Origin of the sequence: Sphingomonas faeni (assembly GCF_040407565.1) — a bacterium.
In the GTDB taxonomy this organism is placed as follows: domain Bacteria; phylum Pseudomonadota; class Alphaproteobacteria; order Sphingomonadales; family Sphingomonadaceae; genus Sphingomonas; species Sphingomonas faeni_F.
The window spans coordinates 166,840-282,182 of the sequence record NZ_JAPZPR010000004.1 but is presented as its reverse complement, the minus strand read 5'-3'; the positions used below and the strand labels follow the sequence as shown (position 1 = coordinate 282,182).

Here is a 115,343-nt window from a genome sequence, read left to right as displayed (position 1 = left end):
CTGGTCGAATCCGACGCGATCGGCACGGTCGGCGTCGGGGAATCGACGATCCCGCCGATGATCACCTTCAACCGCCTGCTCGGGATCAACGAAGCCGAGTTCATGCGCGAGACGCAGGCGACGTTCAAACTCGGCATCCTGTTCGACGACTGGAAAGTCCGCGGCGAAAGCTATTTCCACTCGTTCGGGATCACCGGCAAGGATCACTGGTCCGCCGGCTTCCAGCATTTCTGGCTGCACGGCCTGACCAAGGGTCATGACCAGCCTTACGACGATTACTGCCTGGAGTTGCGCGCGGCGTTGCAGGGCAAGTTCGCGCATCTGCCCGACGAGCGGATGAGTTATGCGTATCAGCTCGATTCGACGCGCTACGCGAAATATCTGCGTGGGATGGCCGAAGCCGACGGCACGCGCCGCCTCGAAGGCAAGATCGCGCAGGTCGAACTGAACGGCGAAAGCGGCGACATTGCCGCGCTGGTGCTCGAATCCGGCGCGCGGATCGAAGGCGACCTGTTCCTCGACTGCACCGGCTTTCGCGCGCTGCTGATCGAGGGCGCGCTGCACGCCGGGTTCGACGACTGGACGCATTACCTGCCCTGCGATTCCGCAATCGCGATCCAGACCGAGAGCGTCCGCCCGGCGCTCCCCTATACCCGCGCTATGGCGCATGATGCGGGCTGGCAGTGGCGCATTCCGCTCCAGCATCGCACCGGCAACGGCCTGGTCTTTTGCAGCCGCTATCTCGACCGCGACGCCGCGCTCGACCGGCTGCTCGGCAATATCGAGGGCAAGACGCTCACCGAGCCGAACGTCATCCGCTTCGTCACGGGCGCGCGACGCCAGCAATGGCATCGCAACTGCATCGCGATCGGGCTGTCGGGCGGGTTCATGGAGCCACTGGAATCGACCAGCATCCACCTGATCCAGCGCGCAGTACTGCGGCTGTTGCGGCTGTTCCCGTCTGGCGCGGTCAGCCCCCGCGACGTCGCCGAGTTCAACGACCAGCAGCATACCGACATGCTGCAGATCCGCGATTTCTTGATCCTGCACTACAAGGCGACCGCCCGCCGCGACAGCGCGTTCTGGCGGCACTGCGCGGCGATGCCGATCCCGGAGTCGCTCGAACAGAAGATCGAGCTGTTCCGCGAGACCGGCCGCGTGTTCCGCAAGAACGAGGAACTGTTCGCGGAAAACAGCTGGGTGCAGGTGATGCTCGGTCAGGGGATCGTGCCGCAAAGCTATCACCCGATCGCGACCAAGCTGCGCGACGAGGAGCTGGCACGGCTACTCGGGGGCCTGCGCGAGAATACCAACGCGACCGTCGCCGGGCTGCCCGAGCATGCCGCCTATGTCGCGCGCTATTGCGCCACCGCCCGTCCCGCTACTCCCCACTCCGCCGCGGGCTGAGTCCACGAGGATGGCAAGGCGGCGTCAGGCGGTAACGATCAAGCATGTCGCGGCGGATGCGGGCGTTTCGCTCCAGACCGTCAGCCGCGTGGTGAACAAGGAGTCGGGCGTCCGGCCCGGGATGATGGCCCGCGTCCAGGCGTCGATCGACAAGCTTGGCTACGTCCCGTCGATCGCGGCGCAGCGCATGGGGGGCTCGCGCTCGTACCTGATCCTGGCGCTCAACGACCGCGAGCGGACCATCGCCGACTGGCGCGCGCGACAGGGTACCGACTGGTTCGACCAGATGATGCTGGGCGGCATGCTGACCTGCGCCGAGCACGGCTATCGGCTGATCGTCGAGCTGGTCGACACGCATAGCGACCATATCGAGCGCGAACTGCTGGCGGCGATCGCGGCGCTGCAACCCGATGGCGTGATCCTGACGCCGCCGCATTCGGGCAATCCGCTGATCATCAACCTGCTCGAGGCGCAGGGCATCAGCTTCGCGCGGATCGGCTCGCTGACCGAGGGGCCCGGCATCCGGCTGATCATGGACGACACGCGCGCCGCGGCGATCGCCACCGAACATCTCGTCGAGCTCGGTCACACACGGATCGGCTTCATCGCCGGCCCTGCCGAGTATGAACTGAGCACGTGGCGGGTCGAGGGCTGGCGTGCGGCGATGGCCGCGGCGGCGCTGGCGGCGGACGATCTGCTCGCGGTCGGCGATTTCAGCCACGCCTCGGGCCGCGCCGCCGCAGCGCATCTGTTGGCACTGCGCGACCCGCCGACCGCGATCATCGCGAGCAACGATCAGATGACGCTGGCGACGCTCGAACTGGCGCGCGAACGCGGCCTCGTGGTGCCGGACGACCTGTCGCTGGTCAGCTTCGACGACACCCCGATCATTCGCCTGGCGCATCCGCCACTGACTGCCATCAGCCAGCCGATCGCCGAAGTCACCGCGCAAGCGGTCAATCTCATCATCGCCGATCGCTCAAGCGGACCCGCGATCACCATGCCGGTGACGGTACTCGCGTCGTTGATGATCCGCCATTCTACAGGCCGCGCACGCCGCCTGTAAGTCGACAAGCCGTAATCGGCCGGGACGTGCTTGTGCGACCACCAGCCCTGCGTGGAATGACGGTCGCTAGCGGCCCGTGTCACTGGAAACCGGGCGCGCTGCTTTCTTCAGTACGACCTGCTCAGATCGGTGCGGGCGTGCAGCTTCGGGTTCGTGCAGCCCGTTCGACACGCTCGGGACGGGCTTTGCCACGATAGACAAGAGGCCCGAGGCCATCTTTGCTACCCGCCCGCTCGATGTCGCGTGAGGTGTCTCAAGACAAGCCGCTTCCGACCGTCTTCCAAGGCCCGCGTTTCCCAGGTGCGTCGCATCAGCGCAGCTCGATACAGTTCGAGAAGACGATAGCACTCGACGTCTGCCTACCATCACTTGTGCAATACGGCTCAACCCTCGCCATCTGCTCGTTGGTCAACCACTCAAGGTCGCTCGTCACCGGCTTCCTTGCGGAGCTCGAATCAGATCACGATGCTCAGATCAATGGGTCCTCACCACAGGATCGACGTAGGTGCCTTCAGTACCGGACCTTCGCCCCTGCGTAGAAGTATCGACCGACCGGCGAGATCGGTATGTTGGTCTCGAACCCGATGTCGGGCTTCTGGTCGGCGAGGTTGTTGACGCCGCCGTAGAACGAGAAGCGCTCGTCGACCGCGACCTCGGCCTGCACGTCGTGCTGCCACAGTTCCTTGTACCGGAAATAGCGCGGGTCGACGAGGGTCGGGTTCGCATCGGTATCGGCCTTCGCGAAACGGCGGACACCGTCCTGCCAGCGCAGATTGTAGCTCAGGGTCAGCGCCCCCGCGGTCCAGCTCGGCGAGAAGGTGAAGGTATATTTCGGACGGAAGGGCTGGTCGACATTGTCCTCGGTAGTGGCGCCGGGCGTGGCGACCTGTTCGAGCTTGTCGAGATAGCCGCCTACCAACCGGATATCGAACGCCCCCATTCGCGCCGTCCGGAAACGATAGGCGATGTTGAGTTCGGCGCCGGCGGTCCGGAACGCCGCGACGTTCTGCGGCTGGACGACATAGCCGTTGATGAACCCGGTGCCGCGCTCGCGACTGATCGCGTTGCAATAGGCGTTGTCGAGCGTCGGCTGGTCGACGCACAACAACGCGATCGTGTTCGCATCGGGCGTGTTGATCGCGTCGCGCAACCGGATGTCGTACCAGTCGAGCCCGATCGAAAGCCCCGAGATCGGCCGCACCACGACGCCCGCCGTCCAGGTGCGGGCGACTTCGGCGCGCAGGTCCGGATTGCCCTGCTGCGTGCCGGGGATGAAGATCGTCGCGTTCGGGTTGTTCTGCGCGGTGAAATTGGCGGGATTGCCCCCTGCCCCGGTGATCAGCGTCTGGCAGTTCGCGGTGCGGAACTGCGTGCCGAGCGTGCGGTTGCCGAGGTAGCAGGGATCGGAGAAGAAATTGCTGCTGCCGGTCTGTGGGCGGAAGATCTCGCCGATGTTGGGCGCGCGGACCGAGCGACCGTAGGAGCCCCGGAAGCTGATCTCGCGGATCGGCGCGTAGATGCCGTTGAACTGGTAGGCGCGGGTCGAGCCGACCGTCGAATAATCCGAATAGCGTCCGGCGGCACCGACCGAGAGCAGGCTGGCGAACGGCACGTCCTTCAGGATCGGCGCGTTGAGCTCGCCGAACGCTTCCCAGACATCGAAATGGCCGCTCGACGGGGTCGGCAGGATGTATTCGTCATACTGGTAGAATGCGTTGTCGGTGATTGCCTGCGCGGGGCGAAAGCTGCTCGACTCGCGGCGATATTCGCCACCGACCGCGAACGCGATCGGGCCGCCGGGCAGCGTGAAAAACTGCCCGAAGTCGCCGTTCAGCGAGGCGTTGGCGACGTGCTGCGTCAGGCGCGCGTCACTCGCCGGGTTGCTCAGGAAGTAGCCGAACGACGCCGGGTCCACGGTGTTGCCGCCGAACGTGTTGACCGGGACGCAACCGGCGGCGCGGGCATCGGCCGAGCGACAGACGACCGTTCCCCCCGGCCCGCGCACCGCATCGAGCGCGTTCAGGAAGCGATCGTTGAGGCGGTCGTTGAGCTTGGTCGCGCGGACGTCGGTCTGGCCGTAGGTATAGGACACATCGTAGCTGGCATGCTCGAAGATGCGACCGGTGACGTCGACGACGCCGCGATAGGTGCGGCGGCGGTCTTCCTCGCCCCGGCGCGGGATGTCGAAATTGTTGCGATTGACGTCGACCGAGCCGAGCCCGGCCGCGGTCGCCGCGGCGAGGATGCTTGCCGGAATGTAGGGATTGTCGAGCGCAATGGTCGCGGGATAATTGCCGCCATAGCCGCCGAAGCTTGTCACGGTCGACTGGACGAACTTGCCTTCCAGACTGATCTTGAACGCGTCCGACGCGTCGTAATGCGTCAACGCGTTGACCGCGTGGCGGCGGGTGCGCGGAAAGATGTCGCCGATATATCCCGCGACCGGCGTGTCGTCGCCGCCCACGGAATAGCTGTCGTTCTGCAGGAAACGGCCGGGCGTATAGACCGCGCCGTCACCGCGGAATGTCTGGTCGCCGATATACACGATGCCCTGGTTCGAGCTGTACGGATAACGAAGGTCGCGCACTGGTCCGATTTTGTAGCTGCCCGCGCGCGTCGGGTCGTAGCCGTCGAGATTTACAAAATACTGGCGCTCGCCCTGGGCGAGATACCGGCGGTCGTCGTTCGCGAGCGGCTGGTCGGCATTATACTCGTAGGCGAGCGTCAGGTTGCCGCGGCCATCGGCGAAGTTGCGGCCTGCAATCAGCGAGGCGAAGCGGTTGGCGGCATCGCCGCGCTCGGAGATGCCGAACTGGCTGCGCGCTGCCACGCCGTCGAAATCGCGCTTCAGGACGAAGTTGACGACCCCCGATACGCCATCCGCGCCGTACACTGCGGAGGCGGCGCCGGTGAGCACGTCCACCCGCTCGATCAGGTCGGTCGGGATCGCGTTGATGTCGACCGCCGCGGTGTCGGGCTGGCCCGCGACATGGCGGCGGCCATTGACGAGCACCAGCGTCCGGTTCGGCCCGAGACCGCGCAGGTCGAGCAAATTGAGGCCGACCTGCCCGAAGCTGCCGTCGGCCTGGGAATTGCCGGCTGTCCGCGTGCTGTCGCGCGAGTTCGTCAGCGCCGGCACCCGCTGGAGGAAGGTCGTGACGTTGGTGTTGCCCGACTTCTGGAGGTCGGCCGCGCTGAACGAGACGATCGGGTTGGGCGCTTCGTAATCCGGGCGTGCGATGCGTGAGCCGGTGACGACGATCTCGCTTGCGGGGTCCGGGGCTGGATCAGCGGCGGCGGGCGCGGGCGTATCGGTGGTCGGCGTATTGGTCGTCGGGGGGGCAACCTGCGCTTGTACAGACGTCGCGGCAAGCAGCGCGACGCCGGACAGCAGATGACGGCGGCGAAGGATACGCATGACTTCTCTCCCTGTTCGCCGGCATTGGCCCCCGCCGGCGTTCGTTATGCTCGGCTTAGGCGCATCGCGGGCCGCGGAGCAAGCATATCGCCTGCGCAAACCCCGCCAAGGCATTAACTTAGCGCAATATTTCGGCGGTTATCGCCTTACGCAGGGGGTGGCGCGGAACGCTGCGATGCGCCACGATCCGACGATGGGGGAGCAGGCGCAGGACTGGACGCGGAGGGCCGCATTGGGGCTCCTGCCGACGCTGGGTCTGGCGGCGTGTGCCGGCACGCGCGGTGCCGAACCGCTGAAATTCTGGGCGATGAGCTACGAGGGCGATTATTCGCCGATGCTGATGCCCGCCTTCACCGCCGCGACGGGGATCGCGGTGGATGTGCAATCCCTCCCGGCGACCGCGAGTCACGAGAAGCTGCTGACCGCACAAGCCGGCGGCGCAATGCCCGACGTGCTGATGCTGTATAACGGCTGGGTGCAGGAGTTCGCGACGATCGGCGCGATCGCACCAATCCCCTCGCCCGCTCTGGTCGCCGACATGTTTCCCGGCGTGCTCGATGCGACGCGCGTGCAGGGGCGCGACTTTGCCGTGCCGTGGTCGGTTGCGCCGCAGGTCCAGTTCTACCGCCGGGATATTCTTGCCAAGGCAGGCTATGCCGCGCCTGCCGAAGACTGGGATGGCTGGCTCCGCATGGGGCATGCGATCAAGCGACAGCGCCCCGACGACTTCGTATTCATGCTCTTGCTCAACTGGCCGGACACGCTCATCACGATGCTTGGCCAGACCGGCGCGACGATGCTCCGCGACCACGATACGCGCGGCAATTTTCAGACGACGGAGGCAAAGGCCGCGTTCGCCTACTACGCGCGGATCTTCGCCGAAGGGCTCGCGCCAAAAGCACTTTCAACCGAGATACAGGATCCGGTCGCGGCCTTCGCACAGGGCTATTTCGCGATCTGGCCGACCGGGCCGACGACCCTGCTCGACCTTCACCGTCGCGCTGCGGAGATACCCGCCGAGCGCTGGGGGACGGCGCGGCTCGCCGGTCCGCATGGGCTCGGCGCGGTATCGGGACTGAGTACCAGCCTATGCGTTTCCGCCTCGACGCCGCGCCCGGCCGAGGCGTGGGCGCTCGTCCGCCATCTCAGTTCGCCGGCAAGCGAACTCCGCTACCAGCGCCTGATCGGCAATCTCCCGGCCCGCCTGAGTGCCTGGTCCTCACCGCAACTCCGCGCACCGATACTCGCGCCGTTCAAGGAGCAGATGCGCTTGCCTGCCGCGGCGCCGAAGGTCATCGAGTGGGAGCGGATCAAGCTCGAGATCCAGTTCGCTGCCGAGCGCGTCGTGCGGGGCGTGCAGACGATCCCCGAAGCGTTGGCCGGGCTCGACACGCGCGTCGACCAGTTGCTTGCCAAGCGCCGCGCGCTGGTCGGGGCGGGGACGCTCGCATGACCCGCCAGGAACGCGCCGCCTGGCTATTCTCGGCACCGGTGCTCGCGATCATCGCGCTGGTCTTCGTCCTGCCGACCGCACTGGCGATGGCGTTGTCGGTCACCGACTACTCGATCTACGCGCTCGCCGACTGGGCGAACCTGCGCTTCGTCGGGCTCGGCAATTTCATCGACCTGTTCTCGACGCCGCTGTTCTGGCGCGCATTGGCCAATACCGCAGTGTTCGCGGTGCTCGGCGTGCCGATGGCGATCGGTACGTCGTTGGCAGTCGCACTGCTGCTGAACGATGCCACCGTGCGGTGGAAGCCGCTGTGGCGCGTGCTGCTGTTCGCGCCCTACGTCACCAGCATCGTCGCGACCGCCGTCGTGTGGCGCTTCCTGTTCAACGAACGCTCAGGGCTGATCAATCGCGCGCTCGCGACGGTCGGGGCAGCGCCGGTCGACTGGCTGGGCAACCCGCACACCTCGATTCCGGCGATCCTGATATTCGTCACCTGGAAGATCTTCGGCTACAACATGATCGTCTTCACCGCCGCGCTGTCGGCGGTGCCGCAGGACCTGATGGAGGCCGCACGGCTCGACGGCGCCGGCCGCTGGGGCCGCTTCCGCCACGTCACCCTCCCCGCGATCGGTCCGACGTTGCTGCTCGCCGCGGTGATGAGCGTCGCGGGCTTCCTCCAGATCTTCGCCGAGCCCTATGTCATGACGCTCGGCGGCCCTGCGCAGAGCACGACGACGATCCTGTATTTCATGTTCGACGAAGGCTTCAAATGGTGGAACCTCGGCCAGGCCAGCGCAGTCGCGTTCGTCCTGTTCCTGATGATCCTCGCGCTGACGATGGTGCAGACGCGGATCGGGAAGCGCTACGAATGGCTCTAAAACCTCGCGCGATCCTCGCCAACGCCGCGGTCGCACTGCTGACCGCGCTGACGATTGCGCCACTGCTCTACATGGTGATCGTATCGTTCATGCCGCGCGGCGAGTCGAGCAATCTGCCGACACCGCTCTGGCCGTCGCACTGGTCGCTGGAAAATTACCACGAACTGCTCGTCCGGCGGCTGATCGACGGCGCGTGGTTCGACTACCGAATCGTCCCCGCGCTGTTCAACAGCGTCGCCATCGCCGCGATCTCGACGCTGCTCGGCCTGCTGCTGACGGTGCCGGCCGGCTACGCCTTCGCCAAGCTCCGCTTCCGCGGGCGCGAGCGGCTGCTGAAGATCCTGATCGCGTCGCTGGTCGTACCGGGACAGGTCGCGATGTTGCCGCTTTTCCTGATCTTCAAGCAACTCGGGCTCGTCAACAGCTATGCCGGCGTGATCCTGCCGAGCCTCGCGGGCATCTTCGCGATCCTGTTCGTGCGGCAGGCGACGCTGGCGATCCCCGACGAGATGATCGACGCGGCCCGGATCGACGGCGCTAGCGAGACGCGGATTTTCGTGACGATCGTCCTGCCGCTCCTCACCCCGATCGTCGTCACACTGGCGCTGTTCATGTTCCTCGGCTCGTGGAACGACTTCCTCTGGCCGCTGATCGTGCTGGCCGACCAGCATCTCTACACGCTGCCGGTCGCGGTCGCCGCGATCGCGCGCGAACATTCGGCGGACGGCGAACTGATGATGGCAGCCGCGGTGGTCACGACGATGCCGGTGCTACTGCTCTTCCTCGCGATGCAGCGTTATTACCTGACCGGACTGCTCGGCGGCAGCGTGAAGGGATAGGCGCGACCATCGGCGCCGAACACATGCGCGTCCTCGGGGGCAACGCCGACGCGGAGGACTTCGCCGAGCGTCACCGACCGATCCCCCGGCAACTGCGCGACGATCGTATCCGCCGCGCCGCGTGCGCCGAGATGCGCGAACGACAACGGCCCGAGCCGCTCGAACAACTCGACCGCGCCGACGAACGGCCCCGCGTCGTCGACATGCAGATGTTCGGGGCGAACGCCGAGCATAACCGCCGAACCGACCGCTTCCGCCGGGACGATCGCGCCGGTCTTCACCGTCTCGCCGCCTGCCAGCCTTACCGTCGTACCGTCAGCCTCGACCGACGCGATCGTCGCCGCGAGCAAATTCATGCCCGGCGACCCGATCGCCGCGGCCACCGCCAGGCTCGCCGGTCGCCGGTACACCTCGATCGGCGGCCCGACCTGCTCCACGCGCCCCTCGCTCATCACGACGATCCGGTTGGCGAGCGTCATCGCCTCGAGCTGATCGTGCGTCACGTAGATCATCGTCGCGCCAAGCTGCTGATGCAGCCGCGCGAACTCGTGCCGCATCCGCGCGCGCAGATTGGCGTCGAGGTTCGACAACGGCTCGTCGAGCAGCAACACCTTGGGCCGCCGCACGACCGCGCGGGCGATCGACACGCGCTGGCGTTGCCCGCCCGACAAGGCACGCGGCCGCCGGTCGAGCAATTCCGACAGGTCGAGCATCGCCGCGACCTCCGCGACCCGCTCGGCAATCTCGCGCTTGGCGACTTTCGCGACCTTCAACGGAAACGCAATATTCTCCGCGACCGTCAAATGCGGGTAAAGCGCGTAGGACTGGAACACCATCGCCAGTCCGCGATCTGACGGCGCCGCGTCGGTCACGTCGCGTCCGCCGATCACCACCCGCCCCGCGCTCGGCACCTCGAGGCCCGCGATCATGCGCAACAGCGTCGACTTGCCGCACCCCGACGGTCCGACAAGCACGACGAACTCACCGTCCGCAATCGTCAGGTCGGTCGGCTCGAGGACGGTCGTTTCGCCGAATTGCTTGGAAAGTCCGCTGATTTCGACGCTCGCCACCACTTATCCTCTCGACTGTCGCGCTTTGCGCTAGCGGCACAATCGGCATCAGGCAAAGCCAGACGCTTAAAACCCAGCTGGCCGAAGCGACGGGCGACAAGCGGGCTGTCCTTCCCGCCTGTTCGCCTCGATCATCGTCCCTTGACGAACCTCAGCGTCAAACGGTCGCTCTCGCCGATGGCGGCGTACTTGGCCCGATCGACATCCTTCAATCGATACGTCGGCGGCAGTGTCCAAACGCCTTCTGGATGATCATGGGTATCCCGCGGGTTGGCGTTGACGCGAGACTCGGCGGCCAGTGTGAAGCCAGCCTCCTGCGCCAGCCGGACTATCGTCGATCGCTTGATATATCCGCTCGTCTTCTCGCGCGCTGTGTCCATGTCTTCCGGCAAGCGATGATCGACCACGCCGAGCACGCCACCCGGTTTGAGCGCGGCATAGAATGCCTTGAACACGCGGCTCGGGACCGCGGGATCATCCTGCATCAGCAAATTGTGGACGTTTCGAAACGTGAGCAGCACATCCGCGCTCCCGGCCGGGATCGTCGATAAGCCAGTCTTGAAGTCGATCGTCGCGACCTCCGTCATGCCGTACGCTGCAGCCTTCTGCGCGAACCCGATGCGAGTGCGTTCGGCCTGCGCAGTCGGTACAAGCGCAATATAGTGCCCGCGGCCCTTCACCAGTGGCGCGAGGATCTCAGTATACCAGCCCCCGGCCGGCAGGAATTCTACGACGGTCTGCGTCGGCTTCACGCCAAAGAAGGCCAACGTCTCCGCGGGGTGACGATAGCGATCGCGCGCGCGGTTCGCAGGTGCGCGGGTCGGCGATGCTAGAGCGGCCGCCACGTCCCGCGGGGCAACGGTCTGTGCCGTCACGCCTGCAGGAAGCAGCACGGTGAAGCAGGCAAATGCAGTGAGCAGACGGTTCATGTCGTTACATCCCAGAAGAATCCTGGAACGAGCATGCCGCGCGCGATCAGGTTGTACAATCTCGGGCAGCGTCGCATCGCGGCGGGGCCCTCATCGCAGACCCTCTCGCAAACGTTCAGGCCCCCTTACAGCGTCTTACTCCGGACGGTCCTTCCGTCTCGACGAGAGGACCGGCTTAAACCCCTCTGCCGCTCGCAATGGAGCCAGTTGCGGGAAGTCAGGACCGCTGGCTGTTTAGCGGCGGATCGCGGTAGCTGACCTTGTGCGGGGCAATCGCCTTGCCGAAACGGCTGGTGAAGAAGGACGGCTGACACAAAACTGCGAAGACGGACGCGATCGCGAGCGGCCGATCGCCAGGTGTTCGCTCCCTTGCAATCGATTGGCCTGCAGGCACCGCGATGGGCCGTTCAAAATAGCGCGTCCGCATGCTACGCGGCCAGTTCCTTCAGTCTTGAGGCTAACCACATGAAGATCAGCGCCCGCAATCAAATCTCAGGCCACGTCGCGAGCATCCAACCCGGGGCCGTGAACGGCTCGGTCAAGGTCGATATCGGCAATGGTATCGTCATCACCGCCAATATTACCGAAGAAGCGATTGCCGATCTCGCCCTCAGCGAGGGGGACCAAGTCACGGTGCTGATCAAGGCAAGCGACGTCCTGATCGGAAAATGACGTGGCGGCCAGCACGTTGAAACCGCAATTCTCTGGTTGGGCCGGTGACGCGATCGGACCGGACGCCGCGGGGGCATCGGCCGGAACCAGCCGCAAGAGGCCAGGAGGGGTAAACCCGTGGCTCTGCATGGAGCGGTCGGATGTCTATTAGCGGACCACTGAAGGTCAACGTGCAGATACTGCGAGGCGCGGAGCCGGCGATCGGGCCGGGTAAGGCACTCGTCCTCGATGCCATCGATCGTACCGGCTCGATCTCGGCCGCCGGCCGCGATCTCGAGATGAGCTACCGGCGGATTTGGCTGCTCGTCGACAGCCTCAACCATGCCTGGATCAAGCCGGTCGTCGAGACCCGCGTCGGCGGTGGAAAGACAGGCGGTGCGCATCTGACCGCGTTCGGCAAGCAGGTGCTTGCCGGCTACCGCGGCATTGAGGCCCGCATGGTCGCAGCCGCTGCGGGCGCGGACTTCGACTGGCTGATCGACGCGCTCAAGCCGGAGGACTGAGTCCGAGAACAATCACCGCGTGTTGCCCACCCTTGCGCTGCCCGGGCCGATCGCGACGGCACCGGCGCCCATCGGCAATTAGCTGGATCAAAGCGGTCGGAAACGTCGATCCGGCTCAGCATCATGCCGTTGGGCCGCTCGCCCATATCGGCGAGGAACCGCGCATAGTCTGCTGACCATGCCGGCGAAATCGCGCCGGGTTCGTGCTCCATCTTCATGCGCTGCCATGCACGATAGGTCCCGTCATGGCGACGGTGCGAACGGTGCCCGTGTTGGATGAGGCGTGCGGCGCTGTTCTCGCGGTGCAGGCAACCACAACTGGCGGTGCTACCGGACCGGACGTTACCTCCTGCCGCCACCACTTCATTGCCACAGTCACATCGAAAGAGCCAATGCGCGTGCCCACTCCGGCTGGTGTGCGCGAAGCCGACGCCAATGAGGCGACCGAAGCGCAAACCGGTCATGTCGATCCTGATCTTCATAGCCTCCTCCGCTGCATATTGGGATACCTATATCTTCGCGGATATAGATGTCGGCGCGTGCGCGACCATCAGCGCAAGCGTGGTGGCGCTGTTGCCTGAAACCTGCAGCAGGTAGCGGCCCGGCTTCAGATCGAAGTCGACCATCTTGCGAATGCCCGAGCAATCAGGACCGTGGTCATGCGCCACTGACACCGCCGGTGTCGTACCGTTCAGGACGTCGATCCATGCCGGAGCGCCCAGCACGACTCGGTAGCGACCGGGTGTGCGAACGTTGAACGCGAAGATGCCGCCGTTGCTGAGCGACGCACCGGGCTTGGCGGGGTGAGCGGCATAGATGATGTCAGGTGTCGGGAGCAGGCTCGCCATGCCACCGGCGCCAAGCGCAAGTGCTGGTGCGGACTTAGCCGTAGCGCCGGCACGAACCGGGTGCTTGCGCGCCCACCCTTCAAGCCCAATCGGAAGCCGGGCCGCTGTCGCCGGGCAAGCGACAGGTGAGTGGCTCATCACCGGCACCGCCTGAGGGCTGGCGGCAAGAATGAGCAGCGGGAGCAGGTTTATCGCCGGCAAGGTCTTCTCCAATCAGTTTGGACCTGTATATGGCCGGATATAGATCCAGCAAAGCCCGCAATAGCGGCGTGTTGGACGAGAAGGGGAATTTCGATGCGTCACCTGCTTTGCGCCGCCAGTCTCATCGCGCTTACCAGTTCCGCCTATGCGCAGGAGGGGGCCGTCCGACCGGGGCATGCGGCGGTTTCGACTGCGGGCGATGTTGATGCCGGTCAGATCGGATTGCCCGAGATCACCGTGACTGCACGCCGCCGGGTCGAGGACGCCCAGCGCATTCCCGGCTCGCTTTCGGTGGTCGGCGGCGAACTGCTCGACCGATCCTACACCGTCAACACGCAGCAACTGTCGCAGCTCGTGCCGTCGCTCAACTACAGCTCGGCGAACCCCCGCAACACCGCCTTCACGATCCGGGGCCTGGGCAGCAGCGTCGTCGCAGTAAGCCAGGCCAATGACGGGCTGGAGCCAGGCGTCGGTTTCTATGTCGACCAGGTGTATCACGCGCGGCCGGCGACCGCCGCGTTCGACTTCAGCGACATCGGCCAGGTGGAAGTGCTGCGCGGGCCGCAGGGGACGCTGTTCGGCAAGAACAGCACGGCGGGCGCAATCAACATGACGACGCGCGCACCGACTTTCACGCCCGAGGCGACCGAGGAAATCACGGTGGGCAGCTTCAACTTCGTCCAGGCGAAGGCAGCGGCTTCCGGCCCGATTACGGACACGCTCGCCTTCCGCATATCGGGCGTCGCCACGCGCCGCGACGGGGTGATCGACAACGTCCGCACCGGCCGCGACCAGAACCAGATCGGCAACCAGGCCGTGCGCGGACAATTGCTGTTCAAGCCGTCCGAGATGTTCCAGGTCAAACTTAGCGCGGACTTTACCAACTTCCAGAGCAACTGCTGCACCCAAGTCTATTACCGCGTCGCCACGCGTGACGTGCCACGCACGGCGACGCGCCAGTTTGCCGGCCCGACCGGTCTTGCCGCACAGTTCAATTACACTCCGCCCAGCACCAATCCCTATGACCGCGTGACCGACATCGACGCGTCGCTAGGCGTCGATACGAACGAGGGCGGCGTCGCGGCGATCGCCGACTGGACTCTCGGCGGTGCGACGCTGACGTCGGTCAGCGCGTGGCGCTTCTGGAACTGGGACGCCGCCAACGACCGCGACTATACCGGCATCCCGATCCAGATCGAGCAGCACATTCCCTCGCGCCAGGACCAGTACAGCCAGGAGCTGCGCCTCGCCTCGAACGGCGACCACGCGCTCAGCTACGTCGGCGGACTGTATTTTTTCCGCCAGCGCGTGGAGGGTCGGCCGATCTCGATCTATGGTCCGGCCGCCGCGCGCTATCTGATCGGAACGACCACCGGCGCAAACGCCACCCCGGTGCCCGCCAACCTGCTCGACGGCTATGGCACCGACGGTCGTACCGATTTCCAGTCGAACAGCTATGCTGCGTTCGGCGAGGTCAACTGGCGGCCGGTCGACCGGCTCACCCTGACCGGGGGCCTGCGCTATACCTATGAGCACAAGACCGGCACCTACGACACGTTCGTGTTCGGCGGGCCCGCCACCACCAGTCCCGCGCTCGTCACCGCGAGGCTGGGGATCCTGCGCGGCCAGACCTATGCAGCCAAGGTGAACGACGGTGCGCTGACGGGTCGCGCCAACATCGCATGGCAGGCCACCGACACCGTGCTCGGCTATGCAAGCTATGCCCGCGGCGAGAAGTCCGGCGGCATCAACATGTCCGGTCTGCCGCTCAACGACCAGAACCTGCCGGCGCTTGGTACTGCGGTCGTTCGCCCGGAAAAGAATACGGCGTATGAAGTTGGCCTGAAGACCCGCCTGTTCGACAACCGGCTGACGTTCAATGTCGACGCCTTCTATACCCGCGTTACCGACTTCCAGACCAACGTCAGCGATACTCGCGCCGCGGCCGCGCTGCGCACGTATCTTGCCAATATTCCAAGGGTGACGTCGAAGGGCGTGGAAGCCGACGCCGTCGCGGCCGTCACGCGGGATTTCTCGCTGCGCGCTTCGGTCGCTTACGCAGACGGCAAGTATGACCGCTACCCGACCGGCCCCTGTCCGATCGAGTTGATCGGCAACACGGCAGCATCGTGCAACCTGAGCGGTACGGGTCTGCCCGGCCTTCCGAAATGGTCCGCGACCGTGGGGGGCGACTACGTTCTGCCGGTCGAGACCCTGGGCGGAAGCCTGATCGCGCACGCCGATGCCAATTACCGCAGCAAGCAGTTCGGCGATCCGACGGGGTCGCGCTTCACGACGATCGGCAGCTACACGGTCGTCAACGGGAGCGTTGGCTATCGTAACAGCAAGGGCTGGGAACTCGCCGTATTCGCGCGCAACCTGTTCGACCGCGACTATATCCAGAACGTCACGATCCAGGCCGGCAATTCGGGCCTGATCCTGGCAACACCAAGCGACCCTCGCACCATCGGGCTGACGTTCCGCGCGCATCAATGATGATCGGGGATTGGACATGCGATCGCCCGTCCCCGCTTCCCACCTTCGGACATCCAGTGGCACGGCACGTTATGCGTCGCGAACCGTTTGCAGCTGACCCCCTCAGCAGGAACCGCTATGACCAACGATCCGCGCACGAGCCAGCCAACGAGTTTTCCTGATGAGCCGCGCCAGCCGCGCCCCGGTTTGACGGCCGCGATGCGAACCAAGCCTGATCACGGCGAGGAAAGCTACGTCGGCAAGGGACTGCTCAAGGGCAAGGTGGCGCTCATAACCGGCGGTGACTCCGGTATCGGTCGGGCAGTGGCGATTGCCTATGCCCGTGAAGGTGCAAGCGTTGCCATCTCCTACCTTGCGGACGAACAGGCCGACGCCGAAGATACGCGGACCTGGGTCGAAAAGGCCGGACAGCGGTGCGTCTTGCTGCCGGGCGATATTCGGGACCGGGATCACTGTGCCAACCTTGTCGAGCGTACGATCGCGGAACTCGGCGGCATCGATGTCCTCGTCAACAACGCCGCGGCCCAGACGATGAACGCGGGACTCGACAGCATCGACGATGACGAGATGCAGGGCGCTTTGGCCGCTAACGTCTTTGCCATGATCCGTTTGGCCAAGGCAGCCGTGCCGCACATGAAGCCTGCCTCGGCGATCATCAACACGACCAGCGAACAGGCCAAGGTGGCCGGCAAAAACATGATCGTCTATGCAGCGACCAAAGGCGCTATCTCGAGCCTGACAGTGGGCCTGTCCAACCTGCTATCCGGCGAGGGAATTCGCGTGAACGCGGTGGCGCCCGGCCCGATCTGGACGCCGATCCAGCCGATCGCGAAGTCGCCGGAGGAGCTGGAGACGCTCGGGCAGGACACGCCGATCGGCCGCGCCGGGCAACCGGGCGAACTTGCGCCTGCCTATGTCATGCTGGCGTCGGCGGAAGGCAGCTACATGTCCGGCAACGTCGTGGCCGTTACCGGCGGCGTGCCGATTTCCTGAGCGCGAAGCCTAATCCTCAGCCGATTGCACGTTCGCAGTCGGCTGAGGTTGTTGTCGTCCGCAACGAAATCGACACTGCGCGACCAACCACGGACTCGATGCCATCGCAGGGTCCTCGTCATAGCCGGTGAGACGTATCTAAATATCATGTCCGGCCCGAACGTCGGGAACACGTCGCCGCAATGCATGCTCGAGCGGCCTCCGATTGCGGCGCTCATGATCTGCATCGTCAGCGATGTCGGTCAGGATAGGAGGACGTAAAGCTCTCTCGCGGGGCGGTCCCGATCGGCAAGTCCTCGCAGAGCGACGCCCCCTAAGTGGCCGACCAGGCCAATCGAGTGACGCCTCGACCATTCACAGCTCTACGTACGCCTCGCGTAGGGACGCAACCATGCGGAGATGGCTCGTCACCTGCGATTTGTCTCCGGTCGATTTACTGCCACCGAACCGTTGGCGGCACGGTGGTCGCCCTATTTGGCATGCCAGCGCGTTTTCGCCTTGAAACGCGCCTGCTTCAATACCCTAGAACTGGCGCAGCGCGCGCGCGGGTTCTGCCCTTGCGACGCGCCATACCTGGCTTGAAACCGTCGCCGCGGCGATGACCAGCGCGAGCGCACTGGCGGCAACGAAATAGACGAGCGAGAGGCCGATCCGGTCGTCGAACCCGCTGAGCCAACGCGACATGGCGACCCACGCGATCGGCCAGGCGATCGCGTTCGCAAGTAGGACCGGCTTGAGGAACTGAACCAGCAGCAACCGCATCACGTCGCCGGTCGAGGCCCCAAGCACCTTGCGGATACCGATCTCCTTGACCCGCCGCATGACATCGAACGCCGCCAGGCCATAGAGTCCGAGACACCCGATCGCGACCGCCAGCACCGCGCCGGCTGTGAACAACCGCGACCGCTGGACGTCCTGGCGATAATAGGATTCGTACAGTTTCTGGTCGACCGTCGTCGCTGCGGGCGGAACCGCGGGGGCGATACGATGCCATGCGATTTCCAGCTGTTGCAGGACGGTTGCGGGGTCGGCCGACGTGCGGACCACCAGGAGGGCGCTGGAGCCACCACCCGGCTGATAGCCGTAGGCGAACGCCTCGACCGGCTCGCGTGGCGTACCGAAGCGCATGTCGGCGACGACACCAACGATCCTTACCGCCGCGTCTTCGAGCGAAACGATCTGGCCAATCGCCTCGTCGGCGCGGTCGAACCCCAGGCGCCGAGCTGCAGTACGGTTCAGCATGATGTTCGCCACCCTGCCCGCGGAGGCCTTGGTGCCGGTGTCGGCATGACCGATGTCTAGCGCGAAACGATCGGGGTCGAACACCCGACCTGCCAGCAGCCGGGCTCGGTAGGTTTCGAAAAAATGCTCGCCCACCGTGGCTTGGACGATCATCGGCGGCTCGCCTATCGCGCCCGCGCGTTTCATCTTGGCGATCGCGAACGTGCCGCCGCCGGGCGCGACGCCGCTCGTCGTGATGGCGGCAACCCCGCGGGTCTTGCGCACCGCGTCGATCAGCCGGGCACGTTGGCCCGGATCTAGCGCTGGGTCGCTGAAACCGCTCATCATGATGAGCCCGTCGCGCGCGAAGCCGATATCCGCCTGCTGGACATGCCGGGTCTGCGCGAACAGCACCACCGTCCCAATCATCAGCGCGACGGCGATGCCGAACTGGGTCAGGACGAGCGCCTTGCGCAGCCGTGCGCCCGCCCGGTCGCCACCCGGGGTCCGCGCAGCCGCGAGCACGCCCGCGGGTAGGAACCGCGATATCACGAAGGCCGGGTAGAACCCTGCGAGCAGCGTCACCAGAAAGATCATCGCCACGAGCGGCGGCAGAATCGACCCAGCCCCCCAATAGACGATGGATAAATCGGTGCCGCCGACCGCGTTGACGAACGGAAGCGCGATCTCGGCAAGCGCCAGCCCGATCACCGCCGCCAGCGTCACGGCGGATAGCGCCTCGACGAGCAATTGGCCGATCAACATCCGCCGGGTCGCGCCTACCACCTTGCGCATCGCGATTTCCCGCGCCCTGAGCCCTGCGCGCGCGGTCGCGAGATTGACGTAATTGACCACCGCCAGCAACAGCGCGACGATCCCCACGCCGCCCAGCACGGCGACGACCGTGCCGACCCCGTTGCCGGCGAGGTGCAGACCGGCGAGCGGCACGATGCGTTCCTTCAGGAACTGGCGTGCGTCGACATTGAAATCGGGGTCCGGGTGGCGTCGCATGAACGTGCGAACCCGATCGGCCGTCGCGGGATCGGAGAGAGCCAGGAACGTCACGACGCCATAGCTGGTGGACCGAGCATCGTCGGCCGGTTCCGCCGGGATCGCCGCGAACAGGACACTGGCATATGTCTGGTTCTTCGGCAGGTCCGCGATCACCGCCCCGACCCGGTAGGTGCGAGCCTTGCCGTCGATCGCGACCGTCAGCGTCCGTCCGAGTGCGCTCGCCTTCCCGAAATACGTCGCCGCGACGCTTTGAGCGACGACGATCCCATCGGGGCGGGCGAGCGTGCTCGCGGTATCCCCCTCGACGACGGGAAATGGGAAGATCCGAAAATAATCCCGGTCGACCAACGCCAGTTTGCGCGTCGTGCTCGTACTCCCGACCAGCACCGTCGCTGTGTCGTAGAGCGTCATCCGCGCCGCGACGAGATTGGGGAACGCCGTCGCCAATTGACCGGCGAGCGTGCGCGAAGACGGGATCCGCACCTCGGGGTTGCCGGGAAACTGGATACTGCGCTCGATCGTCCAGACCCGCTCCCATCCCGGCAAAACGCGGTCGTAGTTGGTCTCGAACCGGACGAACAGCATCAGTACCACGAACACCCCGATGCCGAGCGCGAGCCCGCCGATGTTGAGGATCGCGTAGAGGCGATGCCGGGTGAGCGAGCGATACAGCGTCAGAAACATCGATCGGCCCCTATTCGTGACGCAGCGCGCGCGCGGGTTCGGCGCGCGCGACGCGCCACGCCTGGCCGAAGACGGTGGCGCTCGCGATGCCGATCGCGGCGAGCGAGGCGGCGACGAAGAACAACGGCGACAGCGCGATCCGGTCGTCGAACCCGCCGAGCCAGCGCTGCATCGCCACATAGGCAAGCGGCCATGCGACGAGGTTGGCGAGCATCACGGGGCGCAGGAACTGCCCGATCAGCAGCCGCAGTACCTCGGTCGTCGAGGCGCCGAGCGTCTTGCGGATGCCGATCTCCTTGACGCGCCGGGCGGTGTCGAACGCTGCCAGACCATAGAGCCCGATACAGCCGATCAGAACCGCCAGCACCGTGCCGACCGTGAACAGGCGCGAGCGTTGCGCGTCGGCCTTGTAGTAACGCTCGTACAGATTGTCCTCGACCGAGCGCGCCTCGAACGGGACGCCGGGCACGACGCGCTTCCACGCCGCCTCCAGCGCGGCCATCATCGTCTTGGCGTCGCGCCCTGCATAGCGGACCGCGGCGAACGGCGAGAGGATATCGACGGTGTTGTAGCTGTACGCGACCGGCGTGACCGGGTCGCGCGGGCTCCGGAAGCGCAGATCGTCGACCACGCCGACGATCGTGGAGTCCCGCTCGCCATCATTGATCACCTGCCCCAGTGCAGCCGTCGGCGACGCGAAGCCCAGCGCGGTCACCGCCGTCCGGTTGATCACCACGTTCGGCCCCACCCGCTTGCGTTCGGCGAGCGTCAACAGGCCGCGGTCGTCGGCGTGCGCGGCGTCGAACAAGCGCCCCGCGACGAGGCGCGCGCCGTACACGCGGAAATAGTCGCGGCCCGTGCCGACATCCATCAGCGATATCTTGCCGCCGGACACCCCGGCGCGGTTGTACCCCGAGAAATTGGTCGTGCTCTGGTCGCCCGGCGCGTTGTTCGCGACCGTGACCCCGGTGACGCCCGGTGCCGATGCGAGGCTGCGCAGGATAGCCGCTCGCCGCGGGGAATCGATCCCGCCGATCATCAGCGACCGCACGATCATCAATCCGTCGCGACGAAACCCGAGATCGGCGTCACGGATATGCTCGGTCTGGCTGAGCATGATGCCGGTCGCGATGGCGAACGCGATCGCGATCGCGAACTGGACCACCACCAGCGCACTGCGCAGGCGGGTTCCGCTGCGCCCACCACCGGGCGCGCGCGTCGAGGCAAGCACGGCGGCCGGGCGAAATCCCGACAGCACGAACGCCGGATACATCCCCGCGACCAGCGCGATCGCGAGGATCAGCGCGACCAGCGGCAGCAGGACGCCGTCCCAGCCGACATAGTGGATCGCCAGCGTCGTCCCGCCGAGCGCGTTGACGAAGGGCAGCGCGATCTCGGCGAGCGCAAGCCCGATCAGCGCCGCCACCGCCACGGTCGCCAGCGCCTCGCCGAGGAACTGGCGCACGAGCGATGCCCGCGTCCCCCCCAGCACCTTGCGCATCGCCACTTCGCGCGCACGCAATCCAGCGCGGGCAGTGGCCAGATTGACGTAGTTCACGATCGCGATCAGCAGCGTCAGCAAGCCGACCGCGCCCAACGTCGTGACGATCGCACGGTCGCCCGGACTGTAGAGATGCATCGCGGTCAGCGGCCGCAGCGACTGAAAATACTCGCCCTTCTTGACGTTGCCGCCAGCATAGGCACGACGATCGAGGAAAGCAGGCAACTGAGCCTCGAACGCGCGCGCCGCGGCGGTATCGGGGAAGCGCAGCAGCGTGGTCAGCGATGCACTGCCCCAGTGATCCCACCATTCGTTACCGAACCGCGCCGGCACGAGTTGCGCGAACATCTCACTCTTGAAAGTGACGTCGTCGGGCATGTCGCGCAGCACCGCGCCGACGCGGTAGGGATAGGTCGTCCCGTCGATCGACAGCTGCAACGTTCGGCCGATCGCCGGCTGGCTGCCGAAATATTTCCGCGCGGTCTGCTGCGTGACGATCAGGCCGTTCGGGTCGGCAAGCGTCGCTGCCGGATCCCCCTCGACCGCAGGAAACCGCATCAGGTCGAAGAAGTTCGGGTCGACCGTCCCGAGATTCTCGGCGGTCGCCTGCCCGCCCTGCTGCACAGTTGCCGCCGTGTCCATGTACCGCGTGCCGATCAGCTGCGGATAGTCGGCGCGCAACTGTTTGAGCTCGTTGCCCATCGTGCTCGGGCTGGTGTCCGCCGGATAGCCCGGCATCACATAGCGCTCCTCGATCACCCACAGCCGATCCTGTTGCGGCAGCACCCGGTCATACCCGGTCTCGAACCGGACGAAGAGGAACAGCACGAGGAATGTCGCGATCCCCAGCGCGAGTCCGCCGATGTTGAGCAGCGCGAACAAGCGGTGGTGCGCGAGCGAACGATAGAGGCTGGTGAGCGCGGACATGGCAGTTCCTTCAGGCGTCGCTTGCGGTATCGGGGCCGGGCTTGGGGCCGGGCTTGGTCGCCGCGAGATGGCGGACGAGCACCACCACGAGCAGCATCAGCACGATCATCTGGAGCGAGCGACGCATCATGCCGCGCGCCGGGCGGATGACAGGATCCGGCCGTCGAGCATGTGCACCGTCCGCTTGGCGATATCGGCATGCGACGGACTGTGCGTGACCATCACGATCGTCGCGCCTTCCGCATTGAGCTGGCCGAGGATGTCCATCACCTGCGCACCGTTCTCGGTATCCAGGTTGCCCGTCGGCTCGTCGGCGAGGATCAGCCGCGGCTCGCCGACGATCGCGCGGGCGATCGCGGCGCGCTGTTGCTGCCCACCCGACAATTGATGCGGATGATGACGCTGGCGGTGCGCGATACCGACCCGGTCCATCGCCGCCGCGACGCGGTCCTTCTTCTCGCGCGCGGGCATCGTCCGATAGGCGAGACCCAGCGCGACGTTTTCGGCGATCGTCAGCTCGTCGATCAGATTGAAGCTCTGGAACACGAAGCCCAGCCGGTCGCGCCGCAGCCTGGCGAGCTCGGCCTCGGGCGCGCGCGCGATATCGGCACCTTCGAACAGATATCGCCCATCGGTCGGCCGGTCGATCGTCCCGATGATGTTGAGCAAGGTCGATTTGCCACACCCCGACGGCCCCATGATCGCGACGAACTCGCCCGCCTCGACGGCGAGATCGATGCCGCCGAGCGCGGTCGTCTCGATCTCGTCCGAGGCATAGGTGCGGCTGAGGTCCTGTAACTGGATCATGATCGAATCCTATCGGATGAGGAGGGTCTGGAAGGGGGTGTAGGTGCCGAGCGCGGTGGTCACGATCCGCTCGCCCGGCGCGAGGCCGGAGACGATCTCGACCTGATCGGGATTGCGCCGGCCGGTGACGATCGGGCGCCTGACGGCTTTCTTGTCGCCGTCGAGTACGAACGCGGTGGTGCCGCCCGCGTCGAGCCAGCCGCCCGAGGGCGCGACCACCGCAGGCCGGTCCGCGCCGAGCACGAGCCGCACGTCGAGCGTCTGGCCGCGGTTCAGGCCGGCCGGCACCGCGCCGCGAAAGCCGAGTTCGACGCGGAACCGACCGTCGGTCACCTGCGGCAGGATCTTGATGACCGCCATCGGATAGCTGCGTCCGTCGATATCGGCGACGGCGGCAAGCCCGGACCGGACCCGCCCGAGATAGAATTGGTCGACATCGGCGGTCAGCTTCCACTGACCCTCGGAGTCGATCTGCCCGACTGGATCACCGCTTTTGAGCGTCTGGCCGGGTTGCAGCGTGAACGCGGTCAATCGCCCCGCGACCGGCGCGCGGAGCACCAGCGCGGACAGGCTCGCGCGGACCATCGCGAGGCTCTCGCGCAACTGCCGTGCGGTCGCGGCGATCCCCGAGGACTGGTCGGCGAGCGTCGCGCCGGCCTCCGCGGTACCACGGTCGAGCGCGGCGACGCGCGCCTGCTGGTAGCCGAGGTCCTCGCGCACTGGATCGATTGCGGCACGCGTGATGATCCCCTTGTCGAACAGGACCTGCTTCTGTGCGAGCAAGGTGCGGGCCTTGGACAGCGCGTTGCGAGCTTCGGCGAGATCGCGCGCGCCGTCCTGCCGGGTGTTCTGGACCGACAACCGCTGGCCGCTGATCGCGCTCAGTTGCCCGACGATATCGGCGGACCGGCTCGCGACGTCGAGTTCGAGCGACGGGTTCGACAAGCGTGCGAGCGGCGTGCCGGCGGCGACCATCGCGCCATCGCTCGCGGCGAGTTCGGCGACCTGCCCGCCGGAGATCGCGGTCACGAACACGGTGCGCAAGGGCGCGACCTCGGCACGGAGCGGTACGAAATCGCGGAACGGCGCGCGCGTCACGGCGCCGGTCCGGATCGCGGCTGCATCGACGGTCAGCGCGTTTGCCCCCGGCATCATCAGCCACAGCAACACTGCCGCCGCCACCACCGCGAGCCCGATCGCACCGCGCACGATCCGCTGGCGCCGCCTGGCATGCGGACGCTCGATGCGCCGGTCCATCGCGGCGCCGGTTCCAGGCAGTTCAGTTGCAGCTGAGGTCGTCTCCGTCATGCGGACAGTGTACCGGATCAGTCATCACGATCCTAAGCAGCTGAGACTACACGCATTTCTGAAGAATGAAGCGGCCCCGAACAGTGCGACTGTACCAACTGTCCGTTTCCGGACACTATGCCGGTCATGTCAACCGAATCGCATATCCTGGTCATCGACGACGATCCCGACATCGCAAAAGCCGCACGCCTGTTGTTGGAGCGGCACGGAATGCGCGTGTCGACCGCGGCGGATCCGGAAGCGGCGTGGGTGCTGCTCGCGAGCGAACCGATCGACGTCATCCTGCTCGACCTCAATTTCGCGCGCGGGCGGACCACCGGCGACGAGAGCTTCGCGATGCTCGACCGGCTGATCGCGGCGGACGCGCGGGCCGTCGTCGTGGTCGTGACGGGACATAGCGGGATCGCCGTCGCAGTCCGTGCGATGCGCAGTGGCGCGACCGATTTCGTGATCAAGCCCTGGAACAACGAACGCCTGCTGACGACAGTCGAACGCGGGCTGGCGTTGCGCCGCGCAAGGCTGGAGGCAGCAGCGACACCCCCGGTCGCCGGCGGCGTTCTGCTTGGGGAAAGCGCCGGGATATCGCGCGCGCGCGATCTGGTCGCGCGCGTCGCGCCTAGCTCGGCATCGATGCTGGTCCACGGTGCGGCCGGCACCGGCAAGACGCTGATCGCGCAGCTGATCCATCAGGCATCGCCACACGCGCACCGGCCGCTCGTTGTCCTCGATGCGGAAGCTGCGGATGCCGACGGGATCGCCGCGCAGACCGCCGCGGCAGCGGGTAGCCTGCTGGTGATCGATCATATCGACCGCCTGCCACGCGCACTCCACGCGACGCTCCTGCACGCAGTAGCCGGCACACGCACCGTCGCGACGACGCGGCTCGACCGTGCCGGCATCCGGACCGCGATCGGCGAAGACCTGCTCGATAGGGTCGGCACGATCGAGGTCGCATTGCCCCCGCTGGTCGATCGTGCGGGCGACGCGGTACTGCTCGCGCGGCATTTCCTGGCGCTGTTCGCCTATCGCCACGCGAGGCCGACGATGGCGCTCGCCCCGGAAACCCTCACCGCGATCGCCGCGGACCGCTGGCCCGACAACGTCCGCGGCCTGCGCCAGGCGATCGAGCGCGCGGTGTTGCTCGGCAGCGGCGACCTGATGCTGTCGCCTGATACCATGGAGCCGACCCCGCTCGCGCCCGACCTGTCGCTGGCGCGCAACGAACAAGCGCTGATAACCGCCGCGCTCGAACGTCACGCGTTCAACGTCAGTCGTGCCGCCGCACAGCTCGGGCTGACACGCGCCGCCTTATACCGGCGGATGGCACGCTATGGCCTCTGAGCGGGTTCACGCCATGCTGCGCGCGCTCATCGTCGCCGCGACCGGTGCCGTCGGCGCAGTCGCGGCGATGCGCGGGCTGTATGCGACCGCTTTGCTCGCCGCGCTGATCGCGGTCTGGATCGCCGCGCTCGATCTGATCGACACCCGTCCGCGCCCGCCACTGCCGCCGCCGCTCGCGACCGTTTCCGATCGAGACGAGGAACGCCGGCGCCTGAACGCCTATCTCGACCTGTCCCCCGCCCCCCTCGTCGCGCTCGACGACGGCCGCCTGCACGTCGTCAACCGGGCCGCGCGGCGCTTGCTCGGCGCAAGCGACTTCGTCGTCGAGCCCCCCGAGGGACTCGTGGCTGCGCTCGCCGACACCCGCCCCGGCCGCACCGCGACGATCGAGATCGGTCACGACGGCGACGTCCGGAGCTTCGCGCTGGCCACGGGCGATCTTGCGCTCGCGGGCCGGATGACGCGGATCGGTGCGCTGATCGACATCGATGCCGAACTCAAGGCCGCCGAGGCCGCCGCGTTGCGCGAACTCGTCCAGGTCTTGAGCCACGAGATCGTCAACGCGCTCACCCCGATCGCCTCGCTGGCGGAAACCGCGGTGGCGATGCTCGACGATCCCGAGCCCGCGCTGCCTCGGGTCCGCGACGCGATCGAGACGGTCGCGCGCCGTGCCGCCAGCCTGCACCGTTTCGGCGAAAGCTACCGTGCATTGGCGAAACTGCCCGCCCCCTCGGTGGAGCGGATCTCACTGGCTGGGTTCGTCAGCGATCTGGCAGCATTGTTTACGACGAGATGGCCGACGATCACGTTTACGACCGACCTTCTGGACGCACCCGCCTATCTGCTGGCCGACCCGGACCAGCTGACTGCAGCGCTTTGGGCGGTGCTGCAGAATGCAGCCGAAGCGCTGCATGACCTGCCCAATGCGCGCGTCACGCTGACCATCTCCGCCTTTGTCGGCCAAACCCAGTTCACGATGACGGACACCGGCCCGGGTATTCCAGCCGTCGACCAGGCCGACATATTCCGCCCGTTCTTTACTACCAAAACCGAGGGTACGGGCGTGGGGCTGGCGCTCGCCCGGCAGATCTTCCGCGGACACAACGGCGATCTCGGCCTCGCACATTCACTACCCGGGAGAACGCGGTTCGAGGGAACGATTCCTTCCGTGCTGTCCAACTGAGCGCTTGCTAGCGCATAAAACGCGATAGTCGGCTTAGCTAAGGCGAAAACCGTTTCCACATGAGCGTGCTGACCGAGAACATTGCCTCCGCGCGGTGAACGACCCCCTGCAGCGATCGCTCCGTGAACATACGATTTGCGAGCAAATGATCGGCGTGTTCAACTGTCGCAACTCGGACGAAGCGTTGACGCTGGAGATCGCCCGCGCAGCCCTAGCCAGCGGCCCGCTCAGCCTCGTCAATTGCGACATCAAACATTTCGAGCGGTTCAAAGCCGACTTCGGCCACGATGCCGGCGACGCCGTGCTGCAGACGGTTGCCGCAGAGCTGCGCAGCCGGTGCCGTCGTCTGTCGCTTCGGCGGCGCGGGGTTGGCGATCATCGCGCCAGGTACACGGCCGGAAGCGCTCGCTCAGCGCGTTGAGATCGTCCGTCAGGCGATCGCCGAGTTGAACGTCCGCCATGGCAAACGCGCGCTTAGCTCGACGGCATCGACAAGGTTGCCCCTCCCTCAGGCAGCGGACAGGGCTTCGTATCAATCCAAGCGCGATCGCCGCGACCGCGCGGCCATTCGGCATGCTTGCGCCTTGATCCCAGCCGTTCAATTCCCCTGGCACGGCAGCCCGACAGGTCCGTTTATCCGGCGACAATAGGCCTCGTGCGCCGACGGCGCTGCTTGCGGCGGGGCGCCCCATCAAGCGACATTGCAGGGCTCCGCGCCGCTTCCCGAAACGCGCGATGCGTTCGTGCAGCGGTGGCGCCTACTTCGACCCGAGCAAGCTCGACGGAGTGAGTTCGGGCGCGATCACCAGCATGTCGTATTGGTAGATCATCTTGCGCCAGGCTGATGGCATGTCCGCTGGCGGCCGCGAACGCAGCGATCTCAAATCAACGAGCATCCATTGCCCGCCAACGCCTGCCTTGTCACGCAAGCCGAGCGCATCTTTCAGCCAAGCATAGTCGGCATCGTCCGTCACCGTGAACGGCTCTGTGCGTATTTGCCGGCCTACGCCTGCATAAAGAGCATGCACGCCCTTTGCGCCATAGACTGCGATATGCAGCGACAGGGCCCCTTCGCCTTCGGCACGCTCGGCGACGAAATTGCCCAGGTCGCGCTGGTCGAGTCCGTTCATTCCCTTGGCAGCGTGAACGTCGCCGAACTTGAACAATATTCGCTCGGGCTGCTGGCTGTTAGCAACGTACTTCAGCAGGGTGCGCTTCATCAGACGGGCTCGTCGAGTATTGGAAGCGTACCCGTCGGTGTTCTGGCCAAGGTAGATGGCGCGCGTTTCGGCGAGGCTCTCGAACAATTCAGTGACCCGCCTGCCGCCATCGCGCTTTACCGCGCTAGCCGCGTCCGCCATCTGCTCGTCCGTCACGTTGAAAATCAGCATGTCGCCTGCCGATCCCGAAGCGAGCGCTGCGGCCGCGGCCTTGCGGTCGAGCGCCATCAACCTTTCGATCGCTGCTCGTGCTGCCGGTCCCGGACGCGCTGCAAGCATCTGCTCGAGCAGAAAGCCCGATGCACCGAAGAACTCCTGGTCCAGCCCCCAGACCTCGAAGCGCGGGCCGGCGAGCTTTGCACATTGGGCGGCCATGTCGCTTTCGTCGCGGCCGTTTTGGAACGCCATCGCATCGGGATGAGATTGCATGAACGTGCCGATGCGCTCGCCACGATCCGGACGCCGCAGGTTCTGGTTGACGATCCGCGCCGCCTCTGGCCCTATCTCGACGGCGAATGCGCGGAGGCCACGTTGTGCCATTAGGCTGCAGATCGAGGTCGCAAAGAGCGGTATCTCGCGTGACAGGTGATCTTCGCCGATCACGACGTAGCGTGCATCCGACACCGCTTTTGCAATTACGGTACCGCCAGCCCCATGAAGGCCCGCGGCATCGACCTGCAGCACCGTTCGCGCCTCCTCCAGCCGCGTACTGAACGGTAGCCGCTTGGCAGGCGTCTCGGCCAAAGCCGGCGATGCCATGCTTGAACACGCCACCAAACCTGCCGCAATCAACTTGTTGTTCAAAGCTCTGCCCCCCACCCCGATCCGACATATTCTTTGGACTGAATCACTGCTGCCGCCCAGCCCGACGAAGATGACAATCCAACGCCGATGACCTGACATTCGAGTGCCCTTCGACGCCTCCCAACTTCAGTCGTTCGTTCATCGGACGAACGGCAGCGCCTGGCGGCCGTCCCCTTGGATGCACGGCTGGCGAGCGAGGAGAGCGAAACGGCTGCTTATGATTGACAGCCAGCCGACATCCGACGTCCGGCGATGCGCCGACACCGACAATAGACCAAGCGCGCAGCGTCGCTGCCGATCGACCCATGGCGTCCATCTCGGCAACCGAGTCGTGAGCATCCGCGACCTGCATGCCCGTAGCGCGGGCCGGCGCGTAGCCGGCCCGTTCATCATCACAGTCCGACGGTGACCTTCAGATACCCGAACTGGCCTGGTACGTCGTAGGTCGTCGGATCGAAATTGTTGAGGCTGCAGGTTATGCATGGCGGCGGACCGGAGTTGAACACGTTGTTGACGCCGGCGGAGATGCCGAAGCGCTTGCCCATGACCAACGGCGTCAGCCGCAGCTGGACATCGCCATAGAAGCGGCTGTCGAGCCGGTTGTCGGCACCGGTTTCGACAACGCCGTCGATGTAGCGGCCGGTGAACGACGCGCCGAACCAGTCGGATTGCCAGTCGATGGTCGCATTGCCCTTGTACTTGGGGAATGCCTGGTCGGGACTGCCACGCTCGGTGCCCTTGCGGTCGAGCACGATGAAGCCGTTCGACGCCGACAGGACATATTTGAGTAGTCGCGTTGCGCTCAGCGACAGCCCGAAGCTGCCGACACCGGTCTCGGGTGTACGGTAGTTGGCGGTGAGATCGATCCCGCGGGTGTGGATGCTGTCGAGATTCTGCAACGTCCCCGTGATCTGGTTGATGAAGCCGTTGGCGGTGCGGACTATGAGCGCGCAACTCGCGGCATCGCCGTTGAGGGCGCAATTGTTGAGCGTCACATTGGGGTCGAACGCTGCGATCGCCTGGCGAACGCGAATGTCGTAATAGTTCGCCTCGAGATTGAACAGGCTGGCGAATCCGCCGCTGCGCGCCCATTGCGGCGAATAGACCATGCCCGCCGTGATGTTGCGCGACTTTTCCGGACTGAGATTACGGTTGCCCTGCGTCAGGACCGGAAGCTGACCCGGATCTTCGGCATAACTGCCATTGGCCGGCACCCCGTCGACGATGCAATTGGCACGCACCGTCGCGTTGGTCTGGAACTGCCCGGTCGAAGCGCTTGAGCACGGATCGGTCACGGGCAGATCGAAGCGCGATCGTCCGCCGAACAGTTCGCCCAGGCTCGGTGCCCGGAAGCCGGTGGTGTACGACCCGCGGATCAGCAGGTCCGCGACCGGCTTCCACAAGCCGGTACCGGTATAGGTCGTGCTGCTGCCGCTCAGCGAATAATTGGCATGCCGCACCGCGCCGTCGACCTCGAGCGAGGCGAAGAACGGAACGTCCTTCAGCAGGGGCACCCGCAGTTCGGCATAGACCTCGTCCGAATTGTAGCGACCGCTCGCCGGCTGCGCGGGGATGTCGGCGCCCAGGCCTGCCGCGACGATCGGGTCGGGCGTGAAGCTCGCGCTCTGGATGCGGTGCTCAAACCCGACCGCGATGGCGACCGCGCCAGCGGGAAGGTCGAAAAGCTCGCCGCTGACGTTGAGCGTATAGTCCCAAAGGTGCTGGTCGCTTTTGTCGCGTTCGGTGAAGCCGATATAGTTCAGCATGGCCGGCGTGATCGAGCCGGCGCCGCCGAACAGGTTCAACGGTACGCACGACCCGGTGCAATTCGCGAGCGGGCCGATCGCCCGTGCAACGAGATCGGCACGCACGTTGCCGGTGAAACTCTGGTGCGCGTCGTTGACGCCGAGCGCCGCGTTGGCGTCCCAGTAGAATTTACGCGTACCCACCGCGAACGAACCGTCGAGCGTGGCGGTCGCTGAAAACGTATCGACCTGCTGGTTGAAGGTACGCTGCCCGGCCTCGACCAGGCGGCGCGCGATAAAGGAATAGTTGGCGGTTCGGCCGTTGGGCGTACCGTCCGGGTTGACCCCGGACTCCAGCGTCACGCCGTAAGGGTTGAACGGGTTGGTGGCGTCGAAGCTGAGCGTGTCGAACAGGCTGCCGGCGCCGTTGCCCGCGTCGGGGCCGATGAACAGCGGCTCGAACGCTGCCTGGTTCTGCGAGTTGCGTCGATTGTACGATGCCTTGACGCGCAGGTTGGTGCCGCCGCCGAGCTCCTGGCGAAAGCTCATCCATGCGCCATAGCGTTCGGACGGCGTCAGCAGATAGTTGAACGGTGCAAAGTTGAACCGGTCTGCCGCGGTAAACGGCCGGAGCTCGGCACGCGTCGGCGTTGCATCAGGCGGGCCGCTGATCGTCTGGTTGCCAAAACTGGTCAGAAAGCGACCGTTGACGGCTGCACTGCTACAGCCGCCGACCGGATCGGTGCAGGCGGTCTGACCCGGGTTCGGGAATTGCGAGATGCGGCGGTCGCCCGATCGCACGGCCTTCTGGTTCACATAGCTGGCACCGAACACCAGGCTCGTCCCGGTCCCTTTGCTCTGGACGCCGTAACTCGCGTCCAGATTGTAAGTGTGGCCGTCGCCCGCGCGGAAGGTGCCGAACTGGCCGGAGAGACGGAGCCCGGCCTGCTGCTGCTTGGTGATCACGTTGACGACGCCGGCGATCGCGTCCGAGCCGTAGAGCGGCGACGCTCCCGCCTGCAGCACCTCGATCCGGTCGATCATGCTGGCGGGAATGGTGTTGAGGTCGACCGTCGACGGGATACCACTGCCGCTGGTACCGTTGACGTAGCGAAGGCCGTCGACCAGCACGAGCGTCCGCTTGGCGCTGAGATAGCGCAGGTCGATCTCGGCCGCACCGGCGCCGACCCCGCCGCCGTCCGGCGGATTGCCGAGATTACCCGAATTATTGACCTTGGTGTTAAGCCCGCCGGACGCACTCGGCAGCCGCTGCAACACGTCCGCGACCGACGTCAGGCCGGTACGCTGGATCGCGGCGTCGTCGATCGTAACGACGGGCGACGCCTGGTTGAGCGGATCGCGCCGGATGCGCGATCCGGTGACGACGATTTCCGCGCCCGGCTGCTCGGGCTCCGTCGCCTGGGTGAGTACGGCGCCCGTGGCTTGGACACCCCCATTCCGTCCGTCCGCTTCCTGAGCATTCGCCGGCGCACCGGCCAGGCCGGCGCTGAGCGCCGCGATGGCAATCCCCGAATAGAGCAGCTTTGTCGTGCGCATCGTATTTCCCCCGAGATACCCGCCTCGCAAACACCCCGTTCACGTAACATCTGGAAACAATCAGGCTATTGCTTTCCAAACAAGCAGTTCCGGCTGGAGTAATATCGACGAGCGTCGATTAAGACAAGGTGTGGCTTCAGAGCGACAGGTGGCAATAGATGTTGCGAACATTCGCGACTAACACCGCGACGAACGATAACGCTGTTGCGATGGACGTGCGGCGCCGGTCAGGATCGAATGTCGGAAAAGAACTCAGGGAAGAACTTCGATCCTCGGCGACGGTTCAATAGTTCGAGCGTCGCGATCGGATCCAAGCTCCCCAAGCAGGCTTGGAACGGGTGACCGTTGCTGGCTGACTGGATCGCAACGCACTGCCGTCCGTGGCCGCCTGACCTGGGTTGGCATAGCGGGCCATCGGTGCGGCCAACCCGCCGAAGTCAAACCCCGCAATATGACACGATCGCTTCCCTGCGCCGAACTCGGAGACTTCCGGGTTTATCTCTGCCGCTTGACGAGAATGGGGCGCTCCCCTTTCATCGTCGCCTTGAAACCTCCGAAGCCGGATTGTTTGATGCCGATCGCCGTGCCCGGGCGCGGCGCGAGCGTGAGCGGCTCAATGGTCTGCCACACGGTCCCGTTCGCCAACTGCAGCGCAAATCGCGCATAGCCCGCGGGTTGGACGCTCGTCACGGTGGTATTGATCTCGGTGACCCTGGTAAGCCGGTCCGCCTCGCCGCCGCCAAGGGGATTGCTCCCGGCGTCCGCCAGGCCGAACGATCGACGCTTCTGCTCGATGACCTTACCCCGATCCAACGCCAGCAGTTCACCGGACTTGCGCGCGGCGAGAATCCGCGTGGTTGCCTCGTCGAGGCATGCCAGCCTGGCATCGTCCGCGCGGATAGCCTGACACGCGACGAGCGTGTCGAGCACCTTCGAGGAATCCAGCGGCGCCTGCGCGGCGGTAACGGCCGTCATCCCGGACGCAACCGCAAAGCCAACGACCGTCTGGACCATTTTTCCCATGTGCATATGCCCTCCTTTTATCCGGAAATTTCCCAGTGAGATGCGCACTTTAAATCTTTCGGGTCAATCGGCGGCAGTCTGTTGCGGATATACCACAACCATATTGCAAACTGAATACGGATGGTTCCGAATCGGCGATATTGATTGGAACGCGACGCAACCATTCGTTACGTCGGTAACAGAACCGAACAAATTCGGGACGGATGTACGACGCAATCGTCGGCTCAAAGGGGTTAATATGAAATCTAATGCTCGCACACGCTTGCTCGCAACCACGCTGCTCATGGGCGCAGCGACAGTTGCGACACCTGCCTTTGCGCAGGTACAGGGTGATAACTCGGGCATCCGCGCCGGCGGTGCCACTGCAACCCAAGCCACGACGCCGGGCGCCAACGCCCAGGGCGAAGTCGGCATGACGACGTCGGAAGCCGCGCCGACCACGGAGAACAGCCAGGGCGACATCGTCGTCACCGGATCGCTGATCAAGAACCCGGCGCTGATCGCATCGTCGCCGGTTCAGGTGATCGGCCAGGAGGAAATCAAGCTCCGCCAGTCGAACACCGCAGAAGATATCCTGCGCACGCTGCCAGGCGCGGTTCCGAGCATCGGTTCGGCCGTGAACAACGGCAACGGGGGCGCATCGTTCGTCGATCTTCGCGGCCTCGGCTCGTTCCGTAACGTCGTCCTGATCGACGGAAACCGGATCGCACCGGCGGGTCTCGTCGGCCGGGTCGATCTCAACAACATTCCGCTCGCGCTCGTCGAGCGTGTCGATACGCTGACCGGCGGTGCTGCCACCACCTACGGCGCGGACGCCGTATCGGGTGTCGTCAACTTCATCACCCGCTCGGATTTCTCGGGCATCGACGCGTCGGTGTCGAACCAGATCACCGAGCGTGGCGATGGCGCGTATTTCCGCGGCGACATCACGATCGGCGCGAACTTCGACGACGGCCGCGGCAACGCCGTGTTCTCGGTCGGCTATCAGCAGTCCGACCCCGTCTATCAGGGCGATCGCGATTATTCGATCAACAACGTCGACTCGTTCAGCGGAGCGCTGAGCGGTTCGGGGACGACCACGCCATCCGTCTTCACGCTGGGCGGTCGTCGCCAGATCAACCCAACGACCGGCCTGCTGACAACGCCGGTGGTTCCGTTCAACTTCAACCCGTACAACATCTTCCAGACGCCGTTCGAGCGCTTCAACATGTACGGCGCGGGCCATTACGATGTTTCGGACACGGTCGAGGTCTACACGCGCGGGCTGTTCTCGAAGAACACCGTCCAGACGGTCGTCGCACCATCGGGCGTATTCGCATCGTCGGTCGTGATCCCGGTATCGAACCCGTACCTGCCGGTCGGCGCACGTAACCAGTTCTGCGCCGCCACCGCGGCATCGACGGCTGACTTCAATCCGTATCAGGCCGGCGTCCAGTCGCTCAACGCAGCAAACTGCGCCGCAGCAGCCGGCGCAACCCTGACGACTGATCCGAACTACCGCGAGTTTACGACCAACCTTTCGCGTCGCACGACCGAAGTCGGTCCGCGTATCTCGAACTTCCAGACGACGATCTTCGATTACCGGGCAGGCGTGAAGCTCGGCATCACCGATGGTATCAAGCTGGACGTGTCGGGCGGCTACGGTGAATCCGAGAACACGCAGACGCTCCAGGGCTATGTCCTGACGTCGCGTGTCCGGTCAGCCGTGTACGCCACCAACACGACGAACTGTCTGACGGGTGCGCCGAATGGCGCGGCACTGGCAGCAGGCACGGGTTGCGTCCCGCTGAACGTCTTCGGTGCCGACGGTTCGATCGCAGCGAACCAGATCCCGTACATCACGGGTGAGAGCACCACGACGGTCCGCACCTCGCTCGCACAGGCCCGTGCAGTGCTGAACGGCGACTTCGGCTTCGCGTCGCCGTTTGCGACCGACTCGGTCGGGTTCGCCGCCGGTTCGGAGTATCGCAAGTATCGCGCTTCGCAGCGTTCGGACACGCTCGCTCAGACCGCGGGTGAGCTCGGTGGCGCCGGTGGCGCCGCACCGAACATCGACGGTGGCTATGAGGTGATCGAAGGCTTTGGCGAGTTGATCGCCCCACTGGTCCAGGATCGCCCATTCTTCCAGAGCCTGACGCTCGAAGCTGGCGTGCGGTATTCGCACTACAAGGTGTTCTCGCCGCTCTCGCCGACCTTCAACACCACCACCTACAAGGGCGGCGGCAGCTGGGAGCCTTTCAATGGCCTGAAGATGCGCGGCACGTACCAGCGTGCGGTTCGTGCACCTAACATCAGCGAGTTGTTCTCGCCGGTGACGACCACCCTGACCAACCTCGCGACCGACCCCTGCGCCGGCGCCGGTCCGACGACCAACGCCAACCTTCGCGCGGTCTGCCTCGCACAGGGTGCGCCGGCAGCAACCATCGGGCTGATCACGAACCCGACCGGTGGTCAGGCAAACGTGACGTCGGGCGGAAATCTCAACCTGCGTCCGGAAAAGTCCGACAGCTACACGGCGGGTCTCGTGATCCAGCCGACCCAGCTGATCCCAGGCTTCTCCGTCACGGTCGATTACTACAACATCAAGGTGAAGGGCGCCGTCTCGTCGTTCACCCCCGGCGACATCATCTCGTCGTGCTTCGCTGCCGTGTCGGCAACAAGCCCGACCAACCCGGCATGTCTCGCGATCGTTCGCAACCCGGTTACCGGCGGTCTCGATGGCGACGTTGCAACGACGCCAGGCCTGTTGTCGTCGATCTCGAACCTCGGAACGATCAAGACGGACGGCATCGATCTCGGGATCAACTATCGTCGGGATATCGGCTTTGCGAAACTGGGGCTGTCGTTCCAGGGAAACTGGACGCATGACTCGAAGTTCCAGGCCGCTCCTGGTCTGATCAATCGCGACTGCACCGGATACTACTCGGTCAACTGCGCATCGATCCAGCCAGAGTTCTACTGGAACACGCGTGCGACGCTGACCTTCGCCGACAATGTCGATCTGTCCGTCCTGTGGCGCCACATCGATGGCACCAAGCAGGAGCCGGATGATGTCGCAAACGGCAGCGGCCCGGCATTTGCAGGTACGTTCAATGGCGAGACCGTCGATTTCGGTCGGATCAAGGCGTACAACTATATCGATCTAGCGACGCGTATCGGTGTGGCCGAGAACTTCGACTTCACCGTGACGGTGCAGAACCTGTTCGACAAGCAGCCACCGCTCACGGGGTCGACGGTCGGTTCGACGAGCTACAACAGCGGCAACACCTATCCGTCGACCTACGACGCGCTGGGTCGTCGTTTCGCGATCGGTGCCCGTCTGCACTTCTAGAAGCACATTCCGACTTCAAGGGCGGCTCTTCGGAGCCGCCCTTTTTTTTGCTCGTTCGTGACCGCGACGAGTCCGTTCGACAACGAACCGGCCTTACACGAGCGCGGCGGCCTAGTTAGTCGGCCGTGCCATCCTACCGATTTCTTGCGTGCAGCGCGGCCGCCAACGGTCGCGGACTGCGCACGGCCAGTCAGTGTCCTGTGCCCGTTACGGAGACGGCGCCTCTCCACCGTCGGATCGCTGTCCCTGCAACGTCGAATTGCCGTCGGAGCTGCTTTTCGCGTTCGGATTGGAGGCTGTCAGATTGGCCGTTCAATCCTGTGCTGCGGTTCGGTTTTGGCCAAAGCCTTGGGTCACCCCAAGGCGACGCCCAAGGTAATCGTCAGGCCAACGAAGTCGTTCAGCCCAGCAACGGGGCCGGCGGATCGAACGTGACGCCCGCGTTCTGCGCAACGGCTTCGGCCCAGACCAGCACCTTGTCGATCTCGTCGGCATACAGCGCAGCGCCGTCGATCTGCTCGCGCGTGCGGTCGGTCGCGCGGTATGCTGTGCCGTCCTTGGCATTGCGCGCGAACGCCCCTCCATCGACCAGCGCGTCGAGGCTGTCCGTGTCGGTAGCCAATCCGTAAAGCGTGGAGATCGCCGCCAACGCGACGCGCGGCGCGGCCACCAGGGTCTCGCTTTGCAAGGACCGTACTCGTCCCGGAAACTGCGCCGCGAGCGCCGCAAACAGATCGGCCTGCGCGATCCAGCCGACCGCCGCGACCTGCAGATCGGTCAGCCGGAAATACTCCTCGGGCGCAAATCCCAAGTCGACCATGCCGTCCGCGAGTTGCTTGGCGAGCAGCTCGCGGACCCACAAACGTCCCCACATCCCCTTGCGCGCGATCGACGTTAGAAACACGCGCAGCGGCGCATACAGTAGCACCGCGCGCGCTTCGGGCCGGATCGTCAGGATCGTCGGCGCCAGTGCATTGACCACGTTGGATGGCTTGATGATCACCGCTTCGCCGGGAATGAAACCGCGGGCCAACAGCGTCAGCACGCTGTCAAGCACATCGGCGATCTTCGCCGGGTTGCCGCCGCGATGACGCCATCCGACGAGGTCGTTGAGGATCACCGGTTCCTTGAGCGTCGTGGCGAACCCGACATGGTCGAAGGCCTGCGCGAGCAAGGTCGAACAGCAATAGGCCGAATGGAAGATGAAATGGACCGGAGCACGTTGCGAAATCGCGCCGATCGCGCCCGTCGCGTCGCGTCGTCCGAGGATCAGCGGATCGGCCGCCGAGGGCAAGTTCTCGTCGGTCAGGAACGTCGCCGCACGGCGCATCGCACGATCCGCCGCGATGAAGTGTACGTCGTCGCGTACGGGATCGTACCGATGGGCCAGCCAGTCGGGATCGGCGATCCCCCCGCCTGCCCCATCGCGATCAGCCCCCGCGCGATGTGCGACGGCGCGGCTGGACGGTGGGAAGTGCGCCGGAGGTCTCATGTGCACCGGATCGCATATCACGGCCGATATCTCCACCGGCGCGGGGAAAAAAGTGAGGCTCGCCGACGATCGGATCGGCCCGGGGTGTTATTTGAGATTGTGCGCCGCGCCGAATTTGCCATGATGCCCCAGGCCGGAACGGATCGGGCATGGTAGATCGGGTCGGGGTAGATCGGGTCGGGGGAGATACAGTGATGAGACGCATGATCGCCGGGATGTTGCTGGCAACGATGACGCAGGCACTCGCGGCCCAACAGCCGCCCGCGGCCCCGCAAACTGGTAGCCCGGCAAAGCCTGAGCGCAAGATCTGCAAGCAGTCGGCACCATCGGGATCGCTGATCGAAACGCGGCGCGAATGTCACACGCGTGAGGAATGGAACCGGATCGCTCAGGCTGCGCGCGCCAATGGCCAGGACATAGTTGATCGTGCAGCCTCTGGCGGTCAGTCGCAGTAAGCGGGCTGCATATGACCAATACTCAACAGCGGTTGGACGTGCTGTTGCGCGAGGCCGAGCAGGCGCACCGCGCCGGCGATCGCCCGCGCGCAAATGCGGCCTTCCGCGATGTCCTCGCGATCGTTCCCGGTCATCCCGTCGCGCTGAACGCGCTCGGCATGGCTGCGCTCGGGCAAGACGACCGCTTGGCTGCCGAGTATTTCTCGCAGGCCGCACAGTCTGATCCGGCCGCGACGCCGCTCTGGATGAACCTGGCAAGCGCGTATCGCGGTCTCGGCGATGCGGACGCGGAACGCGACGCGCTGAACCAGGCGCTGGCGATCGACCAGCGCAACCTGATGGCGAACGTTCGTCTGGCCGAACTGCTCGATCGGATCGGGGATACGGCGACATCGGCGTTTCGCTGGGGTGGGGTCGTGACGATCGTTCAGTCGATGCCCGATCGGTCGCCGGCGCTTGAGGACCTGCTGGCGCTGGCGTCGGACCGGATCGCGCGCCATACGCAAACGTTGGCGGATGACGTCGAGAGCGCGATGCGCCCGCTGCGCGAGACCACGAACTCGGGGCACACCCGACGGTTCGATGCCTGTGTCGACACGATGCTTGGCCGTCGCCGGGTATATGCGCCGGCACCGCACGGCCTGCATTTTCCGTTTCTGCCAGCCGACGAGTTCTTTGCGCGCGAGCATTTCCCATGGCTTGCCGACCTGGAAGCCGCCACGCCTGCGATCCTTGCGGAGCTGCAAGCGTTACTGGCCGCCCCGGCAACGGAGTTCGTACCGTACGTGGCGATGGCGCCGGGGACTCCCGCGAACCTATGGAGCCCGCTCAACAATTCGGACAATTGGAGCGCTCGGTATTTGTCGCGCTACGGCGTGCGCGACGACGCCGTGTGCGCCCGTTGTCCGCAGACCGCGGCGCTCCTGGACTCGCTGCCGCTGGCCGACATTCCAGGCCGTGCGCCGACCGCGTTCTTCTCCGTCCTGAAGCCGGGGACGCACCTGCCACCCCATACCGGGGTCAGCAACATCCGGTCGGTCGTACACTTGCCGTTGATCGTGCCCGATCATTGCGGCTTTCGGGTCGGCGGAGAAACCCGTGAGTGGCGCGTCGGCGAGGCGTTCGTGTTCGACGATACGATCGAGCATGAAGCCTGGAACGACAGCGCGTCCATCCGTGCAGTGCTCATCGTCGACGTGTGGAATCCCTATCTTACGACCGACGAAACCGCCATGCTGCGACACTTGTTCGGAACCCTCGGCAACAAGCTTGGCGGCGGCAGCGACGTCGCGGAGTGACGGAAATGAGCGGATGTTTGGCACGCGGCAGCCGCTGACTGACCCGGTCGCGATATCGATGTATATCCCGACTGGAACGAGTTTAAGCGGCTGGCTCCATCGCTTCGCTTCGCTGCGCCAGACGTTCCGCCCGGATCCCAACCCGCACCGTCTTTCACGACGAGCGTACGGGTCTGGGTTGGATCGTGAGGTCGAGCGATCGCTACCGTACACGTCAATGCGGTCAACCCGTGTCAATCGCAGCGCCCTGATACGTGTCGATGGCCTCGAAGATATCCGTCAGTGCGGCGCGTTCGTCGCGCGTCAATTCGGGCCGCCAGATCTCGAACAGGAGGACCACGCGCGTCTCTCGACCGCGGTTCCATGCCTCATGCTCGAATGAATCATCGAAGATTATCATCTCGCCGGTGCGCCAGTGACGCGTCTCGGCGCCGACCCGCAAGCCGCAGCCGTCCGGCGCGATCAGCGGCAGATGGCAGATCAGCCGGGTGTTCAGCATCCCGTGGTGCGGACGGATGTGCGTTCCCGGTTTTAGGACCGAGAAGATCGCCATCGGCGATCGTCCCGCGATCACCGGGATGGGCGCACGGGCGAGCGCGGCCATCGTCTCCGGACATGACGAGGCATTGGGCTCTACCGGCACGCCGCCATGCCACAGCCGGAACGCGCTCCAGCTGGGATCGTCGAGCAGCGGGTTGGCAGGTGCTGGGCGGTCGGGCGTCGATTGGACATACGGCGCAAACCCCTGTTCGGCCGCCAGCGCGCGCTCCAGTTCGGTGCGCATCGTAGCCGTGGCGGCTTCCATCGTTCCGACCCATTCAAATTCGTCACGCTCGAAGAACGCGCGTTGCGCGAGGCCGGGAAAATAGAACATCGATGGCTGTTGCAGGTGAAGTTCACTTCGCCCGAGCAGAATATCCAGCGCTTGTCGCGTTCGGGCACCGTGCACGCCGTGTGCCAGCCGCGTACCGACCAGCGCCTGGTCGAGATGCGCCGCGAAACGCTTTGCCACGTCGTCGAGAAAGCGCTCGCCGGCCTGCAGCATCGGTACGAGGGCGGGCGAGATCGTCGCACCGGGCTGTGCCGCGACATTGAGCGAGGTGCGATAGAACGACTGCGCGGCCCGATCGTCGCCACGCCGGACCTTCAGCGCCGCCATCGTCAACAAGGCGGCGAGATGGCGTGGTTCGGTGGCAAGAAACTTCGCCAGCGCGGCATCCGCCTCGGCATCGCGACCAAGCAACTGGGCTGCCTGCGCAATCAAAAACCACGGCGCTGGTATCCCGGGCGCACCGTCGCGCAGCAGCATCAGGGTATCATAGGCCAACGCCGCATTGCCGTTGCGGAGCGCGGTCATGCCATCGCGAGCGAGAGTTTCGGCTTCGGTCTTGGTCAAATTTTTCGACGCCTCGTGGATCAAGCATGGAACGCTGCAGCTAACTGATGTTTGCGTACGTCAACACCGATGACATTGCCAATTGGAACGCGCGGTCGGACGTCGTTGCCGTTTTCCACGCTGGCAGGCCTGGCATGAACTATCGCCGTATTCGCGTCGCATCCGGCCACGGCAAGACCACCGCGATGGTATCCGATAACCAGACCCCTTACCCATAGAGCCGCGACGTGCCTGGCTACGAAAAGACCCGTTTTCAGTCGACGCTGGCCAAGGCGACAGCGGTCTGCGTCGAACGCTTGACGAGCAAAATGCCGAGGGCGAACGGCAATGCGCGATCGTTCGCTTCCCCGGCACCTCAAAAGCTGAAATCCATTCGATGATCGCACGATGACCGTGGCTTGCGCCCCGCGTTACGTCGGGGCCTGAACGACTTGGCGGCACCCCGACGGCGGGCAATCGTTCATTTGCCTGAACGCCGTCTTTAGCGGCTCGTGCCAATTACCGTAAAGGTCGAACCAAGAGGTAAGCAACCAGATGCCCTGACGTCTTGCTTGTACCCAAGCATTACTCGAAGCTCAGGTCCTTGATTCGAACAGCGTAGGGCGGACAGTAAAGTCCGTTCGCCTCGGTCGACTTGGCGACTACCGATCCGGCGTTGATGACGCATCCCTCGCGCACGATTACGCCCGGGTAGATGGTGACGTTGGCGCCTATCCAGCAACCGCGTTCGATCAAGACGGGGCGAAGTCGGTCCCCGTCGACACCCCGCCGCCATACCGAGCGCGTGATGTGATGGGTCAGCGATATGATCGTGCACCGGTAGCTGATCCGTACCGCCTCACCGATCTCGACACCACCGCCAGCGTCGATCAATCCTTCAGGGCCGACAAACGCTCCCTTGCGTAGCGTCAGTCGCTGCGGATCGACGACCGTACAACTGGGATCAATGAAGGCCCCTTCCTCCATGGTGATGAGGCTCAACATCTCTTTGGTCAGCACGGGCGTCTTTTCTTGTCTCGGCAATTTGCCGTCCCTCGTCGAGACGTCGTTCACGGTCAACCGTTTACCGCCTCAGTATCCGCCGTGGCCACCGCCCAGGAGTACCGGCCAAACCGCCATATCGGCACGTTGGTCTCGGATCGATCTCGGGGCTTAGCTCACGAAGTTTTAGGTGCAGCTTTAGAACGAGAACCGCCCGTCGGCCGCGACCAGCCCCCTTGGCGGCAGTTCGCGGCCCAGATTCCGGAGCTGGAGGAGCTTCGGGATAGGACGAGTGCCTTGCTCAAGGACCTAGAAGAGGCCGTCGCCGTTCGGCGGTGGGAATTACTTACGCCGATCCGAAAGCAGGACGGACCATCGCCAACCGATCTCCCGCCTGCTCCTCCGGCGGCATGAACCTGAAGCATGGATTATACCGGCGTCCAAGATCTGCTCCGTTTGACACGCCTACATGACATTTCTGTCATTTTTGGTTTACGCGCCCTTGCCAGCTGGGTTAGGGGATGCGCCGCAAAATGGTGGGCAAGGTGATGATGCGGAAGGCTATTTTTCTTTCCGTGGGCGCGTGCCTGCCGCTATTGGCGGCGTGCAACCAGCACCAGTCGACGCTCGCGCCGTTCGGCGAGGAGGCGGACAAGGTCCTCTCGATCACGATCGTTCTGGTCATCGGCGCGATCATTCTCGCGGGCGGGCTCGCGTTGCTGATGCGCCACGCGATGCGCGCGCCGGAAGGTCGGCTGACCCACAAGGGCGGGATGAAGCTGGTGCTCTGGCTCGGCGGCATCGGGCCGTCGATCCTGCTGCTGGGCCTGCTGCTCTACGCCCTCCCCGCGATGCGACCGCGCGAAGTTGCGAACAACGATCTGCGGATCGGCGTCGAGGGCGAGCAGTTCTGGTGGCGCGTCCGCTATGCGCCGCCCGGCGGTTCGGTGGTCGAGACCGCAAACGAACTCCGCCTCCCCGTCGGCCGCACGGTCGAGCTCTTGCTGCGCAGCCCCGACGTCATCCACAGCTTCTGGGTGCCGGGTCTCGCGGGAAAAATGGACATGATCCCAGGCCGCACCAACCGCCTCGTGGTTCGCGCGACCAAGGCGGGGACGTACCGCGGCGTCTGCGCGGAATTCTGCGGGCTCGGCCATGCGCTGATGGCGTTCGACGTGATCGCGATGGAGCCAGCCGCGTTCGAGCGCTGGCTCGCCGAGCAGCGCAAGCCCGCTATCGTCACCGCGTCGCCGGGCGCGCGCGCCTTCGCGAGCTATGGCTGTAGCGGGTGCCACAGCGTCCGCGGCGTCGGCCCGGTCGCGAAGATCGGCCCCGACCTGACGCACTTCGGGTCGCGCCCGACGCTCGCCGCGGGTGTGCTGCCGATGACGCACGCCAACATCGCCGGGTTCGTGCGCGAGCCGGGCAAGACCAAGCCCGGCGTGCGGATGCCCGCCTTCCCGCAGATGTCGGCCGCCGAAGCCGACCAGATCGCCAGCTATCTTCAGGGGCTCAAATGACCACCGAGAGCGCCCAGTACGTCGCCCCCGACCAGAACGATCCCGCGGTCCGCAAGGGCCAGGAGGATCGCCTGCGCGAGGTATGGAAAGCCCCGACCGGCTGGTTCTTCCGCTGGACCGACGTCAACAACAACCGGATCGGCGTGTGGTACACGCTGACCGCGTTCGGCTTCATGCTGTTCGCGGGCGTGCTCGCACTGATCATGCGCACGCAGCTGGCAGTGCCGAACAACGATCTCGTCACGGCGAACACGTTCAACCAGCTTTTCACGCTGCACGGCTCGATGATGATGTTCCTGTTCGCGGTGCCGATGTTCGAGGCGGTGTCGATCATCCTGCTGCCGCAGCTGCTCGGTGCGCGCGACCTGCCGTTCCCGCGGCTGTCGGGGTTCGGCTATTGGAGCTTCCTGATCGGCGGCGTGTTCGTGTCGGGCTCGATCTTCTTCGACGCAGCACCCGACGGCGGCTGGTTCATGTATCCGCCGCTGACGACGCGGACCGACCTCAGCGGGCTTGGCGCGGATATCTGGATGCTGGGGCTGAGCTTCATCGAGGTGTCGTCGGTCGCCGCCGCGGTCGAGCTGATCGTCGGCGTGCTGAAATGCCGCCCGCCTGGCATGCGGCTCAACCTGATGCCGCTCTACGCCTGGTACATCCTGGTCGTCGCGGTGATGATCCTGTTCGCATTCCCGCCGCTGATCGCCGGCGACGTGCTGTTCGAGATGGAGCGGCTGCTGAACTGGCCGTTCTTCAACGCGGAGAAGGGCGGCGATCCGCTGCTGTGGCAGCACCTGTTCTGGATCTTTGGGCATCCCGAAGTCTACATCGTCTTCCTGCCGTCGATTGCGCTGTTCGCGATGTTGATCCCGACCTTCGCGCAACGCCATCTGCTGGGCTATCCGTGGATCGTGCTGGCCGCGGTCGGCACCGCATTCCTGAGCTTCGGACTGTGGGTCCACCACATGTTCACGACCGGGTTGCCCAAGATCAGCCTCGCCTTCTTCGCAGCGGCGTCGGAGGCGGTGGCGATCCCGACCGGCGTGCAGATCTTCGTATTCATCGCGACGCTCTGGGCGGGCAACGTCAAGAAATCGACGCCGTTGCTGTACGCGAGCGGAAGCCTTGCCGTGTTCGTGATCGGCGGCCTGACCGGCGTGATGGTCGCAGTCGCCCCGTTCGACTGGCAGGCGCACGACACCTATTTCGTCGTCGCGCATCTCCACTACGTGCTGATCGGCGGCACGCTGCTGCCGCTGTTCGCGGGGCTCTATTATTACTGGCCGTTGGTGACGGGGAAGAAGCTGTCGGACCGGCTCGGGCGGATCGCGTTCTGGATCATGTTCGTCGGCATGAACCTGACCTTCTTCCCGATGCACCTGTCCGGCCTGCTCGGCATGCCGCGGCGCGTCTTCACCTATCCGGAAGAACTCGGGATCGGCGGGCTCAATCTTGCCTCGACGATTGGGTCTTACATGTTCGCGCTCGGCGTCGTGATCGTCTGCATCGACCTCGCGCTGTCGCCGCGTCGCCCGAAGGCCCCGCGCAATCCGTGGAATGCCGGCACGCTGGAATGGCTCGCGCATCCGGACGATGAGGATTGGGGTATTCGCTCGGTGCCGCTGATCGAGAGCCGCTATCCGATCTGGGACCAGAAGAACTTCGTCCAGAAGGTCGACGAGGGCCGCTTCTTCCTGCCCGACGCCGAGGAGATGCGGCGCGAGTCCATCGTCACCTCCGTGCTCGACGCGCGCCCGGTGCAGGTGATCCGGCTGGGTACGCCGAGCGTGAAGCCGATGATGACTGCGGTCGCGCTCGCCGGCGTGTTCATCCTGACGACCTACCATCTCTATATCTGGTCGGCGGTCAGCGGCGTCGCGACGCTCGCCTGCGTGCTGTGGTGGCTGTGGACCGGCACCGCCGAGATCCCCGAAAAGCCGACCAAGCATATCGGCCACGGCATCGAGGTGCCGCTTTATACCTCCGGGCCGTCGGCGCCGGGTTGGTGGGCGATGTTCATCACGATGATGGCGGACGCGACCGCGTTCTCGGGGCTGGTGTTCGGCTATTTCTTCTTCTGGACGATCCACAACGATTTTCCGCCGAGCGGGGTCGGGCTCAACGGGCCGGGCGTGTTCTGGCCGATGGTCGCGTTGGCGCTGACCCTCGCCGGATGGGCCGCCACCGTCGGCGCACGCGAAGTGCATCGCCGCGGCAACGTCGGCGCGGGTCGTGCGCTGCTGGTAGTCGGCATCGTCGCGACGCTGGCGAGCCTGTTCGCCGGACTTGCGGGGCCTTGGTCTTCAGGGCTCGATCCCGAACTCCACGTCTATCCCGCGATCGTCTGGACGCTGGCGATCTGGACCGCGGTGCATGCCGCGATCGGAGTCATCATGCAGGCCTACACGCTTGCGCGCAGCCTCGCGGGGAAGATGACGCCGGTCTATGACGCCGACCTGCGCAACATCACCGTGTACCACCACTTTCTCGCGCTGACGGGCATCGTGACGTTCTGCACGATCGGCCTGTTCCCGGGTGTCGCATGAAGAAGCATTGGGCGCGCGACCTGAAGGTGACGCTGTGGACGCTGATCGTCCCGCCGACGATCTGGGCCGTGCATTTCCTGTTCTGCTACCTGTGGGTCGCGGTGACCTGCGCGAAATCGTCGAGACCCGGAACGGCGTTGACCGGATTCCCGCTCGCAACGCTGATCGCGACGATCGTGGCACTGCTGGGGATCGTCGCGGCGGGCTATATCGCGCGTGTGCAATCCCAGACACCGGGTGATCCGCCGCCACACGAACAGGGCACCGCGATCGACCGTCTCCGCTTCCTGGCGTTGTCGACGCGGTTGCTGGCGGGACTGAGCTTCGTCGCGGTGATCTTCACCGCGTTGCCGGTCATCATCTTCGGCGATTGCCGATGAGACGCGCGAGCCTCGGACTGGGCGCCGCGCTAGTCCCGCTCGGCTGGGCCTTCGCCGCAGCACCGCTCGGGATGGTCGGCCACATGGCGGGGCACATGATAGCGGTCGCGGTCGCCGCGCCGTTCCTCGCCTACGGGATCGCCGGAAGCCGCTTCGACCCAGCCGAGCGCTGGCCCACAGTCGTCACCCCGCTCGCGATGTCGCTGGTCGAACTCGTTGTCGTCTGGCTCTGGCACCTCCCAGCGCTGAGGCTCCGGGTCGACATGCAGCCGCTCGCGCTGCTGGTCGAGCAAGCGAGCTTCCTGATCGCCGGCGTCCTACTTTGGAGCGCGGTCCTCGGCACACGCGTCGGCGGCGCAAGCGACCGTCGCGCGTCAGGCGTCGCGGCATTGCTGCTAACCTCGATGCACATGACAATGCTCGGCGCGCTGATCGGCCTCGCCCCGCGACCGCTCTACGCAATGATGGAGATGCACCCGGCGATCCACGGTCTCGACGCCCTCGAAGACCAGCAACTCGGCGGCGTCGTCATGCTGATGGTCGGCGCGGCGAGCTATTTCATCGGCGGGCTCGCGATGCTCGGCGGACTGTTGAAGACACGGAGCGCGACCGCATGACGATCCGGATAACCTGGGCGCGCGCCGCCGCCGCCATCGTCGGACTGGCGCTCGCCGGGCTGTTGTTCGCCTGGTCGGGCGTGTTCAACATCGCCGCGTCGTCGGGCCATTGGAAGATCACCGACTGGTTCCTTCACTGGACGATGCGCAACTCGGTGCGCACCTACGCCGCCGTCACTGCGCCCGACGATCCCACGGCGAACGAGGGTCTCGTCAGCGCCGCCGGCCTGTTCAAGGCAAGCTGCGCCTCGTGCCACGGCGCGCCCGGCGTCCGCCCCCTCCCCGTGATGCAGGCCGCGACGCCCCCTGCCCCCGACCTGTCGGTCAACGCACGCGAGTGGACCGACAAGCAGATCTTCTGGATCCTCAAGCATGGCGTCAAATACACCGGCATGCCCGGCTGGGCCGCCAAGGACCGCGACGACGAAGTCCGCCGCATGGTCGCCTTCGTCCGCCTGCTCCCCGAAATGACGCACGCGACCTATCGCTCGCTGACCGAAGTGCCCGGCGTCACCGATGCCAAGATCGCCACGTGCGCCGGCTGTCATGGCGCGGACGGCCGAGGTCGCAACCAGCCGGACATGCCCGTGCTGGGCGGCCAGAGCCCGGCGTATCTCCGTGCCGCGCTCGAAGCCTATGCGACCGGCAAGCGCCAGAGCGCGGTCATGGCGAACGCGGCCGCGACGCTGACGCCTGCCGAGATGACGCGGTTGGCGGACCACTTCGCAGCGATGAAAGGTATCGGCAGCGTCACGGCGTCGGGATCGATCGCGGCTGCCCGGATCGACCGCGAAGGACTGCCGAAGGTTCAGCTCCCAGCCTGCGCGAGCTGCCACGCACCCGGCAAGCCATACCCGGTGCTCGCCGGCCAGCGCGCCAGCTACATCGCGCAGCGCCTTCGCAACTGGCGCGGCGACGAGACGGTGGTCGACGCGCGGAAGTCGCAATCGACGATGCCGGTGATCGCCCGCCGTATCCCCGAGGACATGATCGATCCGCTCGCGCAGTATCTTGCGGGTCGCTGAACTACCGCAGAGGCAATGCCGTCGACTTTCACGCGCAAGGCTTTCGTGCTCACGCGTGCCCGCGATTACAGTGTCAGCGCTCGATCCCTGGCGGCAGCCGCGATGCAGGACCCTTGCATCGCGGCTGCCGCTTTGCGTTTCTCTACTTTCGGACACTCATATCCGTGCGAAAGCTGGCTCGGGCGAGCCATCGGACACTATTTCAGCAGGCGAGCGGGATTGCCCGCCACGGTTACGCCATCGGGAACATTACGCGTCACGACACTGCCCGCGCCGACGATCGCGTGGTCGCCGACGGTGATGCCAGGCAGGATCAGCGCCCCACCGCCTATCCAGACGTTTCGACCGATGGTGACCGACCGCCCAAACTCGAGCATCTGGCCACGCTGCGCCGGATCGCGTGGATGATCGGCGGTGAGGATCTGCACGCCCGGACCGATCTGCGTGTCCGCCCCGATCCGCACCGGCACGACGTCGAGCACGGTGCACCCGAAATTGAGGAACACGCCCTCACCGAGATGAATGTTATAACCATAGTCGCAGTGGAACGGCGGTCGGATCGTCGCACCGTGACCCGCGTGACCAAGCCCTTCTTGCAACAGCGCATGGCGCTCAGCCGCGGTAGCGGTCGATGCGCGGTTGTAGCGGTCGAGCCACCCAGCCGCGCGCGCGGCGTCCGCGACGAGTTCCGGATCGTCGGCGACGTAGAGCTGGCCGGCCAGCATCCGTTCCTTCTGCGTCATCGCGATCAACTCAGGTCGTGGAGATCCTTGCCCAATGGCGCGGTGATGCTCAGGTCGGAGAAATGCACCTCCAGTCCGGCACGTTCGGGCGTGCACGCCATCGGCCCGACCTGATACGCGGCGGCGATCGGAAAAGGCGCCAGTCTGACCAGCGGCCAGGTCTTGCCGTCAGCCGAGACCTGTAACCGCAGGACGCCCTTCGCAACGGTCGCGCGCATCCAGAAATCCTGCGCGTCGTGCTCGTAGGGGCCGGTTGCCCAATCGGACTTGCCGTCGGTCAGGACACTGCTCAGCATCGCGCGCCCGTCGGACAATTCGATCCCCGCTTTGACCCAGCGTCGTTCGTCGATCCGCACCATGATGCCGGCCTGATCATAGAGTTTCTGATACTGGCCGCGAATGCGCAGTTGCGCGGTAAACGCGGCAGGCGCGGTGAAGCCGAGAAAGTGGCCGCTGTCACGCGTGAAGCCGTAATGCGTCTCGCGCCAGAAATCGCTGCCCTTGTCGGTAACGAGCGTCAGGTCCCCGCTGGGTGCGACTTTCCAGGCCTTGGGCGCATTCAGCCAGCGACCGTCACGGCGCCCGAGCGCCGAGGTTCCCGACCCCTGCGCGGTCGCTGCGCCGGCGTTGCCCGCGATCGCAAGCGCCGCGGCACCGCCGATCACCGTTCGCCTGCTCACCCGATCCTCGGTCACAGCCACTACCTTCCAATCCACCGCGATATTGTGTACATATGTACACATGTCGAGATCGAGGTAAAGAGGCGATGGCCCAACAGTCCCGGCGCAACGATCCGGCGCGGCGGCAGCGCATCATCGACGCGACGCTTGCGGTCATTGCAGATCTTGGAACCGCGGCAACGACCCATCGCCGCATCGCCGAGACTGCGCAGGTACCGCTGGGGTCGGTCACCTACTATTTTGCGACGCTGGAGGATCTGCTCACGGTCGCCTTCCTGCAACTGGCCGCGGAATCCTCCGCTGCCTTTGGCGCCCGCCTGGACGCCGCGACGGACCACACAACTGCGTGTACGGCAGTCATCGACATCATCGCGAACCAGGTCTGGGCGGAACCGCGCACTTTGGTGTTGAGCTACGAACTATACGCTTTTGCCGCCCGGCACCCACCGGTCGGCGCGGTCATGCAGAAATGGATGGACAGCAGCCGAGCCGCCCTGGGTCGCTTCTTCGACCCGCTCACCGCGCGCGCGCTCGATGCGCTGATCGAGGGTATCGGCATCCACAATTCGATCGATCGCGCACCCCTCGACCGCGATGCGATCAAGGTCATCGTCGAGCGTATTGCCAGTCGTTAGCTGGTCCGATCGATCAGGCTGCCGCCTGCAAAGGACACTACTATCGAGGCCAAGACCATGTCGAGGGTATCATCGCGGTCGCTGCTCCCTTGATGTGCACGTCAATGCGGCCTGCTCCAAACGGCGACGATGCCGCCGGATAACGCCATAGCAGTCCGGTATCCTTGCGCGGCATCAGACCGTGCTGATCGACTATATCAGCGCACTGCTGGGGGATGCGGCCGCGCCGGGCGATGCTCCGCGCGCGCAGTATCGGGTAGCCAACGTGGGCAGCAGGACTGACATCGAGAATAGCCGTGTCCGCGGTGTGCATGGTTCCCCGGCTCTCCACGTCATCCTCCTCCAAACACCAGCCGAAATTAAAGCAGACACGCTTCTGTCCTCGTGCTATATGGTTTGGTATCTTACAATGTGGAAACTTGCCGAAGAGCTGTTCCATACCAGAGGGAGGTTGTCCATGCACCGTACAAGTCTCGCGGCCCGTATCCGTCTCAGCACATCGATGATCGCTTTGCTCTCCATAGGATATGCAACTGTTGCCGCGGCTCAGCAGACAACGCCCGTCCCGCCGCCTCCCACAACCGACGCCCCCGTTGCAGCGAACGCGGAGGCCCCCTCTGACTTGAACCAAGCCGACGACATAATCGTCACCGGGTTCCGCGCATCGCTCACCACCGCGATCAACCAGAAGCGCAACGAAACCGCGGCGATCGACAGCATCGTCGCCGAAGACATTGGCAAGTTTCCCGATTCAAACCTCGCCGAGTCGATGCAGCGTATCCCCGGCGTCGCACTCGCGCGGGGCGACGGAGGCGAAGGCCGCAACATTTCGGTGCGCGGACTCGGCGCTGCATTCACTCGCGTCCGCATCAATGGCATGGAAGGCACGTCCCAAACTGGCTCGTCCGATATCTATGGCGGCGGCAACAACGGCCGCAGCTTCGATTTCAACGTCTTCCCGACCGAGATCTTCTCGTCGCTCGCGGTTCGCAAGACACCCTCCGCCGATGTAGAGGAAGGCTCGCTCGGCGCGACCGTCGACCTGTCCGCACCAAAGCCGCTTGCGGGCAAGCAGGACTTCACGCTCAGCGCCACCGTTCGCGGCGTCTACAGCGAACTCGCCAAGAAGGTGAACCCGCGCGCCTCGCTGTTGGTCGCCAAGAAGTTCGACGACGGACGTTTCGGCATTCTCGGCTCGGTCGCCTATCAGGAACGCGACATCCGCGAAGTCGGCTATTCCGCCGTCGACATCCTGTCCGCCAACACCAATGGACTGTTCTGCTCGCCGCTCGGCTTCGCGCCCGCCACACCCGCGATCGGCAGCAAGGGCGCAGACGCCGCGAACTGCTATCCGGGCACCCCGCGGACCAGCACCAATGCCGCGTACAACGCGGTGCTGGCCGCGCGTCGCCCCGACCTGCCCAACACGGCGGGCAGCGGCGCGTTCTTCCCGCGTATCCCGCGCTATCTCAATTCGGAACAGAAGCAGAAGCGTCTCGGCGGCACTTTGAGTTTCCAGTACCAGCCCGATGCCGCGACCGACATTTCGCTCGACCTGCTCTATTCGCGCTTCCACGTCGTCCGCCGCGACAATTACATCGAGGCAATTTCGTTCGGGCGCTCGGCCGCAAACAACGGCCAGCCGGTGACGTCGATCAAGGACGTCACGCTGACGCCGCAGGGCGGGCTGGTCTACGGGCTGTTCGACGGCGTCGACGTCCGGTCGGAAGGGCTGGTCGACGATTTTACCTCGACGTTCAAGCAGGCCAATCTGAACGTCAAGCACGACTTCTCGGACAGTTTCGGGATCACCGCGCTGTTCGGGATGAATCAGGCCAAGTCGTTCGGCAAACGGCGTTTCCAATATTACATGGACGCGCTCGACACGCCCAATTTCTCGATCGACTACCGCGACGGCAACGACACCCCCAAGCTCGGCTTCGGCTTCGACGTGTCCGATCCGACCCGCTTCAACTATGCGCCGGCGTTGGCGGATGGCACGGTACGCGGCGGCTATAGCTTCCAGGCTCGCCCGTCGACCAACACGAACACGGGTCTCACCGCGGAAACGAACCTGCAGTGGAAAGTCGCCGATATGGTGACGCTCAAGGCCGGCGGACAGCATCGCCGCGCCGACTTCACGGTGCGCAACGTCATACCGTACACCGCCGATACGCTGACCAGGGCGCTCCCGGCCGGCACCACGCTCGCCGACATCACGCATCAGATCACGGGCGTTGGCGGCCTGTGGGGCAACGGCGCACCTGCGAGTTGGGTATCGCTCGATCCCGACAAGTTGATCAACACGTTCAACCTGGACGCGGTGCGCTATTGCGGTACCGAGTGCGGCGCGCAGTCCAGCCGGGTGCTCGAAGAAGTATCGTCGGCCTATGCAATGGCTGCGTTCGATCTCGGCGATCGGCTCGGCGGTATCGGCGTTCGCGGCGATGCCGGTGTTCGCTACGTGCATACCGATCAGCTGTCGTCGGGGTTCATTTCGGTCGCGCTTGCGGGCTCGCCTACCGGCGTGACCGGACGGTTTGCTACCGCGAACAAGACGTACAGCGACTGGCTGCCGTCTGGAAACCTCGTGATCGAGCCGATCGAGGATCTGCTTTTCCGCTTCTCCGGCGCCAAAGTGCTCGCGCGTCCTGAACTGGGCGTGCTGACCCCGACCAGTGGCGTCAACGCGGTGACGCGCAACGGCAGCATCCAGAACCCGCAGTTGGATCCAATTCGCGCCAACACCTTCGACGCGGCGATCGAATGGTATTTCCGCCCTGGCGCGCTGTTGTCCGCGGCGTTCTTCTACAAGGATCTCAAATCCTATGTGCAGAACGTCAACACGCTTGTCCCGTTCAGCGATCTTGGCCTGCCCAACGAACTGCTTGCGGGCACCAACACCCTGCCAAGCGAGCTGTTCACGATCGCACAGCCGCTCAACACGCCCGGTGGTCCGCTAAAGGGCGTGGAGGTCAACGCGCAGGTGCCGTTCACCTTCCTGCCGGGGTTCCTGAAGAACTTCGGCGCGTTGGCGAACTACACGCACGTCACCTCACGGATCGACTATATCCTTGCCAGCGTGAACGGTGTGCCGACCGTCACGACCACCGCCAACCTGATAGGTCTGTCGAAGAATACCGCATCCGGCACGCTCTATTACGAGGACAGCAAATTCAGCATCCGCGGCACCGCCAATTACCGCGACGGCTTTATCCGCGGCATTCCCGCCTCGCCCGGCAGCGACCTTCAAGGCAATGACAGCACCTTGTTCGTCGACGCCTCCGCCTCCTTTGCGGTGACGGAGAATGTAAAGCTGATCGTCGAAGGCACCAACCTTACCGACGAGCAGAACCGACTTTACACCGACAGCGTCCGCCAGGACACGCTGTTCCAGACCCGGATCGGGCGCACGGTAACCTTCGGGATCAACTTCAAACTGTAGGGCCATGTCATCTGTCGGGACGCTCGCGAGGCCAGAAGCTCCGACGATAGGATTTAGGGGGGAGCGCCCATGCCTCCGAAAGGCATTTGCCCCCCTGAAACCAGCAGGTGCGGTCACGTCCGCAGATCAGCCACGCAGTTCGGCGTACACTATAATCGAAGGATGATCATGCGCGCGACGTTCCTCGCGGCCACCGCCACCATCGCCCTCGCCACGCCCGCCGCGTATGCGCACGACGCGTCGAGCGTCGTCGCCTCGGCCCGTAGCACCTACAATCTCAACCCTGGCTGGCAAATGACGACGGGCGACCGGCCGGGTGCGCAGCAGACCGACTTCGACGATAGCCGCTGGACCAAGGTCACCCTGCCCCACGCGTTCAACGAAACCGAGGCGTTCGCGCGCGATATCAAGAACCTGTCGACTGGCATCACCTGGTATCGAAAGCGCTTCATGGCACCCGCAGGTGCTGCTGCGGGCAAGGCTTTCCTCGAGTTCGAAGGCGTGCGCCAAGCGGCCGAAGTGTGGGTCAACGGCCAGTCGGTCGTGTTGTCCGAAAGCGGCGCGATGGCGTTCGGCGCGGATATCTCCAAGGCGCTCAAGCCCGGCGAGAACATCATCGCGGTGCGCGTCGACAATGACTGGCGCTACAAGGAGCGAGCGACGGGCAGCGGCTTCCAGTGGAACGACCGCAACTTCAACGTCAATTATGGGGGCATCACGCGCAACGTCCGGTTGCACCTGACGCCGCGGACGTATCAGACGCTGCCGCTGTTCGCGAACCTGGGAACCACCGGGCAATATGTCTGGGCGGACGGCTTCGACATTCCGGGTCACGCGGCGATAGTCCATGCCGAGACACAGGTCCGCAACGAGGAAACCGCGTCACGCACGCTGTCCTACCGTGCCGAGGTTCGCGACCGTGACGGCAAGCTGGTTGGACAGTTCGACGGCGGAAGCGTCACGCTGGCGCCCGGCGAAACGCGCCTGCTGTCCGCGCAGGGACGCCTCGCCGATCTTCATTTCTGGAGCTGGGGCTACGGCTATCTCTACCGCGTGACCACGAGCCTAGTCGAGAACGGCAAGGTCGCGGACGCGGTCGACACGCTGACCGGGTTCCGCTCGACGCATTTCGGCGACGGCATGATCCAGCTCAACGGGCGGACCATGCAGGTGCACGGCTATGCGCAACGCACGTCGAACGAATGGCCCGCGGTCGGCGTGTCGGTCCCGCCCTGGATCAGCGATTTCTCCAACGCGATGATGGTCGAGAGCGGCGGCAATATGGTGCGCTGGATGCATATCACGCCCTCGAAGCAGGACATCGAGTCCGCCGACCGCGTCGGTCTCCCGCAGGCCATGCCCGCGGGCGACTCCGAGCACGACGTAGACGGGCGCCGCTGGGACCAGCGCAAGGAACAGATGCGCAGCGCGATCATCTACAACCGCAACAATCCGTCGATCCTGTTCTACGAAAGCGGCAACGAAAGCATCAGCGAACCACATATGGCCGAGATGAAGGCCATTCGCGACCAGTACGACCCTAGAGGCGGCCGTGCGATCGGCTCGCGCGAGATGCTCGACAGCAAGATCGCCGAATATGGCGGCGAGATGCTCTACATCAACAAGAGCGCGCATATCCCGATGTGGGCGATGGAATATAGTCGCGACGAGGCGGCACGGGCGTACCAGGACGCGCAGACCCCGCCCTTCCACCCCGACTCTCCCGACTATAATCGCAACCAGGACAGTCAGGCCGCCGAGGATGTCCGGCGCTGGTGGGATTATTACCGCATCCGTCCGGGCACCGGTCGTCGCGTGAGCGCGGGTGGCGTCAACATCATCTGGTCGGACAGCAACACGCATTATCGTGGCGACAACAATTATCGCCGCTCGGGCGAGGTCGATGCGGTGCGTATCCCCAAGGAAGGGTTCTACGCGCACAAGGTGATGTGGGACGGCTGGGTCGACGTCGAACGCCCCGCCACGCATATCGTCGGCCACTGGAACTATGCGCCCGGCACGACGAAGGACGTGAGCGTCGTCTCCACCGGCAACACGGTCGAGCTGTTCCTCAACGGCCGCTCGCTGGGCGCGGGCAAGCGTTCGACCGGCTTCCTGTTCACCTGGCCGGGCGTCCACTGGCAATCGGGAACGCTGCGCGCGGTCGCGACGGGCGCCGACGGTCGCACCTCGGAGAACGTCGTCGAGACGGTCGGCGCGCCGGTCGCGCTACGTCTCACGCCGCATACCGGTCCGCGTGGCTTCGTGATGGACGGCGCGGACATCGCGCTGGTCGATGTCGAGGTCGTCGACGCCGAGGGCCGGCGCGTGCCGACCGCCAGCGACAAGGTCGCCTTCATGCTTGCCGGCCCCGCCGAATGGCGCGGCGGCATCGCGCAGGGCGACAGCTCGGGCAAGATGCGGGCGCTGGTGGCTAAACAGGAGGAAGCCATTCCCGGCACGACGCCGACCGCCGGCACCGCGCGCGACGAGGACAATTATATCCTGTCGAAGACGCTGCCGGTCGAAGGCGGTATCAACCGCGTGCTGCTGCGCGCCGGCGCCACGAAGGGGACAGTCACCGTGACCGCCACCGCACCAGGATTGAAAACGGCAACGCTGATCGTGCCGACTGTGGCTGCCGCAAAGGTCGAGGGCGGCCTGTCGCGCGCATTCGCCGAAGATGCCCAGCCTGGCTTGCTTACGCGCGGGCCGACTCCGGGAACCCCATCGTACCGCGTCAGCCGCTTGACGTTCATACCGTCGAGTATCGTCGCCGGCTCACGGCAGGCCGATGCGGACAAGTCGATCGACGACAACGAACTCACGCATTGGGCCAGTGACGGCACCCTCTCGGCCGCGTGGATCGAATATCGCTTCGACACGCCCGTCACGCTCAGCGAAATCGATCTGAAGCTCGTCGGGTGGCGCTCGCGGGCCTATCCACTGCGGATCACGTTGGACGGCAAGGCGGTGTGGAAGGGCGAGACCGACCGCCAGCTCGGCTATGCGAACGTCGCCTTCGCACCTGCGACCGGCCGCGTCCTGCGCCTCACCCAGACCGCCCCGACACAGGACCGCGACGCGTTCGGCAAGATCGTCGAGCTCGGCACCGCCAAACAATCCGGCGACACCGGAGCGGAAGCGGTCGCGCCAGGCTGGCGGCTGGCCATCGTCGAAGCGGATTTCCACGGCCCCGTCGCGCGATGATCCGCGTCACCGCGTCGCGCGCGGGCTAGTTACGGCCCGTTCACCTGGACCCGCTAGCGATACGATCATTCCGAACGCGCCGAGCGTGTCCAAGCCATCAGGCAATCCTTTCCCCGTCGCTGCGTGACATCGCAGCAACGCTTGTTTCCCGGCGTCCGCCAGCGCTGGACGACGACAATCATCAGGCGGATTCCGATAATCGCCAACAATCCCCGCAGCAACGGAAGCCCGCTCCCCCGCATGCGTCCAAGCATCCCATCTCTCCCCTGCCGCAAGGCCGCTGCCAGCGCAGGTTGGCGCCCGGCCGGCGATGCTTGCGTCGCGCGCGCGCCGCATAGGCACACCCTGCGAGCGATGCCGCATAGTCACCGGATGTTCCGACAGGACGCGGACGGTGTACATCGATACGATGTCAATCACGGAACATCTCGATCCGATCGTCCACGTCACCGCCGGGGCGGTCCAAGGGCGCGCGACTGGCGGCGTCCAGCGCTTTATAGGCATTCCCTATGCAGCGCCGCCCGTTGGCGCTCTGCGGTTTGCGCCGCCTTCGCCGGCACCGTCATGGACAGGCGTGCGTGTCGTTACCGATGCGGGGCCGAACGCGCCGCAGCGGATCAGGCCCGTGCCCGGCCTCGATGTCGAGGCGCTGATCGGCAGCGGCTGGATTGCGGGCGACGACTATCTGACGCTCAATGTTTGGCGCCCCGATGACGACCGCACCGGACTGCCGGTGATGGTGTTCGTTCATGGCGGCGGGTTCGTGATCGGCAGCAAGGACGCGCCGGTCCAGGACGGGACGACCTTCGCGCGAGACGGCATAGTCTGCGTTGCGATCAACTATCGCATGGGGATCGACGGTTTTCTACCGATCCCGGGGGTCCCGACCAATCTCGGCCTGCGCGACGTCGTCGCCGCGCTCGAATGGGTGCGCGCGGAGATCGACCGCTTCGGCGGCGATCCGACCAACGTCACCGTGTTCGGCGAGTCGGCCGGTGCGATGGCGATCGCCGACCTCGTCACCGCGCCGGTCGCCAAGGGTCTGTTCGCCCGTGCGATCATCCAGAGCGGACATGGTGGCATGACGCGCGACGTCGGCGTCATGCAGCGGCTGGTGACCAAGCTCGCCAAACTGCTCGGCATCGCACCGACCCGCGACGGGTTCGCCAGCGTCGCCGCTGAGGCAATGCTCGACGCGGTGGAAAAGGTATCGTTACCGACCGCGCGGATTGACCTTCGCGGGACGGATGGGCGCGAGCCGGTGTTCGGGATCAGCCGCTTCGTACCCGTTCATGGCGACGATGTGCTGCCGGTGCAGCCGCTGGACGCGCTCCGCGACGGCGCGGGCGCGGATGTGGATGTCCTGATCGGGACGAATGCCGAGGAAATGAATCTGTATCTGGTTTCATCGGGCGTCCGCGACAAGATCGGGCGGTTGCTGGCATGGTTCGTACTGCGAAAGTCGCAGCCTCGGGCATGGGCGGTGCTGAACGCCTATGGCGCTGGCAAGCGTCCCGGCGGAATTGCGCTGACCAATGCAATGACGGACCTGGTGTTTCGCTGGCCCGCTCGGCGGTTCGCTGAGGAACATCGTGGACGCACGCATGTCTACGAACTCGAATGGCGCTCGCCCGCGTTCGGCGGCGAGCTTGGCGCGGCGCATGCGATCGACGTGCCGTTCGTCTTCGACGCGCTCGCCTGCGCGACCGGTTCCGATGGACTGCTCGGTGAAGCGCCGCCGCAGGATGTCGCGACCCGGATGCACCGACTATGGGTCGATTTCGCCCGCGACGGATCGCTCCCCTGGGTGCCCTTCGATCGTAGCACGCGTCAAGTCTATCGCATCGTCGCCGGTGAGGCGGCGTTCGAGCCGGTGATGCCCGCCGCGCCGTTCCTACCCTGAAGGACGACACCATGTACGCCAATCGCCTGCGGCTCGACGGTCGCAAAGCCTTCGTCACCGGCGGCGCACAAGGCATCGGCTGGGCTTGCGCGGACGCGCTCGCCGAGTTCGGCGCCGTGGTGACGATTGCCGATCGCGACCCGGATCTGCTCGCGCGGGGCGTGGAAAGCCTGCACGACAAGGGTCACCGCGTCTCCGGTATCATCCTCGACGTGACAGATCCAGCCGCGGTCACTGCCGCCGCCGACGCGGTGCGCGATACCGAAATCCTGGTCAACAACGCCGGCATCGCCCGCAGTGACACCGCGGCGGAGGACGTCGAAGACGAGCATTGGCTGAACGTCCTCGACGTCAATCTCAACGGCACCTTCTGGTGTGCACGCGCCTTCGGACGCAACATGCTGGCGCAGGGCCGCGGATCCATCGTCAATATCGGGTCGATGTCGGGCTTCGTCGTCAACCGGCCGCAGCCGCAAAGCTATTACAACGCGTCGAAGGCGGCGGTGCACCAGCTGACGAAAAGCCTTGCAGCGGAATGGGCCAACCGCGGCGTGCGCGTCAATGCGGTCGCGCCGACCTACATCGCGACTCCGCTCAACGCCTTCGCCGACAAGACCAGCGAAATGTACCGCCGTTGGATCGATGGTACGCCGCAGGGACGTCTTGGGGAGCCGTACGAGGTCGCCTCGGTCGTGCAGTTCCTCGCAAGCGACGCAGCGAGTCTGATGACCGGAAGCATCGTGGCGGTCGATGGTGGCTACTCCTGCTGGTAGGCCAAGAACCGGAGCCGATCAGCATAGTCGCAGGACCTTTCCGACAGCTGCAGAGAGCGGCATACCTTTCTGACAGGTAGACGAATCGATCTACCGATATCCGGAGAGGTTTCCATGCATCGTCGCTCCCTGCTCGCCCTGTCTTCCGCGCTTACCCTCGCATGGCCCGCACTCGCTACTGCGCAGGCTGTCGACCCCCAGGGCGCGCAGACCAGCAATCAGGGTACCCCCGCCGATCCACAGGTCGATACGCGTGCGGGCAACGCTCCCGCAGCCTCCGATATCGTCGTGACCGCGCGCCGTCGTGAAGAACGGTTGCAGGACGTGCCGATCGCAGTCACCGCGATTTCAGGCGACGCGATCAAGCAGCAGCAACTCGTCGTCGTTCGCGACGTGGCCGCCTATACGCCCGGCCTTAACATCAATTCGGATTCGGTCGGTCGCGCGTTCGTCTCTATCCGCGGCGTCGGCACGACGCTGATCGATACGGTGCAGCCGGGCGTCGGCATCTTCATCGACGGTATCTATCAGCCGAACACGACGTATCTCAATTCGCCATTAGTCGATGTCGCCCGCGTCGAGGTGCTGCGGGGGCCACAGGGGACCTTGTTCGGCAACAACACGTTGGGCGGCGCGATCAACGTCGTTACCCGTCAGCCGTCGAACGAATGGCAGGGCCGGGTCGACGGCGCCCTGGCGGGCTGCGACAATTACGCCTCGGTCTCGGGCAGCATATCAGGGCCGATCGTCAAGGACGTGCTGCAGTTCCGCATCGGCGCGGCCTACCACAAGGAGGACGGTTTCCAGCGCAACCTGCTCGCGGGCGGCGACCAGAACCCACTCGAGACGAAGAGCATCAACGGCACGATCCGCTTCGTCCCTGCGAACTGGGCACGCTTCACGGTGAACGGTGGATATGATCGTGTGTTCGGCGGCTCCACACCCTATTTCAACGTGCGAGGCCCCCGCGACTATTCGCTCGACGGCCGCAGCAACCAACGCAGCCTGGGTACGATCGACTACTACGCCGCCAATGTGAAGGGCGAGTTCGACGTCGCCAGCATCGATACGACGATCACCGCGATCGGCGCGTACAACCAGAGTGACACGAAGGGTGCGGGTGACGCCGACTACAGCCCGATCGACTTCTTCCGCTCGACCGTTAGCCGCACGCTCAAGACCCGCACCGGCGAGGTCCGCTTCGATACGAAATGGAGCGAGAATTTCTCGACGCTGGTCGGTGCCTTCTATGCGCGCTCCACAACCGCCTCGACGACCACGACGACGGTCGTGCCGGCCAATCTGACCGTACCCGGGACCGCGACCTCGGAGAACGAGAACATCGCCGGTTTCGCCACCGGCTTCCTCAAGCTCGGCGACGGCCTCGATCTGACGGTCGGGATTCGCTACGATCACCAGAAGCTCGATGCATCGACCGCTGGACTCGCCGCCGCCTACAAGGCGAACGAGTGGCAACCGCGTGCGACGCTATCGAAGCGCTGGAACCCACAGTTCATGACCTATGCCTCGGTCGCACGCGGCGTACGCGGCGGCGGTCAGAACGGCCCCGGCGCGCCCAACCTTACCTATCGCGGCGACAGCGTGTGGACCTACGAAGTCGGTTCGAAGGCAAGCGCGTTCGACGGTCGACTGACCGCCAACGTCGCGGCGTTCTACAACGACTACAAGAACTTCATCGGCGCCAACGCGCTTGCCCCGTCGACCATCCTCAATCCCGCCACGGGCCAGCCGGTCGGCTTCGTTGCGATCAACCTCAACTCGGGCAACGTCGAGAGCTATGGTGCGGAGGCCGAATTGTCGTTCAACGTCAGCGATGCCTGGCGCGTCTATGCCAACGCGACGCTGCTCCATGCCCGCGTGACCGATTCGAGCCAGTTCACCGCGGTGACCGGCTATGCCTATCCCGGCGATCGCATCCTGTTCGTTCCCGACGCCAATTATTCGATCGGCACCAATTTGCGCGTACCGTTCTACCGCGACCAGGCGATCGTGTTCGATGCGAACGTCGTCGCGAAGGGGGAGCGCACTGGCGGCTCGCTCGACGCCGCTTCGGTGCCGCTGCTGGAGGCCTATCATCTCGTGAACGGATCGGTGTCGTGGCAGGCGGGACCGCTTGAGGTCGCGGCCTTCGCGACCAATTTGTTCAACGAAAAGTACGTCGAGACCTATCTCGATGCCTCGTTGCTGAGGCGTGCCGGGTTGCCGGCACCTCTCGTGTCGAACCTCGCGATCCAATCGCCACGTCGGCGTATCGGTATCCGTGGCACGGTACGGTTCTGATGACGCACATGCCAACGCCCCCCCGCCCGCCGCTCGATGAGGCGTTCGTCGCGGCACTTCGTCAACGTTTCGGCGACGCGTTGGCAACGGGCGAGGGCATCCGCCGCCAGCACGGCACGAGCGAGGCGCATTTCGCCGAGGCCTTGCCCGACGCGGTCGTCTTCGCCGCGTCGACCGAGGAAGTCGCCGACTGCGTACGTCTGTGTACCGCGGCAGGCGTGCCCATCGTACCATTCGGCGCGGGTACATCGATCGAGGGCAACGCGCTTGCGGTTCTCGGCGGGGTAAGCGTCAACCTTTCGCGGATGGACGCGATCCTCGCCATCAACGCGGAGGATTTCGACTGCGTCGTCCAGGCCGGCGTGCGGCGCGAGGAACTGAATGCCCACCTGCGTGACACCGGGCTGTTCTTTCCGATCGATCCCGGTGCCAACGCGACGATCGGCGGGATGGCCTCGACCCGCGCGAGCGGCACCAATGCGGTCCGCTACGGCACGATGCGCGAGGCAGTGCTGGCGCTGACCGTCGTGACGGCGGACGGCAACGTCATCCGCACCGCGACACGCGCGCGCAAGTCGGCTGCGGGCTATGACCTCACGCGCCTGTTCGTCGGCGCGGAGGGTACGCTAGGCATCATCACGGAGATCAGCCTCCGCCTCCATCCGATACCCGAACAGATCATGTCCGCGGTCTGCGGGTTCGAGTCCCTGCAAGGCGCGGTCGATACCGTCGTCCAGTCGATCCAGTGCGGCGTACCGCTCGCCCGCGTCGAGATCCTCGACGACAAGCAGATGGCGGCGGTCAATCGCTGGTCGAAACTCGATTATCCCGAAGTGACGACGCTGTTCTTCGAATTCCATGGCTCCCCCGCGGGCGTCGCCGAACAGGTCGAAACCGTTGCCGCACTCGCCGACGCGAACGGCGGCGGGGCGTTCAAATGGTCGAACCAGCCCGAGGAACGCGCAAAGCTGTGGAAGGCGCGACACGAGGCCTATTACGCCGCGGTCAACGTGCGGGCGGGCGCGGTCGGCTGGACCACCGACGTGTGCGTGCCGATCAGTCGCCTGCCCGAGTGTATCCTGGCAACGCGTGCCGACATCGATGCAGGCACTGTCCCCGCTGCGATTCTGGGTCATGTCGGCGACGGCAATTTCCACGTGATCTTCTCGATCGACCCCACCGCGCCGCATGAGTTCGAGGAGGTGGAAGCGATCAACCGCCGGCTGGTCGAACGGGCAATCGCGATGGACGGCACCTGCACCGGCGAGCACGGCATCGGCATCGGCAAGCAGGACTGGCTCGTTGCGGAGCTGGGCGATGCGGTCGACCTGATGCGTACGATCAAACGCGCACTGGACCCGCTGAACCTCATGAACCCGGGCAAGATCTTCACGCTGTGACCGGTAGCGCACGTCCCAAACGGAGTATTCGATGACCAGCCTGCCCCTAGTCGATCCCGAGCTTCGTCCGCTGCTCGACGCATGGCCGACCGTGATGCTTACCGCGGAGTCGCTGGCGGCCCTGCGCGCGCGCGCATTGCCGCTCCCGCCCGCCCCGGACGGCGGCGTCGATCTAGAACGGCACCGGATCGCCGGGCCCTCTGGCGCGCCCGACGTCTCGCTGCACATCTACCGCCCCCGCGACACCAGCGGTTCGCTCGGCTGCATCTATCATATCCATGGCGGCGGCTATGTCGGTGGCGCCGCCAAGGAACTGGAGGTCGTCCATCGGCCGCTCGCTGCCGCACTGAACTGCGTCATCGTGTCGGTCGACTATCGGCTCGCGCCCGAGACGGTCTTCCCAGGCGCAATCGAGGATTGTTATGCGGGTTTGGTCTGGACCGTCACGAACGCCGACGATCTCGGTATCGACGTCACCCGGATCGGCGTGATGGGCGAGAGCGCTGGCGGTGGCCTGGCCGCGGCGCTTGCGCTGATGTCGCGCGACCGAGGCGGACCTGCCCTCGCCTTCCAGCATCTGACCTATCCGATGATCGACGATCGCACTTGCGTCGGTGAACCGCATGCCCATGCCGGAGAGTTCATCTGGACACCGCACAACAACCGGTTCGGCTGGACGGCGCTACTCGGTCATGAGCCGGGCGGCGACACCGTCTCCCCCTATGCCGCCGCCGCGCGCGCGACCGATCTCGCCGGACTGCCGCCGACGTTCATCATGACCGGCGCGCTTGATCTCTTTGTCGACGAGGATATCGACTATGCGCGTCGCCTGATCGGCGCCGGTGTTCCGACCGAGCTCCACGTCCACCCCGGTGCGTTCCATGGCTTTGATCTGCTACCGGGTCCGGGTGTCGCCGACAGGGCGCAGGCGATGCGGATCGAAGCGCTGCGCCGGGCGCTCCGCTGATGACCACGCCGATATCTGCTCCCCCGGCGATCGGTTTCGGTCGCGCCTTGCCGTCGCTCCTTGCGCTGACCCTCGCGATGACGATCGGCTTTGCGATGATGGGGTCGTTCGCGACGGTGCAGGAAAGCGTAAAAGCCGAGTTGCGGCTGACCGACACGATGCTCGCGCTGATCCAGGGCGCAAGTGCGGCACTGGCACTGGTGGTGTGCTCGATCCCCGTCGGTATCCTGGTCGATCGCGTCAATCGTGTCCGGCTGATGATCGGGCTGGCGCTGGTCTGGACTCTTGGCACGGCGCTGACCGCAGTGGCGACAGGCACCGTGATGCTGTTCGCCGCCCGCGTGTTGACCGCGACTGGCACGACGGGCGCCCTGACCGCGGCGCTGTCGCTGACCGCCGATCTCTGTGCTCCGGCGCAACGTGGCCGCGCGATGCTGATCGTCAACCTCGGAAAGATCGCGGGGATTGCCGGCGCGTTCGCGCTTGGCGGCTGGCTGTTCGGCCGTTTCTCCAGCGGCGCGATGCCGGTATTTTCAGGGCTGTCCCCTTGGCGGGGCACGCATGCGGTGCTGGCCATGCTCAGCCTCGCGGTGATCGTGCCGCTGCTGTTGCTCCGCGAACCGGCACGTCGCGAAGTCGCCGCAAGCATCCGGGCACCGTTCGCGGTGCTGGTCGGCGAACTCTGGTCGCGCCGAAGGTTCCTGATCCCGCTGTTCGTCGGGCAGGTGGCTGTCGTGATGGCCGACAACGCGGCGCTCGTCTGGGCTGCACCGGTGCTCTCGCGTCACTTTGGGCTACAGCCAGGCGACTTCGCCGGATGGATGGGGGCGCTGATCCTGGTCAGCGGACTCGCAGGCACCGTATTAGGGGGTTTCGCCGCCGACATCGGGCAGAAGAGTGAGATACGGGGCGGGTTGCTGATTGGCGCCTTGGCCGCCGCCGCGCTCGGTGTTCCCGCCGCATTGTTTCCGGTCGGCCCGACGGTCACCTGGTTTGCGATCGCGCTCGGTACGCTGACGTTGTGTGGTGCGGTGACGGGGTTGATTACATCGGTCGCGCTGACCGTCCTCATCCCCAACGAACTGCGCGGGTTGTGCATCGGTGCGTTCATCGCGATCGCCGGCCTGATCGGTTTCGGCATCGCCCCGTCGCTGGTGACGTGGACCAGCAGCGTGCTCGGCGGCGAATCGCATCTCGGCACCGCGCTTGCCATCGTCGGAGTTGCCACGAGCCTATTGTCGGTCGTCGCCTTTCTAGTCGCCATTCGCACCGCTCCACTCTCCGCTACCGCAAACCTATCCGATAGCAGTTGACAACCTTTCTGAAAGGTGGTTGAAACGCGTAACCTCAACGGAGGAGAGGATTATGACGGTCACTCCAAAACGGCGGATCGACGTTTCACCAGAAATGCTATCGTTTATCGGACGCGGGCCCATCGCGCCCGATGCATGGGGCGACGATGCAGTCGTTCTTCGCTTCAGTCTGGGCGATGACGGCACTGCCGCGACAATGAGCCACGCTACCGGATCGGACCATGAGGCGGTCGTCGTACTCGCGGTTGCCGCGACTGCGTGCGAGCGTATCTTCGGGGCGCTCCCCGGCCCTCGCGCCATATGGCATCTGCCAACCGAGTTGCGGACGCTGGTTCTCTCGCTGCGCGATTGCCCGTTGCCCGAGCCGGCGCGCGATACACTATGTCTGGCGAAGAGCATCGAACTGCTCTGTGCGAGCTTCGCCTGCCTGCATGAGGGCGCCTTGATATCGGCTGACGGCGCCGGCGACCTGTCGGAACGCGACGCGCGCCGTCTCGCCGCGGCGCGGCAGATGATCGATGATCGTTGGCAGGAAAAACTGACGCTGGATACGGTCGCGCGCGCCTGTGGCCTCAACCGCGCAAAGCTGACCCGCGGCTTCCGCCAGATGTTCGGCTCGAGCGTGGCTGACGCGATCGCCGACAAGCGTTTGTCGGGCGCACGCGGGATGCTGCTGGCGACCGACCTGCCGGTATCTGCGATCGGCTATCGCTGCGGCTATCGGAACAATGCAAGCTTTACGCGCGCATTCGCGCGGCGCTTCGGGGTACCGCCCACACGACTCCGCGCGTTGCAGCTCGCGGCATGAAGACGATGGATCGCCTGGAAGAAGGCGGCTCGCTGGTCGATCGCGCGGTACGCCGCGTCCGTGAGCACATGCGCGATCAAGACATGAAGGTGGGTGACACGCTGCCTGGCGAGGGCCAGTTTGCAACCGAGCTTGGTGTCAGCCGCGCGGTGATGCGCGAGGCGTTCGGCGCGCTCGCGGCACTTCGTCTGATCGACGTAGCCAATGGGCGACGCGCGCGGGTGGGCGCGATCGACGGATCGGTGATGGGAACCTCGATCGACCATGCGGTCGCGACCGCACAGGTATCGGTCGCAGAAGTCTGGGACGTCCGCCGCACGCTGGAATTACGCACTGCCGAACTCGCCGCTCGCGACCGCAGCGACGCCGACGCCGCCATCATACAGACCGCCGCGGAAGCGATGGCCTCCGCGACCAATATCGCTGACATAACCCGCCACGACATCGTCTTTCACCAGGCGATCGCAAGGGCCAGCGGCAACGCGTTGTTCCTGCAGGTCGTCCGATCGTTCGAGCCGATGATGACCATCGCGATACCGGCAGCCTGGGAAACCCGCCACACCGAAGAAGCGCGCTCGATCGTACTGAAGCGCCACGTGGAGATCGCGTTCGCGATCGGCGACCGCGACGCTATCGCAGCAAATGCCCTGATGGATGCACATTTCGATCAGTCGATCGGCGCCGTACTCTAGAAGCGCAGCCGCGGCGACGGCTCGACCTTTCCGCCCTTCCCCCGTTCGGACCGCGCATGTTCGTTGGCATGGCCGCGTTGGGTGGTGAGCGCCAAGACCGATCCGTTACGGCCGCGGGGAAACACCGAATAAGAACAGTTCTCGCAAGACCATACACCCGACATGCTCATCCGCCCGCGTGGACACGGTCCGCCAGGTGTCGGCGACTTCAGGCTTACTCCGTTCAGGGTTAGACATGACGCGACAAGACCGCACGAACAACGTAGCCGACCTGCGCCTGATGGCCCGCCGTCGACTGCCTAGGCCGATCTTCGACTATATCGATGGCGGCGCCGACGACGAGATATCGCTGCGCCGGAACGCCACTGCCTTCGCGGACTACGAGCTGGTTCCCGACGTCCTCAACGACGTGTCGGAAATCCGGACGGAAACCAAGATCTTCGGGCAAGCTTCGCGGTGGCCTCTCATGCTTTCGCCCACTGGCCTCACGCGCATGTTTCATGGTCATGCCGAGCTTGCCGTTGCCCGCGCAGCGGCGCGTCACGGCCTTCTTTACAGCCTGTCGACGATGGGCACCACGCGGTTGGAGGATCTCGCGCAAGCCTTTGCCGGGCCGAAGGTTTTCCAGATCTACATCTTCAAGGATCGCGGGCTGACCGCGGAGTTCGTGGCGCGCTGTCGGGACGCGGGTTTCCATGGGCTTGCGCTGACGGTCGACACCCCTGTCGCCGGCAATCGGGAACGCGACCGGGTCAGCGGCCTCTCGCTGCCCCCAAAACTGACGCTCCGGTCGTTACTCAGCTTTGCGCTCCACCCCTCCTGGTCGATCCCAGCGCTTACCGGGTCAAAGTTCGACCTCGCGAATGTCAGCCACAAGATCGATGCGCTGTCATCGGGACCGATGAGCTTGTTCGACTATATCGGCGGCCAGTTCGACCGCTCGGTCGGCTGGCGCGAGGTCGAATGGCTTGCCCGCGAGTGGAACGGGCCGCTTGCGATCAAGGGCGTAATGACTCCCGAGGACGCACGTCGCTCGATCACCTCGGGAGCAACCGGCGTCATGATCTCCAACCACGGCGGGCGTCAGCTGGACGGCGCCCCCGCCCCAATCGATCAGATCGAGGCGGTGCGAAACGCCATTGGCGACGCGCCGGACTTGATCTGTGACGGTGGCATCAGGCGGGGCTCGGACGTGGTCAAGGCGCTTGCCCTGGGGGCGACCGCGTGCTCGATCGGGCGCCCCTATCTGTATGGCCTTGCCGCGGGCGGTGAGCAGGGGGTCGATCGCTTGCTGACGCTGCTGAGACAGGAGTTTGAGCGAACTTTGACGCTCGCGGGGATCAACGACATCGCCTCCCTGGCCCCCCGCCATATCCGGCATCGCACCGGCCGGCCAGGTTAAGGACGTCGACGACCACGGCAAGTCCGCCACGATATTCGCCGTGCCCTTCCTCCGAGGTGTCGTTGCAGCGGACTAAGAGCTTGCCGTGATCGCCCGACGCGCTGCGCGGGCATGCTCTTTCGTGAAATCGCCAACGCCGCGGTCGGTGTGACACAGCCGGTCCCAGTGGCGGAAATACAGGCCGTAGTTGCAGCCATAGAGTTCGTGATGCCGCTGGTGATGGCTGGCCGTGATCAGCCACCCGCCCAAGGGTCCCGACCACATGAAACGCGGGAAGATCTCCCATCCCATGTGGTTCGTCACCCCCATCACGGTCATGATCGTCAGTACGATGCCAAGACCGGCAATATGGATCGGCACGAAGAATACCAGCAGCGGGATGACCACCGCGCCGGTCAGCGCCTCGATCGGGTGAAACGCCATTGCGGCCCACGCCGTCGGCGGCCGGCTGGCATGGTGCAGCGCGTGCGCCAGCTTGAACGGTTTGGGACGATGCATCCACCGGTGCGTCCAGTAGAACCAGGCATCGTGCAGCAGCAGGTACAGGAAAATCGAGACCGGCAGGTACCAGAGCGGGTAGGCGTGGATGTCGGAATATACCTTGGTCCAGCCATGATGCTGCCATCCCCAGGCGACGACGCCCGCCGGGATCCCGTAGAGCGCTGCGGACGCGAGGCTCCAGATGATCTCGCGACGGACCTGCGGGTCCAGCCCGAGGTACAGCCCCGGATGCTTGCGGACCGTGATCCAGGCGAACGCGCCCGACACGAGGAGATAGCGAACGCCGACGATGACGGTCATCGCCACGGCGGAGAGGATGATGGCGAGAGTCATGCTTGATCCTCGACGACCCTGCGATCGGCCGCTCGCACCGCAAGCGCGCGGCGCCGCGACGGAAGCCCCCACCAAGGCGTTCCCGGCGAGAGATGGTGCTCGTGATGATAGCCGCCGAAGTGGAAGCAGGTCAGCAGCGACACTATCGGGCCCACGTCGATACTGTGCGCGCGGTGGGCGTCCGCGAAGGGAGTCTCGCTTTCCCGGTGCGGCAGCCACGTCCCGAACACGAACAACTGGGCCACCGCACCTAGGGCCGGTAGAGCCCAGAAGACGACGATGTTGCCGAGCGGTGCCCCGAGCAGCAGCGTATAGATCAGCGCCACCACGGTTATCCGGATAATCTGCCCGTGCGAATAATAGGTCTTGAAGAACTGCAGGAACCAACCGCCGAGACTGGGGTCGCCACCGTGAAAATCGGGGTCCCCCGCTCTTCCGGTTTCCTTGTGATGCAGATGATGTTGCGGCAACAGTGATGCATAGGACAGGCAGGCATAGAGCGAAAGACAGGTGGCGCCGATCGCCCGGTTCAGGCGCGGTCGATCGGGCGCCAGCGCACCGTGCATTGAGTCATGCGCGACGATGAACAATCCGGTACTCAGCCAAGTTTGTACGATGACCATCACGATGGCCAAGGGAATTACATCCGGGCTCCATCGCCAGAAAAAGATGCCGGTGACGTGGATCGCCAGCCACGCTACGACGATCACGGCGGACAGCGACACGCCGACGCGGGTCTGATGCCGCAGGGCCTCCGATTGGCGAACCGTAACGCTCACTTCTTTGCATCTGCCGAGACGAGGTTTCCGGCTTTGTCAGCACGTACCGCGCGTCGTTGCGGATCGGCGTTCGCGCGTAGCTGTGCCTTCAGCACCGCAGGCTTGCGCGCGAACAGGAAGCCGTGGCTGACGGTGCCGTCCTTGCCCTCTACCGCGTGGTGCAGGCGATGTGCCTGCAGCAGGCGCTTGAAATACCCTTGCTTGGGCACCCAGCGGAAGCCGCCGCGTTGGTGCACGAGCATGTCGTGCACGAAGGCATAAATGCCGCCGTACACCGTGATGCCGAGCGCTGCCCACCACAACGGCTCCCACCAGAGCCCGACGACGAACAACACGATCGGCACGATCGCGAAGACGACCGCATACAGGTCGTTCTTTTCGAACCAGCCCTCGTGATCTTCGTGATGCGACTTGTGCCAGCCCCAGCCCCAGCCGTGCATGACATACCGATGCGCAGCCCACGCGAAGCACTCCATGAACAGAACCATGAAGACGACGATCGCGAGTTTCTCGAACCAGGTCACTTTGCTCGATCGCGCGAGTTGACGATGAACGGGTGCAACGAATTCAACATGGAGTACACATAACGGTTACCGCCCCCCGTTGCGAGGGCGCTCCACCACAAAATCTCGCGTCGCTGATGGTTGCCGCCAGCCTCATCAGTCACCGACCGAGAAGCGCCGAACCGGATATCCGCGACCAGATGTCACGGTAAAAAGCTCGAAAACAACCAGCCTTGGCACCGCGGGGTGGCCCACTGCGTTCGACCGCGATGATCGCCCCAGTCTTACGCGCCGACCACCGGGACACTCCCTCTTGGCTGTTGATCGCAGCCATGCTGGTGAGTTTCCTTGCAGCGCAATATCATCACCGCTTCACGGTAGATCCGATCCGCGCGGCACCCGCGGTGGCGTCGCTGGCCGCGCTCGGCATCGCGCTGGCGATCGGCAGGTACACCGCGCGACCGCGGCTGGCGGCTGGCGCGACCGCGTTCCTCCAGATGACACTCTTCACGCTGCTCGGCGTCGTGCTGGCGTATGCGTTGGCGGCGAATTCCGGACGATTGTGGGACGCGCGGCTGGCCGCCGCCGATCGCGCCATCGGCTTCAACTGGCCGGTCCTGCTGGCGGTGCTCGACAAATGCCCTTCTGCGATCTGGCTGTTCGGATTGGCGTATCACAGCCTCACCTTGCAGATGATCGTCGTCATCGTCGCGTTGAGCGGCCGAGGTAAAGTCGACACGCTGCGGACGATGGTCTGTGCCGCGATCCTGTCCGGTTTCGTCACGATCCTGATTTCGGGGCTTACCCCGGCGATGGGCAATCTGTTCGATCCATCGCGCTACGGGCATCTCTGGCCGTCCATAGCCTGGCTGGAACAGGGGCTGATTTCGGGGCTTCGCGACGGGTCGCTACGCGTGCTCGATCTCACCATGCTCATGGGAATCGTAAGCTTTCCCAGTTTCCATGCGACGCTCGCCGCCATCTTCATATGGGCCTTTGGCGCGATGCCGCGTGTTGCCCTGCCGGGCCGGGCGTGGGCGATATTGACGATCATCGCAACGCCGGTCTTCGGCGGGCACTACGGGGTCGACGTCATCATGGGCCTCATCCTCGCACCGCCCGCCATCATTGCAGCGCGCCACCTCACGCGGCGCAGGCAGCCTTCCCGTCCGATGGGATCGGCCCTGCCGGCCTGACGTCGGCATCGTCGAAGAGCGCCGCATCGACCATCGCCGCCGCCTCGGCCGCGCCCCCTGCCCCGGCCATATCCGTCCCGAGCAGCCGGGCCGCATGGCGGTATCGCGGATCACCCAGCACGAGCCGCAACGCCGGTTCGAGGCCCCCCTTGCCGGCTTCGGCGGCGGAGACGACGCGTGCAGCCCCGATCCGCTTCAAACGCGCCGCAGTTGCCGGTTGCTCGAATGCCAACGGGACGGCAACGATCGGAACGCCGGCCGCCAGCGCGTCCAGCACCGTGTTGAACCCGCCGTGCAGGATTGCGGCGGAACACCGTGGCAGGACGCGGGTCTGAGACCAGAATGCCCGCACCAGCGGGTTTCCAGGTAGCGAGTGGGCTTCGCGATCGCTCAGCCCGCCGCCATGCGCCACCACCGCACGGGCACCGACCGCGGCGCATGCAGCCGTCATAGCCGCGAACAGCGATCGGCGCGAACCCTGCAACGATCCCAACGAACAGAATATGAGCGACCGGCCGTCATTCTCTGGAAGGTGTTCCTCGGGCTCGTCCAGTCGCCACGGCGCGCCGTATCGGAAACTCTGCGGCAACGCCGTGCGCGGAAAGTCCAGGCCTGCCGGGCATTGCGCGATCTGCAAGCGGTCGGACCATTGATGCCGGGGGTCGGGATCGAGCCCCCAACGACGGGCATAGGCCGACACGATCGTCGTGATCGGCCGCATCAACAGGTCGCTGACCGCGTACCCGCCGCTGTTGCGATTTCGCCCCACCGCACCCGGACGATACGCCCAGCCAAGAAAGGGTGGCGGTACCGTCGGCTCCCTGAGCAACGGCAATCCCGTAACGGCGGTCACGAACGGCAGGCGGAGATGGCGTGCCACCAGCGCCCCCGCCGGCTCGACCGAATCGGCGAGCACCGCGTCGACCCCCAGCCTGGACAGTGCAGCCGGAAGCGCCTTCAGCAGCAACTCCGTCATCGACGCGGTGCCGCGGATCATCCTCGGTAGTCCGACAGGCCCGGATGGCTGCGCCAGCTTGCGATAATAGTCCGCCAGCAAGCCTTGGCAGTCCGCGGGGTGGTCGAGCGGAGCAAAACCCACGCCGCAGTCGGGCACCAGCGAGGCCACGTCGGCCATGTGAACGACCGTGACTTGACGCCCCGCTTCGGCGAGCGATGTTCCCAATGCTGCCAGCGGATTGATGTGGCCCGCGGTCGGCGGCGCGATGATGGCGATATGCCGCCTTTTGACCGTCAATGCAGTGGAGCTTTCCGTCGCCGTCTTGTTCCACCGGTCACTACCAGCATGCGGGCGAAGAGCGATAGCGCCATTCATTGGATCGAAGTCAGCATGCTCCCGTCATTGGCTCATGCAAATTGAGTTTCGGTGCCGCGACCGCAGAGCCATCGGAACCCTCTTCCACCTCCCTGCGCTTGAACCAGGAAGGAGAATGTTCATGGACGATCAACGCGTGTGGGAATTCGAGCGCAGCCTATGGGATGCCAGCAACGCGCAGTATCAGGATCGGATCGACCAGGAGATCGTCATGGTTCTTCCCCGCCCACCCTATGTCTTTCAGGGCCAAGCCGCGAAGGATGCGGTCAAGGCGACGCCCAAGTGGGATTCGGTCGAGCTGTCGGACAAGCGCGTGTCGCGCCCTCAGGAGGGATTGATCGTCGTTGCGTATACTGCGCGTTGCTCCAGCAGTGATGAGAAGTACGAGGCGCATTGCTCGTCCACCTTGCGCATGCGGGGGCATGACGACTGGCTGGTCGTCCAGCACCAGCAGACCCCGCCGCTGACCGCCCGCGTCGAGACCTGACGCCCCTGATACGTCCCATCCCATGCGCACCCGTTGCCTGGCCGCAACGGGTGCGCAGTCAAGTCACGCTACCGCGCTTGACGATCGGGAGAAGACATCGAGCATCAAGAAGCCGAGGGGCCATCCGCGCGCGCTACGAGTCCCGCTCGGTCGTGCGAACATTAAGAGCACAGCGCTACGCCTAGCTCTGGCGAGACGCAGCCGAGCGGGAACGGACAGGACCCGCGCCTCAGTCCGCAGAGCGTACGTTACGGTTCCCCGAGTACCCGCTGCATCGCACTGCTCAGTTCGCCGATCGAGTAAGGCTTATGGAGCAGCGCGAAGCCGTTCGAGCCCGAGGTCGCGATGACGGTGCTGTAGCCACTCGTCAGCAGTACGCGCAGACGCGGGTGGCGCTCGCGGAGGAGCGCGGCGAGCACGATGCCAGACATCCCGGGCATGACCACGTCGGAAAAAACGATGCCGAACCGATGCGGTGTGGCATCGATTTCCTGCAACGCCGCGGCGGCGTTCGGCGCCCAAACGGTCTCATGACCCAATTCGGCGAGCGCCTGCGTGGCGAACGTGCCAACCGCTTCATTGTCTTCGACGACCAAGACGCACAGATCGTCCGGCAACAGTGCGAGATCATCGTCCGAGGCCGCGGGTTCCGCGACGATGTTGTCGTCGAGCCTGGGCAGATAAAGCGTGAAAATCGTCCCACCAGCCGGGCTGGAAGTCGCTATGATTTCGCCCTCCGACTGTTTGGCGAAACCGAAAACCTGGCTGAGACCGAGCCCCGTGCCTTGGCCGACAGGCTTCGTCGTGAAGAAGGGCTCGAAGATGCGGTCGATCTGATCGGCGGGAATTCCCAGACCAGTGTCCATAATCGCGATTGCAACGAACGGGTCGACCACCGCCCCATTTCCGCGTGTGCCTGGGATCTGGTCCGCTAGTTTGACCGTGATCGTCAGCACGCCGACCGCGTCCATGGCATCACGCGCATTGACCGCCATGTTGACGATCGCCGTGTCGAACTGGCTGCGATCGGCCCGCACGTGACACGGGCAATCCGCGACGTCGATGCGCAGTTCGATCCGCGACCCGGTCAGCGTGGCGATCATATCGCGAAGCGCAAGGACGCTCGCACCAACGTCGAACGCCTCGGGCTTCAGCGCTTGACGCCGCGCGAAGGACAGAAGCTGGCTGGTAAGCTTCGTTGCACGATCCGCGGTGTCCGCGACCGCCTCGATGTAGCGGCGGCGCTTCGGCTCCGGCACGTCGGTCCGGCGCAACAGGTCGGCCGATCCGCGGATCACTGTCAGCAGATTGTTGAAATCATGGGCGATCCCACCGGTCAGCTGGCCCAGCGCCTCCATCTTCTGAGACTGGCGCAGTTGTTCTTCAAGCAGGCGTTGCTTGGTCATGTCGATGCCGATGCCGGTACGCCGTACCGCGACACCGTTCGCGTCGAAATAGGTATGCCCCCGCGACAGGACATAGCGGATCGATCCGTCGGCATGGCGGATGCGGTATTCGAGCTCGAGGTCACCGGGTCGGACGAGCCCGCCCGTCATCACGGTCTTCAGCGGACTCAGATCGTCGTCCAGCACATTGGCGAGGAACTCGGCCATCTTGAAACCCTTCGCGCCGCGGTCGGGATCGAGACCGTACAGCGCCGCGATTGCCGCATCGCAGACGAAGGTGTCGGACGGGACATCATAGGTCCAAACGCCGACCCCGCCGACTGCGCTCAGCGCCAACCGAACGAAGTCCTGCGTATCGCGCAACTCGGTTTCCGCATCGCGCTCGGGCGTCCGGTCCCGTCCGATCGCCGTAAAACGAATGCCGTCCGGCATCGGCGACAGCGACCAGGCGATGACGTGCCATGACCCGTCGTGTCCGCGTAGCCGATTCTCGAACCGCGCGGGCTGACGGTCGGCTCGCATCGCCGCGACCGCCATCATCGATGGCATGACATCGTCCGGATGCGTGAGCGCGGTATAGTCACCGTTCAGCAGGTCTTGCGCCGTCTTGCCGGTCAGCGCGTACCAGGACGGACTGACGCGCACGAGCTTACCCTCGTAATCCGCAACGCCCAGCAGGTCCTCGCTAAGCGCCCAGAACTGTTCGGATTCAGGCTCCATGGCGAACGCTTATAGCGTTATAAGAGGCGTGCCTACTTCACCAATCATAATCAGGAGAGGCGCTCCGCGGCCTGGTAGGTAGAGAGGTCCATTTCGCCGGTATCGGTGGGATCTGAACACGGAATCGCTCTGTTTCACGGATCTAGCGAAAGGCGCGCATCGTGGAGCGGCAGCTTGTCGACCGTGATGCACGGCGTTTGTCGCGGCGTTGAATCACCGAGGACCGGGTCGCGCGACAGGTTCGCGGACGAGCGCCGTCTACCAGCCTGCGGCCGTCGATTTCGACCGGCGAGAAGACGACCGGTGGCGCGAAGTTCGCGCGAATGTGTCCGGGTCCGAATCGAGGCGCCGCTGAGCCGATCGGGCGTGTAGGCGTGGTTGTGCAGCACCTCGTACACGCCCGCTTCGAACGCGCCGAGCGCGTTGCCGCCGCCGAGGACGAGCACGACGTCGAAGTCGCCCGCCGCCCCTGCCCGTTCGGCGTCCGGTGTCACCGACTGATATGCTTCGGCCGCCTGAGGGCAACCGCGATCCCGGCACCGACGACACCGAGCACCAGAATGGCGGGGTGGAGTTTCTGGGCCTGCAACACCGTGCTCGACTTGCGCGCGTGCACGTCCTGGCTTCCACGCAGCGCATCGACGCGTGGCTCGTAGAGGTTGTCGCGGCGCGCCGGGTCGCCGGGGTCTTCCGGCTTTTGCTGCGCGACGGTGCCGACCAGCTCCATGATCCTGTCGCTCAACCGCGGCGCGGCACGCGAGAGGAGCGAGGACAGCAGCCCCCCGCCCCCTGCATACAGCGTCCGCCGCGGCGTCTCGCAGGCGAACAGCACCGCATCGGCGACGACCGACGGTGCATAGAGCGGCGGCGGCAGGCGTGGTGGCTGGTCCATGAAGTTGCGCGCATGCTCGGGGAATGGCGTATCGATCGCGCCGGGCTTGATCAGCGTGACCGAGATCGGGGCGCCCTCCTGCTCCAATTCCATCCGCAGCGTGTCGGTCAGCGCCTGCACCGCATGCTTGGTCGCGCAATATGGTCCCTGCTCGACGATCGCGCGGTCGCTGAGGATCGAGCCGACATTAATGATGGCTCCGCCGCCACGGCCGCGTAGATGCCTCGCGGCGACCAGCGACCCGTGCAGTACGCCGAAATAATTGACGTCGAACACGCGGCGGTGATCCGCGACAGGAACCTGTTCGAGCGTGCCATAGGTGCCGGCGCCGGCGTTGTTGACCCAGCTGTCGAACCCGCCGAACGCCTCGATCGCGACGGCGGCGACCCGCTGCACCGCCGCCATGTCGCTGACGTCCCCGACGCAGATCGCGATGCGTCCGCCGTCAGCCGACAGGCGATCGCGCAGGGCCTCGAGTGCCGCCTCGTTACGCGCAGTAGCGACGACGGCCGCACCGCGTTTCACGGCCTCTTCGACTATGGCGAGACCATTGCCGCTGGTAGCGCCAGTGACGACGATGATCTGGTCGCGAAGAGGTTTCAGGGTGATGGCCATGGCGATCAGCGTCCCAGCGGCGAGGTTGCGTAGTCGGCGAGCAAGGCCGCCACGTCGTCGTAGAGCGCGATCGCGCCTGCCGCGTGCAGTTGCTCGTCGTTGAACTTGCCCGATCGAACGGCGATGGCGGCGATGCCGCATTTGGCTGCCGCCTCGATGTCATAGGGCGTGTCGCCGACGACAATCACCTCGGCGGGATCGATTCCCGGCAGCTTCTTGAGCGCGGTCGCGAAGATGTCGGGCGCGGGCTTGGTCTGCTCGACGTCGTCGCTGCTCGTCGTCGCGGCGATCAGGTCGCGGGCTTCGAGCAGGTCTATATAGTGGTCGAGTTCTGCCTCGGAGGCGGACGAGGCCAGTACGACCTGCTGCCCGAGACCATGCGCGTGGGCCAGCAGGTCGTGCGCCTGCGCGAACGGCTTGGCGGTCTCCAGGTATTTTGCCTTGAAGATCGCGCCGTGCGTGTCGCCGAGCTTTTGCTGCTGCTCCTCGTCTGCGTCGGGCAGCAGCGTTGGCACGAGCATGTCGGTCCCCTTGCCGATCTGGTCGTGGATCACCTGGCGGTCGAACGACGCGCCGACGGTCGCGAACGCCTCCTCCCAGGCGAGGACGTGCATGTCGTTGGTGTCGACCAGCGTACCGTCGATATCGAAGAGAATGGCTTTGATTTGCATAGGTCTTCCCAAATCTGGTTCGTGCACCCGCCCGCCGGAACGCCGCCGCCCGCAAGCGTTGCGGTCGAATGGCGTAGGCGGTGTGCGATGAGGTCCAAACGGCTCACGCGCCGAATTAGCCCGCGCTCCGGCAAACTAGACGATGCGACCGCCGATCAGGATGACCATTCAAAGCATCCATGTCGCAACCGCAACGATATCCGGTAACAATCCGGCTCATCAAGTCATTAAGATGTCTGCTATTTTTACGTCATGGGCACAACTTGGTTTAATCAGATCAATACTGATACCGATCAATACGAAAATTAAATGCCAGATATTGGCGTGAAGCAGGAACGATGACGCTACGTTGATCGCTATACGCCCCAGTATACGCTCACGCTGACGGCAACGACGCATATGCGTGGCGGCCGGACCTTCGCGGCGACAGTGCATAGTGTTGATGATGATCGGGCGGCATTTGCGCCAGTGCCGAGTCATGCCTGATGAGATGCCCTGTCGTCCGTGAGCACTATACTGTAGTTTTATGACGGAGACTGTCTGATGCGCGCACTTGTTTGGCATGGAAAAGGCGATGTTCGGGTCGATACTGTAGCAGACCCCGAGATCAAGCATCCGCGCGATGCGATCATCAAGGTTACGGCCTGTGCGATTTGCGGATCCGACCTTCATCTACTCGACGGCTACCAGCCGACGATGCAGGCGGGCGACATTCTTGGCCACGAGAACATGGGCGTGGTCGTCGCACTCGGCTCCGAAGTCACCAATCTGAAGATCGGCGACCGCGTCGTCGTGCCGTTCACGATCAGCTGCGGCGATTGCTTCTTCTGTCGCAAGGGGCTGTTCTCGGCGTGCGAGCGGACCAATCCGAATTCCGAGATGGCGATCAAGGCGATGGGCCATTCGCCTGCCGGCCTGTTCGGGTTCAGCCACATGCTGGGCGGCTATTGCGGTGGCCAGGCCGAGTATCTGCGCGTGCCGATGGCGGATATCGGCCCGATCAAGGTGCCCGACAGCGTCACCGACGAGCAGGCGCTGTTCCTCTCCGACATCTTCCCAACCGGCTACATGGCGGCCGAGAATGCGCAGATCCAGCCCGGCGACACCGTGGCGATCTGGGGTTGCGGTCCGGTCGGTCAGTTCGCGATCCGCTCGGCGCTGATGCTCGGCGCGGGCCGCGTGATCGCGATCGACGAGGTGCCCGAGCGTCTGGCGATGGCCGAGGCAGGCGGCGCGGAGACAATCAACTTTGCCGAGGTCGACAGCGTCTATGACGAGCTCCAGTTCCGCACCAAGGGCCGCGGCCCGGACAGTTGCATCGACGCGGTCGGCGCCGAGGCTTCGGGTCATGGCGCGATGGATGCGGTGATCGACAAGGTGAAGGCGGCGACCTTCCTCGCGACCGACCGCGTGCACGTGCTGCGCGAGGCGATCATGAGCTGCCGGATGGGCGGCACGGTGTCGATACCCGGCGTCTATGTCGGGATGGGCGACAAGATCCCGATCGGCGCGATGATGAACAAGGGGCTGACGATCAAGACCGGCCAGACGCACGTCCAGGCCTATACCAAGCCGCTGCTCGCACGGATCGAGGCGGGCGATATCGACCCAAGCTTCGTCGTGACGCACCCGGCCAGCCTCGAAGATGCGCCCGAGATGTACCAGAAGTTCCGCGACAAGCAGGACGGCGTCATCAAGGTCGTGCTGCGGCCGTAACCCCATCCCGAGCCGGTCCGTTCTCGTCGAGCGGTCCGGCTTGGCCTTTTTTGATCCCCATTCAGAAGGACGTACCGATGAGTGACAAGGTTCAGACCCCCGTCCCCGGCAATCCTGCGAGCAAGGGCGCACCGGACGGCATATCGGACTCGCCGCGCGGCAACGACGATGTTCACGGCCGCAGCGAAGGCGGCGAAAGTGGCGGCGGCTCCTACCCCAACCCGCATGCCGGCAAAACCGAGACGAACACCGGTTTCATGGCGCATGGCGGCCAGACCGACATCGCCTATCACGGTGGCGGTCAGGCCGGCGAAGACGGCGGCGATGCAGGAAACGGTGTCGCAGGCTCGGACGGCGGTGACCGCACGACGATCGCCGCCGACCCCGACGCGGACCGCGAACCGCATGCGATCTCGGCCGAAGGTCACACGATCGCGGTCGTCGAGACGTCGGGTATCGCCGAAGCCGAGGCCAACGGCAAGATCGGTACCGATGCCGACTACGAGGACGAGCAGAAGCAGCCCGGCGCCGGCTGAAGTCGCCGCGCCTAAGTCTGCATTTCCCGCAATTCAAAACCAGCTGCCGCGCATCCCGCCCGGTAAAACCACGAGGATAATCCCATGTCTGCACCCGGAGATCTCCAGGAAATCTACACCGACGAACTGAAGGATCTGTGGTCCGCGAACGACCAGATGAAGAAGGTCCTCAAGAAGATCACGTCCAAGGCGAGCGATGCTTCGCTGAAAGAGATGCTGACCAAGTCGCAGGCGGATATCGAGACGCATACCGACCTGCTCAAGGACCTGATCGCATCGAACGACGAGAAGGTCTCGAAGGAGCATTGCAAGGGCATGGAAGGCCTGGTCGCCGAAGCCACCAAGCATGTCCTTGAGGAGGGGCCGGAGAAGGGTCCGCTGCTCGATGTGATGATCATCGCGCAGTATCAGCGGATGACGCATTACGGGATCGCTGGGTTCGGCACGGCGACGGCGTACGCCAAGGCGTTGGGGCTCAAGGACGACCACAAGAAGCTCAGCGCGGCCACCAAGGACATCTATGGTGGCGACGAATATATGACGAAGCTCGCCGAGACGACCGTCAACATCGACGCCGAAGACGAATGAGATGCTCGCCCGCCGGCACCAACCCGGCGGGCGACGACCCAACGCAGACGATGAAAGCGACGACGATGACGACCTACCCTTTGAGCGAACCGGCTACGATCTATGCCGCGGAACCGTCCGGCGATGCGACGTCAGAAGCGGTCGGACAAGGAACGCTGGAAGAGTGCGTGGATATCGTCGCTGATCTTCCGGCGGACAGGCAAAAATCGGTCATGATCCAGATGGATGATATCGACCTCAGCTTCGGCTCCCGGGACATCAGCGAACTTTTACGGTTTCTGCGGGAGGAAACCCCAGGCCTTTCGGACACCGAAATAGCCGAGGTGAAAAGCGCCGACCTGTAAGGGTCAGATGCGTGTTGCGATGCCGGGCGATGATGCTATCGGCGACGGCCACCCAGGACCGTGGGTGACCGCCACCTCTCATCACCCGACCAATTCGGCGGTTGCCTGACCCCGGTCTTCGTCGTCACGAAACGACCGTCGGTCAGGCAGGCGCCGATCCTTCCTCTCTCGAAAGCGAACTCATGGCCGTGGCTCCCGACGAACGCTCGGCCGTGCTCGAACGAACCCGCGCCCTCAAGATGGCGCGGTCGGTCCACGCTTATGTTCGCGGCAACACGGCGCAGTTCTATCAATGGCTCGAGGAGTCACCCGTCGCAGCCAGCATTCCAGAAGGTCCGGCAGTCTGGATTTGCGGCGACTGTCATCTCGGCAATCTCGGGCCGGTGGCAGATGCGGATCATCGCGTCGACATCCAGATACGCGATCTGGACCAGACCGTCATCGCCAATCCCGCCTACGACCTGATCCGCCTCGGCCTGTCGCTCGAAACCGCGGCACGCAGTTCGGATCTGCCGGGGGTCACGACCGCACGGATGATCGAAGCGATGGTCGACGGATATTGCCGGGCGCTGACCCCGACCGTCGAGGACGATCCGCGCGAACCCGACGTCGTCCGGTCGGTAAGGCGCGAGGCGATCGGCAGACGGTGGCGCCATCTCGCAAAGGACCGTCTCGAGGACGTCGAGCCAAACATTCCGCATAACAAACGCTTCTGGAAGCTGTCGCGCGCGGAGAAGAGCGAGATCGTGGCGCTGTTCGGCGAGGATTCGGTTCGCGCGCGATGCATGGAACTGGCCGGTGTTGTCGGCGACGGGAAACTTCGGGTGGTCGACGCTGCCTATTGGCGCAAGGGGTGCAGTTCGCTCGGTCACCTTCGTTTCGCGGTGCTGATCGGCATCTCGCACGGCAAGGCAAAGGATGAACGACTGGCGCTGGTCGATATCAAGGAGGCCGTGGCCTCCGTCGTACCGGTAACGAGCGAGACGACGATGCCGCGCGACGCGGGTCAGCGGGTGCTCGCCGGGGCAACCGCGCTGTCGCCGAACCTGGGCCAGCGAATGGTCGCGGCGCACCTGATGGGCAAGCCCGTCTTCCTGCGCGAACTGGCGCCGCAGGACCTCAAGATCGAGGTCGAACAATTCAGTCGCAAGGAAGCGGTCGCCGCCGCGTCCTACCTGTCGTTCGTCGTAGGTCAGGCGCACGCGCGACAACTCAGCGACGCCGCGAGATTGGCATGGCGCGACACACTGACCGCCCGCGATGAGAAACTCGATGCACCGTCTTGGCTATGGCAAGCGATCGTCGCGATGGCCGGAGCACATGAAGTGGGCTATCTCGAACACTGCCGCCGCTTCGGCGCGCATGGGTGAGGTCTTCCCCCATTAACTCATGACATAGGGCGATCGTGATGCAGTCGGGCCGGTGATGCGCTTACCCCATCATCCGCCCGCGCAGGTTGAACAGGATCACCAGCGTTCCCGACACCATCAAGGCGATGATGAGCGCGGAGAAGAGGATCAGTTGCAGGTCGTGGCGCGACGAGCGCTTGAGGCTGATGTGAAGGAAACAGCGGAACTGCACCGCCATCTGGACGAGCCCCAGCGCCAGCACGGTGCCGAAGATGGCGCGTGCGCCGAACGACGGCCAGCGGACCATCGCGAAGGCCGCCGCCGTCAGCGCGAGCGACAGGCCGTAGCCGATCGCATAGGTCCTGAGTTCGCGGGTCCGGTCGCTCATCCGATGTTCCCTTGCAGATAGACGACAGAGAAGATCGCGATCCAGACGATGTCGAGCAGGTGCCAGAACAGCCCCAGCCGCAACAGGTTGATCCTCACGCGCGCATCGAGGCCGTAGGCGCATACCTGCCCGACCATCACGACCAGCCAGAAGCAAGCGACCGCGACATGCAGCCCGTGCAGCCCGACCAGCGCGAAGAACGACGACAGGAATCCGCTGCGCATCGGGTAGGCGCCGTGCGCGAACATCGTCGCGAAGTCGTTCGCCTCGAGCGCCAGGAAGACGAGGCCGAGGCCGAGCGTCGCGCCGAGCCAGGCAAACAGCACACGGCGCGGTTCGTCGTACTTCATCGCAATCGTCGCGCGGCCGAACGTCGCGCTGCTCGTCAGCAGCAGCAGCGTCTCGACGAACGCGGGCAGCAGCTTGAATTCTGAGGCGGGCGTCGGGCCGCCGACGGTGCTCGCGATCATCGTGCCATAGGTCGCGAACAGCAACGCGAAGATCACCGCGTCGCTCATCAGGAATATCCAGAAGCCGAAGATCGCATTCTCCGCCTGGTCCTGCGTCAGCGCGCCGGTGTCGCCAAGGTTGAGGCCGGCATGCGCCAGTTCGGGTTCGCTCACGCCACGATCTCCGCAAGGCCACGATTGACTGCCGCAGTCTCCAGTTGCCGCGGAACCGCGGGCGTCGCCCGGACGCGCGTGAGCCATGCCTCATGCTCGCGCGCGACCTCCGCAGCGGGAATGGTCCGATGCTGGTCGCGACCGAAGCTGCGTAGCACGACCGCCGCGACGATCACCTGCAGCGCGACGACGGTCAGTCCCCAGATCTCCCAGATCAGCCCGAACGCGGCGACCGCGGCGGTGAGCCCGATCACGACACTGGTCGCGCTGCCCCGCGGCACGACGATGTCCTCGTAAGCGGCTGGTGAGGCGTAAGGGTCTGGCTGGCCCTCGTCATGCTTGTGATCGTAGAACGGGTTGCGTCCGTCGATTAGTGGCAGGACGGCGAAATTATACTCTGGCGGCGGTGCGCTGACCGACCATTCGAGTCCGCGGCCATCCCACGGGTCGCCCGCTTCCACGCGGGTCTTGGCACGATCGCGGATGCTCACCCACAACTGGATGCCGAGCGACGTCAGCGCCGCCAGCAGGACGAACGCGCCGACGCCTGCGACGTACAGCCACGGCCGGAACGACGGTTCGAAGATCGCCTGCGTCCGCCGCGCCATTCCGCTCGCGCCGAGCACGTAGAGCGGGAAAAAGGCGAGGTAGAACCCGACTACCCAGCAGGTGAACGCGATCCGCCCCCAGCGCTCGTCGAGGCGGAACCCGAACGCCTTGGGGAACCAGTAATGATAGCCCGCGAGCATCCCGTAGAGCAGCCCCGGGATCAGCATGTTGTGGAAATGCGCGACCAGGAACAGCGTGTTGTGGACCAGGTAGTCGAGCGGCGGCATCGCGAGGATGATGCCGGTGAAGCCGCCCAGCACGAACGTCATCATGAACGCGAGCGCGTAGAGCATCGGCACGGTGAAGCGCACCTCGCCGCGAAACATCGTCCAGATCCAGTCGTAGATCTTGACGCCGGTCGGCACGCCGATCGTCATCGTCGCGATCCCGAACGCCGCGTTGACGTTGGCCGACTGCCCCATCGTGAAGAAATGATGGACCCACACGGTGAAGCTCAGCACCGCGATCGCCATCGTCGCGATCACCAGCGAGGTGTAGCCGTATAGATCCTTGGTCGAGAAGGTCGACACGACCTCCGAATACACGCCGAACGCGGGCAGGATCAGGATGTAGACCTCGGGATGACCGAACAGCCAGAACATGTTGGCGTAGTTCATCATGTTGCCGCCGAGGTCGTTGGTGAAGAAATGGAACCCCAGATAGCGGTCGAGCGCGAGCATCAGCGTCGCGACGGTCAGCGGCGGCATCGCGAAGATCATCAGGATCGACGTGCACAGGCTGGTCCACGAAAACATCTGCATCCGCATGAACCGCATGCCGGGCGCGCGCAGCTTGTAGACGGTGCAGGCGATGTTGATCCCCGCCATCGTCGAGCCGATCGACCCCAATGTCACCGCCCAGATCCAATAGTCGACGCCGACGCCGGGGCTGAACGCGCGCTCGGTATAGGGCGGGTAGCCACTCCATCCGCCGGTCGAGAATTCGCCGACCACAAGGCTTGCCATCATCAGGCCGGCGGCGCCGATCGTCAGCCACAACGCGATCGAATTGGCCCAGGGAAATGCCATGTCGCGCGCGCCGATCTGGAGCGGCAGGACGTAGTTGATCATCCCCGTCAGGAACGGCATCGCCATGAAGAAGATCATGATCGAGCCGTGCGTCGAGAATAGCTGGCCAAAATGGTCGGGCGACAGGAAGCCGGGGTTCTCGATCGCCACCGCCTGCTGCATCCGCATCAGCACCGCCTCGACCAGCGCTCGCGACAGCATCACGAACGCGACGACGATGTACATGATGCCGATCTTCTTGTGATCGAGGCTAGTGAGCCACTCGGTCCACAGATACCGCCACTTGCCATAACGCGTCAGCAGCGCCGCGACGACTACCGCGCCGACCACCACCAGCGCGCCCGCGAACGCACCGATGATCTCGCTGATCGTCGGGTTCTCCCACGCGCGCACGAACGGCAGGTCCTGCCAGCCGAACCGGCCGAGCACGGCCGGCCAGAGGGGAACGGAAACGGTCATCGAACGGCTTTCGTAGAAGAATGGGTCATGCCGCCAGTCGCGGCGACGACGTGCTCGAACAGGTGTGGCGTGACATGCGCGAACTCGACGGGGTGCGTGATAATCGACCGCGCAGACAGCCGCCGCCACGTCTGCGCATCGAGGGTACGTTTGCCGCGACGTGCAGCCGCCGCCCAGCGATCGTATTCCGCCGGCGACACCGCGACGACGTCGAACTGCTGCTGCTGGAAGCCGGCGCCGTTATACTGCGTGTTCTCGCCGCGGAACCGTCCCGGCCGGTGCGCCTGGATATTCAGCTCGGTCGTCATCCCGCCCATCGCATAGACCTGCCCGGCGAGCTGCGGGATCAGCATCGACTGCATCACCGTGCCGCTGGTCAGCTTGATATGTACCGGGCGCCCGGCGGGAATGGTCAGCCGATCGACCGACGCGACGCCGAGGTCGGGATAGACGAACACCCATTTCCAATCGAGCGCGATCGCCTGCACCTCGACCGGCGCTGCGCCCGGCAACCGCCGATACGGATCGTCGATCTGCGTCCAGTGCCACAGCAGTACCGCCAGCCCGATCACGATCCCGGCAGGCGGGATCCAGATCAGCGCCTCGACCCACCACGAGAAATTCCACTTAGGCCGGTACGCGTCGCTACGGTTGGACAACCGGTAATGCCACGCGAACAGCGGAGTCAGCAGCAGCACCGGCCCCGCGACGAACAGCAGCACGATCGATACGGTGACGAACAGGTCGCGCTCGTGCCCCGCCACCGGCCCCTGCGGATTGAAGAAGCCGTGCGACAACGCCGTACAACCGCCCAGACCGACAACAGCCGCGACCAGCGATAGACGCAATATCACTCGCTTGAGCCGTATGACCACGTGTCCCCCTAATCATCCCGTCCGCCGTCTTAAGCCGCGAGCGCGCTGACGTCTTTAACTTACAGACCGTCCGCCACTGTCGGTCGACAATGGCGGACGGTCTTTGACGCTAACCGAATGAGGAGCCTGCGCGGCCGCCCCCCGCACGCATCACGTGCGGGGCAAGGCATAGGCCAGCGTGTAGTCCCCATAGCGCGTCCCGAGCGCACCGTGCCCGCCCGCGGTGATCACGACATATTGCCGCCCGTCCGCGCCCCGGTACGTCATAGGCGTGGCCTGCGCCCCGGCCGGAAGCCGTGCCTTCCAGACGACCTTGCCGGTCCTCAGGTCGAACGCGCGCAGATACTGGTCGGTGGTCGCGGCGATGAAGGCAAGCCCGCCGGCGGTGACGATCGCCCCCCCGAGGTTCGGCACGCCGGTCTTGATCGGCACCCCCAGATGCGACCCGAACAGGCCGGTATCCCGCGCCGTGCCGAGCACCTCGCGCCACAGGATCTTCTTCGTCTTGAGGTCGACCGCAGTCAGATGCCCCCAGGGCGGCGCGTTGCACGGCGCGCCGAAGATACCGATCCACGCCTGGACGACCGCGACGTACGGCGTGTTGTACTGCGTCTGCAACTGCGCCTGCCGCGCGTTCTCGCCGCCCTGCTTCTGCGCCATCAGCGGCCCGACGCGCGGATCGTCGCGGCGCATCAGCCACAGCTTGAACGGCATCTCCATCGTGTTGACGGTCATGATGCCGCGCACCGGATCGACCGCCGCGCCGCCCCAGTCGGTCACGCCGTCGAACGCGGGATGGCCGATGATCGGCGTCAGGCCGATCGGCTGGTAGATCCCCGCACCCTGCGAGCGACGAATGTCGATCCGGCACAGCAACTGGTCGATCGGCGTCGCGCCCCAGGTGGCCTTTTCGCTTGGCGCAGGCGGGGTGAACGACGGCATGCCGACCGAGAAAGGCTGCGTCGGCGATACCGTGACGCCAGGCGTCGCACCGTCGGTCCGCACGCGTCGCTCGGCAACCGCAGCGATCGGCGCGCCCGTCAGCCGGTTGAGGAAATAGACCTGGCCCATCTTGGTCGTCTGGAGCAGCGCGGGGATCGTTCGCCCGTCGGGGGCGCGGTAATCGAACAGCGACGGCCCGATCGGCAGGTCCATGTCCCACATATCGTGGTGGACCAGTTGCCGGCTCCAGCGCAGCTTGCCCGTCGCGACGTCGAGCGCGACGATCGAGGTGCCGAACCGGTCGTCGAACGGCCGGCGATAGCCGATCCAGTAATCCGGCGAGGCATTGCCCGTGCCAAGGTACACGAGGCCGTTCGCGGCATCGGCGGTGATCGCGCCCCAGACGTTGGGCGTGCCACGCGTGTAGACCTGCCCTGCGGGCAGCGGCGCGATCGCGTCCTGCGACCGGCCGACGTCCCACGCCCATACCGGCTTTCCCGATACCGGGTCATACGCACGCACCACGCCGCTCGGTATGTTGCGGTTGACGTTGTCGGTGATCCGCTCACCGATGATCAGTCGCCCGTTGACGACCATCGGCGGCGACGTCCCGATCTGGTCGGACGCGTTCGACACGCCCATGTTGGCGCGAAGGTCGATGCTCCCGTTCTGGCCGAAGCTCGGGCATACGCGCCCGGTCTCCGCATCGAGCGCCACCAGTCGCGCGTTGAAGGTCGGCGCGAAGATGCGATGTGGACACGGCGTACCGGCAGGCGCCTCGAAATACGCCACGCCGCGGCAGACGAGGTAGTTGTTGCCCTGCACATTGGCCGCCTCGTGCCAGCTCCACCTGGTCCGTCCCGTAGTCGCGTCGATAGCCTGGACGAACGAATGCGGCGTGCACGTATACAGCGTGTTGCCGATATGGATCGGTGTCGCTTCGGAATGATATTCGCGCTTGTGCTCTGTGGTTTCCGCCGCGACCGGGAGGTCACCGGTCCGCTGCGTCCAGGCGAGCGTCAGGCGCTCGGCATTGGCCGGCGTGATGTCGGCGAGGGAGGAATAGCGCCGGCCCGACGCGGTCCCGCCATAGTCCTTCCAGTCGTTGTCGGCCTCGCCCGTCCCCGCTTGCGGCTGGTCCGCTGGCATGGCGCGGACCGGACCCTGCGCGTCAACGTCCCGCCCCCGCACCGCCAGCAGGCCGACGAACAGCACCGCGACGCAAGCCGCGACGGCGGGCGCGGCGCGTGAAAAGCCGGAAGAGCGATCAGGCGCCGTCCCGCGTCGACCGCCCATCAGCAGGATCAAGACCAAGAGCACGGTCGGCGCAACGATGCGGGGCACGAGTTGCAGACCGTCGAAGCCGACTTCCCAGACGGCCCAGACCAGCGTGGCGATCCAGATCGCCACGAACAGCCAGCGGCCACGTGGGTCGTCTCGACCGACAAGCGCACCGCTCAAGACGATCGCAATCCCGACGATCAGATAATATGGCGACCCATACAGCGATACCAGGACGGCGCCGGCAACGACAAAGAACCCGCCGAGCACCGCAATGATCCAGCCAAGGGCACATGCCAAATTTCGTCTCATGCCCGTCCACTCCGCCCATGCCTTTCCGGCCAACGTACGACAGTGAAGCAGGCTGCTTGATGACGGAGATTTCATCAACGCCGTGTTGAATGGGGACTTCGTAAGCCGGCGTTGCCGAGCGAGCGTGAAAGGGGGAGCGATTCATCGACGGATCGCCTGTGATCGACTGGCCTGTTCGAAACGTTCCGAATAATCGATTGGACAAATGTCTGTCGGATGCTGCACTTTAAGCAATACGGTTACACCTATCCAGAGAGGACGCCGACATGGCCGATTACGAACAGCCCAAGAGCAGCGGTTGCCCGATGGGCCCCAACGGCGGCGGCGAGGTCAAGGCCCGCTCGCTGCTGGGTCGCACGAACAAGGACTGGTGGCCCGATGCGCTGCCGATCGACATGCTGCACCAGCACGGCGTCTCCCCCGACCCGATGGGCGAAGAATTCGACTATGCAGAGTCGTTCCAGCAGCTCGACTATGCCGCGCTGAAGGCGGACCTGACCGCGCTGATGACCGACAGCAAGGCTTGGTGGCCTGCCGATTACGGTCACTACGGCCCGTTCATGATCCGCATGGCGTGGCACGCCGCCGGCACCTACCGCGTGACCGACGGTCGCGGCGGGTCGTCCTCGGGTCAGCAGCGCTTCGAGCCGCTCAACTCGTGGCCGGACAACGGCAACCTCGACAAGGCACGTCGCCTGTTGTGGCCGCTGAAGCAGAAGTACGGCAAGAACATCAGCTGGGCCGATCTGTTCATCCTCGCGGGCAACGTCGCGATCGAGAGCATGGGCGGACCGATCTTCGGGTTCGCCGGCGGTCGCAAGGACGTCTTCGCCTCCGAGGGCGACACGTTCTGGGGCGCCGAGGAGCTGTGGGTCAACGAGGGCGCGCAGACGCGCATCAGCGAGGACCTGCCCGAGCTCGAAGGCCCGCTCGCTGCGATCCAGATGGGTCTCATCTACGTCAATCCGGAAGGTCCGGGCGGTGATCCGAACCCGCTCCTTTCGGCGCGCGACATGAAGGCCACCTTCCAGCGGATGGCGATGAACTCCGAGGAAACCGTTGCGCTGACCGCGGGCGGCCATGCGTTCGGCAAGGCGCACGGCGCCAAGCCGGCACCGCACTTCAAGGCTCCGTCTTCCGAATCCGTGCACATGCAGGGTCTCGGCTGGCTGACCGACAGCGAGGAGATCGGCCAGGGCCACATCACGACCTCGGGCGTCGAGGGTGCATGGTCGAACAACCCGACCAAATGGACCGGCGATTACCTGCGCCTGTTGTTCAAGTACGAGTACGAGCTGACCGAGAGCCCCGCCGGTGCCAAGCAGTGGCAGCCGGTCAACCCCGAGCACGAGGACATGGCCCCCGACGCGCGCGACCCGAACAAGCGCGTGCCGACGATGATGACCACCGCCGACATGGCGCTGAAGATGGACCCCGAGTTCCGCGAGATCGCACTTCGCTTCCGCGACGATCAGTCGGCACTCGACGACGCGTTCGCACGCGCCTGGTTCAAGCTGACGCACCGCGACATGGGTCCGCGCGTTCGCTACCTCGGGCCTGAGGTTCCGAGAGAGACGTTGATCTGGCAGGATCCGGTTCCCGAGGGCACCGCGCCGTCGGACGCCGATACCGCTGCGTTCAAGGACGCCGTGCTGTCGAGTGGGCTGACGATCGGCGAGCTGGTCAAGACCGCTTGGGCATCGGCATCGAGCTATCGGCGGTCGGACCACCGCGGTGGTGCGAACGGTGCGCGCATCGCGCTCGCACCGCAGAAGGATTGGCCGGTCAACGAGCCCGAGCAGTTGAGCAAGGTTCTGGCCAAGCTCAACGAGCTGCGCGGCGATATGTCGCTCGCCGATGCGATCGTGCTGGCCGGTTCGGCAGCGGTCGAGAAGGCAGCGCGGGATGCCGGTCACGACGTGTCGGTGCCGTTCCTTGGTGGACGCGGCGATGCGACGCAGGAGTGGACCGATGTCGAAAGCTTCGTGTGGATGGAGCCGCAGGCCGATGGCTTCCGCAACTACCTGAAGACGCGTCACCCGGTGAAGACCGAGGAGCTGCTGCTCGACAAGGCTTCGCTGCTCGGCCTGTCCGCGCCGGAGATGACCGTGCTGGTCGGTGGCCTGCGCGTACTCGGCGCGAACTTCGGCGATGCGCCCGAGGGCGTGCTCACCGAGCGCAAGGGCCAGCTGACCAACGACTTCTTCGTCAACCTGCTCGACAACGACACCTTCTGGGATCTGGTCGACACGTCGAGCGACGAGAAGTTCATCGGCTACGATCGTGGTGGTCGCGAGAAGAAGTGGCAGGCGACCCGTACCGACCTGATCTTCGGTTCGAACTCGCAGCTGCGCGCGACAGCTGAGGTCTATGCCGAGAACGGCCACGAGCAGAAGTTCGTTCGTGACTTCGTCAAGGCCTGGGTAAAGGTCATGAACGCCGATCGTTTCGACGTCACGGCAAAGCCTGTGTCGTCCAACCAGGCGACTTAAACTTCGGTAGGATGGGATAGGCCGTGATGATCTGGGCAATCAGAACACCACGGCTTATCCGCCACGGCAGGCCAGAGGAGGCCCCGGAGGCGTCTTGCTTACTGTCGCGATCTCGTACGTTGGACGGCAGCTCCTGCATCCGCTGAACGTCTATCTTCCTGCGGTCCCCCCGCAAGCGGCGATCGAATCGATCGAGAGCCGCGACAACCATCAGGCGATTGGGCTGGAACGCGAGCGCGGCTGGATCGCATCCGCCTGCCTGGGCGATCCGGCTTCGGTGATGTTGGTTGACCCTGTCAGCCTGACGCCGACATCGCCCGCGCCTGGGCCAGCGCCTCGGCATAGGTACCGGTGCTGACGATCGGGCCGAGCCGTGCGCGTGCCAGCATCGCGGTCGGTTGCGAGGACAGGCCGCACAGGATCACGCGCGTATGCGTAGCCCCGGCGCGGCGAAGCAGCTCGGCGATGGCGGCGACACCGCTCGCATCGAGCATCGGCACTTGTTCCAGTCTTAGGATCAGCACGCGCGGCACGCTGCCCAACCGGCGATAGGTATCCATCAATCCGGCCGCGACGCCGAAGAAGAACGGGCCGTCGATCCTGAACATCTCGACCCCCTCCGGCAGCGCACCCCGTTCGGCTAGTATGTCGTCCTCGGGGCCAGTGATCGCGACGGTCTCGCTCATCCGCGCCATGAACAGCAAGGCGGCGAGCGTCACGCCGACGCCGATCGCCACCGTGAGGTCGACGAGCACGGTCAGCCCGAACGTCAGCAGTAGCACCGCGCGGTCGCTATTCGGCATCCGCAACAGTCCGACGAACCGCTCCTGCTCGCTCATGCCCCAGGCGACGACGAACAGGATCGCCGTCAGCGCCGCCATCGGCACGAACGCCATCAGCCGCCCGCCGAATACCACGAACAGCAGCACGAACACCGCGTGAAGCATGCCTGCGACCGGGGTCCGCGCGCCGGCCTTGATCGCCGTCGCAGTACGCGCGATCGCACCGGTTGCGGGCAGCCCGCCGAACAGCGCCGAGGCGATGTTGGCGACGCCCTGCGCGACCAGTTCCTGGTTCGAACGGTGGCGCGATCCGATCATCCCGTCCGCGACGACCGCGGACAACAGCGCCTCGACGCCGGCGAGAAACGCGATCGTGAACGCCGATGGCAGCACCGCCTGGATCTTGGCCAGCGTCCAGATGGGGAACACTGGCATCGCGATCCCGCTCGGCATGGCTGGAAAGCGCGAGCCGATCGTCGCGACGTGCGCGTCACTCACCACCACGACGATCGAGGCGAGCACGACCGCGACGAGGAACCCCGGCAAACGGGGTGCGACGCGCTTCAGGATCAGGATGATGGCGAGCGCGGCCATGCCGACCGCGACGGTCGGGGCGTCGATGGTTCGGATCGCCTTCGCATAGGCTGCCCATTTCGGCAGGAAATCGGCCGGAACCGCGGCCATGTCGAGCCCGAGGAAATCGCGGACCTGGCTCGACGCGATGATCACCGCGATGCCCGCCGTGAAGCCGGTGACGACGGTGTAAGGGATGAACCGGATCAGCGCGCCGAGCCGCGCATAGCCCGCCACGATCAGGATGACGCCGGCGAGCAACGTCGCCAGGATCAGGCCGTCATAGCCGTGCCGCGCGATGACGGTGAACACCACGACCACGAACGCACCGGTCGGTCCGCCGATCTGGACGCGCGATCCGCCGAGTGCCGACACAAGGAAGCCCGCGACGATCGCGGTGATCAGCCCCTTGTCCGGCGACGCGCCGCTGGCGATCCCCAGCGCCATCGCCAAGGGGAGCGCAACGACCGCCACCGTCGCGCCAGCGATCGAATCGGCGCGGAAAGTGGCGAGCGAATAGCCTTCGCGCATCGTCGTGACGATCTTCGGGATGAAGGCGGTCATCGGCGTCGCTGCCAGTCCGCGACCGCCTGCTTGGTCGCTTCGCTGACGGCGATTGTCCCGACGACTGCGAGGAGGCAGAATTGCATCGTCGCGGCCGGGATCGGCGCGGTCCCCAGCACGGTGTTAAGCGGCGGCCAGAGCGTTGCGATAGCCTGCAATCCGAGCGCGATGCCGACACCGAGCAGCAGCCAAGCGTTCGACAACAAGGGCTTGCGGAAAATCGGGCGGCGCTCGCTGCGCATGCAAAGCACATAGCCGTTCTGGAACAGCACCGTCATCAGCAGCACCGCGTTCTGAATTTCAGGTAGCGGGCGACCATCGCGGTGCATGCTCGCGACGAGATACAGCGCGAGCCCGGTCATCAACAGCGCGGGCGGTATCATCAAGGCGGTCGCGCTCGGGTCGAGGATTAGGGCGCTCGGCGGACGGGACGGCTGGCGCAGTTCGTCGCCCTCGCCGCAGCCGAAACCGGGCATCACGTCCTGCGCGCCGTTGGTGACGAGGTTGAGCCACAGCAACTGCACCGCGGTCAGCGGCATCCGCAGGCCGAGCATCACCGCCCCGATGAACATGCCGATCTCGACGATCCCGGTGGCGAGCAGGATAATGACGATCCGCCGGACGTTGGCGTAGGTCACGCGCCCCTCCTCGACACCGGCGACGATCGACGCGCAATCATCATCGGCAAGCACCAGGTCGGCGGCGCCGCGCGCGACGTCGGCGCCCGCGACGCCTATCGCCACGCCGATATGCGCCGCCTGGAGAGCGGGCGCGTCGTTGACGCCGTCGCCGGTGACCGCGACAAGTTCGCCACTGGCGGCAAGAATGCGGACGGTCTCCGGCTTCTGGACAGGTTTGATCCGCGCGAGAACGCGGCCGGCGAGGACGAGTGCTGCGAGCCGGTCGGTATGGTCCGCGAGGTCGATCATCTGCGCGCCGGTCACGACTTGGCGCGGTCTTCGGCGCTCAGTTCCCCGGACCGCGGGTCACCCGGCAGCGGCAGGCGCAGCCAGTGCTCGCCGTCGGCGTCGATCGACTGCAACGTGAAGGCCGAGGTCCGGTTGATCGCGGCGTCGACCGCGATGCCGCTCGATCCGATCTCGATGCCGTTGCGCAGGACGACGATACGCCGGTCTCGCCCGCTGACCACGATGAATACCGGTCCCTTGGGCGACAGCTGCGGGTTCCAGATAAAATTCCCGCTCGTTGATCCCGCCGACGTCAGCAGACCCGGTGTCGACGCCACGACCGGAACGCGCGCGTCCTGCGTGATGACGACGGTGATCCCCAGCCGGGTGATCCCGAACAGCAATTTGGCGAACGCAGGCGGCAACCGGATACAGCCGTGCGACGCGGGATAGCCCGGCAGATTGCCCGCATGCATCGCGATCCCGCCCCAGGTCAGCCGCTGCATGAACGGCATCTGTGCGTCCTTGTAGACGTTCGACACGTGATCCGCGTCCTTCTGGAGCACGGTGAAGACCCCGGTCGGCGTCGCATGACCATCGCTGCCGGTCGACACGGTCGAGACGCCGATCGGCACGCCGTTGCGATAGGCATAGGCCTTTTGCGTAGTCAGGCTGACGACCACGGCGACGGGGCCAGCGGGCGCGATCTCGGGCGCCCATAGATACTCGCCGGGTTTGAGCTGCTCGATCCGGCCGTCGATGCTCGGCGGCATCTGCGCCGAAGCCGTCGTGGCGAACGTCAGCGCAAGCGCGAGGCGGCACGTCAGGAGGCGCGTCGTCATGATAGGGTCCGATCGAAAAGGTGCCGCCGAACAGGGCGGTCGACCAGACGCTATCGATCGCGCAGCGCCCGCATCACCATCGGAAACTACGCATCGGATTTACGATCCATCCCCTCCGTCTAGCAAGAGTCAGCCACCTCCCCCTGGCGGGGGAAGATCGTTTAGCTGTCCGCCTGATTGCCTTTACACCGCGCCACCGATCAGGCGCCCGATCGCCGCGGTCGCCGCCATCGCGAACGCACCCCAGAAGGTGACGCGGACCGTGCCGCGCCAGACGATCGCACCGCCGGTCTTCGCGCCGATCGCTCCCAGTAGCGCGAGGAACAGCAACGATCCGACCGGCACCGCCCAGACCAGTACCCGGGGCGGCACGATGAACACGGTCAGCAACGGCAGTGCCGCGCCCGCCGTGAAGCTCGCTGCCGACGCGAACGCCGCCTGGACCGGCCGCGCCCGTGTCCCCAGCGTGATCTCCAGTTCGTCACGCGCGTGCGCCCCGATCGCATCCTTCGCCATCAGCTGCGCCGCGACCGTCGCTGCGGTGGCAGCGTCCACGCCGCGCGCAACGTAAATCGCCGCGAGTTCGGCCAGTTCGCCGTGCGGGTCGTCGATCAGTTCGCGCCGCTCGCGTGCGAGTTCGGCGGTCTCGGTATCCGCCTGCGCGCTGACCGAGACATATTCGCCCGCCGCCATCGACATCGCGCCCGCGACCAGCCCGGCCGTGCCCGCGATGACGATCGCGCCGACCTGACCACCGGCGACGGCGACGCCGATGATCAGGCTCGCGGTCGAGACGATCCCATCATTGGCGCCGAGTACCGCTGCCCGCAGCCAGCCGATCCGGTCGGCGACGTGGCGTTCGCGGTGCGACGACAGTGCGCCCATGTCAGGCGATTTCGAGCATGTTCTCGACCTTCACCGCGCCCGGTGCCGCCCAAGCGGTACGCTCGGCGACCATCCGGTCGTGCGGCGAGTCGACCGAACCGGTCAGCCTCACGGTGCCGCCGTCGACCGACACCTTGATCGTGTCGCCATCGAAAAACCACGAGCGGTGCAGCGCGGTGCGGATGTCGTTGCTGACATCGGTCACGTCGACGCGCGGTTTGAGCGTGACGTGGTTGATCACGCCTACCACGCCCGCGAGCGGTCGCACCGCCGCCTCCGCCGCGTCCTTCTGGAAATGCCAGCGCACTTCGCCGCGCAGGCTGATCCAGCCATCCTCGACCTGCGCCTTGATGCTGTCGTGCGGCACGGTCGTATCCCAGGAGAGCCGCTCGACGATCGCGCCGGCAATGGCCTCGTCCCCGCGCTTGAATCGGTCCTCCAACTGCACCTCGATCTCCTCGGCGACCGCCCTCACGCCATCGACGCGCGCGGCCGCACGTTCGGCGGCGTATTTCGCGGCATAGCTGCCGGCGTGGCCGCTCAGCGTGACGATGCCGTTGTTCGCGGTTACGCCGATGTGCCCGGCGGGGACACTCGGATCCCAGTTGAGTTCGGCGAGCACGGCTTTCTGCAATCTGGCGTCGTGGGACATGACACTCTCCTGGCGACAGCGCGGGGAGGCCCGGGCCGATGACCGCAAACTATCGCCGCGACCGATCGCCGACACCGTCGGGAACTACGCAGCCCGCGCTTATGCGTAGTTCCCGATAGTTTCCCGAACCCGCCCGAACGCCGACAGCTTGATGAAAGAGGGAGACCGCGCATGACCTATTCGACCCTGATGGTGCATCTCGACGGCGGCCGCGCTAACGCGACGTTGCTCGACGTCGCCGCGACGCTTGCCGATCAGTACGGCGCCGCGGTGATCGGCATCGCCGCGTGCCAGCCGGTGCCGATCGGCACATGCGACGGCTATCTCGGCGGCGAATATGCAGTAATCGAACGCGATATCGTCGCCGACGAACTCGCCCGCGCCAAGACCGAGTTTCACGCACATGAACGGCTTGCGAAGCACGTCCTCGAATGGCGGTCGATCCCGACGATCGTCAACATCGCGCATGTCGTCGCGGAGAATGCGCGATCCGCCGATCTGGTCATCACCAGCGCTGGCCCCGGGTTCGCCGACCTCGCGACGCATGCCGACACCGGCGAGCTCATCCTGCGCGCGGGCCGCCCGGTGCTGGTCGTTCCCGACGGCGCGGCCACCGCCACCTTCTCGACGATCATGATCGCGTGGACCGATACGCGCGAATGCCGCCGAGCGATCAGCGATGCGCTGCCGATGCTCCACGCCGCCGACCGCGTGGTGATCGTCGAGGTCGCGATCGACGCGATCGATGCGCGCAAACCGATCGACGACGTCACCGCCTGGCTTGCACGCCACGGCGTCGATGCGGACAAGGTCGTCGCGCGGATGAAGGGCACAAGCATCGACACGCTCGCCGGCATCGCGGACGACGTCGAGGCCGACCTCGTCGTCGCGGGCGCCTATGGCCATAGCCGGATCCGCGAATGGGCGTTCGGCGGCGTCACCCGCGACCTGCTGCTGCGCGACCGGCGCTGCACGTTGCTGTCGCACTGAGCCGTGACGGGCGCCGCGATCCGCAAGTATCTTGGCCCGGTTGCCAAGGCGAACCGAAGACTAGTCGTCGGCGTCATGACCTTGTCGGCAGTCGCGATCATCGAAGGACTATTAGCATATAGCGGGTCTTTGGCTTAACATGCGTCATGATCGGAACGAGGGTGTCGAGGTCTTGCCCTCTGACGGATCGGATCAGTGTGTCGAACAAGGCCCGCATCTCGATGATCTGCCTTTGCGCCCCCCGAGCCACCGCACCGCCCGCATGATCGCGTTGCAGTCTTCGCCCGACACCGACCCCCAGGCGGTGGCGCGGGGCGATGCGATGCTGGCGGAGGAACTGGGGCTGCTGATCGACGGCGCGACGACCTATGCGATCTACATGCTCGATCCCCGCGGCCGCGTGACGATCTGGAACCGCGGGGCCGAGCGGATCAAGGGCTGGGCCGAGGCGGAGATCATCGGCCGCGATTTCGCGATCTTCTACCCCGCCGACGATATCGCCGCGGGCAAGCCCGAAGCCGACCTCGCCCGCGCGCATCGCGATGGCCGGATCGAGGAGGAGAGCTGGCGGGTCCGCAAGGACGGCTCCGAATTCCTCGCACACGTGACAATCACCGCACTCCACGACGACGCCGGCGCGCTGCGCGGGTTCGGCAAGGTGATCCGCGACATCACGCACGAAAAGGCCGCCGAAGCCGCGATCGTGCGCCGCGAACATCACCTTCGCTCGATCCTCAACACCGTCCCCGACGCGATGATCGTGATGAACGAGAACGGCATCGTCGCCTCGTTCAGCGCCGCCGCCGAACTCGTCTTCGGCTATGCGGCGAGCGAGGTGATCGGCCAGAACGTCGCGATGCTGATGCCGCAGGTGGAAGCGCGCGACCACGACGCGCACCTGCGGAAATACCGCCACACCGGTGAGCGCCACGTGATCGGCAACGTCCGGCTCGAACGCGCGATGCGCAAGGGCGGCGAGACGTTTCCGATCGAATTGGCGGTCGGCGAGGCGTCGATCGCGGGCGAGCGCATCTTCACCGGCTTCATCCGCGATCTCACCAACCGCCACGCGACCGAACGCCGCGTGCAGGAACTCCAGTCCGAACTCGTCCATGTCTCCCGCGTCAGCGCGATGGGTACGATGGCGTCCACGCTCGCGCACGAGATCAACCAGCCGCTCACCGCGATCGCCAATTACCTGGAGGCAACGCGGGCGATGATCGAGGCCAGCACAGACCCGCTGCTGGCCGACATCGCCGAAGCGCTCGACCTAGCGGCGGCGCAATCGCTGAGGGCGGGCACGATCGTCCGCCGACTGCGCGCGTTCGTCGATGGCGGAGATACCGGGTTCCGTGACGAACGTCTGGACCTGCTCGTCGAAGAAGCAACGAGCCTGGGCCTGCTTGGCGCGCACGAGGCGGGGATCACCGTCGTCAACACGGCCTCGCCAAGCCCGGTCATGGTCCGCGTCGATCGCATCCAGATCCAGCAGGTGCTGGTCAACCTCATCCGCAACGCGATCCATTCCATGGCGGCGTCACCCATCAAGACGCTGTCGATCGCCACCGCATCCGAGCGCGATGGGTGGATGCTGATCATCGTCGCGGATACCGGCTCCGGCATCGACCGCGACGTCCGTGCGCGCCTGTTCGAGGCGTTCGCGACCACCAAGGAGGACGGCATGGGGCTCGGCCTGTCGATCTGCCGGACGATCGTCGAGGCGCATGGCGGCCGGATCTGGGCGGACGGCGTCGCGAGCGGCGGCACCGCGTTCCACTTCACCGTGCCGCTCGCCGCGCTCCATGAATCAGGCGAAACCCATGACTGACATTTTGCGCACGGTGCATATCGTTGACGACGACGAGGCGATCCGCCAGTCGGTTGGTTTCCTGCTGCGCAAGGCGGGGTATGCGGTCCAGACCTATCCGGCCGGCACGCATTTCCTGAAGTCCGTGACGCGCGAGACACGCGGCTGCGTACTGCTGGACGTCCGCATGCCCGATCTCGATGGGTTGGAGGTACAGGCACGCCTCGCGCAAAGCGGCATCGCGCTGCCCGTGATCATGCTGACCGGTCACGGCGACGTCACACTTGCCGTCCGCGCGATCAAGGCCGGCGCGATCGAATTCCTCGAAAAGCCGTTCGAGCGCAGCGCCTTGCTCGAGGCGATCGAAACCGCGCTGGCGCACGCGGCCCGCTCCGACCGCGAGCACCTCGCCGCCGCGGACGCGCTCGTCCGGCTTGCCGCCCTCACCCCGCGCGAACGCGATGTGCTCGACGGCATGGTGCTGGGCCGCCCCAACAAGCTGATCGCCTACGACCTCGACATCGCCACTCGCACCGTCGAGGTCCACCGCGCCAATCTGATGGAAAAGCTCTCCGCGCGCAGTCTATCCGACGTCCTGCGCATCGCGTTTTCGGCGGGCCTTGGTGAAACCGCCGAACCGGCCTGAGCCCCCACCACGGCCCTCGTCTTCTACGTACAGACGCGGAATTGCCCGCGTGTCATCCAAGGTCGCAACGAGGACGTCCCGATGACCGACCAATCTATTCAATCCCATGACGGCATCGGCGTTTCGCTCGTCGACGGCGATCCCGCGATCCGTCGCGCGCGCCAGATCATGCTGTTATCGGAACGGTACGACGTGCGCTCCTACGCGACCAGCGCGGCGCTGCTCGCCGATCCGCGCTCGCGTGATTTCCCGTGCATCATCGTGGACGTCGAAAGCGCAGGCGGCAGCGGGATGGAAACCCTTCACGCGATGCGCGCATCCGGTTGGCGTGGCAAAGCGATCCTGCTCGACGGCACCGCCCCGCCCCCCGCGCTGATCCACGCCGCCGAACGCCACGGCGACCGGGTCCTCGATCGCAGCACCGGTGATGCCCCGTTGCTGACGGCGATCGCCGCCTCGATCGACCACGGCTGGTCCGGCTGGAACGCCGACGGTTGAGCCGCCCGGACCCATCCCCCTCTTCGCCAAGGACGTTCCTATGCCCACTACCGACCCATTTCACGAAGACCCCGACACCGCGCCCGTCCCTCGCGACGAAGGACGGGCCTTCCTGGTCGGCGGTGGGATCGCATCGCTCGCGGCGGCCGCGTTCCTGATCCGCGACGGCGACATGCGCGGGTCGGATATCACGATCATCGACGAGGGTGCGCTGCTTGGCGGCAGCCTCGACGGCGGTGGATCGGCGGAAAACGGCTATTCGCTGCGCGGCGGGCGGATGCTGGAGTCGAAATACCTCTGCACCTTCGACCTGTTCGGCTCGATCCCGACGCTGGAGGGCGACAAGACCGTTACCGAGGACATCTTCGACTGGAATGCGGTGATGAAGACGTCGTCGCACTCGCGGCTGTTCTCGGGCGGCAGGCGCCACGTCGCGCCGGAATTCGGGTTGACCGGCCACCATATCCACGGTCTCGAAAGGCTCGCGATCACGCCCGAGGCGATCCTCGACCGCTCGACCATCGCCGACCAGTTCGACGCAGGCTTCTTCAAGACTAATTTCTGGCTGATGTGGTGCACGACGTTCGCGTTCCAGCCGTGGCACAGCGCGGTCGAGTTCAAGCGCTATCTGCTCCGCTTCGCGCACATGGTCGGCGGTTTCAACCGGCTCGAGGGGATCATGCGGACGCGGCTCAACCAATATGACTCGCTGGTCCGCCCCCTCCACGCCTGGCTCGTCGCACGCGGCGTGCGCTTCCGGATGAACACGGTCGTCACCGATCTGCGTCTCGCCGACGACGAGGGAATGACCGTCGTCCGCGGGATACGCATCGCCGAAGGTACGAAGATCAGCGAGATCCGGGTCGATACCAACGACTACGTGCTGCTCACGCTCGGCTCGATGACCGAAGGCTCGAGCCTCGGATCGATGGACGCCGCGCCAGACCTGCTCGGCGCGACCGCCGGTGGCGGATGGGCATTGTGGGAGAAACTCGCGGACGAGCGGCCGCAATTCGGCAGGCCGGCGGTCTTCACCGGAGACGTCGACCGATCGAAATGGGTGTCGTTCACGACCACGCTCCACGACGCGACCCTGCTCGCGCTGATCCGCGACGCGACCGGCAACGTCCCCGGCGAAGGAGGGCTCATCACCTTTCCCGAATCCGCTTGGCTTGCCTCGATCGTCATCCCGTACCAGCCGCATTTCCTCGACCAGCCCGACGACGTCGCGGTATTCTGGGGTTATGGATTGACCGTCGATACACCCGGCGATTTCGTGCGGAAGCCGATGGCGGACTGCACCGGTCGCGAGATCATGATCGAAATCCTCGGCCATCTCGGCATCGCCGCGGAGGCCGAGGCGATCCTTGCCAGCGCGACCTGCATCCCCTGCATGATGCCGTTCATCACCAGCCAGTTCATGCCGAGACGGCACGGCGATCGGCCGGATGTCATTCCGGCCGACACCGCCAACCTCGCGGTGATCGGCCAATATTGCGAGCTCCCCGACGACTGCGTCTTCACCGTCGAATATTCGGTGCGGTCGGCGCAGACCGCGGTGTACGCGCTGCTCGGCCTGCGTCGATCGCCGCCCCCGGTCTACAAGGGCGCGTTCGATCCGCGCGTGCTGTTCGAGGCGTTCGTCGCGCTCCACGATCTCGCACCCGCCGGCACGCACGGTAGGTAGTTCCCGACGCTGGTGCCGCCGCACCCCGATCCTACGGTTTGGCAACGCTCCCTTGCAGAGGATCACGCCATGAAATTCAGCCATTCGATCGTCGCCGTGTTCGACGAACACGCCCAGGCCGATGCCGCGGTAAAGGCGCTTGCCGCGTCGGGGTTCGGGCTGCGGCGGTTGAGCATCGTCGGCAAGGGCTATCACAGCGACCAGACCGCGACGGGGTTCTACAACAGCGGCGACCGGATCCGCTTCTGGGGCTCGCGCGGCGCGCTATGGGGTGGCCTGTGGGGGCTGTTCATGGGCGGGCTCTACGCGACCGTTCCCGTCGTCGGCGGGGTCGTACTGCTCGGGCATCTGGCGGCGACGGTGATCGCGGCGATCGAGGGCGCGGTCGTGCTCGGCGGCACCGGCGCGCTGGTCGCGGCGCTCGCCAGCCTCGGCATCCCCGAGGACTCGATCGTCACCTACGAGACCGATATCGTGTCCGACGGGTTCCTCGTCATGGCGCACGGCAGTGAGGCGGAAATGGAGCGCGCCAAGCTGGTGCTCGAACCGCTCAGCCCGCGTAGGATCACGGTCCACCATGACCACGGCAATACGTCACCGCATACGCAACTGACCGGCGAACTGCCCATCGCTGAGCCAGTCGCCTGACGCAGGACGAGGCCCCGTTCTGGATCAGGTCGGCCGACGCGCAGCTGGCCGAACTCCAAACGTCACGTGACGGGTGAGCACGGCGGAGGCGAGGCAGCGTCTCGCACGCAACGGCCCGAACAGTGACACCGCAGAGACGCATACCGGCCCCTTACGCGCGATCGCGCGGCGCCTGCTGGAGCCGCTGTCGCTGATCCTGCTCGCTGCCGGGCTGGTGTCGGCGGCAACCGGCGATGCGATCGGCGGGTCGATCATCGTCGTAATCCTCGGGTTCTCGGTGCTGCTCGACACCTATCAGGAGGGACAGGCGGTCCATGCCGCGGCGATCCTGCGCCAGTCGGTCGCAGTGTCCGCGCGCGTCCGCCGCGACGGCGCGTTTGTCGCGGTCGCGATCGAAGCGGTGGTGCCGGGCGATATCGTCGAGGTTCGCGCCGGCGACATCATTCCGGCCGACGCGCTGATCCTCGACAGCAATGCGTTCACCGCGAACGAGGCCGCGCTGACCGGCGAACCCTATCCGGTCGACAAGCGTGCTAGCCACGTCGCTGCAACCACCGCCGCCGAAGCTTCGAACGCGCTGTTCCGGGGCGCGATCGCGCAGACCGGGACGGCGACCGCTTTGGTCGTCGGCACCGGCCGCGCGACGCTGTTCGGTTCGGCCGCTGCCGCGCTGGCGACCGCCGCCGCGCCCTCGCCGTTCGAGCGCGATCTGCATGCGTACGGGCTGCTGACGACGCGGCTGACCTTGGCGCTGGTAGTGGTCGTGCTGACGGCCAGCATATTCCTTGGTCGGCCATTGCTCCAGTCGCTCCTGTTCGCGGTCGCACTGGCCGTCGGGCTCACACCAGAGCTGCTGCCGATGATCACCACCGTCACGCTGTCGCGCGGCGCGATGCGGATGGCGAAGCGCAAGGTGATCGTAAAACGGCTCGCGTCGATCCACGATCTCGGCGCGATGACGATCCTGTGCACCGACAAGACCGGCACGCTGACCTCCGCGCAGATCAGCCTCGCGCGAAGCATCGGCCGCAACGGGGCGGACGATCCCGAAGCCGCGCGGCTGGGTGCGATTGCGGCGGCGCTCGGCGGCGATCGCGGCGCGCTCGATACGGCGTTGGTGACCGCATCACCGTACGCCGCGAAGGGTTGGACGCTGGCCGCGCAGAGCGTGTTCGACTTCGACCGCCGGCTCGGCACGGTGCTGGCGACGGGTGCAGGTGGCAAGATCCTGATCACCAAGGGCGCGCCGGAAGCAGTGCTCGCCGGATGCGCGGCGTTGACCGAAGCGGACCGAGCAGCAGTCCTGGCGCAAGTCCGCACGCTTGCCGAGCAAGGCCTGCGCACCATCGCGATCGCCTCGCGACCTTGGACCGGCCCAACGCATGCGCCAACCCCGGCCGACGAAACCAACCTCGTCTATGCCGGACTGTGCGCGTTCGCCGATCCGCCGAAGGAAACTGCCCCCGCCGCCGTCGCGCGTCTGCAAGCCGCGGGTATCCGCCTGAAGATCTTGTCAGGCGACGACCCCGTCGTTGTCGCCCGTCTCGCGGGGCTGGTAGGCCTTGCCACCTCTCGCGTGCTGTCCGGGGCCGACATCGCCAGGCTCAGCGACGACGCGCTGGCGGTGCAGGTTCGTGACGTCGACGCCTATGGCCGTCTGGCGCCCGACCAGAAGGCGCGGCTGGTGCGCGCGCTCCAGGCAAGCGGTGCGATCGTCGGGTACCTCGGCGATGGAATCAACGATGCGCCAGCGTTGAAGCTCGCCGATATCGGCCTGTCGGTCGCCGGCGCGGCCAGCGTCGCGCAGGCATCGGCGGATATGATCATGCTCGACAGCGATCTCGGCGTGGTTGCGGATGGCGTCGAGGAAGGGCGGCGGACGTTCGCCAACATCCTCAAATACGTCCGGATGGGCGCCAGTTCGAACTTCGGCAACATGCTGTCGATGGCCGCCGCTTCGCTGTTCCTCCCCTTCCTGCCGATGCTGCCGACGCAGATCCTTCTCAACAACTTGCTCTATGACGTGTCCGAGATCGGCATTCCGTTCGACAGCGTCCGGCCCGAAGCGGTCGCGCGGCCGCAGGTGTGGAGCATGCCCGCGCTGATCCGTTTTGCCGCAGTGATGGGGCCGCTGTCGTCGGCGTTCGACCTGCTGACGTTCGCGGGGTTGTCGCTGGTCTTCCATGTCGCGGCGCCGGAGTTTCGCACTGCCTGGTTCCTCGAATCGATGGCGACGCAGATCCTCGTGATCTTCGTGATCCGCACCAACGGACGACCATGGGCGGACCTGCCGCGGCCCGCGCTTGCGCTATCGTCTCTAAGCGCGCTTATGGTGGCGATGGTGCTGCCGTTCACGCCGGTCGGCAGCTGGTTCGGGTTCGTCGCGCCGCCGCTCGTCGTGGTTGCGAGCCTTGGTGGCGTCACGCTCGGCTATCTTGTGCTGGCCGAGCTGTTGAAGACCTTCCTGTTCGATCACCGCCCCACCAAGCGCGCGCTTCGCTGAATGAGCCTGGCAAGCCTTTGGCGCGGGGTGTTGCGCCATATCGGCTGGGTGCTGGGCCTCGCGGTGATCGCGATCGTCGTCGGCGCGGTTCTGCGGATCGGCGACCTGCACGCGTTCGCGACGATGCTCGAAGATGCGCATCCCGGCTGGCTGCTGGTCGCGCTGGCCTTGCAGGCGACTACCTATGCGAGCGTCGCGGCGGGCTGGAAGATCGTGCTGGGCCAGACCGGCACGCCGCAACCGCTGCGCCGTCTTTATCCGATCGCGGTCGGCAAGCTGTTCGCGGATCAGGTCATTCCGGTCGCGGGGATGGGTGGCAACATGTTCCTCGTCGACCAGTTGACTGCACTCGGGGTCAAGCGCGGCAACGCCGTCGCGACGCTGCTGGTGGCGATGATCGGATTCTACGCGGTGTACGGGGTCTGCGCATTGGCGATGCTGGCCACTCTTTGGATCAGCGGGCTGGCGTCGATCTGGATCGCGGGGTTCGTGCTGGTGTTCCTGGTCGTAGCGACCGTGATTCCCGGGCTGGCACTGTGGATCCGCCGGCGCGGGCGGCGCCCCCTCTCGCCAGCTCTCGCCCGGTTCGCGAGCACGCGCTCACTCGTCGCTATCATCGGCGAGGCGCCGAAGCGGTTGCTGGTCGACCGCCGGCTGATCGTCCGCGTCGCGGGCGTGAATGGCCTCGTCTTCCTCGCCGATGCGGCCAGCCTGATGGTGTGCTTCCTCGCGCTCGGCCAGCCGGTCGGCTTCTCGGTCGCGTTCGTTGCGGTGATGACTGCATCGATGATCGCGACGCTCGGCCCGATCCCGCTGGGCCTCGGCACGTTCGAGGCGGGCGCGACGGGGATGCTCGCGCTGATGGGGGTGTCGGTCGAGGCAGCGCTCGCGGCGACCTTGCTGCTGCGCGTGTTCACGCTGTGGCTGCCGCTCGTCCCCGGCTTCGTGCTGATCCGTACCGCCCTACGCGCCAAGACAGCCAGCCTGCCGCGTTAGGACGCTAGGCTGAGCGTCAGGCGCGGACGATGCGCGATCGGCCGGGGGCGGGGTGCGGCACGGATGCTACGGACTGCCAACGTCAGCACGGGTTCCACGACCAACCCGGCCGCCTCGATCGACAGCGCCGCCAGCGCCTCTCCATAGAGTTGCGCGAGCAGTTCGTGGGCCCGGCGCGCGCACGGCCCTGCGGCGGCATCGGCCATCGCCCGCGTGGCGCCGAGGCGGCGCTGGAAATAGAGTATCTCTGTGTGGATAGCGTTCATCACGAACTCCCCGCCGGTTCGCCCCATTGCCGCACGATGCGGGTGTCGATCAGCCGATCCGTATGCAGACGGTAGCGGACGTGGACGGCGGCGTCGGGACTCGGAAAGCACGTACCTTGCCAAGATCGTCAGGCGAGTGCGCCGGCGTGCAGCGCGATCTGCGCGTCTTCCTGCGAGGGGAGTATCCGGATTTCGAGCCCTGGAACCCACGCGAGACCCGCGCGGATCGCTTGGGCGGTTGGCGCGTCGTTCTCCCCGATCCCGCCAGTCAGCACGAGCATGTCGGCGCCCCCGAGCGAGGCGATCATCGCCGCGATCTGCTTGCACACCGATCGCTCGAACATCCGGACGGCGAGGTCGGCTTCTTCGGTCGCCGCAGCGCGCAGGACTCGCATGTCGCCGGACAGACCGGATACGCCGGCCATGCCCGATGCGTGATCGACCAGCGTCGCTAGGGCCGGCGCGTCCAGCCCCGTCTCGCGCAGCAGATACAGCAACACGCCCGGATCGATATCGCCCGTCCGTGTCGCCATCATCACGCCACCGGACGGGGTCAGCCCCATGCCGGTGTCGATTGAAGCACCATTGCCTACGGCGGTCACGCTCGCCCCGTTGCCGAGATGCGCGATCACCAGCCGTGCGGGTATATCGCCGCTGAGTTGGCGGAGGATCGACTCGCAGGACAAGCCGTGGAAACCGTAGCGCCGCACGCCGGTCGCCTGGTATTGGCGGGGGATCGGCAGCGTCCTGGCGATGTCGGGCATGCCCGCATGGAACGCGGTATCGAAGCACGCGATCTGCGACACGCGCGGATAGCGTGCCTCTGCCGCTCGGATCAGCGCCAGCGACGCCGGCCCGTGCAGCGGCGCAAACGCACACGCCGCCTCCAGATCGGCCATCACCGCATCGTCGATCCGGCAATGCGCGTCGCGGTGCGGGCCGCCGTGGACGATACGGTGACCAATCACCGTGGGCACCGGCCACCCCTTCAACGCGGTCTCGATCGTGTCGAAGATGCGCGCGTGATCGTCGCCATCATCGTCGGGCGTCTCGATCGTCTCGCCGACGAGCAGGACGGGCTCCGGATCGACCGCGTACATCCCGTATTTGAGCGACGACGACCCGCTGTTGAGCGCCAATACGGTGGCTCGCTTCACCGCGACCATTGCCAGTCACGAACCTCCGGCAGATCGTCGCCCTGCTCGGCGATGTAGAGCTTGTGGCGCTCCATCGTCGTCCAGTAGCGCGCCGTCTCGCGCGGCACGCAGTCGCGCAGCCGAGGTACGCGCTCGATCGCGTCGAGCGCGAGCCGGTATCGGTCGAGATCGTTCAGCACGACCATGTCGAACGGCGTCGTCGTCGTCCCCATCTCCTTGTATCCGCGAACTTGAATATTGGCGTGGTTCGCGCGCCGGTAGGTCAGCTTGTGGATCATCGCCGGATAGCCGTGGAACGCGAAGATCACCGGCTTGTCGCGCGTGAACAACGCATCGAACTCGCGCTCGTCGAGCCCGTGAAGATGTTCCGACCGCGGCTGCAAACTCATCAGGTCGACCACGTTGACCACCCGGATGCGGATGTCGGGCACGTACGCACGCAGCATCGTCACCGCCGCCAGCGTCTCCAGCGTCGGCACGTCGCCCGCGCACGCCATCACCACGTCGGGGTCGGCATCGTCGCCCGCCCACGCCCAGATCCCCGCACCAGCGGTGCAGTGCCGCACCGCTGCGTCGATCCCGAGCCATTGCCATTCGGGCTGCTTCCCCGCGACGATCACGTTCACATAGCCGCGACTGCGCAGGCAGTGATCGCCGACCGACAGCAGGCAGTTCGCATCGGGCGGGAGGTAAATCCGCGCGACGTCCGCGGTCTTGTTCGCGACATGGTCGATGAACCCCGGATCCTGATGCGACAGCCCGTTGTGATCCTGCCGCCAGACATGCGAGGTCAGCAGATAATTGAGCGACGCGATCGGCCGCCGCCACGGGATCGTCCCGGTCGTCTTCAGCCACTTGGCATGCTGGTTGACCATCGAATCGACGATGTGGACGAACGCCTCGTAGCATGAGAACAGCCCGTGCCGCCCGGTCAGCAGATACCCCTCGAGCCAACCCTGGCAGAGATGCTCGCTCAGCACCTCCATCACGCGGCCGTCGGGCCCGAGATGTTCGTCGACCGCCTCGACCTCCGCCATCCAGACTTTCCCCGACACGTCGTACACGTCGGCCAGCCGGTTCGACGCGGTCTCGTCCGGCCCGAAAAGCCGAAAGTTCACCGTCGCCAGATTGAGCTTCATCACGTCGCGCAGATACCGGCCGAGTACGCGCGTCGCTTCGGCCTTGACCCTACCCGGCGTCTCCACCGGCACCGCAAAGCTGCGGAAATCGGGCAGCGACAACGGCACCATCAGCTCGCCGCCATTGGCATGCGGGTTCGATCCCATCCGCCGATGCCCGGTCGGCGCGAGCGACGCATATTCCTCCAAGAACTTGCCCGTCTCATCGAACAGCTCTTCGGGCCGGTAGCTCCGCATCCAGTCTTCGAGCTGGCGCAGATGCTCTGAATCCTTGAAGTCCGCGATCGGCACCTGATGCGCGCGCCACGTACCCTCGACCGGCTTGCCATCGACGAACTTCGGCCCGGTCCAGCCCTTCGGCGTGCGGAACACGATCATCGGCCAGCGCGGTCGTTTGGGCGTCACGCCCTCGACACGCGCCGCCGCCTGGATCGCCTGGATCTTCGCCAACGCCTTGTCGAGTGCCGCGGCGAGTTGCTGGTGGACCGCCGCCGGGTCGCTACCCCCGACATAATAGGGCTCATGCCCATAGCCGCGCAGCAACGCATCGAGCTCGTGCCCGTCGATCCGCGCGAGGATCGTCGGATTGGCGATCTTGAAGCCGTTGAGATGCAGGATCGGCAGCACCGCACCGTCGCGCGCGGGATTGAGAAACTTGTTCGAATGCCAGCTCGCCGCCAGCGCGCCGGTCTCCGCCTCGCCGTCGCCGACCACGCATGCGACGATCAGGTCGGGGTTGTCGAACGCCGCGCCGTAAGCATGCGCCAGCGAATAGCCGAGCTCGCCCCCCTCATGGATCGACCCCGGCGTCTCGGGTGCGACATGGCTCGGGATACCGCCCGGCCACGAGAATTGCCGGAACAGCCGGTGCATCCCGCTCCGGCTCCGCTCGATCGCCGGATAGCGTTCGGTGTACGATCCCTCCAGATAGGTGTTGGCCACCAGCCCCGGCCCGCCATGCCCCGGCCCGATGACATTGATCATGTCGAGGTCATGCTCGACGATCAGCCGGTTGAGATGGACGTACAGGAAGTTCAGCCCCGGCGTCGTCCCCCAATGCCCGAGCAGCCGCGGCTTGACGTCGGCGATCGTCAGCGGCCGATCGAGCAACGCATTGTCGCGCAGGTAGATCTGACCGACCGACAGATAGTTCGCCGCGCGCCAATACGCGTCCATCCGGCGCAGCATGTCGGCGGATAGCGGGTGCGTCCTGGTCGGCATCAGCGTTGCAATATCGGCCATGTTCAGCTCCCGAAATCGAGGACGACGCGCGATGCGACCTGCCCGTGCTGGAGCCGGTCGAAGATATCGTTGATCGCCGACAAGGGCTGCACTTCGATATCGGCCTTCACCTTGCCATCCGCGGCAAAGGCGAGCGCCTCGGCCATGTCCTTGCGCGTACCGACGAACGATCCGCGCACCGTGATGCACTGCGCCACGACGTCGAACAGCGGCATGGGAAAGTCACCCGGCGGCAGGCCGACGAGCACGCACGTCCCCTTGCGTCGCGTCATCGCCACGCCCTGATTGAATGCGGTCAGCGACGGCGCGGTGATCAGCACGCCGTGCGCGCCGCCCGCGGTCCCGTCCTTCAGCGCCGCGATCGCGTCGGGCTTGCGCGCGTCGATCAACAGTTCCGCGCCCAGCGCCTTGGCATGGGCGAGCTTGCCGTCGTCGACATCGACCGCGGCGACGCGCAACCCCATCGCCTTGGCGTACTGCACCGCCAGATGCCCCAGACCACCGACACCCGAGATCGCGACCCACTCGCCGGGCTTCGCGCCCGTTTCCTTGATGCCCTTGTATGTCGTGATGCCCGCACAGATGATCGGCGCTGCCTCGACTGCGGACAGGCCGGCGGGAATATGCGCCACGTAATTCGGATCGGCGAGGATATACTCCGCGAACCCGCCATTGCGCGTGTAGCCGCCGAACTCCGCCTCGGCGCACACCGTTTCCCAGGCGGACAGGCAGTATTCGCAATGCCCGCACGCAGAGTATAGCCACGGCACACCGACTCGGTCGCCAAGCTTCACGATCGTCACCCCCGCGCCGACTTCAACGACGATGCCGATCCCCTCATGGCCTGGAATGAACGGCGGCGTCGGCTTGACCGGCCAGTCGCCATGCGCGGCGTGCAGATCGGTGTGGCACACCCCGCATGCTTCGGTCTTGACGACGATCTGTCCGGGCCCTGCGACCGGTACCGGCCATTCGCGCAAGGTCAGCGGTTTGCCGAACGCCTCGACGACGGCGGCTTGCATCATACGGGTCATGGACTGTCCTTGAAGATGCGGAAAATTCAACGCGCCATCCGCGTGACGAGCGCGGGATCGGCCAGCAGCGCCTCGTCCCCGAATGCGATCTGCGCACAGGTCCGCTGCGCCTGGACCGTAACCTCGCGCAGATACTGGTCGGCAAAGCGCGCGTTCAGCCCCGGCACGATGTGCGCAAACCGCCGATGCTCCTGCGACCGCATCCCGAACGCGTGGACGATATACTGGTCGAAGACGCTGTTGAGTCCTTGTGCCTGCCCCTGTTCGTCGAGCCAGATCTTGCTCGCCGCCGAGGTCGAGAAGCTGACCAGACGCTTGCCGCCGAGCAGGTCGGTCCGCACCCGTCCCTGCAACGCTTCGGGCTGGACGCCTGCGCCGAACACACGCTCGACATAGCCCTTCAGCATTGCCGGTGGCGTCCCGAACCAGATCGGATAGACCAGCACGAACACATCGCATCCGGAAATGGCATCGACCTCGTCGAGCACATCCTGCCCGTAGGCTGCTGCGACAGTCGTGGGCCGTTCCGCCGCCTTCAGCACGGGATCAAAGCCGGCTGCATACAGATCGCGCAGCACAACCTCCTGTCCGGCCGCCCGAACAGCGTCGCAATAGGCGCCGGCAATCGCGTGATTGAAGCTCGCCGGATCGGGATGACACAAAATCACGGCATGCCGACCTCCCGTCACGCCATGTTCGGCAACCACCATCGTTCCATCCTCGCCTGAGCGTCACGATCCCGGCAGGCTGCGGCGAAGAGCGGCGCTGTCGTACAGGGTTCTGGTCAAGGAGGGTATGCGCCGAAAGCCACCGAAGTGACCCTCGGAAACTACGCATGCCGGAATGCGTCGGCGCGGCTTATCGAATGGTCTCTAACCCTTCCGGGTTGATTTACTTACCGGCGACCATGCGAGAGCCGCAGCCGTTTCGAAGCATGCCGGAAATACCTGTTTCGGACATTGCCGCTCGCCGACCGGTCGCGCGTTTTACCGGGCTGCTGCCGGCCGGACGGTGCGAAACCCGATATGCGAGGCGCCGAGGTCGTGATCCTGCGCCTGCCATGCGGCGGGGCGGTAGTTTGCGCAGTAATTGTGTGCGCACAGGAACGAGCCGCCCTTGATGATGCGTTGCCCCGCGCCACCGGCGGCGTCGAGCGTCCACTCCCATGCGTTACCGACCATATCGCTGAGGCCCCAGGCGTTCGCGTCGTAGCAGCCGACCGGCGCCAGCCCCGCATAGCCGTCGTCCTTGGTATCGACGAGCGGGAAGACGCCTTGCCAGCTGTTCGCCGTGGCGTGACCGTCGGACGCCCGGATCCAGGATTCCGGCGAGCGCTCGCCGGTTTGCGTGCCGCGTGCCGCGCGCTCCCATTGCACCACGCTCGGCAGCGTCGCGCCTGCCCAGCGCGCATAGGCCGCGGCGTCCTCGAAGGCGATCTGGACGACCGGTTCGTCCATGTGTCCGGCAAGCCCGGTGTCGGGTCCACGCGGATGCCGCCAGTCGGCACCCTGGATCATATGCCACCACCCGCGCGGATCGTTCATCGGCACGGGATCGCGCGGCATGACGAACACCGGTGCGGCGCCCTCTCGCTCGGCTTGCGTAACGTGCCCGGTGGCGAGAACGAAGGTGGCAAATTGGCGGTTGGTGACTTCGTGGCGGTCGATCCTGAAGGCGGCGACAGCTTTGGTCTCGCCCGGCGCGCCCTCGCCGTCCTCGCCGAGCGGCACGCGACCGGCCGGAACCAGCACCGTGCCGTCGACCGCATGGCAGGGACCGCTGGTCGCGGGTGCCGCGCCGAGCAGGACGCTCGCCCCCGCCGCCAGCACGACCGCGCCGATACGGCCGATCATGGCGCCGGGCTTTTCTGCACGACCGGGGCGGCCGGTGGCACGACGCCCTTCGCAGCGGCATAGCGGTTCCAGCCGGCCGTCAGCGCCGCAAGCCGCGCAGGCTCGCGAGCCGCCAGATCGGTCGTCTCGCCCGGATCCTTCGCCAGATCGAACAGATGCCAGCGCCCGTCGCCCTTCTGCTTCAGGTAGCGTGAGCCGGCAGGAGCGAGATAGACCGCTTTCCAGTCGCCCTGGCGGATCGCGCGGCCGTCGAACAATTCCCACGCGGTCAGATCGTCTGGTGTCCGCACCGCATCGGCCGTCCCGGCGAGCAGTTGCGACAGGTCGCGGCCTTCGAACGGCAGGATCGCATGCCCCTTGTAGGTGGCCGGTTGCTTGAGCCCCGCCTCGGCGAGCACCGTCGGCGCGATGTCGGTAACGTGCAGCAACGCGCTCGACACGCGCCCACCCGTGACGCCGTTACCCGCCCCGCCATTCCCCGACACGCCCTTGCCCGAGGCGAACGTCACGGTCCGCGTGCCGCCCTCCGTCGTATAGCCCTTGACCAGCCATGACGGCGCCGACCCCGCCTGCGCCCATGCGAACCCATAGCCGACATAGGAGTTGCCGCGACCGATATTGGCCAGGCTGTTGTCGATCCCCAGCTTCCGGATCGCCGCCGGATCGGTAACCTCCTTGGGCGCCGCGATCGCGTTGCCCTCGGGCCCGTTGTCCGCGGTGAAGAGGATCAGCGTGTTGTCGAGTTGCCCCGAGGCGCGCAACGCGTCGATCACGCGACCGACGTTCCGGTCGAGCCGATCGACCATCGCCGCATAGACCTCCATCTTGCGCGCCTCGATCGCGCGCTGCTCGGGTGTCAGCGACGACCAGGCCGGCACGCCGACGAGCGGATGCGCGACGACGGTCGCAGGGACTAGCCCGAGCTGTTTCTGCCGATCGAGCCGCGCGGCGCGCAACGCCTCCGGCCCGGCATCGAAGCGGCCCTTGTACTTGGCGATATCGGCATCGGGCGCCTGGAGCGGCCAATGCGGCGCGGAAAACGCGAGATAGGCGAAGAACGGCTTTTGCGTGCTGGCGGGTTCGCCAAGGAAACCGATCAGCTTGTCGGCGAACAGGTCGGTCGAATACGCGCCCTTCGGAAACGGCACTTCCTTGCGATCCTGCCGGTATCTTGCCTGTTCGACATCCGCCCAAGCGCGGTTCTGGTCGGCGCCGAAGTGATTGCCGAGCCCCTGCAAGAGCGCGAACGAGCGATCGAAGCCGCGCGCTGCGGGGGATCGATCTTCCGTGAGGCCGAGATGCCATTTGCCCGCCATCAGCGTGTGATAGCCACCCTGCTGCATCAGTTCGGCAATGCTCGCGACCCGGTCGTTCAGATAGCCCTCATAGCCCGGATGCCCGGCCTCGTTCGGGCTGAGCATCTCCGCCATCGTGCCGAGCCCGGCCTCGTGGTTGTCGACACCGCTCATCAACATCGACCGCGTCGGCGAACAGGTCGGCGCGGTGTGGAACCCGGTGAAGCGCACGCCGGCCAGCGCGAGCTTGTCGAGGTTGGGCGTGTCGATGTTGCCGCCGAACGCGCCGAGGTCCGACCAGCCAAGATCATCCGCCACGATCAGCAGGATATTCGGCCGTTGCGCGGTTGTGGTCGCGGCCGGCGGTGGCACGGTCTGCGCCGACGCGGCCCCCGTACAAATGCTGGCAGTCAAGGCGGCGGCAATCGCGATCTCACGCATCGGCTAATCCCAGGCAGATGATGTCGCACCCAAGCTAGCGCGACGATTTCGGCAAACCAACCGCTTCATTCCCATCCGTTTGATAGGATTTCTATCTGGTCAGCGTTTCCGCGATCATCCTACCCAAAGCGCCGACATCACCGGCCTGGCCGCTCCAACCGTATCGGACATATCCGGACGCTGGCGAACCCGGCACCGGCCAAGATCGGGGACGCATCATGACGACGCACACGAGTTCATCCTGGTTCGCACTTTGCGTGGCGATGCTTGCGTCACCCGCAGTCGTCGCCCCGGCAATGGCCAGCGACGCACCGTCGCGCGCGATCCCGACCGCCGCCGCCGCCACCGCCGCTGCGGAAGAGCCCGATCAATCCGGCGAGATCCTGATTACCGCACGCCGCCGCGAGGAGCGCAGCCAGGACGTACCGGTCGCGGTCAACGCGTTCGGCGGCGCGCAACTGGAGTCGACGCGCACGTATAACCTGCGCGATCTGCAGCAACTGACGCCGAGCCTAATCGTCACCACCACCAACCCGCGC

Annotated in this window: 91 protein-coding genes (2 of these 91 only partly in view); 49 read left to right on the top strand and 42 right to left on the bottom strand. The window is 65.5% G+C overall.

Annotation, left to right across the window (positions count from 1 at the left end):
* Both O6Y00_RS10345 and O6Y00_RS10340 read left to right on the top strand, forming a co-directional pair.
* Positions 1–1,407, top strand: partial view of a tryptophan halogenase family protein gene (locus O6Y00_RS10345; RefSeq protein WP_353442500.1) — the 3' portion only. 108 nt of this gene lie to the left of the window's left edge; only the last 1,407 of its 1,515 coding nucleotides appear in the window; its start codon lies off the left edge, out of view; the stop codon is at positions 1,405–1,407.
* A gap of 10 nt (positions 1,408–1,417) precedes the next feature.
* Positions 1,418–2,473 carry a LacI family DNA-binding transcriptional regulator gene (locus O6Y00_RS10340; RefSeq protein ID WP_353442499.1) on the top strand — a complete coding sequence of 352 codons (1,056 nt, stop codon included), beginning with the start codon at positions 1,418–1,420 and terminating at the stop codon, positions 2,471–2,473.
* A 511-nt stretch (positions 2,474–2,984) separates the two neighbouring features.
* Here O6Y00_RS10340 and O6Y00_RS10335 read toward each other — a convergent pair.
* Positions 2,985–5,891 carry a TonB-dependent receptor plug domain-containing protein gene (locus O6Y00_RS10335; protein ID WP_353442498.1) on the bottom strand — a complete coding sequence of 969 codons (2,907 nt, stop codon included), beginning with the start codon at positions 5,889–5,891 and terminating at the stop codon, positions 2,985–2,987.
* A gap of 175 nt (positions 5,892–6,066) precedes the next feature.
* On the opposite strand from O6Y00_RS10335, the gene O6Y00_RS10330 reads away from it, so the two are divergent.
* The 3 genes from O6Y00_RS10330 to O6Y00_RS10320 are packed head-to-tail and all read left to right on the top strand — an operon-like array spanning position 6,067 to position 9,061.
* Complete coding sequence (locus tag O6Y00_RS10330) at positions 6,067–7,344, top strand: extracellular solute-binding protein (RefSeq protein WP_353442496.1); 1,278 nt, start codon at positions 6,067–6,069, stop codon at positions 7,342–7,344.
* Entirely contained in the window at positions 7,341–8,222 is an 882-nt protein-coding gene (locus tag O6Y00_RS10325; protein ID WP_353442495.1) for a carbohydrate ABC transporter permease, read from the top strand. The genes O6Y00_RS10330 and O6Y00_RS10325 overlap by 4 nt, the downstream gene beginning before the upstream one ends.
* Positions 8,213–9,061: a carbohydrate ABC transporter permease gene (locus O6Y00_RS10320; protein ID WP_353442494.1), complete on the top strand. Its 849-nt coding sequence runs from the start codon at positions 8,213–8,215 to the stop codon at positions 9,059–9,061. Before O6Y00_RS10325 ends, O6Y00_RS10320 begins: the two co-directional genes overlap by 10 nt.
* Here the strand turns inward: O6Y00_RS10320 and O6Y00_RS10315 are convergent.
* The 3 genes from O6Y00_RS10315 to O6Y00_RS10305 all read right to left on the bottom strand — a co-directional run bounded on the left by O6Y00_RS10315 (position 9,022) and on the right by O6Y00_RS10305 (position 11,487).
* Positions 9,022–10,131, bottom strand: a complete 1,110-nt coding sequence (locus O6Y00_RS10315; protein ID WP_353442493.1) for an ABC transporter ATP-binding protein — start codon at positions 10,129–10,131, stop codon at positions 9,022–9,024. The genes O6Y00_RS10320 and O6Y00_RS10315 overlap by 40 nt on opposite strands.
* 131 nt (positions 10,132–10,262) lie before the next feature.
* Positions 10,263–11,060 (bottom strand): class I SAM-dependent methyltransferase, encoded by a 798-nt coding sequence (locus tag O6Y00_RS10310; protein ID WP_353442492.1) that lies wholly within the window; start codon positions 11,058–11,060, stop codon positions 10,263–10,265.
* A 217-nt stretch (positions 11,061–11,277) separates the two neighbouring features.
* The gene (locus tag O6Y00_RS10305; RefSeq protein ID WP_353442491.1) at positions 11,278–11,487 is read right to left on the bottom strand and encodes a hypothetical protein; all 210 of its coding nucleotides are present in this window, start codon (positions 11,485–11,487) and stop codon (positions 11,278–11,280) included.
* A gap of 38 nt (positions 11,488–11,525) precedes the next feature.
* On the opposite strand from O6Y00_RS10305, the gene O6Y00_RS10300 reads away from it, so the two are divergent.
* Positions 11,526–11,732, top strand: coding sequence for a TOBE domain-containing protein (locus tag O6Y00_RS10300; RefSeq protein ID WP_353442490.1), 207 nt, complete (start codon positions 11,526–11,528; stop codon positions 11,730–11,732).
* A 140-nt stretch (positions 11,733–11,872) separates the two neighbouring features.
* The gene (locus O6Y00_RS10295; protein ID WP_353442489.1) at positions 11,873–12,235 is read left to right on the top strand and encodes a winged helix-turn-helix domain-containing protein; all 363 of its coding nucleotides are present in this window, start codon (positions 11,873–11,875) and stop codon (positions 12,233–12,235) included.
* Positions 12,236–12,744: 509 nt separating this feature from the next.
* Here O6Y00_RS10295 and O6Y00_RS10290 read toward each other — a convergent pair.
* On the bottom strand, positions 12,745–13,083 hold the full coding sequence (locus tag O6Y00_RS10290) for a homogentisate 1,2-dioxygenase (protein ID WP_353442488.1): 339 nt from the start codon (positions 13,081–13,083) through the stop codon (positions 12,745–12,747).
* 294 nt (positions 13,084–13,377) lie between these two features.
* Here O6Y00_RS10290 and O6Y00_RS10285 point away from each other — a divergent pair, with 294 nt between their 5' ends.
* Positions 13,378–15,780: a TonB-dependent receptor gene (locus O6Y00_RS10285; RefSeq protein ID WP_353442487.1), complete on the top strand. Its 2,403-nt coding sequence runs from the start codon at positions 13,378–13,380 to the stop codon at positions 15,778–15,780.
* A 117-nt stretch (positions 15,781–15,897) separates the two neighbouring features.
* Positions 15,898–16,773 (top strand): SDR family oxidoreductase, encoded by an 876-nt coding sequence (locus O6Y00_RS10280; RefSeq protein WP_353442486.1) that lies wholly within the window; start codon positions 15,898–15,900, stop codon positions 16,771–16,773.
* Positions 16,774–17,295: 522 nt separating this feature from the next.
* Here O6Y00_RS10280 and O6Y00_RS10275 read toward each other — a convergent pair.
* The 4 genes from O6Y00_RS10275 to O6Y00_RS10260 all read right to left on the bottom strand — a co-directional run bounded on the left by O6Y00_RS10275 (position 17,296) and on the right by O6Y00_RS10260 (position 24,235).
* Positions 17,296–19,692 carry an ABC transporter permease gene (locus tag O6Y00_RS10275; RefSeq protein WP_353442485.1) on the bottom strand — a complete coding sequence of 799 codons (2,397 nt, stop codon included), beginning with the start codon at positions 19,690–19,692 and terminating at the stop codon, positions 17,296–17,298.
* 10 nt (positions 19,693–19,702) lie between these two features.
* On the bottom strand, positions 19,703–22,120 hold the full coding sequence (locus tag O6Y00_RS10270; RefSeq protein WP_353442484.1) for an ABC transporter permease: 2,418 nt from the start codon (positions 22,118–22,120) through the stop codon (positions 19,703–19,705).
* Between the two features lie 126 nt (positions 22,121–22,246).
* Positions 22,247–22,927, bottom strand: coding sequence for an ABC transporter ATP-binding protein (locus O6Y00_RS10265; RefSeq protein ID WP_353442483.1), 681 nt, complete (start codon positions 22,925–22,927; stop codon positions 22,247–22,249).
* Positions 22,928–22,936: 9 nt separating this feature from the next.
* Positions 22,937–24,235, bottom strand: a complete 1,299-nt coding sequence (locus tag O6Y00_RS10260; protein WP_353442482.1) for an efflux RND transporter periplasmic adaptor subunit — start codon at positions 24,233–24,235, stop codon at positions 22,937–22,939.
* Positions 24,236–24,352: 117 nt separating this feature from the next.
* Here O6Y00_RS10260 and O6Y00_RS10255 point away from each other — a divergent pair, with 117 nt between their 5' ends.
* The 3 genes from O6Y00_RS10255 (at position 24,353) to O6Y00_RS10245 (ending at position 27,180) form a co-directional block, all read left to right on the top strand.
* Positions 24,353–25,576, top strand: coding sequence for a sigma-54-dependent transcriptional regulator (locus tag O6Y00_RS10255; RefSeq protein ID WP_353442480.1), 1,224 nt, complete (start codon positions 24,353–24,355; stop codon positions 25,574–25,576).
* Positions 25,577–25,589: 13 nt separating this feature from the next.
* Entirely contained in the window at positions 25,590–26,759 is a 1,170-nt protein-coding gene (locus O6Y00_RS10250) for a sensor histidine kinase (RefSeq protein WP_353442479.1), read from the top strand.
* A gap of 145 nt (positions 26,760–26,904) precedes the next feature.
* Positions 26,905–27,180: a diguanylate cyclase gene (locus O6Y00_RS10245; protein WP_353442478.1), complete on the top strand. Its 276-nt coding sequence runs from the start codon at positions 26,905–26,907 to the stop codon at positions 27,178–27,180.
* A 337-nt stretch (positions 27,181–27,517) separates the two neighbouring features.
* Here the strand turns inward: O6Y00_RS10245 and O6Y00_RS10240 are convergent, their stop codons facing one another.
* The 3 genes from O6Y00_RS10240 to O6Y00_RS10230 all read right to left on the bottom strand — a co-directional run bounded on the left by O6Y00_RS10240 (position 27,518) and on the right by O6Y00_RS10230 (position 33,114).
* Positions 27,518–28,738, bottom strand: coding sequence for a hypothetical protein (locus O6Y00_RS10240; RefSeq protein ID WP_353442477.1), 1,221 nt, complete (start codon positions 28,736–28,738; stop codon positions 27,518–27,520).
* Positions 28,739–29,175: 437 nt separating this feature from the next.
* The gene (locus O6Y00_RS10235; RefSeq protein WP_353442476.1) at positions 29,176–32,085 is read right to left on the bottom strand and encodes a TonB-dependent receptor domain-containing protein; all 2,910 of its coding nucleotides are present in this window, start codon (positions 32,083–32,085) and stop codon (positions 29,176–29,178) included.
* A 495-nt stretch (positions 32,086–32,580) separates the two neighbouring features.
* On the bottom strand, positions 32,581–33,114 hold the full coding sequence (locus O6Y00_RS10230; protein ID WP_353442475.1) for a hypothetical protein: 534 nt from the start codon (positions 33,112–33,114) through the stop codon (positions 32,581–32,583).
* A gap of 232 nt (positions 33,115–33,346) precedes the next feature.
* On the opposite strand from O6Y00_RS10230, the gene O6Y00_RS10225 reads away from it, so the two are divergent.
* A complete protein-coding gene (locus O6Y00_RS10225) occupies positions 33,347–36,439 on the top strand; it encodes a TonB-dependent receptor domain-containing protein (protein ID WP_435368612.1) in 3,093 nt (1,030 codons plus the stop codon).
* 400 nt (positions 36,440–36,839) lie between these two features.
* Here O6Y00_RS10225 and O6Y00_RS10220 read toward each other — a convergent pair whose 3' ends face one another.
* Positions 36,840–37,931, bottom strand: coding sequence for a hypothetical protein (locus tag O6Y00_RS10220; RefSeq protein WP_353442473.1), 1,092 nt, complete (start codon positions 37,929–37,931; stop codon positions 36,840–36,842).
* Between the two features lie 194 nt (positions 37,932–38,125).
* On the opposite strand from O6Y00_RS10220, the gene O6Y00_RS10215 reads away from it, so the two are divergent.
* Together O6Y00_RS10215 and O6Y00_RS10210 are read left to right on the top strand one after the other, a co-directional pair.
* Positions 38,126–38,386, top strand: coding sequence for a hypothetical protein (locus tag O6Y00_RS10215; protein WP_353442472.1), 261 nt, complete (start codon positions 38,126–38,128; stop codon positions 38,384–38,386).
* A gap of 11 nt (positions 38,387–38,397) precedes the next feature.
* On the top strand, positions 38,398–39,684 hold the full coding sequence (locus tag O6Y00_RS10210) for an aspartyl/asparaginyl beta-hydroxylase domain-containing protein (RefSeq protein WP_353442471.1): 1,287 nt from the start codon (positions 38,398–38,400) through the stop codon (positions 39,682–39,684).
* A gap of 223 nt (positions 39,685–39,907) precedes the next feature.
* Here the strand turns inward: O6Y00_RS10210 and O6Y00_RS10205 are convergent, their stop codons facing one another.
* Complete coding sequence (locus O6Y00_RS10205) at positions 39,908–41,080, bottom strand: aspartyl/asparaginyl beta-hydroxylase domain-containing protein (protein WP_353442470.1); 1,173 nt, start codon at positions 41,078–41,080, stop codon at positions 39,908–39,910.
* A 564-nt stretch (positions 41,081–41,644) separates the two neighbouring features.
* The gene (locus O6Y00_RS10200) at positions 41,645–42,133 is read right to left on the bottom strand and encodes an acyltransferase (RefSeq protein WP_353442686.1); all 489 of its coding nucleotides are present in this window, start codon (positions 42,131–42,133) and stop codon (positions 41,645–41,647) included.
* A 449-nt stretch (positions 42,134–42,582) separates the two neighbouring features.
* Between O6Y00_RS10200 and coxB the strand changes: the two genes are divergently transcribed.
* Genes coxB through O6Y00_RS10175 form a run of 5 tightly spaced genes read left to right on the top strand, consistent with a single transcriptional unit; the run spans position 42,583 to position 48,146 of the window.
* A complete protein-coding gene (gene coxB, locus O6Y00_RS10195) occupies positions 42,583–43,581 on the top strand; it encodes a cytochrome c oxidase subunit II (RefSeq protein ID WP_435368611.1) in 999 nt (332 codons plus the stop codon).
* The gene (gene ctaD / locus O6Y00_RS10190) at positions 43,578–46,124 is read left to right on the top strand and encodes a cytochrome c oxidase subunit I (protein ID WP_353442469.1); all 2,547 of its coding nucleotides are present in this window, start codon (positions 43,578–43,580) and stop codon (positions 46,122–46,124) included. The genes coxB and ctaD overlap by 4 nt, the downstream gene beginning before the upstream one ends.
* A complete protein-coding gene (locus O6Y00_RS10185) occupies positions 46,121–46,504 on the top strand; it encodes a hypothetical protein (protein ID WP_353442468.1) in 384 nt (127 codons plus the stop codon). The genes ctaD and O6Y00_RS10185 overlap by 4 nt, the downstream gene beginning before the upstream one ends.
* Positions 46,501–47,121, top strand: coding sequence for a cytochrome c oxidase assembly protein (locus tag O6Y00_RS10180; protein WP_353442467.1), 621 nt, complete (start codon positions 46,501–46,503; stop codon positions 47,119–47,121). Before O6Y00_RS10185 ends, O6Y00_RS10180 begins: the two co-directional genes overlap by 4 nt.
* Positions 47,118–48,146, top strand: a complete 1,029-nt coding sequence (locus tag O6Y00_RS10175) for a c-type cytochrome (protein ID WP_353442466.1) — start codon at positions 47,118–47,120, stop codon at positions 48,144–48,146. Before O6Y00_RS10180 ends, O6Y00_RS10175 begins: the two co-directional genes overlap by 4 nt.
* 197 nt (positions 48,147–48,343) lie before the next feature.
* Here O6Y00_RS10175 and O6Y00_RS10170 read toward each other — a convergent pair whose 3' ends face one another.
* Positions 48,344–48,889, bottom strand: coding sequence for a sugar O-acetyltransferase (locus tag O6Y00_RS10170; RefSeq protein WP_353442465.1), 546 nt, complete (start codon positions 48,887–48,889; stop codon positions 48,344–48,346).
* 5 nt (positions 48,890–48,894) lie between these two features.
* Entirely contained in the window at positions 48,895–49,632 is a 738-nt protein-coding gene (locus O6Y00_RS10165; RefSeq protein ID WP_353442464.1) for a DUF1349 domain-containing protein, read from the bottom strand.
* Here O6Y00_RS10165 and O6Y00_RS10160 point away from each other — a divergent pair.
* The 12 genes from O6Y00_RS10160 (at position 49,623) to O6Y00_RS10105 (ending at position 68,418) form a co-directional block, all read left to right on the top strand.
* Complete coding sequence (locus O6Y00_RS10160; RefSeq protein ID WP_353442463.1) at positions 49,623–50,204, top strand: TetR/AcrR family transcriptional regulator; 582 nt, start codon at positions 49,623–49,625, stop codon at positions 50,202–50,204. The genes O6Y00_RS10165 and O6Y00_RS10160 overlap by 10 nt on opposite strands.
* A 457-nt stretch (positions 50,205–50,661) precedes the next feature.
* Positions 50,662–53,649 (top strand): TonB-dependent receptor, encoded by a 2,988-nt coding sequence (locus O6Y00_RS10155; RefSeq protein ID WP_435368610.1) that lies wholly within the window; start codon positions 50,662–50,664, stop codon positions 53,647–53,649.
* A gap of 168 nt (positions 53,650–53,817) precedes the next feature.
* Positions 53,818–56,859 carry a sugar-binding domain-containing protein gene (locus O6Y00_RS10150; RefSeq protein ID WP_353442461.1) on the top strand — a complete coding sequence of 1,014 codons (3,042 nt, stop codon included), beginning with the start codon at positions 53,818–53,820 and terminating at the stop codon, positions 56,857–56,859.
* 409 nt (positions 56,860–57,268) lie between these two features.
* Positions 57,269–58,762: a carboxylesterase/lipase family protein gene (locus O6Y00_RS10145; RefSeq protein ID WP_353442460.1), complete on the top strand. Its 1,494-nt coding sequence runs from the start codon at positions 57,269–57,271 to the stop codon at positions 58,760–58,762.
* Between the two features lie 11 nt (positions 58,763–58,773).
* Positions 58,774–59,535, top strand: a complete 762-nt coding sequence (locus O6Y00_RS10140; protein ID WP_353442459.1) for an SDR family NAD(P)-dependent oxidoreductase — start codon at positions 58,774–58,776, stop codon at positions 59,533–59,535.
* Between the two features lie 114 nt (positions 59,536–59,649).
* The gene (locus O6Y00_RS10135) at positions 59,650–61,836 is read left to right on the top strand and encodes a TonB-dependent receptor (RefSeq protein ID WP_353442458.1); all 2,187 of its coding nucleotides are present in this window, start codon (positions 59,650–59,652) and stop codon (positions 61,834–61,836) included.
* Positions 61,836–63,236: an FAD-binding oxidoreductase gene (locus O6Y00_RS10130; RefSeq protein ID WP_353442457.1), complete on the top strand. Its 1,401-nt coding sequence runs from the start codon at positions 61,836–61,838 to the stop codon at positions 63,234–63,236. The genes O6Y00_RS10135 and O6Y00_RS10130 overlap by 1 nt, the downstream gene beginning before the upstream one ends.
* A 31-nt stretch (positions 63,237–63,267) precedes the next feature.
* Positions 63,268–64,203: an alpha/beta hydrolase gene (locus O6Y00_RS10125; RefSeq protein ID WP_353442456.1), complete on the top strand. Its 936-nt coding sequence runs from the start codon at positions 63,268–63,270 to the stop codon at positions 64,201–64,203.
* Positions 64,203–65,516 (top strand): MFS transporter, encoded by a 1,314-nt coding sequence (locus O6Y00_RS10120; protein WP_353442455.1) that lies wholly within the window; start codon positions 64,203–64,205, stop codon positions 65,514–65,516. Before O6Y00_RS10125 ends, O6Y00_RS10120 begins: the two co-directional genes overlap by 1 nt.
* A 52-nt stretch (positions 65,517–65,568) precedes the next feature.
* Positions 65,569–66,324, top strand: coding sequence for a helix-turn-helix domain-containing protein (locus O6Y00_RS10115; protein WP_353442454.1), 756 nt, complete (start codon positions 65,569–65,571; stop codon positions 66,322–66,324).
* The gene (locus O6Y00_RS10110; RefSeq protein WP_353442453.1) at positions 66,321–67,016 is read left to right on the top strand and encodes a FadR/GntR family transcriptional regulator; all 696 of its coding nucleotides are present in this window, start codon (positions 66,321–66,323) and stop codon (positions 67,014–67,016) included. Before O6Y00_RS10115 ends, O6Y00_RS10110 begins: the two co-directional genes overlap by 4 nt.
* Before the next feature lie 235 nt (positions 67,017–67,251).
* On the top strand, positions 67,252–68,418 hold the full coding sequence (locus tag O6Y00_RS10105; protein ID WP_353442452.1) for an alpha-hydroxy acid oxidase: 1,167 nt from the start codon (positions 67,252–67,254) through the stop codon (positions 68,416–68,418).
* 72 nt (positions 68,419–68,490) lie between these two features.
* On the opposite strand, the gene O6Y00_RS10100 is transcribed toward O6Y00_RS10105, so the two are convergent.
* Genes O6Y00_RS10100 through O6Y00_RS10090 form a run of 3 tightly spaced genes read right to left on the bottom strand, consistent with a single transcriptional unit; the run spans position 68,491 to position 70,555 of the window.
* Positions 68,491–69,252 carry a sterol desaturase family protein gene (locus O6Y00_RS10100; protein WP_353442451.1) on the bottom strand — a complete coding sequence of 254 codons (762 nt, stop codon included), beginning with the start codon at positions 69,250–69,252 and terminating at the stop codon, positions 68,491–68,493.
* Positions 69,249–70,031: a fatty acid desaturase gene (locus O6Y00_RS10095; protein WP_353442450.1), complete on the bottom strand. Its 783-nt coding sequence runs from the start codon at positions 70,029–70,031 to the stop codon at positions 69,249–69,251. The genes O6Y00_RS10100 and O6Y00_RS10095 overlap by 4 nt, the downstream gene beginning before the upstream one ends.
* Positions 70,028–70,555 (bottom strand): sterol desaturase family protein, encoded by a 528-nt coding sequence (locus tag O6Y00_RS10090; protein ID WP_107953011.1) that lies wholly within the window; start codon positions 70,553–70,555, stop codon positions 70,028–70,030. Before O6Y00_RS10090 ends, O6Y00_RS10095 begins: the two co-directional genes overlap by 4 nt.
* A gap of 317 nt (positions 70,556–70,872) precedes the next feature.
* Between O6Y00_RS10090 and O6Y00_RS10085 the strand changes: the two genes are divergently transcribed.
* Complete coding sequence (locus O6Y00_RS10085; RefSeq protein WP_353442449.1) at positions 70,873–71,730, top strand: phosphatase PAP2 family protein; 858 nt, start codon at positions 70,873–70,875, stop codon at positions 71,728–71,730.
* On the opposite strand, the gene O6Y00_RS10080 is transcribed toward O6Y00_RS10085, so the two are convergent.
* Complete coding sequence (locus O6Y00_RS10080; protein WP_353442448.1) at positions 71,678–72,985, bottom strand: glycosyltransferase; 1,308 nt, start codon at positions 72,983–72,985, stop codon at positions 71,678–71,680. The two genes, O6Y00_RS10085 and O6Y00_RS10080, sit on opposite strands and share 53 nt — an antisense overlap.
* A 199-nt stretch (positions 72,986–73,184) precedes the next feature.
* On the opposite strand from O6Y00_RS10080, the gene O6Y00_RS10075 reads away from it, so the two are divergent.
* Positions 73,185–73,550: a DUF4440 domain-containing protein gene (locus tag O6Y00_RS10075; protein ID WP_353442447.1), complete on the top strand. Its 366-nt coding sequence runs from the start codon at positions 73,185–73,187 to the stop codon at positions 73,548–73,550.
* Positions 73,551–73,798: 248 nt separating this feature from the next.
* On the opposite strand, the gene O6Y00_RS10070 is transcribed toward O6Y00_RS10075, so the two are convergent.
* The 4 genes from O6Y00_RS10070 to O6Y00_RS10055 form a co-directional block, all read right to left on the bottom strand.
* Entirely contained in the window at positions 73,799–75,676 is a 1,878-nt protein-coding gene (locus O6Y00_RS10070) for a hybrid sensor histidine kinase/response regulator (RefSeq protein ID WP_353442446.1), read from the bottom strand.
* Positions 75,677–75,810: 134 nt separating this feature from the next.
* Positions 75,811–76,170 carry a hypothetical protein gene (locus tag O6Y00_RS10065; protein WP_353442445.1) on the bottom strand — a complete coding sequence of 120 codons (360 nt, stop codon included), beginning with the start codon at positions 76,168–76,170 and terminating at the stop codon, positions 75,811–75,813.
* Positions 76,167–77,183: an SDR family oxidoreductase gene (locus O6Y00_RS10060; protein ID WP_353442444.1), complete on the bottom strand. Its 1,017-nt coding sequence runs from the start codon at positions 77,181–77,183 to the stop codon at positions 76,167–76,169. Before O6Y00_RS10060 ends, O6Y00_RS10065 begins: the two co-directional genes overlap by 4 nt.
* Before the next feature lie 5 nt (positions 77,184–77,188).
* Positions 77,189–77,854, bottom strand: a complete 666-nt coding sequence (locus O6Y00_RS10055; protein WP_353442443.1) for an HAD family hydrolase — start codon at positions 77,852–77,854, stop codon at positions 77,189–77,191.
* Positions 77,855–78,397: 543 nt separating this feature from the next.
* Here O6Y00_RS10055 and O6Y00_RS10050 point away from each other — a divergent pair.
* The 5 genes from O6Y00_RS10050 to O6Y00_RS10030 all read left to right on the top strand — a co-directional run bounded on the left by O6Y00_RS10050 (position 78,398) and on the right by O6Y00_RS10030 (position 82,408).
* A complete protein-coding gene (locus tag O6Y00_RS10050) occupies positions 78,398–79,570 on the top strand; it encodes a zinc-dependent alcohol dehydrogenase (protein ID WP_353442442.1) in 1,173 nt (390 codons plus the stop codon).
* A 77-nt stretch (positions 79,571–79,647) separates the two neighbouring features.
* The gene (locus tag O6Y00_RS10045) at positions 79,648–80,106 is read left to right on the top strand and encodes a hypothetical protein (protein ID WP_353442441.1); all 459 of its coding nucleotides are present in this window, start codon (positions 79,648–79,650) and stop codon (positions 80,104–80,106) included.
* Between the two features lie 84 nt (positions 80,107–80,190).
* Entirely contained in the window at positions 80,191–80,694 is a 504-nt protein-coding gene (locus O6Y00_RS10040) for a ferritin-like domain-containing protein (protein WP_353442439.1), read from the top strand.
* Between the two features lie 65 nt (positions 80,695–80,759).
* Positions 80,760–81,038, top strand: a complete 279-nt coding sequence (locus O6Y00_RS10035; RefSeq protein ID WP_353442438.1) for a hypothetical protein — start codon at positions 80,760–80,762, stop codon at positions 81,036–81,038.
* 182 nt (positions 81,039–81,220) lie between these two features.
* The gene (locus O6Y00_RS10030; protein WP_353442437.1) at positions 81,221–82,408 is read left to right on the top strand and encodes a DUF2252 family protein; all 1,188 of its coding nucleotides are present in this window, start codon (positions 81,221–81,223) and stop codon (positions 82,406–82,408) included.
* 61 nt (positions 82,409–82,469) lie between these two features.
* On the opposite strand, the gene O6Y00_RS10025 is transcribed toward O6Y00_RS10030, so the two are convergent.
* From O6Y00_RS10025 to O6Y00_RS10005, 5 genes are all read right to left on the bottom strand, one after another.
* Positions 82,470–82,775 carry a cytochrome o ubiquinol oxidase subunit IV gene (locus O6Y00_RS10025; RefSeq protein WP_353442436.1) on the bottom strand — a complete coding sequence of 102 codons (306 nt, stop codon included), beginning with the start codon at positions 82,773–82,775 and terminating at the stop codon, positions 82,470–82,472.
* Complete coding sequence (locus O6Y00_RS10020; RefSeq protein WP_353442435.1) at positions 82,772–83,398, bottom strand: cytochrome c oxidase subunit 3; 627 nt, start codon at positions 83,396–83,398, stop codon at positions 82,772–82,774. The genes O6Y00_RS10025 and O6Y00_RS10020 overlap by 4 nt, the downstream gene beginning before the upstream one ends.
* A complete protein-coding gene (locus O6Y00_RS10015) occupies positions 83,395–85,494 on the bottom strand; it encodes a cbb3-type cytochrome c oxidase subunit I (protein ID WP_353442434.1) in 2,100 nt (699 codons plus the stop codon). Before O6Y00_RS10015 ends, O6Y00_RS10020 begins: the two co-directional genes overlap by 4 nt.
* Positions 85,491–86,348 carry a cytochrome ubiquinol oxidase subunit II gene (locus tag O6Y00_RS10010; protein ID WP_353442433.1) on the bottom strand — a complete coding sequence of 286 codons (858 nt, stop codon included), beginning with the start codon at positions 86,346–86,348 and terminating at the stop codon, positions 85,491–85,493. The genes O6Y00_RS10015 and O6Y00_RS10010 overlap by 4 nt, the downstream gene beginning before the upstream one ends.
* Positions 86,349–86,519: 171 nt before the next feature.
* Positions 86,520–88,904: a membrane-bound PQQ-dependent dehydrogenase, glucose/quinate/shikimate family gene (locus O6Y00_RS10005; protein WP_353442432.1), complete on the bottom strand. Its 2,385-nt coding sequence runs from the start codon at positions 88,902–88,904 to the stop codon at positions 86,520–86,522.
* A gap of 266 nt (positions 88,905–89,170) precedes the next feature.
* On the opposite strand from O6Y00_RS10005, the gene katG reads away from it, so the two are divergent.
* Positions 89,171–91,396, top strand: coding sequence for a catalase/peroxidase HPI (gene katG / locus O6Y00_RS10000; RefSeq protein WP_435368609.1), 2,226 nt, complete (start codon positions 89,171–89,173; stop codon positions 91,394–91,396).
* 296 nt (positions 91,397–91,692) lie between these two features.
* Here katG and O6Y00_RS09995 read toward each other — a convergent pair whose 3' ends face one another.
* The 5 genes from O6Y00_RS09995 to O6Y00_RS09975 all read right to left on the bottom strand — a co-directional run bounded on the left by O6Y00_RS09995 (position 91,693) and on the right by O6Y00_RS09975 (position 96,602).
* The gene (locus O6Y00_RS09995) at positions 91,693–93,315 is read right to left on the bottom strand and encodes a SulP family inorganic anion transporter (RefSeq protein ID WP_353442431.1); all 1,623 of its coding nucleotides are present in this window, start codon (positions 93,313–93,315) and stop codon (positions 91,693–91,695) included.
* Complete coding sequence (locus tag O6Y00_RS09990) at positions 93,312–94,244, bottom strand: HAD-IC family P-type ATPase (RefSeq protein WP_353442430.1); 933 nt, start codon at positions 94,242–94,244, stop codon at positions 93,312–93,314. The genes O6Y00_RS09995 and O6Y00_RS09990 overlap by 4 nt, the downstream gene beginning before the upstream one ends.
* Before the next feature lie 11 nt (positions 94,245–94,255).
* Entirely contained in the window at positions 94,256–95,065 is an 810-nt protein-coding gene (locus tag O6Y00_RS09985) for a L,D-transpeptidase (protein ID WP_353442429.1), read from the bottom strand.
* Positions 95,066–95,248: 183 nt separating this feature from the next.
* Positions 95,249–95,950 carry a VIT1/CCC1 transporter family protein gene (locus tag O6Y00_RS09980; protein ID WP_353442428.1) on the bottom strand — a complete coding sequence of 234 codons (702 nt, stop codon included), beginning with the start codon at positions 95,948–95,950 and terminating at the stop codon, positions 95,249–95,251.
* Between the two features lies 1 nt (position 95,951).
* A complete protein-coding gene (locus tag O6Y00_RS09975; protein ID WP_353442427.1) occupies positions 95,952–96,602 on the bottom strand; it encodes a BON domain-containing protein in 651 nt (216 codons plus the stop codon).
* 171 nt (positions 96,603–96,773) lie between these two features.
* Between O6Y00_RS09975 and O6Y00_RS09970 the strand changes: the two genes are divergently transcribed.
* The 8 genes from O6Y00_RS09970 (at position 96,774) to O6Y00_RS09935 (ending at position 106,377) form a co-directional block, all read left to right on the top strand.
* The gene (locus tag O6Y00_RS09970) at positions 96,774–97,592 is read left to right on the top strand and encodes a universal stress protein (RefSeq protein WP_353442426.1); all 819 of its coding nucleotides are present in this window, start codon (positions 96,774–96,776) and stop codon (positions 97,590–97,592) included.
* 262 nt (positions 97,593–97,854) lie between these two features.
* A complete protein-coding gene (locus O6Y00_RS09965; protein ID WP_353442425.1) occupies positions 97,855–99,420 on the top strand; it encodes a PAS domain-containing sensor histidine kinase in 1,566 nt (521 codons plus the stop codon).
* Positions 99,413–100,045, top strand: coding sequence for a response regulator transcription factor (locus O6Y00_RS09960; RefSeq protein ID WP_353442424.1), 633 nt, complete (start codon positions 99,413–99,415; stop codon positions 100,043–100,045). The genes O6Y00_RS09965 and O6Y00_RS09960 overlap by 8 nt, the downstream gene beginning before the upstream one ends.
* Before the next feature lie 81 nt (positions 100,046–100,126).
* Complete coding sequence (locus O6Y00_RS09955) at positions 100,127–100,543, top strand: response regulator (RefSeq protein WP_353442423.1); 417 nt, start codon at positions 100,127–100,129, stop codon at positions 100,541–100,543.
* Positions 100,544–100,583: 40 nt separating this feature from the next.
* Complete coding sequence (locus O6Y00_RS09950) at positions 100,584–102,230, top strand: oleate hydratase (protein ID WP_353442422.1); 1,647 nt, start codon at positions 100,584–100,586, stop codon at positions 102,228–102,230.
* Positions 102,231–102,299: 69 nt separating this feature from the next.
* On the top strand, positions 102,300–102,878 hold the full coding sequence (locus O6Y00_RS09945) for a DUF1269 domain-containing protein (RefSeq protein ID WP_353442421.1): 579 nt from the start codon (positions 102,300–102,302) through the stop codon (positions 102,876–102,878).
* A gap of 73 nt (positions 102,879–102,951) precedes the next feature.
* Positions 102,952–105,381 carry a magnesium-translocating P-type ATPase gene (gene mgtA / locus O6Y00_RS09940; RefSeq protein WP_353442420.1) on the top strand — a complete coding sequence of 810 codons (2,430 nt, stop codon included), beginning with the start codon at positions 102,952–102,954 and terminating at the stop codon, positions 105,379–105,381.
* Positions 105,382–106,377, top strand: a complete 996-nt coding sequence (locus tag O6Y00_RS09935) for a lysylphosphatidylglycerol synthase transmembrane domain-containing protein (protein WP_353442419.1) — start codon at positions 105,382–105,384, stop codon at positions 106,375–106,377.
* Here the strand turns inward: O6Y00_RS09935 and O6Y00_RS09930 are convergent.
* The 7 genes from O6Y00_RS09930 to O6Y00_RS09900 all read right to left on the bottom strand — a co-directional run bounded on the left by O6Y00_RS09930 (position 106,374) and on the right by O6Y00_RS09900 (position 114,804).
* Positions 106,374–106,643, bottom strand: coding sequence for a hypothetical protein (locus O6Y00_RS09930; RefSeq protein ID WP_353442418.1), 270 nt, complete (start codon positions 106,641–106,643; stop codon positions 106,374–106,376). The two genes, O6Y00_RS09935 and O6Y00_RS09930, sit on opposite strands and share 4 nt — an antisense overlap.
* A gap of 128 nt (positions 106,644–106,771) precedes the next feature.
* Entirely contained in the window at positions 106,772–107,809 is a 1,038-nt protein-coding gene (locus O6Y00_RS09925) for an acetate/propionate family kinase (RefSeq protein ID WP_353442416.1), read from the bottom strand.
* On the bottom strand, positions 107,797–110,181 hold the full coding sequence (locus O6Y00_RS09920; protein WP_353442415.1) for a phosphoketolase family protein: 2,385 nt from the start codon (positions 110,179–110,181) through the stop codon (positions 107,797–107,799). The genes O6Y00_RS09925 and O6Y00_RS09920 overlap by 13 nt, the downstream gene beginning before the upstream one ends.
* Positions 110,182–110,183: 2 nt before the next feature.
* Positions 110,184–111,215, bottom strand: coding sequence for an alcohol dehydrogenase AdhP (gene adhP / locus O6Y00_RS09915; protein WP_353442414.1), 1,032 nt, complete (start codon positions 111,213–111,215; stop codon positions 110,184–110,186).
* Positions 111,216–111,241: 26 nt separating this feature from the next.
* A complete protein-coding gene (locus O6Y00_RS09910; protein WP_353442413.1) occupies positions 111,242–111,925 on the bottom strand; it encodes an NAD(P)H-dependent oxidoreductase in 684 nt (227 codons plus the stop codon).
* A gap of 276 nt (positions 111,926–112,201) precedes the next feature.
* Positions 112,202–113,068 (bottom strand): SUMF1/EgtB/PvdO family nonheme iron enzyme, encoded by an 867-nt coding sequence (locus O6Y00_RS09905; RefSeq protein ID WP_353442412.1) that lies wholly within the window; start codon positions 113,066–113,068, stop codon positions 112,202–112,204.
* A complete protein-coding gene (locus O6Y00_RS09900) occupies positions 113,065–114,804 on the bottom strand; it encodes an arylsulfatase (protein ID WP_353442411.1) in 1,740 nt (579 codons plus the stop codon). Before O6Y00_RS09900 ends, O6Y00_RS09905 begins: the two co-directional genes overlap by 4 nt.
* 218 nt (positions 114,805–115,022) lie before the next feature.
* On the opposite strand from O6Y00_RS09900, the gene O6Y00_RS09895 reads away from it, so the two are divergent.
* Positions 115,023–115,343: the 5' end (the start) of a TonB-dependent receptor gene (locus O6Y00_RS09895; protein ID WP_353442410.1), read on the top strand. 2,085 nt of this gene lie beyond the right edge of the window; only the first 321 of its 2,406 coding nucleotides appear in the window; its start codon is at positions 115,023–115,025; its stop codon lies off the right edge, out of view.

What these genes read in the sequence shown, in the direction of transcription:
- O6Y00_RS10325 (WP_353442495.1), top strand. Translation starts at nt 7,341, where the DNA reads ATGACCCGCCAGGAACGCGCCGCCTGGCTATTCTCGGCACCGGTGCTC.
- O6Y00_RS09980 (WP_353442428.1), bottom strand. Translation starts at nt 95,950, where the DNA reads ATGGGCGCACTGTCGTCGCACCGCGAACGCCACGTCGCCGACCGGATC.
- O6Y00_RS10180 (WP_353442467.1), top strand. Translation starts at nt 46,501, where the DNA reads ATGAGACGCGCGAGCCTCGGACTGGGCGCCGCGCTAGTCCCGCTCGGC.
- O6Y00_RS09900 (WP_353442411.1), bottom strand. Translation starts at nt 114,804, where the DNA reads ATGCGTGAGATCGCGATTGCCGCCGCCTTGACTGCCAGCATTTGTACG.
- O6Y00_RS10260 (WP_353442482.1), bottom strand. Translation starts at nt 24,235, where the DNA reads ATGACGGAGACGACCTCAGCTGCAACTGAACTGCCTGGAACCGGCGCC.
- O6Y00_RS09965 (WP_353442425.1), top strand. Translation starts at nt 97,855, where the DNA reads ATGATCGCGTTGCAGTCTTCGCCCGACACCGACCCCCAGGCGGTGGCG.
- O6Y00_RS09925 (WP_353442416.1), bottom strand. Translation starts at nt 107,809, where the DNA reads ATGGTCGCGGTGAAGCGAGCCACCGTATTGGCGCTCAACAGCGGGTCG.
- O6Y00_RS10255 (WP_353442480.1), top strand. Translation starts at nt 24,353, where the DNA reads ATGCCGGTCATGTCAACCGAATCGCATATCCTGGTCATCGACGACGAT.
- O6Y00_RS10330 (WP_353442496.1), top strand. Translation starts at nt 6,067, where the DNA reads ATGCGCCACGATCCGACGATGGGGGAGCAGGCGCAGGACTGGACGCGG.
- O6Y00_RS10045 (WP_353442441.1), top strand. Translation starts at nt 79,648, where the DNA reads ATGAGTGACAAGGTTCAGACCCCCGTCCCCGGCAATCCTGCGAGCAAG.
- O6Y00_RS10215 (WP_353442472.1), top strand. Translation starts at nt 38,126, where the DNA reads ATGAGACGCATGATCGCCGGGATGTTGCTGGCAACGATGACGCAGGCA.
- O6Y00_RS10340 (WP_353442499.1), top strand. Translation starts at nt 1,418, where the DNA reads ATGGCAAGGCGGCGTCAGGCGGTAACGATCAAGCATGTCGCGGCGGAT.
- ctaD (WP_353442469.1), top strand. Translation starts at nt 43,578, where the DNA reads ATGACCACCGAGAGCGCCCAGTACGTCGCCCCCGACCAGAACGATCCC.
- O6Y00_RS10030 (WP_353442437.1), top strand. Translation starts at nt 81,221, where the DNA reads ATGGCCGTGGCTCCCGACGAACGCTCGGCCGTGCTCGAACGAACCCGC.
- O6Y00_RS10100 (WP_353442451.1), bottom strand. Translation starts at nt 69,252, where the DNA reads ATGACTCTCGCCATCATCCTCTCCGCCGTGGCGATGACCGTCATCGTC.
- O6Y00_RS10115 (WP_353442454.1), top strand. Translation starts at nt 65,569, where the DNA reads ATGACGGTCACTCCAAAACGGCGGATCGACGTTTCACCAGAAATGCTA.
- O6Y00_RS10150 (WP_353442461.1), top strand. Translation starts at nt 53,818, where the DNA reads ATGCGCGCGACGTTCCTCGCGGCCACCGCCACCATCGCCCTCGCCACG.
- O6Y00_RS10025 (WP_353442436.1), bottom strand. Translation starts at nt 82,775, where the DNA reads ATGAGCGACCGGACCCGCGAACTCAGGACCTATGCGATCGGCTACGGC.
- O6Y00_RS10235 (WP_353442476.1), bottom strand. Translation starts at nt 32,085, where the DNA reads ATGCGCACGACAAAGCTGCTCTATTCGGGGATTGCCATCGCGGCGCTC.
- O6Y00_RS10170 (WP_353442465.1), bottom strand. Translation starts at nt 48,889, where the DNA reads ATGACGCAGAAGGAACGGATGCTGGCCGGCCAGCTCTACGTCGCCGAC.
- adhP (WP_353442414.1), bottom strand. Translation starts at nt 111,215, where the DNA reads ATGACCCGTATGATGCAAGCCGCCGTCGTCGAGGCGTTCGGCAAACCG.
- O6Y00_RS10105 (WP_353442452.1), top strand. Translation starts at nt 67,252, where the DNA reads ATGACGCGACAAGACCGCACGAACAACGTAGCCGACCTGCGCCTGATG.
- O6Y00_RS09920 (WP_353442415.1), bottom strand. Translation starts at nt 110,181, where the DNA reads ATGGCCGATATTGCAACGCTGATGCCGACCAGGACGCACCCGCTATCC.
- O6Y00_RS10290 (WP_353442488.1), bottom strand. Translation starts at nt 13,083, where the DNA reads ATGGCGAGCCTGCTCCCGACACCTGACATCATCTATGCCGCTCACCCC.
- O6Y00_RS10210 (WP_353442471.1), top strand. Translation starts at nt 38,398, where the DNA reads ATGACCAATACTCAACAGCGGTTGGACGTGCTGTTGCGCGAGGCCGAG.
- O6Y00_RS10060 (WP_353442444.1), bottom strand. Translation starts at nt 77,183, where the DNA reads ATGGCCATCACCCTGAAACCTCTTCGCGACCAGATCATCGTCGTCACT.
- O6Y00_RS10265 (WP_353442483.1), bottom strand. Translation starts at nt 22,927, where the DNA reads ATGATCCAGTTACAGGACCTCAGCCGCACCTATGCCTCGGACGAGATC.
- O6Y00_RS10160 (WP_353442463.1), top strand. Translation starts at nt 49,623, where the DNA reads ATGTACACATGTCGAGATCGAGGTAAAGAGGCGATGGCCCAACAGTCC.
- O6Y00_RS10250 (WP_353442479.1), top strand. Translation starts at nt 25,590, where the DNA reads ATGCTGCGCGCGCTCATCGTCGCCGCGACCGGTGCCGTCGGCGCAGTC.
- O6Y00_RS09950 (WP_353442422.1), top strand. Translation starts at nt 100,584, where the DNA reads ATGCCCACTACCGACCCATTTCACGAAGACCCCGACACCGCGCCCGTC.
- O6Y00_RS10275 (WP_353442485.1), bottom strand. Translation starts at nt 19,692, where the DNA reads ATGTTTCTGACGCTGTATCGCTCGCTCACCCGGCATCGCCTCTACGCG.
- O6Y00_RS10295 (WP_353442489.1), top strand. Translation starts at nt 11,873, where the DNA reads ATGTCTATTAGCGGACCACTGAAGGTCAACGTGCAGATACTGCGAGGC.
- O6Y00_RS10155 (WP_435368610.1), top strand. Translation starts at nt 50,662, where the DNA reads ATGCACCGTACAAGTCTCGCGGCCCGTATCCGTCTCAGCACATCGATG.
- O6Y00_RS10040 (WP_353442439.1), top strand. Translation starts at nt 80,191, where the DNA reads ATGTCTGCACCCGGAGATCTCCAGGAAATCTACACCGACGAACTGAAG.
- O6Y00_RS10230 (WP_353442475.1), bottom strand. Translation starts at nt 33,114, where the DNA reads ATGCACATGGGAAAAATGGTCCAGACGGTCGTTGGCTTTGCGGTTGCG.
- O6Y00_RS10145 (WP_353442460.1), top strand. Translation starts at nt 57,269, where the DNA reads ATGTCAATCACGGAACATCTCGATCCGATCGTCCACGTCACCGCCGGG.
- O6Y00_RS10055 (WP_353442443.1), bottom strand. Translation starts at nt 77,854, where the DNA reads ATGCAAATCAAAGCCATTCTCTTCGATATCGACGGTACGCTGGTCGAC.
- O6Y00_RS10135 (WP_353442458.1), top strand. Translation starts at nt 59,650, where the DNA reads ATGCATCGTCGCTCCCTGCTCGCCCTGTCTTCCGCGCTTACCCTCGCA.
- O6Y00_RS10285 (WP_353442487.1), top strand. Translation starts at nt 13,378, where the DNA reads ATGCGTCACCTGCTTTGCGCCGCCAGTCTCATCGCGCTTACCAGTTCC.
- O6Y00_RS10245 (WP_353442478.1), top strand. Translation starts at nt 26,905, where the DNA reads ATGATCGGCGTGTTCAACTGTCGCAACTCGGACGAAGCGTTGACGCTG.
- katG (WP_435368609.1), top strand. Translation starts at nt 89,171, where the DNA reads ATGGCCGATTACGAACAGCCCAAGAGCAGCGGTTGCCCGATGGGCCCC.
- O6Y00_RS10075 (WP_353442447.1), top strand. Translation starts at nt 73,185, where the DNA reads ATGGACGATCAACGCGTGTGGGAATTCGAGCGCAGCCTATGGGATGCC.
- O6Y00_RS09960 (WP_353442424.1), top strand. Translation starts at nt 99,413, where the DNA reads ATGACTGACATTTTGCGCACGGTGCATATCGTTGACGACGACGAGGCG.
- O6Y00_RS10050 (WP_353442442.1), top strand. Translation starts at nt 78,398, where the DNA reads ATGCGCGCACTTGTTTGGCATGGAAAAGGCGATGTTCGGGTCGATACT.
- O6Y00_RS10280 (WP_353442486.1), top strand. Translation starts at nt 15,898, where the DNA reads ATGACCAACGATCCGCGCACGAGCCAGCCAACGAGTTTTCCTGATGAG.
- O6Y00_RS10270 (WP_353442484.1), bottom strand. Translation starts at nt 22,120, where the DNA reads ATGTCCGCGCTCACCAGCCTCTATCGTTCGCTCGCGCACCACCGCTTG.
- O6Y00_RS10015 (WP_353442434.1), bottom strand. Translation starts at nt 85,494, where the DNA reads ATGACCGTTTCCGTTCCCCTCTGGCCGGCCGTGCTCGGCCGGTTCGGC.
- O6Y00_RS10165 (WP_353442464.1), bottom strand. Translation starts at nt 49,632, where the DNA reads ATGTGTACATATGTACACAATATCGCGGTGGATTGGAAGGTAGTGGCT.
- O6Y00_RS09970 (WP_353442426.1), top strand. Translation starts at nt 96,774, where the DNA reads ATGACCTATTCGACCCTGATGGTGCATCTCGACGGCGGCCGCGCTAAC.
- O6Y00_RS09990 (WP_353442430.1), bottom strand. Translation starts at nt 94,244, where the DNA reads ATGATCGACCTCGCGGACCATACCGACCGGCTCGCAGCACTCGTCCTC.
- O6Y00_RS10175 (WP_353442466.1), top strand. Translation starts at nt 47,118, where the DNA reads ATGACGATCCGGATAACCTGGGCGCGCGCCGCCGCCGCCATCGTCGGA.
- coxB (WP_435368611.1), top strand. Translation starts at nt 42,583, where the DNA reads ATGCGCCGCAAAATGGTGGGCAAGGTGATGATGCGGAAGGCTATTTTT.
- O6Y00_RS09975 (WP_353442427.1), bottom strand. Translation starts at nt 96,602, where the DNA reads ATGTCCCACGACGCCAGATTGCAGAAAGCCGTGCTCGCCGAACTCAAC.
- O6Y00_RS10130 (WP_353442457.1), top strand. Translation starts at nt 61,836, where the DNA reads ATGACGCACATGCCAACGCCCCCCCGCCCGCCGCTCGATGAGGCGTTC.
- O6Y00_RS09930 (WP_353442418.1), bottom strand. Translation starts at nt 106,643, where the DNA reads ATGAACGCTATCCACACAGAGATACTCTATTTCCAGCGCCGCCTCGGC.
- O6Y00_RS10305 (WP_353442491.1), bottom strand. Translation starts at nt 11,487, where the DNA reads ATGCGGACGCGCTATTTTGAACGGCCCATCGCGGTGCCTGCAGGCCAA.
- O6Y00_RS09935 (WP_353442419.1), top strand. Translation starts at nt 105,382, where the DNA reads ATGAGCCTGGCAAGCCTTTGGCGCGGGGTGTTGCGCCATATCGGCTGG.
- O6Y00_RS09945 (WP_353442421.1), top strand. Translation starts at nt 102,300, where the DNA reads ATGAAATTCAGCCATTCGATCGTCGCCGTGTTCGACGAACACGCCCAG.
- O6Y00_RS09905 (WP_353442412.1), bottom strand. Translation starts at nt 113,068, where the DNA reads ATGATCGGCCGTATCGGCGCGGTCGTGCTGGCGGCGGGGGCGAGCGTC.
- O6Y00_RS10120 (WP_353442455.1), top strand. Translation starts at nt 64,203, where the DNA reads ATGACCACGCCGATATCTGCTCCCCCGGCGATCGGTTTCGGTCGCGCC.
- O6Y00_RS10225 (WP_435368612.1), top strand. Translation starts at nt 33,347, where the DNA reads ATGAAATCTAATGCTCGCACACGCTTGCTCGCAACCACGCTGCTCATG.
- O6Y00_RS10110 (WP_353442453.1), top strand. Translation starts at nt 66,321, where the DNA reads ATGAAGACGATGGATCGCCTGGAAGAAGGCGGCTCGCTGGTCGATCGC.
- O6Y00_RS10220 (WP_353442473.1), bottom strand. Translation starts at nt 37,931, where the DNA reads ATGAGACCTCCGGCGCACTTCCCACCGTCCAGCCGCGCCGTCGCACAT.
- O6Y00_RS09910 (WP_353442413.1), bottom strand. Translation starts at nt 111,925, where the DNA reads ATGGTGGTTGCCGAACATGGCGTGACGGGAGGTCGGCATGCCGTGATT.
- O6Y00_RS09985 (WP_353442429.1), bottom strand. Translation starts at nt 95,065, where the DNA reads ATGACGACGCGCCTCCTGACGTGCCGCCTCGCGCTTGCGCTGACGTTC.
- O6Y00_RS10335 (WP_353442498.1), bottom strand. Translation starts at nt 5,891, where the DNA reads ATGCGTATCCTTCGCCGCCGTCATCTGCTGTCCGGCGTCGCGCTGCTT.
- O6Y00_RS10300 (WP_353442490.1), top strand. Translation starts at nt 11,526, where the DNA reads ATGAAGATCAGCGCCCGCAATCAAATCTCAGGCCACGTCGCGAGCATC.
- O6Y00_RS09995 (WP_353442431.1), bottom strand. Translation starts at nt 93,315, where the DNA reads ATGACCGCCTTCATCCCGAAGATCGTCACGACGATGCGCGAAGGCTAT.
- O6Y00_RS10070 (WP_353442446.1), bottom strand. Translation starts at nt 75,676, where the DNA reads ATGGAGCCTGAATCCGAACAGTTCTGGGCGCTTAGCGAGGACCTGCTG.
- O6Y00_RS10185 (WP_353442468.1), top strand. Translation starts at nt 46,121, where the DNA reads ATGAAGAAGCATTGGGCGCGCGACCTGAAGGTGACGCTGTGGACGCTG.
- O6Y00_RS10005 (WP_353442432.1), bottom strand. Translation starts at nt 88,904, where the DNA reads ATGAGACGAAATTTGGCATGTGCCCTTGGCTGGATCATTGCGGTGCTC.
- O6Y00_RS10320 (WP_353442494.1), top strand. Translation starts at nt 8,213, where the DNA reads ATGGCTCTAAAACCTCGCGCGATCCTCGCCAACGCCGCGGTCGCACTG.
- O6Y00_RS10125 (WP_353442456.1), top strand. Translation starts at nt 63,268, where the DNA reads ATGACCAGCCTGCCCCTAGTCGATCCCGAGCTTCGTCCGCTGCTCGAC.
- O6Y00_RS10140 (WP_353442459.1), top strand. Translation starts at nt 58,774, where the DNA reads ATGTACGCCAATCGCCTGCGGCTCGACGGTCGCAAAGCCTTCGTCACC.
- O6Y00_RS10240 (WP_353442477.1), bottom strand. Translation starts at nt 28,738, where the DNA reads ATGGCATCGCCGGCTTTGGCCGAGACGCCTGCCAAGCGGCTACCGTTC.
- O6Y00_RS10310 (WP_353442492.1), bottom strand. Translation starts at nt 11,060, where the DNA reads ATGAACCGTCTGCTCACTGCATTTGCCTGCTTCACCGTGCTGCTTCCT.
- O6Y00_RS10035 (WP_353442438.1), top strand. Translation starts at nt 80,760, where the DNA reads ATGACGACCTACCCTTTGAGCGAACCGGCTACGATCTATGCCGCGGAA.
- O6Y00_RS09955 (WP_353442423.1), top strand. Translation starts at nt 100,127, where the DNA reads ATGACCGACCAATCTATTCAATCCCATGACGGCATCGGCGTTTCGCTC.